The sequence below is a fragment of the Novosphingobium sp. FW305-C-111 genome (genome assembly GCF_058783565.1).
Genome location: NZ_JBYSYP010000002.1, coordinates 1 through 109908, shown reverse-complemented (window position 1 = coordinate 109908; position 109908 = coordinate 1). Strand labels below are relative to the sequence as shown.

Annotated in this window: 112 protein-coding genes and 1 pseudogene; 67 read left to right on the top strand and 46 right to left on the bottom strand. The window is 67.3% G+C overall.

Annotation, left to right across the window (positions count from 1 at the left end; genetic code table 11):
- Positions 1-96: 96 nt before the first annotated feature.
- The 5 genes from clpA to AC3WLD_RS03045 all read left to right on the top strand — a co-directional run bounded on the left by clpA (position 97) and on the right by AC3WLD_RS03045 (position 6494).
- Positions 97-2454, top strand: a complete 2358-nt coding sequence (gene clpA / locus AC3WLD_RS03065; protein ID WP_492555453.1) for an ATP-dependent Clp protease ATP-binding subunit ClpA — start codon at positions 97-99, stop codon at positions 2452-2454.
- A gap of 168 nt (positions 2455-2622) precedes the next feature.
- Complete coding sequence (locus AC3WLD_RS03060) at positions 2623-3627, top strand: ligase-associated DNA damage response exonuclease (protein ID WP_492555452.1); 1005 nt, start codon at positions 2623-2625, stop codon at positions 3625-3627.
- The gene (locus AC3WLD_RS03055) at positions 3627-5222 is read left to right on the top strand and encodes a cisplatin damage response ATP-dependent DNA ligase (RefSeq protein WP_492555451.1); all 1596 of its coding nucleotides are present in this window, start codon (positions 3627-3629) and stop codon (positions 5220-5222) included. Before AC3WLD_RS03060 ends, AC3WLD_RS03055 begins: the two co-directional genes overlap by 1 nt.
- A 196-nt stretch (positions 5223-5418) precedes the next feature.
- A complete protein-coding gene (locus AC3WLD_RS03050) occupies positions 5419-5823 on the top strand; it encodes a group II truncated hemoglobin (protein ID WP_492555450.1) in 405 nt (134 codons plus the stop codon).
- Positions 5824-5858: 35 nt separating this feature from the next.
- Positions 5859-6494, top strand: coding sequence for a YoaK family protein (locus tag AC3WLD_RS03045; protein ID WP_492555449.1), 636 nt, complete (start codon positions 5859-5861; stop codon positions 6492-6494).
- Here the strand turns inward: AC3WLD_RS03045 and AC3WLD_RS03040 are convergent.
- The 5 genes from AC3WLD_RS03040 to AC3WLD_RS03020 are packed head-to-tail and all read right to left on the bottom strand — an operon-like array spanning position 6491 to position 10455.
- On the bottom strand, positions 6491-6772 hold the full coding sequence (locus AC3WLD_RS03040; RefSeq protein WP_492555448.1) for a DUF167 domain-containing protein: 282 nt from the start codon (positions 6770-6772) through the stop codon (positions 6491-6493). The genes AC3WLD_RS03045 and AC3WLD_RS03040 overlap by 4 nt on opposite strands.
- Positions 6753-7331 (bottom strand): gamma carbonic anhydrase family protein, encoded by a 579-nt coding sequence (locus AC3WLD_RS03035; protein WP_492555447.1) that lies wholly within the window; start codon positions 7329-7331, stop codon positions 6753-6755. The genes AC3WLD_RS03040 and AC3WLD_RS03035 overlap by 20 nt, the downstream gene beginning before the upstream one ends.
- Positions 7328-7930, bottom strand: coding sequence for a GNAT family N-acetyltransferase (locus AC3WLD_RS03030; RefSeq protein ID WP_492555446.1), 603 nt, complete (start codon positions 7928-7930; stop codon positions 7328-7330). The genes AC3WLD_RS03035 and AC3WLD_RS03030 overlap by 4 nt, the downstream gene beginning before the upstream one ends.
- On the bottom strand, positions 7920-8915 hold the full coding sequence (gene hemB, locus AC3WLD_RS03025) for a porphobilinogen synthase (RefSeq protein ID WP_492555445.1): 996 nt from the start codon (positions 8913-8915) through the stop codon (positions 7920-7922). The genes AC3WLD_RS03030 and hemB overlap by 11 nt, the downstream gene beginning before the upstream one ends.
- 43 nt (positions 8916-8958) lie before the next feature.
- On the bottom strand, positions 8959-10455 hold the full coding sequence (locus AC3WLD_RS03020) for a peptidoglycan DD-metalloendopeptidase family protein (RefSeq protein WP_492555444.1): 1497 nt from the start codon (positions 10453-10455) through the stop codon (positions 8959-8961).
- A 212-nt stretch (positions 10456-10667) separates the two neighbouring features.
- Between AC3WLD_RS03020 and ribB the strand changes: the two genes are divergently transcribed.
- From ribB to AC3WLD_RS02990, 6 genes are all read left to right on the top strand, one after another.
- Positions 10668-11954, top strand: coding sequence for a 3,4-dihydroxy-2-butanone-4-phosphate synthase (ribB, locus tag AC3WLD_RS03015; protein ID WP_492555443.1), 1287 nt, complete (start codon positions 10668-10670; stop codon positions 11952-11954).
- A gap of 13 nt (positions 11955-11967) precedes the next feature.
- Positions 11968-12390 (top strand): 6,7-dimethyl-8-ribityllumazine synthase, encoded by a 423-nt coding sequence (ribH, locus tag AC3WLD_RS03010; protein ID WP_492555442.1) that lies wholly within the window; start codon positions 11968-11970, stop codon positions 12388-12390.
- Between the two features lie 87 nt (positions 12391-12477).
- Complete coding sequence (locus tag AC3WLD_RS03005; protein ID WP_492555441.1) at positions 12478-15006, top strand: helicase-related protein; 2529 nt, start codon at positions 12478-12480, stop codon at positions 15004-15006.
- Positions 15006-15323 (top strand): RNA-binding S4 domain-containing protein, encoded by a 318-nt coding sequence (locus AC3WLD_RS03000; protein WP_492555440.1) that lies wholly within the window; start codon positions 15006-15008, stop codon positions 15321-15323. The genes AC3WLD_RS03005 and AC3WLD_RS03000 overlap by 1 nt, the downstream gene beginning before the upstream one ends.
- Positions 15320-15658 carry a ferredoxin FdxA gene (fdxA, locus tag AC3WLD_RS02995; protein WP_492555439.1) on the top strand — a complete coding sequence of 113 codons (339 nt, stop codon included), beginning with the start codon at positions 15320-15322 and terminating at the stop codon, positions 15656-15658. The genes AC3WLD_RS03000 and fdxA overlap by 4 nt, the downstream gene beginning before the upstream one ends.
- 342 nt (positions 15659-16000) lie before the next feature.
- Positions 16001-16528, top strand: a complete 528-nt coding sequence (locus AC3WLD_RS02990) for a CarD family transcriptional regulator (RefSeq protein WP_492555438.1) — start codon at positions 16001-16003, stop codon at positions 16526-16528.
- A gap of 66 nt (positions 16529-16594) precedes the next feature.
- On the opposite strand, the gene AC3WLD_RS02985 is transcribed toward AC3WLD_RS02990, so the two are convergent.
- Positions 16595-17461, bottom strand: coding sequence for a helix-turn-helix domain-containing protein (locus AC3WLD_RS02985; protein WP_492555437.1), 867 nt, complete (start codon positions 17459-17461; stop codon positions 16595-16597).
- A 59-nt stretch (positions 17462-17520) separates the two neighbouring features.
- On the opposite strand from AC3WLD_RS02985, the gene AC3WLD_RS02980 reads away from it, so the two are divergent.
- Together AC3WLD_RS02980 and AC3WLD_RS02975 are read left to right on the top strand one after the other, a co-directional pair.
- On the top strand, positions 17521-18315 hold the full coding sequence (locus AC3WLD_RS02980; RefSeq protein WP_492555436.1) for a head GIN domain-containing protein: 795 nt from the start codon (positions 17521-17523) through the stop codon (positions 18313-18315).
- A gap of 49 nt (positions 18316-18364) precedes the next feature.
- A complete protein-coding gene (locus AC3WLD_RS02975) occupies positions 18365-18697 on the top strand; it encodes a hypothetical protein (RefSeq protein ID WP_492555435.1) in 333 nt (110 codons plus the stop codon).
- Here AC3WLD_RS02975 and AC3WLD_RS02970 read toward each other — a convergent pair.
- Positions 18694-19650 (bottom strand): L-threonylcarbamoyladenylate synthase, encoded by a 957-nt coding sequence (locus tag AC3WLD_RS02970; RefSeq protein WP_492555434.1) that lies wholly within the window; start codon positions 19648-19650, stop codon positions 18694-18696. The genes AC3WLD_RS02975 and AC3WLD_RS02970 overlap by 4 nt on opposite strands.
- Positions 19651-19696: 46 nt before the next feature.
- Between AC3WLD_RS02970 and AC3WLD_RS02965 the strand changes: the two genes are divergently transcribed.
- Positions 19697-21427: an acyl-CoA dehydrogenase family protein gene (locus AC3WLD_RS02965; protein ID WP_492555433.1), complete on the top strand. Its 1731-nt coding sequence runs from the start codon at positions 19697-19699 to the stop codon at positions 21425-21427.
- An 8-nt stretch (positions 21428-21435) separates the two neighbouring features.
- Positions 21436-22260, top strand: a complete 825-nt coding sequence (locus tag AC3WLD_RS02960) for an ATP-binding protein (protein ID WP_492555432.1) — start codon at positions 21436-21438, stop codon at positions 22258-22260.
- A gap of 15 nt (positions 22261-22275) precedes the next feature.
- Here the strand turns inward: AC3WLD_RS02960 and AC3WLD_RS02955 are convergent, their stop codons facing one another.
- Positions 22276-23754, bottom strand: coding sequence for a PQQ-dependent sugar dehydrogenase (locus tag AC3WLD_RS02955; RefSeq protein ID WP_492555431.1), 1479 nt, complete (start codon positions 23752-23754; stop codon positions 22276-22278).
- 95 nt (positions 23755-23849) lie between these two features.
- Between AC3WLD_RS02955 and AC3WLD_RS02950 the strand changes: the two genes are divergently transcribed.
- The 3 genes from AC3WLD_RS02950 (at position 23850) to AC3WLD_RS02940 (ending at position 28029) form a co-directional block, all read left to right on the top strand.
- Entirely contained in the window at positions 23850-26633 is a 2784-nt protein-coding gene (locus tag AC3WLD_RS02950; RefSeq protein ID WP_492555430.1) for a CHAT domain-containing tetratricopeptide repeat protein, read from the top strand.
- A 33-nt stretch (positions 26634-26666) separates the two neighbouring features.
- On the top strand, positions 26667-27149 hold the full coding sequence (locus tag AC3WLD_RS02945) for a GAF domain-containing protein (protein ID WP_492555429.1): 483 nt from the start codon (positions 26667-26669) through the stop codon (positions 27147-27149).
- A gap of 118 nt (positions 27150-27267) precedes the next feature.
- A complete protein-coding gene (locus tag AC3WLD_RS02940) occupies positions 27268-28029 on the top strand; it encodes a glycine zipper 2TM domain-containing protein (RefSeq protein ID WP_492555428.1) in 762 nt (253 codons plus the stop codon).
- 74 nt (positions 28030-28103) lie between these two features.
- Here AC3WLD_RS02940 and AC3WLD_RS02935 read toward each other — a convergent pair whose 3' ends face one another.
- From AC3WLD_RS02935 to AC3WLD_RS02905, 7 genes are all read right to left on the bottom strand, one after another.
- Positions 28104-29258, bottom strand: a complete 1155-nt coding sequence (locus AC3WLD_RS02935) for an acyl-CoA dehydrogenase family protein (protein ID WP_492555427.1) — start codon at positions 29256-29258, stop codon at positions 28104-28106.
- A gap of 144 nt (positions 29259-29402) precedes the next feature.
- On the bottom strand, positions 29403-30347 hold the full coding sequence (locus AC3WLD_RS02930) for a ParB/RepB/Spo0J family partition protein (RefSeq protein WP_492555426.1): 945 nt from the start codon (positions 30345-30347) through the stop codon (positions 29403-29405).
- Positions 30344-31120 (bottom strand): ParA family protein, encoded by a 777-nt coding sequence (locus AC3WLD_RS02925; RefSeq protein ID WP_492555425.1) that lies wholly within the window; start codon positions 31118-31120, stop codon positions 30344-30346. The genes AC3WLD_RS02930 and AC3WLD_RS02925 overlap by 4 nt, the downstream gene beginning before the upstream one ends.
- Positions 31117-31779 carry a 16S rRNA (guanine(527)-N(7))-methyltransferase RsmG gene (gene rsmG / locus AC3WLD_RS02920; RefSeq protein ID WP_492555424.1) on the bottom strand — a complete coding sequence of 221 codons (663 nt, stop codon included), beginning with the start codon at positions 31777-31779 and terminating at the stop codon, positions 31117-31119. The genes AC3WLD_RS02925 and rsmG overlap by 4 nt, the downstream gene beginning before the upstream one ends.
- Positions 31776-33665: a tRNA uridine-5-carboxymethylaminomethyl(34) synthesis enzyme MnmG gene (gene mnmG, locus AC3WLD_RS02915; RefSeq protein ID WP_492555423.1), complete on the bottom strand. Its 1890-nt coding sequence runs from the start codon at positions 33663-33665 to the stop codon at positions 31776-31778. The genes rsmG and mnmG overlap by 4 nt, the downstream gene beginning before the upstream one ends.
- 26 nt (positions 33666-33691) lie before the next feature.
- On the bottom strand, positions 33692-34969 hold the full coding sequence (gene mnmE, locus AC3WLD_RS02910) for a tRNA uridine-5-carboxymethylaminomethyl(34) synthesis GTPase MnmE (protein ID WP_492555422.1): 1278 nt from the start codon (positions 34967-34969) through the stop codon (positions 33692-33694).
- A 51-nt stretch (positions 34970-35020) separates the two neighbouring features.
- Positions 35021-35290 carry a DUF6489 family protein gene (locus tag AC3WLD_RS02905; RefSeq protein WP_492555421.1) on the bottom strand — a complete coding sequence of 90 codons (270 nt, stop codon included), beginning with the start codon at positions 35288-35290 and terminating at the stop codon, positions 35021-35023.
- 115 nt (positions 35291-35405) lie between these two features.
- On the opposite strand from AC3WLD_RS02905, the gene AC3WLD_RS02900 reads away from it, so the two are divergent.
- Positions 35406-36104 carry a dienelactone hydrolase family protein gene (locus AC3WLD_RS02900; protein ID WP_492555420.1) on the top strand — a complete coding sequence of 233 codons (699 nt, stop codon included), beginning with the start codon at positions 35406-35408 and terminating at the stop codon, positions 36102-36104.
- Positions 36105-36124: 20 nt separating this feature from the next.
- Complete coding sequence (locus tag AC3WLD_RS02895) at positions 36125-36517, top strand: nuclear transport factor 2 family protein (protein WP_492555419.1); 393 nt, start codon at positions 36125-36127, stop codon at positions 36515-36517.
- A 35-nt stretch (positions 36518-36552) separates the two neighbouring features.
- Here the strand turns inward: AC3WLD_RS02895 and rho are convergent, their stop codons facing one another.
- Positions 36553-37809: a transcription termination factor Rho gene (rho, locus tag AC3WLD_RS02890; RefSeq protein ID WP_492555418.1), complete on the bottom strand. Its 1257-nt coding sequence runs from the start codon at positions 37807-37809 to the stop codon at positions 36553-36555.
- 221 nt (positions 37810-38030) lie between these two features.
- On the opposite strand from rho, the gene AC3WLD_RS02885 reads away from it, so the two are divergent.
- On the top strand, positions 38031-38186 hold the full coding sequence (locus tag AC3WLD_RS02885; RefSeq protein WP_492555417.1) for a hypothetical protein: 156 nt from the start codon (positions 38031-38033) through the stop codon (positions 38184-38186).
- A gap of 3 nt (positions 38187-38189) precedes the next feature.
- On the opposite strand, the gene AC3WLD_RS02880 is transcribed toward AC3WLD_RS02885, so the two are convergent.
- The 4 genes from AC3WLD_RS02880 to hemE form a co-directional block, all read right to left on the bottom strand.
- Positions 38190-38510, bottom strand: coding sequence for a hypothetical protein (locus AC3WLD_RS02880; RefSeq protein WP_492555416.1), 321 nt, complete (start codon positions 38508-38510; stop codon positions 38190-38192).
- 14 nt (positions 38511-38524) lie between these two features.
- Positions 38525-38965 carry a CopD family protein gene (locus AC3WLD_RS02875; protein WP_492555415.1) on the bottom strand — a complete coding sequence of 147 codons (441 nt, stop codon included), beginning with the start codon at positions 38963-38965 and terminating at the stop codon, positions 38525-38527.
- Between the two features lie 96 nt (positions 38966-39061).
- Positions 39062-40003 carry a PAS domain-containing protein gene (locus AC3WLD_RS02870; protein WP_492555414.1) on the bottom strand — a complete coding sequence of 314 codons (942 nt, stop codon included), beginning with the start codon at positions 40001-40003 and terminating at the stop codon, positions 39062-39064.
- A 176-nt stretch (positions 40004-40179) separates the two neighbouring features.
- Positions 40180-41205, bottom strand: coding sequence for a uroporphyrinogen decarboxylase (hemE, locus tag AC3WLD_RS02865; RefSeq protein WP_492555413.1), 1026 nt, complete (start codon positions 41203-41205; stop codon positions 40180-40182).
- A gap of 338 nt (positions 41206-41543) precedes the next feature.
- On the opposite strand from hemE, the gene AC3WLD_RS02860 reads away from it, so the two are divergent.
- From AC3WLD_RS02860 to AC3WLD_RS02815, 10 genes are all read left to right on the top strand, one after another.
- The gene (locus AC3WLD_RS02860; RefSeq protein WP_492555412.1) at positions 41544-42389 is read left to right on the top strand and encodes a pyruvate, water dikinase regulatory protein; all 846 of its coding nucleotides are present in this window, start codon (positions 41544-41546) and stop codon (positions 42387-42389) included.
- A gap of 11 nt (positions 42390-42400) precedes the next feature.
- Entirely contained in the window at positions 42401-42985 is a 585-nt protein-coding gene (locus AC3WLD_RS02855) for a Maf family protein (RefSeq protein ID WP_492555411.1), read from the top strand.
- Positions 42982-43842 carry a shikimate dehydrogenase family protein gene (locus AC3WLD_RS02850; RefSeq protein ID WP_492555410.1) on the top strand — a complete coding sequence of 287 codons (861 nt, stop codon included), beginning with the start codon at positions 42982-42984 and terminating at the stop codon, positions 43840-43842. The genes AC3WLD_RS02855 and AC3WLD_RS02850 overlap by 4 nt, the downstream gene beginning before the upstream one ends.
- A complete protein-coding gene (gene coaE, locus AC3WLD_RS02845) occupies positions 43839-44438 on the top strand; it encodes a dephospho-CoA kinase (RefSeq protein WP_492555409.1) in 600 nt (199 codons plus the stop codon). Before AC3WLD_RS02850 ends, coaE begins: the two co-directional genes overlap by 4 nt.
- A 41-nt stretch (positions 44439-44479) precedes the next feature.
- A complete protein-coding gene (dnaQ, locus tag AC3WLD_RS02840) occupies positions 44480-45166 on the top strand; it encodes a DNA polymerase III subunit epsilon (RefSeq protein ID WP_492555408.1) in 687 nt (228 codons plus the stop codon).
- Positions 45167-45202: 36 nt separating this feature from the next.
- Positions 45203-45772, top strand: a complete 570-nt coding sequence (hpf, locus tag AC3WLD_RS02835; RefSeq protein ID WP_492555407.1) for a ribosome hibernation-promoting factor, HPF/YfiA family — start codon at positions 45203-45205, stop codon at positions 45770-45772.
- A 120-nt stretch (positions 45773-45892) separates the two neighbouring features.
- Positions 45893-46354, top strand: coding sequence for a PTS sugar transporter subunit IIA (locus tag AC3WLD_RS02830; RefSeq protein ID WP_492555406.1), 462 nt, complete (start codon positions 45893-45895; stop codon positions 46352-46354).
- On the top strand, positions 46329-46835 hold the full coding sequence (locus tag AC3WLD_RS02825) for a PaaI family thioesterase (RefSeq protein WP_492555405.1): 507 nt from the start codon (positions 46329-46331) through the stop codon (positions 46833-46835). Before AC3WLD_RS02830 ends, AC3WLD_RS02825 begins: the two co-directional genes overlap by 26 nt.
- 8 nt (positions 46836-46843) lie before the next feature.
- A complete protein-coding gene (locus AC3WLD_RS02820; protein ID WP_492555404.1) occupies positions 46844-47176 on the top strand; it encodes a DUF1491 family protein in 333 nt (110 codons plus the stop codon).
- A 217-nt stretch (positions 47177-47393) separates the two neighbouring features.
- On the top strand, positions 47394-48020 hold the full coding sequence (locus AC3WLD_RS02815; RefSeq protein ID WP_492555403.1) for a cell wall hydrolase: 627 nt from the start codon (positions 47394-47396) through the stop codon (positions 48018-48020).
- 77 nt (positions 48021-48097) lie between these two features.
- Here the strand turns inward: AC3WLD_RS02815 and purH are convergent, their stop codons facing one another.
- Genes purH through rpe form a run of 3 tightly spaced genes read right to left on the bottom strand, consistent with a single transcriptional unit; the run spans position 48098 to position 52213 of the window.
- On the bottom strand, positions 48098-49687 hold the full coding sequence (gene purH, locus AC3WLD_RS02810; RefSeq protein ID WP_492555402.1) for a bifunctional phosphoribosylaminoimidazolecarboxamide formyltransferase/IMP cyclohydrolase: 1590 nt from the start codon (positions 49685-49687) through the stop codon (positions 48098-48100).
- Between the two features lie 10 nt (positions 49688-49697).
- Positions 49698-51548, bottom strand: a complete 1851-nt coding sequence (locus AC3WLD_RS02805; protein ID WP_492555401.1) for a heparinase II/III family protein — start codon at positions 51546-51548, stop codon at positions 49698-49700.
- 2 nt (positions 51549-51550) lie between these two features.
- Positions 51551-52213, bottom strand: coding sequence for a ribulose-phosphate 3-epimerase (gene rpe, locus AC3WLD_RS02800; RefSeq protein ID WP_492555400.1), 663 nt, complete (start codon positions 52211-52213; stop codon positions 51551-51553).
- A 180-nt stretch (positions 52214-52393) separates the two neighbouring features.
- On the opposite strand from rpe, the gene AC3WLD_RS02795 reads away from it, so the two are divergent.
- The 8 genes from AC3WLD_RS02795 to AC3WLD_RS02760 all read left to right on the top strand — a co-directional run bounded on the left by AC3WLD_RS02795 (position 52394) and on the right by AC3WLD_RS02760 (position 59735).
- Positions 52394-53248, top strand: coding sequence for a hypothetical protein (locus AC3WLD_RS02795; RefSeq protein WP_492555399.1), 855 nt, complete (start codon positions 52394-52396; stop codon positions 53246-53248).
- A 4-nt stretch (positions 53249-53252) separates the two neighbouring features.
- Complete coding sequence (locus AC3WLD_RS02790; RefSeq protein ID WP_492555398.1) at positions 53253-53522, top strand: HPr-rel-A system PqqD family peptide chaperone; 270 nt, start codon at positions 53253-53255, stop codon at positions 53520-53522.
- On the top strand, positions 53519-53947 hold the full coding sequence (locus AC3WLD_RS02785) for a lasso peptide biosynthesis B2 protein (RefSeq protein ID WP_492555397.1): 429 nt from the start codon (positions 53519-53521) through the stop codon (positions 53945-53947). Before AC3WLD_RS02790 ends, AC3WLD_RS02785 begins: the two co-directional genes overlap by 4 nt.
- Before the next feature lie 154 nt (positions 53948-54101).
- Positions 54102-54233, top strand: a complete 132-nt coding sequence (locus AC3WLD_RS02780; RefSeq protein ID WP_492555396.1) for a hypothetical protein — start codon at positions 54102-54104, stop codon at positions 54231-54233.
- 37 nt (positions 54234-54270) lie between these two features.
- Complete coding sequence (locus AC3WLD_RS02775; RefSeq protein ID WP_492555395.1) at positions 54271-56181, top strand: asparagine synthase-related protein; 1911 nt, start codon at positions 54271-54273, stop codon at positions 56179-56181.
- Positions 56171-57886, top strand: coding sequence for an ABC transporter ATP-binding protein (locus AC3WLD_RS02770; RefSeq protein ID WP_492555394.1), 1716 nt, complete (start codon positions 56171-56173; stop codon positions 57884-57886). Before AC3WLD_RS02775 ends, AC3WLD_RS02770 begins: the two co-directional genes overlap by 11 nt.
- Positions 57883-59070 carry a nucleotidyltransferase family protein gene (locus tag AC3WLD_RS02765; protein ID WP_492555393.1) on the top strand — a complete coding sequence of 396 codons (1188 nt, stop codon included), beginning with the start codon at positions 57883-57885 and terminating at the stop codon, positions 59068-59070. Before AC3WLD_RS02770 ends, AC3WLD_RS02765 begins: the two co-directional genes overlap by 4 nt.
- Before the next feature lie 170 nt (positions 59071-59240).
- The gene (locus AC3WLD_RS02760; RefSeq protein ID WP_492555392.1) at positions 59241-59735 is read left to right on the top strand and encodes a DUF2141 domain-containing protein; all 495 of its coding nucleotides are present in this window, start codon (positions 59241-59243) and stop codon (positions 59733-59735) included.
- Between the two features lie 108 nt (positions 59736-59843).
- Here AC3WLD_RS02760 and AC3WLD_RS02755 read toward each other — a convergent pair whose 3' ends face one another.
- The 3 genes from AC3WLD_RS02755 to AC3WLD_RS02745 form a co-directional block, all read right to left on the bottom strand.
- Entirely contained in the window at positions 59844-60596 is a 753-nt protein-coding gene (locus tag AC3WLD_RS02755) for a phosphocholine cytidylyltransferase family protein (RefSeq protein ID WP_492555391.1), read from the bottom strand.
- Between the two features lie 78 nt (positions 60597-60674).
- Positions 60675-61775 (bottom strand): inositol-3-phosphate synthase, encoded by a 1101-nt coding sequence (locus AC3WLD_RS02750; RefSeq protein WP_492555390.1) that lies wholly within the window; start codon positions 61773-61775, stop codon positions 60675-60677.
- Between the two features lie 94 nt (positions 61776-61869).
- A complete protein-coding gene (locus AC3WLD_RS02745) occupies positions 61870-62976 on the bottom strand; it encodes a CDP-alcohol phosphatidyltransferase family protein (RefSeq protein WP_492555389.1) in 1107 nt (368 codons plus the stop codon).
- Between the two features lie 196 nt (positions 62977-63172).
- Here AC3WLD_RS02745 and AC3WLD_RS02740 point away from each other — a divergent pair, with 196 nt between their 5' ends.
- Positions 63173-64036, top strand: coding sequence for a CDP-alcohol phosphatidyltransferase family protein (locus tag AC3WLD_RS02740; RefSeq protein WP_492555388.1), 864 nt, complete (start codon positions 63173-63175; stop codon positions 64034-64036).
- Here the strand turns inward: AC3WLD_RS02740 and AC3WLD_RS02735 are convergent.
- Positions 64033-65520 (bottom strand): lipopolysaccharide biosynthesis protein, encoded by a 1488-nt coding sequence (locus AC3WLD_RS02735; protein WP_492555387.1) that lies wholly within the window; start codon positions 65518-65520, stop codon positions 64033-64035. The genes AC3WLD_RS02740 and AC3WLD_RS02735 overlap by 4 nt on opposite strands.
- A 66-nt stretch (positions 65521-65586) precedes the next feature.
- Entirely contained in the window at positions 65587-66933 is a 1347-nt protein-coding gene (locus tag AC3WLD_RS02730) for an MFS transporter (protein ID WP_492555386.1), read from the bottom strand.
- Positions 66934-67028: 95 nt separating this feature from the next.
- Between AC3WLD_RS02730 and AC3WLD_RS02725 the strand changes: the two genes are divergently transcribed.
- Positions 67029-67655, top strand: a complete 627-nt coding sequence (locus tag AC3WLD_RS02725) for a class I SAM-dependent methyltransferase (protein ID WP_492555385.1) — start codon at positions 67029-67031, stop codon at positions 67653-67655.
- A gap of 4 nt (positions 67656-67659) precedes the next feature.
- On the opposite strand, the gene AC3WLD_RS02720 is transcribed toward AC3WLD_RS02725, so the two are convergent.
- Positions 67660-68490 carry a hypothetical protein gene (locus AC3WLD_RS02720; RefSeq protein WP_492555384.1) on the bottom strand — a complete coding sequence of 277 codons (831 nt, stop codon included), beginning with the start codon at positions 68488-68490 and terminating at the stop codon, positions 67660-67662.
- Positions 68491-68571: 81 nt separating this feature from the next.
- Between AC3WLD_RS02720 and lipB the strand changes: the two genes are divergently transcribed.
- Entirely contained in the window at positions 68572-69258 is a 687-nt protein-coding gene (gene lipB / locus AC3WLD_RS02715; RefSeq protein WP_492555383.1) for a lipoyl(octanoyl) transferase LipB, read from the top strand.
- A complete protein-coding gene (locus tag AC3WLD_RS02710) occupies positions 69258-69566 on the top strand; it encodes a hypothetical protein (RefSeq protein ID WP_492555382.1) in 309 nt (102 codons plus the stop codon). Before lipB ends, AC3WLD_RS02710 begins: the two co-directional genes overlap by 1 nt.
- 52 nt (positions 69567-69618) lie before the next feature.
- On the opposite strand, the gene AC3WLD_RS02705 is transcribed toward AC3WLD_RS02710, so the two are convergent.
- Positions 69619-70497, bottom strand: a complete 879-nt coding sequence (locus AC3WLD_RS02705) for an HpcH/HpaI aldolase/citrate lyase family protein (RefSeq protein ID WP_492555381.1) — start codon at positions 70495-70497, stop codon at positions 69619-69621.
- A 13-nt stretch (positions 70498-70510) separates the two neighbouring features.
- Positions 70511-71611, bottom strand: a complete 1101-nt coding sequence (locus AC3WLD_RS02700; protein WP_492555380.1) for an alkene reductase — start codon at positions 71609-71611, stop codon at positions 70511-70513.
- A gap of 70 nt (positions 71612-71681) precedes the next feature.
- Here AC3WLD_RS02700 and AC3WLD_RS02695 point away from each other — a divergent pair, with 70 nt between their 5' ends.
- Positions 71682-72581: a DMT family transporter gene (locus AC3WLD_RS02695; RefSeq protein ID WP_492555379.1), complete on the top strand. Its 900-nt coding sequence runs from the start codon at positions 71682-71684 to the stop codon at positions 72579-72581.
- A gap of 1 nt (position 72582) precedes the next feature.
- On the opposite strand, the gene nadA is transcribed toward AC3WLD_RS02695, so the two are convergent.
- From nadA to AC3WLD_RS02675, 4 genes are all read right to left on the bottom strand, one after another.
- The gene (gene nadA, locus AC3WLD_RS02690; protein WP_492555378.1) at positions 72583-73587 is read right to left on the bottom strand and encodes a quinolinate synthase NadA; all 1005 of its coding nucleotides are present in this window, start codon (positions 73585-73587) and stop codon (positions 72583-72585) included.
- Positions 73588-73629: 42 nt separating this feature from the next.
- On the bottom strand, positions 73630-74415 hold the full coding sequence (locus AC3WLD_RS02685) for a hypothetical protein (RefSeq protein WP_492555377.1): 786 nt from the start codon (positions 74413-74415) through the stop codon (positions 73630-73632).
- 70 nt (positions 74416-74485) lie between these two features.
- Positions 74486-75163, bottom strand: a complete 678-nt coding sequence (locus tag AC3WLD_RS02680) for a DUF4230 domain-containing protein (protein WP_492555376.1) — start codon at positions 75161-75163, stop codon at positions 74486-74488.
- Positions 75145-76068 (bottom strand): MBL fold metallo-hydrolase, encoded by a 924-nt coding sequence (locus tag AC3WLD_RS02675; protein ID WP_492555375.1) that lies wholly within the window; start codon positions 76066-76068, stop codon positions 75145-75147. Before AC3WLD_RS02675 ends, AC3WLD_RS02680 begins: the two co-directional genes overlap by 19 nt.
- 113 nt (positions 76069-76181) lie before the next feature.
- Here AC3WLD_RS02675 and glpK point away from each other — a divergent pair, with 113 nt between their 5' ends.
- Complete coding sequence (gene glpK, locus AC3WLD_RS02670) at positions 76182-77663, top strand: glycerol kinase GlpK (RefSeq protein ID WP_492555374.1); 1482 nt, start codon at positions 76182-76184, stop codon at positions 77661-77663.
- 21 nt (positions 77664-77684) lie between these two features.
- On the opposite strand, the gene AC3WLD_RS02665 is transcribed toward glpK, so the two are convergent.
- Together AC3WLD_RS02665 and AC3WLD_RS02660 are read right to left on the bottom strand one after the other, a co-directional pair.
- Positions 77685-78155, bottom strand: a complete 471-nt coding sequence (locus AC3WLD_RS02665) for a DUF1465 family protein (protein ID WP_492555373.1) — start codon at positions 78153-78155, stop codon at positions 77685-77687.
- Between the two features lie 152 nt (positions 78156-78307).
- Positions 78308-78505, bottom strand: coding sequence for a YdcH family protein (locus tag AC3WLD_RS02660; RefSeq protein ID WP_492555372.1), 198 nt, complete (start codon positions 78503-78505; stop codon positions 78308-78310).
- Positions 78506-78660: 155 nt separating this feature from the next.
- Here AC3WLD_RS02660 and AC3WLD_RS02655 point away from each other — a divergent pair, with 155 nt between their 5' ends.
- The 7 genes from AC3WLD_RS02655 to AC3WLD_RS02625 all read left to right on the top strand — a co-directional run bounded on the left by AC3WLD_RS02655 (position 78661) and on the right by AC3WLD_RS02625 (position 87259).
- Positions 78661-78822, top strand: a complete 162-nt coding sequence (locus AC3WLD_RS02655) for a YdcH family protein (RefSeq protein WP_492555371.1) — start codon at positions 78661-78663, stop codon at positions 78820-78822.
- Positions 78823-78911: 89 nt separating this feature from the next.
- A complete protein-coding gene (gene ptsP, locus AC3WLD_RS02650) occupies positions 78912-81185 on the top strand; it encodes a phosphoenolpyruvate--protein phosphotransferase (RefSeq protein ID WP_492555370.1) in 2274 nt (757 codons plus the stop codon).
- Positions 81186-81319: 134 nt separating this feature from the next.
- Complete coding sequence (locus tag AC3WLD_RS02645) at positions 81320-82162, top strand: helix-turn-helix domain-containing protein (RefSeq protein WP_492555369.1); 843 nt, start codon at positions 81320-81322, stop codon at positions 82160-82162.
- Positions 82163-82272: 110 nt separating this feature from the next.
- Positions 82273-83262, top strand: a complete 990-nt coding sequence (locus tag AC3WLD_RS02640) for a tetratricopeptide repeat protein (protein ID WP_492555368.1) — start codon at positions 82273-82275, stop codon at positions 83260-83262.
- A gap of 40 nt (positions 83263-83302) precedes the next feature.
- Positions 83303-84214, top strand: a complete 912-nt coding sequence (gene tilS, locus AC3WLD_RS02635; protein ID WP_492555367.1) for a tRNA lysidine(34) synthetase TilS — start codon at positions 83303-83305, stop codon at positions 84212-84214.
- Positions 84215-84321: 107 nt separating this feature from the next.
- Positions 84322-86262 carry an ATP-dependent zinc metalloprotease FtsH gene (gene ftsH, locus AC3WLD_RS02630; protein WP_492555366.1) on the top strand — a complete coding sequence of 647 codons (1941 nt, stop codon included), beginning with the start codon at positions 84322-84324 and terminating at the stop codon, positions 86260-86262.
- Between the two features lie 4 nt (positions 86263-86266).
- Entirely contained in the window at positions 86267-87259 is a 993-nt protein-coding gene (locus AC3WLD_RS02625; RefSeq protein ID WP_492555365.1) for a quinone oxidoreductase family protein, read from the top strand.
- A gap of 1 nt (position 87260) precedes the next feature.
- Here AC3WLD_RS02625 and AC3WLD_RS02620 read toward each other — a convergent pair whose 3' ends face one another.
- The 3 genes from AC3WLD_RS02620 to AC3WLD_RS02610 form a co-directional block, all read right to left on the bottom strand.
- The gene (locus AC3WLD_RS02620; RefSeq protein WP_492555364.1) at positions 87261-88301 is read right to left on the bottom strand and encodes a DUF3667 domain-containing protein; all 1041 of its coding nucleotides are present in this window, start codon (positions 88299-88301) and stop codon (positions 87261-87263) included.
- Between the two features lie 103 nt (positions 88302-88404).
- Positions 88405-88749 (bottom strand): DNA-directed RNA polymerase subunit omega, encoded by a 345-nt coding sequence (gene rpoZ, locus AC3WLD_RS02615; RefSeq protein WP_492555363.1) that lies wholly within the window; start codon positions 88747-88749, stop codon positions 88405-88407.
- Between the two features lie 109 nt (positions 88750-88858).
- Positions 88859-90367 carry a replicative DNA helicase gene (locus tag AC3WLD_RS02610; RefSeq protein ID WP_492555362.1) on the bottom strand — a complete coding sequence of 503 codons (1509 nt, stop codon included), beginning with the start codon at positions 90365-90367 and terminating at the stop codon, positions 88859-88861.
- Between the two features lie 153 nt (positions 90368-90520).
- Here AC3WLD_RS02610 and AC3WLD_RS02605 point away from each other — a divergent pair, with 153 nt between their 5' ends.
- From AC3WLD_RS02605 to AC3WLD_RS02580, 6 genes are all read left to right on the top strand, one after another.
- Positions 90521-91003 carry a UPF0262 family protein gene (locus tag AC3WLD_RS02605; protein WP_492555361.1) on the top strand — a complete coding sequence of 161 codons (483 nt, stop codon included), beginning with the start codon at positions 90521-90523 and terminating at the stop codon, positions 91001-91003.
- Between the two features lie 25 nt (positions 91004-91028).
- A complete protein-coding gene (locus AC3WLD_RS02600) occupies positions 91029-91727 on the top strand; it encodes a glycoside hydrolase family 25 protein (protein ID WP_492555360.1) in 699 nt (232 codons plus the stop codon).
- The gene (locus AC3WLD_RS02595) at positions 91724-92173 is read left to right on the top strand and encodes a cytidine deaminase (RefSeq protein WP_492555359.1); all 450 of its coding nucleotides are present in this window, start codon (positions 91724-91726) and stop codon (positions 92171-92173) included. The genes AC3WLD_RS02600 and AC3WLD_RS02595 overlap by 4 nt, the downstream gene beginning before the upstream one ends.
- A gap of 16 nt (positions 92174-92189) precedes the next feature.
- On the top strand, positions 92190-92744 hold the full coding sequence (gene dcd / locus AC3WLD_RS02590; RefSeq protein WP_492555358.1) for a dCTP deaminase: 555 nt from the start codon (positions 92190-92192) through the stop codon (positions 92742-92744).
- A gap of 81 nt (positions 92745-92825) precedes the next feature.
- Positions 92826-93995: an acyl-CoA dehydrogenase family protein gene (locus tag AC3WLD_RS02585; RefSeq protein WP_492555357.1), complete on the top strand. Its 1170-nt coding sequence runs from the start codon at positions 92826-92828 to the stop codon at positions 93993-93995.
- 32 nt (positions 93996-94027) lie between these two features.
- Entirely contained in the window at positions 94028-95209 is a 1182-nt protein-coding gene (locus AC3WLD_RS02580) for a saccharopine dehydrogenase family protein (RefSeq protein WP_492555356.1), read from the top strand.
- Positions 95210-95286: 77 nt separating this feature from the next.
- On the opposite strand, the gene AC3WLD_RS02575 is transcribed toward AC3WLD_RS02580, so the two are convergent.
- Positions 95287-95736 (bottom strand): globin domain-containing protein, encoded by a 450-nt coding sequence (locus AC3WLD_RS02575; protein ID WP_492555355.1) that lies wholly within the window; start codon positions 95734-95736, stop codon positions 95287-95289.
- Between the two features lie 95 nt (positions 95737-95831).
- On the opposite strand from AC3WLD_RS02575, the gene AC3WLD_RS02570 reads away from it, so the two are divergent.
- Positions 95832-96296 (top strand): RrF2 family transcriptional regulator, encoded by a 465-nt coding sequence (locus AC3WLD_RS02570; protein WP_492555354.1) that lies wholly within the window; start codon positions 95832-95834, stop codon positions 96294-96296.
- Between the two features lie 55 nt (positions 96297-96351).
- The gene (locus AC3WLD_RS02565) at positions 96352-96888 is read left to right on the top strand and encodes a DoxX family protein (protein ID WP_492555353.1); all 537 of its coding nucleotides are present in this window, start codon (positions 96352-96354) and stop codon (positions 96886-96888) included.
- 1 nt (position 96889) lies between these two features.
- Here AC3WLD_RS02565 and AC3WLD_RS02560 read toward each other — a convergent pair whose 3' ends face one another.
- Both AC3WLD_RS02560 and AC3WLD_RS02555 read right to left on the bottom strand, forming a co-directional pair.
- Complete coding sequence (locus AC3WLD_RS02560; RefSeq protein ID WP_492555352.1) at positions 96890-97315, bottom strand: hypothetical protein; 426 nt, start codon at positions 97313-97315, stop codon at positions 96890-96892.
- A complete protein-coding gene (locus tag AC3WLD_RS02555) occupies positions 97312-98019 on the bottom strand; it encodes an EI24 domain-containing protein (protein ID WP_492555351.1) in 708 nt (235 codons plus the stop codon). Before AC3WLD_RS02555 ends, AC3WLD_RS02560 begins: the two co-directional genes overlap by 4 nt.
- 95 nt (positions 98020-98114) lie before the next feature.
- Here AC3WLD_RS02555 and AC3WLD_RS02550 point away from each other — a divergent pair, with 95 nt between their 5' ends.
- Entirely contained in the window at positions 98115-99101 is a 987-nt protein-coding gene (locus AC3WLD_RS02550; RefSeq protein WP_492555350.1) for an adenosine kinase, read from the top strand.
- On the opposite strand, the gene AC3WLD_RS02545 is transcribed toward AC3WLD_RS02550, so the two are convergent.
- Positions 99098-99823: a hypothetical protein gene (locus AC3WLD_RS02545; RefSeq protein WP_492555349.1), complete on the bottom strand. Its 726-nt coding sequence runs from the start codon at positions 99821-99823 to the stop codon at positions 99098-99100. The two genes, AC3WLD_RS02550 and AC3WLD_RS02545, sit on opposite strands and share 4 nt — an antisense overlap.
- Before the next feature lie 82 nt (positions 99824-99905).
- Positions 99906-101180 (bottom strand): phosphoribosylamine--glycine ligase, encoded by a 1275-nt coding sequence (gene purD, locus AC3WLD_RS02540; protein WP_492555348.1) that lies wholly within the window; start codon positions 101178-101180, stop codon positions 99906-99908.
- Between purD and xseA the strand changes: the two genes are divergently transcribed.
- From xseA to AC3WLD_RS02515, 5 genes are all read left to right on the top strand, one after another.
- Positions 101179-102642, top strand: coding sequence for an exodeoxyribonuclease VII large subunit (xseA, locus tag AC3WLD_RS02535; RefSeq protein ID WP_492555347.1), 1464 nt, complete (start codon positions 101179-101181; stop codon positions 102640-102642). The genes purD and xseA overlap by 2 nt on opposite strands.
- A gap of 26 nt (positions 102643-102668) precedes the next feature.
- The gene (locus AC3WLD_RS02530) at positions 102669-102872 is read left to right on the top strand and encodes a DUF2093 domain-containing protein (protein WP_492555346.1); all 204 of its coding nucleotides are present in this window, start codon (positions 102669-102671) and stop codon (positions 102870-102872) included.
- Between the two features lies 1 nt (position 102873).
- Positions 102874-103728 carry a M23 family metallopeptidase gene (locus AC3WLD_RS02525; RefSeq protein ID WP_492555345.1) on the top strand — a complete coding sequence of 285 codons (855 nt, stop codon included), beginning with the start codon at positions 102874-102876 and terminating at the stop codon, positions 103726-103728.
- 357 nt (positions 103729-104085) lie between these two features.
- Positions 104086-107097 (top strand): TonB-dependent receptor, encoded by a 3012-nt coding sequence (locus tag AC3WLD_RS02520; protein ID WP_492555344.1) that lies wholly within the window; start codon positions 104086-104088, stop codon positions 107095-107097.
- 109 nt (positions 107098-107206) lie between these two features.
- Positions 107207-108136, top strand: a complete 930-nt coding sequence (locus AC3WLD_RS02515; RefSeq protein ID WP_492555343.1) for a cation diffusion facilitator family transporter — start codon at positions 107207-107209, stop codon at positions 108134-108136.
- Positions 108137-108217: 81 nt separating this feature from the next.
- Here AC3WLD_RS02515 and rimO read toward each other — a convergent pair whose 3' ends face one another.
- The gene (rimO, locus tag AC3WLD_RS02510; RefSeq protein WP_492555342.1) at positions 108218-109603 is read right to left on the bottom strand and encodes a 30S ribosomal protein S12 methylthiotransferase RimO; all 1386 of its coding nucleotides are present in this window, start codon (positions 109601-109603) and stop codon (positions 108218-108220) included.
- Positions 109604-109708: 105 nt separating this feature from the next.
- Between rimO and AC3WLD_RS02505 the strand changes: the two are divergent.
- Positions 109709-109908: pseudogene (locus AC3WLD_RS02505) on the top strand (hypothetical protein); the annotation flags it as partial.

Genomic DNA, 109908 nt, shown 5'->3' with positions numbered 1-109908 from the left:
GGGCCGATCCTGCCGGTCCATTCCTTATCCGTTAAGCAGGTTTCCCTTATCCCGGATTCCGGGTTCAATCAGGCGTCAGCCGGAAAGTCCTGAAACATGCCAAGTTTCGCCCAGTCCCTTGAGAAGACCCTCCACGCCGCGCTCGGCAATGCGTCCGAACGCAGCCACGAGTACGCGACGCTGGAGCATCTCCTGCTCGCCCTGATCGACGATCCGGACGCGGCGCAGGTGATGCAGGCCTGCGGCGTGGACCTTGGTGACCTGGGCGACGTGGTGCGCCAGTACCTCGATCAGGAATACCAGTCGCTCAAGACGCAGGAGAAGGCCGACCCGGCGCCGACCGCCGGCTTCCAGCGGGTCATCCAGCGCGCAATCCTCCACGTCCAGTCGTCGGGCAAGGATACCGTGACCGGGGCCAACGTGCTCGTCGCGCTGTTTTCCGAACGCGATTCCTATGCGGTCTATTTCCTCCAGCAGCAGGACATGAGCCGCCTCGACGCGGTCAGCTTCATCAGCCACGGCATCGGCAAGGGCGGCCGCCAGGTCGACAGCCGCACGCCCAAGGGTGCGGAAGAGGAAGCCCCCAAGCAGGAAGAGAAGACTGAAGCCAAGGGCCAGAAGAAGGAGACGGCGCTCGACCAGTTCACCGTCAACCTCAACGAGAAGGCGCTGTCGGGCAAGGTCGATCCGCTGATCGGGCGCGGGCCGGAAGTCGACCGGACGATCCAGATCCTCTGCCGCCGCTCCAAGAACAATCCGCTCTACGTGGGCGATCCGGGCGTGGGCAAGACCGCCATCGCCGAGGGCCTCGCGCGCAAGATCGTCGAGGGTGACGTGCCCGAAGTGCTGGCCGAAGCGGTGATCTACTCGCTCGACATGGGCGCGCTGCTCGCCGGCACCCGGTATCGCGGCGACTTCGAGGAACGGCTCAAGCAGGTCGTCTCCGAGCTCGAGAAGATGCCGCACGCGGTGCTGTTCATCGACGAGATCCACACCGTGATCGGCGCCGGCGCGACCAGCGGCGGGGCGATGGATGCTTCGAACCTGCTCAAGCCGGCGCTCAGTGGCGGGACGATCCGCTGCATCGGCTCGACCACCTACAAGGAGTTCCGCAACCACTTCGAGAAGGACCGCGCGCTGCTCCGCCGCTTCCAGAAGATCGACGTTAACGAGCCGACCATCGAGGACACCATCAAGATCCTCCGCGGCCTGCGGACGGCCTTCGAGGAGCACCACAAGGTCAAGTACACGCCCGACGCGATCAAGACCGCGGTCGAGCTGTCGGCCCGCTACATCAATGACCGCAAGCTGCCCGACAAGGCGATTGACGTGATTGACGAAGTCGGCGCGATGCAGATGCTGGTGCCGCCGTCGAAGCGCAAGAAGACGATCACCGCCCGCGAGATCGAACAGGTCATCGCGACGATGGCGCGCATCCCGCCCAAGTCGGTGTCGAGCGACGACAAGAAGGTCCTCGAACATCTCGACCGCGATCTCAAGCGCGTCGTGTTCGGGCAGGACAACGCGATCACCCTGCTCTCGACCGCGATGAAGCTCAGCCGCGCGGGCCTGCGCGATCCGGACAAGCCGATCGGCTCGTTCCTGTTCAGCGGCCCGACCGGCGTCGGCAAGACCGAGGTCGCGCGCCAGCTCGCCTCGATCATGGGCATCCCGCTGCAGCGTTTCGACATGTCGGAATACATGGAGCGCCACTCGGTCAGCCGCCTGATCGGCGCGCCTCCGGGCTATGTCGGGTTCGACCAGGGCGGCCTGCTCACCGACGCGATCGACCAGCAGCCGCACTGCGTCCTGCTGCTCGACGAGATCGAGAAGGCGCACCCCGACCTGTTCAACATCCTGCTGCAGGTGATGGACAACGGCCGGCTCACCGACCACCACGGCAAGACGGTCGATTTCCGCAATGTCGTGCTGATCATGACCACCAATGCCGGCGCGAGCGACATGGCCCGCAATGGCATCGGATTCGGCGACGTCAGCAAGGCGGATGCCGGGGATGAGGCGGTCAAGCGGATGTTCACGCCCGAGTTCCGCAACCGGCTCGATGCGGTGGTGCCGTTCGCCTACCTGCCGACCGCGGTCATCAGCCGGGTCGTGGACAAGTTCATCCTCCAGCTCGAACTCCAGCTGGCCGAACAGAACGTCCACATCCAGTTCGACAGCGACGCCCGTGGCTGGCTGGGCGCGCGCGGCTACGACAAGCTCTATGGCGCGCGGCCGATGGCCCGCCTGATCCAGGAGAAGGTCAAGCAGCCGCTCGCCGAGGAACTGCTGTTCGGCAAGCTGGCGCACGGCGGCGAAGTCCACGTCTCGGTCAAGGAGGATGCACTCGCGTTCGAGCTGACCCCTGCGCCGCCGAAGCTCGTCAAGAAGAAGGGCAAGAAAGCCGGCAAGGCCGACGCTGCGCCGGAAGCCGCCGGGGACGAGACGGAGTAAAGGCCGGGCCCACCCCTGACCCCTCCCGCACGCGGGAGGGGCACCGGTTGCGCTGACCTGCGATCGTGTTCCCTTAGTCTCCCCTTCCCGCGAGCGGGACGGGGTCGGGGGGTGCGCACGCACGCATCGCACTGGAACGAATCCCCGCTCCGGTCCATTCCCACTGCCATGCCTGCCGACTTCGCCTGGCTCCGACCCGAGCCGCACGGTCTCTACATCGTGCCCGCCGATGCGTGGATCGATCCGGCGCGCCCGGTGGCGACGGCGCTGGTCACGCATGGTCATGCCGACCACGCGCGTGGCGGACATGGCAAGACCATCGCCACCCCGGCGACGCTCGACATCATGGCGCTGCGCTATTTCACAGAAGCAGGCGCGACGCCGGTCGCCTATGGCGAGACGATCGCGCTGCCCGGCGGGGTCAGGGCCACGTTCGTGCCCGCCGGGCACGTCCTCGGCTCGGCGCAGATCCTGCTCGAGCATGCGGGCGAGCGCGTGGTCATAACCGGCGACTACAAGCGCCGCCCCGACCCGACTTGCCCCCCGTTCGAGGTCACGCCTTGCGACGTGTTCATCACCGAGGCGACGTTCGGCCTGCCGGTGTTTCGCCACCCCCCGATCGGCGAGGAAATCGCCAAGCTGCTCGACGCCCGCGCCGCCAACCCCGAGCGCTGCGTGCTGGTCGGCGCCTATGCCTTGGGCAAGGCGCAGCGGCTGATCGCCGAAGTCCGCGCCGCAGGCTACCACGAACCGATCTATCTCCATGGCGCGATGGAGAAAATGTGCCGGCTGTATGAACGCCATGACGTCAACCTGGGTGACCTGCAGCTCGTCGCCGGGATGCCGAAAGGCGCGCTCGCTGGGCAGATCGTGCTCGCCCCGCCCTCTGCGCTCAACGACCGCTGGAGCCGCCGCCTGCCCGAACCGATTACCGCGATGGCGAGCGGCTGGATGCGCGTCCGCCAGCGCGCGCGGCAGCGGATGGTCGAACTGCCGCTGGTGATCTCCGACCACGCCGACTGGGACGAGCTGACCGCGACGATCGGCGAGGTCAATCCGGCCGAAACCTGGATCACCCACGGCCGGGAGGAAGCCCTGCTGCGCTGGTGCCAGCTCAACCAGCGCCGCGCGCGGGCGCTGGCGCTGGTGGGGTATGAGGATGAGGATGACTGATGGAGCGCTTTGCCGCCCTCGTCGACGCGCTCGTCTACACCCGCAGCCGCAACGGCAAGCTGGCGCTGATCGCACGGTACCTGCGCGAAACGCCCGATCCTGACCGCGGCTGGGCGCTCGCCGCGCTGACCGACGGGCTCGATTTCCCGGCGGTGAAGTCGAGCACGATCCGGGGGCTGCTGACCGATCGCATCGACCCGGTGCTTTACGCCCTGTCGCGCGACTATGTCGGCGACACGGCCGAAACCGCGAGCCTGCTCTGGCCCGAGCCGCTGGAGCCTCAGGGCTCTGCGCCGACCGTCTCGGAGGCCGTGGCCGAACTTCACGCCATGACAAGAGCGAGCGTTTCCAAGGAGTTGCCGCTCCTGCTCGACCGTCTTGACGTCAATGGCCGCTATGCCCTGCTCAAGCTCGCAACGGGCGCAATGCGGATCGGCATTTCCTCGCGCCTCGCCAAGGTCGCGTTCGCGCAGGCGTTCAGAGTCGATGTCGAGGAGGTCGAGGAGTACTGGCACGGCCAGGCCCCGCCTTACCTCCCGCTGTTCGACTGGGCCGCGAATGGCGCGCCCCCGCCGCGCACCGATCAACTGCCGCTGTTCCGTCCGTTCATGCTCGCCCACCCGCTCGAGGAGATGGTGGTCGACATGGCCGAATTCGCCGCCGAGTGGAAATGGGACGGCATCCGCGTCCAGGTCGTCCATGTTGCGGGCGAAACCCGGGTCTACTCGCGCAGCGGCGACGATATTTCCGCCACTTTTCCCGAAATCGCCGCTGCCCTTGAGATACCCGCGGTGCTTGATGGCGAGCTGCTCGTCCGCGGCGCGCACCAGGGGGGCGAAGAGGGCGGCGCGGCGAGCTTCAACGCGCTGCAGCAGCGGCTCGGGCGAAAGGCGGTGTCAAAGAAGATGCTCGCCGAATACCCGGCGTTCGTGCGCCTGTACGATGCGCTGATCCTCGAGGGCGAGGACCTGCGCGAATGGAGCTGGGAGCAGCGCCGGGCGCGACTCGAGGCGTTCGTCCCCCGGCTCGACCGCACGTTCTTCGACATCAGCACCGTGATCGAGGCCGCCACCCTCGACGACCTCGCCGCGATCCGCGAGCGCGCCCGCGATGACGCGATCGAAGGGGTCATGCTCAAGCGCCGCGATTCGCCTTATGTCGCCGGGCGGCGCACGGGCCTGTGGTACAAGTGGAAGCGCGATCCGCTGCTGGTCGATTGCGTTCTGATGTACGCGCAGCGCGGCAGCGGCAAACGCAGCTCGTTCTACTCCGATTTCACCTTCGGATGCTGGGACGGCGATCCCGACCAGGGAGCGGAGCTGCTGCCTGTCGGCAAGGCCTATTTCGGGTTCACCGACGCCGAGCTCAAATGGCTCGACCATTACGTCCGCCAGCACACCGTCAACCGGTTCGGCCCGGTGCGCGAGACCGATCGCAGCCTGGTGTTCGAGGTCGCGTTCGATTCGGTCCATGCGAGCAAGCGCCACAAGTCCGGCGTGGCCATGCGCTTCCCCCGGATCAGCCGTATCCGCCAGGACAAGCCCGCGCACGAGGCGGACCGGCTGGAAACGCTGAAGGGCATGATCGCTGATTGAGGGAGACTGCAAAGGAGCGGCGTCATTGCGAGCAAGGCGAAGCAATCCACTCAGCCGCTCTGACCGCTGGATTGCTTCGGGGCTCTCGCCCCTCGCAATGACGGATTGGTTTGGTGTCGTTGACCCTGATCAATGTCCCTCGCCCTGACCTCGCCTACGAGGCAGGCTCCTCGTATCCCGATCCCGGAGCCTGCTCTTGTCCACGGTCACCGCCGAAGCACCCGCGAAGTCCCCCTACGAACGCATCGGCGGGCACGATACGATCCGGGCGATCACCGACCGCTTCTATGACCTGATGGACGAGGACCCGGCTTACGCGAAGCTGCGCGCCATGCATGCGCCGGACCTGTCTTTCATGCGCCAGTCGCTCGCTTCGTTCCTCACCGGCTGGAGCGGCGGCCCGCGCGACTGGTGGGAGGCCAACCCCGGCAAGTGCATGATGAGCGCGCACAGGTCGTTCGCGATCGACAACGAAGTCGCGGGCCAGTGGGCCGAGGCGATGAATCGCGCCATCGCCGATGTCGCCCCTGCAGACAGCGAGATTGCAGGTGCCATGGCGGACGTCTTGTCGCGCATGGCGCTGGGCATGGCGCGGGAGTGATTCCCAGGCCGGTTCCATCGCGCTAGCATGGCCGGATGCACCGCCTCGATCGTTCCCGCCGCAATTTCGCCGTCGCGCTGGCCGCGCTGGCTGGGTTCGTCGATGCGAGCGGCTTCCTGCTTGCAGGCGGCTACTTCGTCTCGTTCATGTCGGGCAACACCACGCGGCTCGCGGTCGACCTGGCGACCGATACCGCCGCTGCGGTCCTTCCCGCTCTCCTGATCGCCGGGTTCCTATGCGGGGTGATCGCCGGGGCGCTGGTCGCGCTGAAAGCAGGCACGCGGCGCAAGCCGGCGGTGCTGTCGCTGGTCGCGCTGGCGCTGCTGCTGGCCGGGTTCCTCCATACACTCGCGTTCACGCCAGCCGCGCTCGGCGCGCTGGTGGTGGCCATGGGCGCGCTCAACAACACCTTCCAGCGCGGCGGCGAGGTCAGCGTGGGTCTCACCTACATGACCGGCGCGCTGGTCCGGATGGGGCAAGGTATCGCGCTGGCGTTGAGTGGACGGCAGGGCGAATGGCGCGGCCACCTCGCGCTGTGGAGCGGGCTGGCAAGCGGGGCGCTGGCCGGAGCCCTGGCCTGGTCGCGCTGGGAAGCGGGATGCCTGTGGCTCGCGGCGGGCTGGGCGGCTGCGATGGTGGTGGTGGCACGGCGATTGCCAGCCGAAACCTAGTCGCGGATCCGGAACTGCTTTTCGCGCGAAGTTGCGCCGCGCAACAATTCGACTTTCGAAGGCGCAATTCCCAGCGCAGCCGAAAGCAGCGCGGCAACCGCGGTGTTGGCCTTGCCGTCCTCGGGCTTGGCTCGCACCTTGGCGCAGAGCCTGCCGTCGGCGATTTCAAGTGCCTCGCTCCGCGCGCCGGGCGTTACCCGCACCGCCAGCCGGCCGTCGCGGTCGACCAGTGCTCGGAGCAGCTCCGGTACGGGCAGGTCAGCCTTCGGACGGGCCAAGATCGATGCCCAGCGCGGCAGCGTGCGCCTTGCCGTTGTGGACATAGTGCGCGACGCCGAGCTGCATCCCGGCGAGCGCCGCGTCATTGAGCTCGCGCATCGGCTTGGCCGGCGAGCCGGCCCAAAGCTGCCGCCGCCCGATCCGCTTGCCCGGCGAGAGTAGCGCGCCGGCGGCAAGCATCCCTTCCTCCTCGATCACGCAGCCGTTCATCGTCGTGGCGGAAAGGCCGACGAAACCGCGGTTCTCGATCACCGTGCCGTGAACCATCGCCATGTGCCCGACCAGCACGTCCTCGCCGATGATCGTCGGGTAGCCCTCGGGCCGCGCCGGGTCCGGCCCGTCGCAGTGGATCACGCTGCCGTCCTGGATGTTCGAGCGCGCCCCGATCCGCACGAAGGCGACCTCGGCGCGGATCACGCAGTTGTACCAGATGGACACGTCGGGCCCGATCTCGACGTCGCCGATGATCCGGCAGCCGGGGGCGATGAACGCGCTGGGATGAATGCGCGGGGCTTTTCCCGCGAAGGCGGCGATGGTCACGTCGGTGCGTTCGGTCATGCTTGTTCCCCTTGCGCTCGGACGAGCCAGTCGCCGCGCTCGATCGTCCAGGCGATCACGTTCTCGATTTCCGGCCCGAACCGGCTGTCGACGAAGTCGAGCGCCGGGTTCCGACGCATGCCCAGCCGCTCCATCAGCCGCCAGCTTGGCGCGTTCTGGATGACGGTGATCGCGTGGATACGCGGCGCGTCAAACTGGTCGAACCCCGCGGCGAGGCTCGCCTCGGCAGCCTCCCGCGCAAAACCCTGACCCTGCGCCTCGCTGCGCAGCCGCCAGCCGATCTCGAACTCGCCGATGAACGGGCAGCCGGCGACGTTGGCGCGCTTCAGCCCGCAGAAACCGAGAATCTCACCTGCCAGCGGATGAGTGCCGGATTTGCGCTCGACCAGCCAGAAACAGTGGCCATGTTCGCGGCTGCATTCGTCGAAGCGGTCGAACATCGCCTCGAACGTCGACGGATCCTGAACCCCGCCGAGCCAGCGCATGACCTCGGGCGTGTTGGTGACGCGGGCGAACTCCGCCATGTCCTCGCGCCGCCAGTCGCGCAGCACCAGCCGCTCCGTCTCCAGCCGGAAGCCGCCCATCGGCTCAGCCGCCAAGCAGCCGCGCGGCGTGGGCGGCGTGATAGGTCAGCACGCCCGAGCACCCGGCGCGGCGGAAGGCGGTGAGCGTCTCAATCACGAGTGCATCGCGCTCACCCGCACCGGCGGCCACAGCGGCCTCGATCATCGCGTATTCGCCGCTGACCTGGTACGCGAACACCGGCACTTCGAAGCGTTCCTTCACCCGCCGGACGATGTCGAGATAGGGCAGCCCCGGCTTGACCATCACGCTGTCAGCGCCCTCGGCGAGGTCCATCGCCACCTCGCGCAGCGCTTCCTCCGCGTTGCCAAAGTCCATCTGATACGTGCGCTTGTCGCCCTTGAGCAGCCCGCGCGAGCCGACCGCGTCGCGGAACGGGCCATAGAACGCCGAGGCGTACTTCGCGGCATAGCTCATGATCTGGACGTTGGCATGGCCTGCGCCCTCGAGCGCGGCGCGGATCGCGGCGATGCGGCCGTCCATCATGTCCGACGGGGCGATCACGTCGGCCCCTGCTGCGGCCTGGTTGAGGCTCTGCCCGACCAGCACCTCGACCGTCGCGTCGTTCATCACGTAGCCGGCGCCGTCGACCAGCCCGTCCTGGCCGTGGCTGGTGTAGGGATCGAGCGCGACGTCGGTGAGCACGCCGATATCGTCGCCGCAGGCGTCCTTGATCGCGCGGATGGCCCGGCACATCAGGTTGTCGGGATTGAGCGCCTCGCGCCCGTCCTCGCTGCGCAGCTCCGCTTGCGTATTGGGGAACAGCGCCAGGCAGGGGATGCCGAGCGCGACCGCCTCCTTCGCCCGCGCGGTGATCCCGTCAACCGACCAGCGCGAAACGCCGGGAAGCGAGGCGATCGGCTCTTCGACGCCAGACCCTTGCGTCACGAACAGCGGCCAGATGAGGTTGGCGGGGGTCAGCGCCGTCTCGCGGTGCATGGCCCGGCTCCACGCGGTGGCGCGGGTGCGGCGGAGGCGGGTGGCGGGATAGCTGGCGGTCATGCCGGGGCTTCTAGGCCGGGGAACCGCAATCCTCCAGAGTGAATCAGCGCTTCGCCAGCGGCATCAGCGCCGCGCCGGGCTTGACCGCCTGCATCTGGCCCAGCCGCGCCTTGAACGCCGCCATCTGTGCGGGATCGACGGCAGCGGCGCGGGCAATGAAGCCGACCGAACCGGGGTTGACCGGCACGCCGCCGCGATAGAGCTCGTAATGGAGGTGTGGGCCAGTGGAGAGGCCGGTCGAACCGACGTAGCCGATGACCTGACCCTTGCTGACCCGTTCGCCCGGATAGACCGCGATGCGGCTCATGTGGCCATAGCCGGTGCCGATCCCGCCGCCGTGGTCGAGCCGCACGTAATTGCCGTGCCCGCCGTGGCGTCCAGCAAAGGTCACCAGGCCGTCGGTCACGGCGTAGATCGGCGAGCCCCACGGCGCGGCGAAGTCGATTCCGGCATGAAGCCGGGTGAACCCGAGAATCGGGTGGCGGCGATAGCCGAAGCCCGAGGTGATCCGCCCCGCGACCGGCGCCATCAGTGAACCGCTCTGCTGCGCCTGGACCGCGCCGCCATTCATCGCCGCGGCTTCGTAGAACTGGCCGTCCTCACCCCAGCGCAGGAGCTGGGTCTGCGGTTTCCCGCCGCGCAGGACGGCGGCATAAAGCAGCTGCCCGGTCTCGGCCTCGCCGCCTGCGGAGCGCTTGTACGAGACGACGAAATCGAACTCGTCGGAGGGCTGGATATCGGTTTCGATCGAGATGTGCTGGTCGAGCGTGCGGAGGTAATCCTGGATCGCCTCGGCCGGAGCGCCGGCGGCGCGGGCCGAGCGGTAAAGGCTCGACCCGACAATGCCGCGAATCCGCAGCGGGGTGGTGTCGACCGCGATGGCGTTGCGCGCCATCGCCAGCCCCGCGCCCTCGCGGTGGATGGCGATGGCGAGGTCGAAGCGGGCGCGGAAGCTGATCGCGTCGAGCGGGCGCGGCTGGGTCGGACTCACCCGGTGGCCCAGCACGATGTCGAAGCGGGTGCCCGGCGCCAGCTTGTCGAGCGGGACCGCACCGGCGACCATCTCCGACACGCGCGCCGCGTCGTATGCGCCGATTCCGGCGCGCTGGAGCATGCGGCCGAAGCTGTCGCCCTGCCCGAGCGTGGCGGTGAGCGCGATCGACGGCCGCTCCGGCGCAGCGGCGAGCGGCACGACCGCGCTGGTCATGTCCATGTGCCGCCCCATGTCGCCGCCGAGCGCGAGCGGCTTGACGGTGTTGGTGGCGAACTCGGCGCGCGCGGTTTCGTCGTACTTCTGCAGCGGCGCGGCCTCGAGCGGCGCGAAACCCGGCCAAAGCAGCAAGGCAAGCGCCGCCAGTCCGACCATCGTCGCGAGTCCCCGGAACCACCGGGCGCTGCCGATGTCGAGTGCGAGGTCTGGCGCCCAGTCAATCGCGGCAATACGGTCCAGCATGGCGATCTGCGATACGCGTGCGGGCTTGGCCGGCTGAGCGGCAGCCGCCACCTCGCGCCCCAGCACTGCCTCGCGGAAAGTCGCCACGCCTTCGTTCCCCGTCCGGACCCGACTTGCCAGATCCGCGCAAACTCCTGCCCTGACAAGGTTAATCTTGCGTGAAAGATGACGTCATGGCGATGAATCGAGACTTGCTCTGGGCGTCAGTGACCATCTTCTCGCACTGGAATCACATAGCCATCAGCTAGAATGTGAGTATGCCATTGCTCAAACACATTGCGATGTGTATTTCTCTGTCTATGGCACAAAGCATCATCGATCGCGTTGTCGATCTCGTCACATCGGGCGGCATGAGCCGTTCTGGCCTCGCCCGCGCCGCGGGGCTTCACGCCAACACGCTGCGTGACTGCGGCGAAGCAGGCTGGAACCCGACGGCCGAAACACTCGGCAAGCTCGAGCGCTTCCTCGCCGCCAATGACGAACGGCCAGTCCTGGCGCCGATCGAGGAAATTATCGACGAGGCCCGCAATGGCCGGATGTTCATCCTCGTCGACGACGAGGACCGTGAGAACGAGGGCGACCTGATCATTCCGGCCCAGATGGCGACGCCTGACGCCGTGAACTTCATGGCAACTCACGGCCGCGGCCTGATCTGCCTGTGCCTCACCCGTGAACGCTGCGAAGAGCTCGAACTCGCGCCGATGGCCCGCCACAACGGCACCTCGCTGGGCACCGCTTTCACTGTGTCGATCGAGGCGCGAGAGGGCGTCACCACAGGCATTTCCGCCGCCGACCGGGCGCGCACCATTTCGGTTGCGATCGACGGATCCAAGGGCAAGCACGACATCGTCTCGCCGGGCCACGTCTTCCCGCTCCAGGCCCGTGACGGCGGCGTGCTCGTCCGGACCGGGCACACCGAGGCCGGCGTCGACATTTCGCGTCTTGCCGGGCTCAATCCGTCGTCGGTGATCTGCGAGATCATGCGCGACGATGGCGAGATGGCCCGGCTCGACGACCTGATCGGCTTCGCCCGGCAGCACAACATGAAGATCGGCACGATCCGCGATCTGATCGCCTATCGCCGCAAGCACGACCGCATGGTCGAAAAGAAGGCCGAACTGCCCTTCACCAGCCGGTGGGGCGGAGACTGGCGCGCGATTACCTTCTTCAACAAGGCGACCGGCGACGAAACGATGGCGCTGGTCAAGGGCCGGATCGATCCGGACCAGCCGACGCTCGTCCGCATGCACACCCTCTCGTTGTTCGCGGACATCTTCGGCGAGCAAGGCGACCGCTCGAACCTGCTCAGCCGCTCGATGGAAATGATCGCGGAGCACGGTTCGGGCGCGGTCGTGGTAATCAACCGGCCGATGCATCGAATGATGACGCGTACCATCGAAATCAAGGCACAGGTTCGCGGCGGAGATGACAGCATGATCGAGGAACTGCGCGACTACGGCGTCGGAGCGCAGATCCTTGCCGAGCTGGGCATTCACGAGATGATCCTTCTGACCAACACCCACCATTCGCTGGTCGCGCTCGAGGGTTACGGCCTGTCGGTCGTCGGCGAACGCCCGATCGCCTGAGGAGACACGCACCATGGCCAACATCCTGATCGTCGAGGCACGTTTCTACGACCATCTCAACGACATGCTCGTCGCCGGCGCGCGCGCAGCGGCGGAAGCGGCCGGGCACAGGGTCGAAGTCATCACCGTCCCCGGTGCGCTGGAAATTCCAGGGGCGATTGCCCTTGCGGACGCTTCCGGCGCTTATGAGGGCTACGTCGCGATCGGCGTGGTCATCCGCGGCGAGACCTATCACTTCGAAATCGTCGCGGGGGAAAGCGCCCGGGGCATCATGGCGCTGACCATGGACGGCGTCGCCATCGGCAACGGCATCCTCACCGTCGAGAACGAGGCCCAGGCGCTCGTCCGCGCCGATCCGGCGCAGAAGGACAAGGGCGGCGAAGCGGCCAAGGCGGCGCTCGCGCTCATGGCGCTGCGCGACAGGTTCGCTTCCTGATCAGACACTTGGCCGCCCGGCGCGGTCCCTGTGCAAATCGCCTTCGGTTCTCTTGCGAGGGGCCGGAGGCGATGCCACATCTTGCCCATGGCCGGTTCCCTGTCCTCGCGCCCCGGGGAGGAAGTACGGGTCAAGGCGGTGCTGGGCCCGACCAACACCGGCAAGACCCACCTCGCGATCGAGCGCCTCTGCGCCCATTCCTCCGGGGCGATCGGCTTTCCGCTGCGGCTGCTGGCGCGTGAGGTCTATGACCGCGTCGTCGCGATCAAGGGCCCGGACCGCGTGGCGCTGATCACCGGCGAGGAACGGATCGAGCCGAAGAACGCGCGCTGGCTGCTGTGCACTGCGGAGGCCATGCCGGTGGGCGCGGACCTCGCCTTCGTCGCGCTGGACGAGGCCCAGCTCTCCGCCGACCCGGAGCGCGGGCACATCTTCACCGATCGCCTGCTGCATGCGCGCGGGCGCGACGAGACGATGCTGCTCGGTTCAGCCAGTCTCGAGCCGATGGTCCGGGCACTCGTTCCCGGCGTCGAAGTGATCTCACGCCCGCGCTTTTCCACCCTTTCGCACATCGGAGCGAAAAAGCTCTCGCGGGTTCCGCCGCGCTCGGCGATCGTCGCGTTCAGCGCCGAGCAGGTCTATGGGGTAGCGGAGATGCTCCGCCGGTTCCGCGGCGGGGCGGCGGTGGTGATGGGGGCGCTGAGCCCCGAAACCCGCAATCGCCAGGTCGCGATGTACCAGTCCGGCGAGGTCGATTACCTCGTCGCCACCGATGCCATCGGCATGGGGCTCAACCTCGACATCGGCCACGTCGCCTTCGCCGGCCTTTCGAAGTTCGACGGCAAGCGCCAGCGCCGCCTGACCATCGCCGAAATGGCCCAGATCGCCGGTCGCGCCGGGCGGCACCAGCGCGACGGCACCTTCGGGACGCTCGCCGGCACCGGACATCATGACGCCGAGTTCACGCCGGAAGAGGTCTATGCGATCGAGGAGCACCGCTTCCCGCCGCTGACCCGCCTGTTCTGGCGCGAAGCGGAACCGCGTTTCGACAGCCTTGCCACGCTGATCGCGGACCTCGAAAGCCCGCCGCCCCGCGCGGAGCTGGCCGCCGCACCGGAAGCCATCGACCTGGCGGTCCTGCGCCGCCTTGCCGAGGATCCCGATGTCGCGGCCACGGTGCGCGGCCGCCGGGCGGTCGAGCGGTTCTGGGACGTCTGCCGCCTCCCCGACTTCCGCCAGCAGGGCGCCGAGACCCATGCCCGGTTCGTCGCTCGCCTCTGGCAGGACCTGTCCCGCGGCTACCTCGGCGCCGATTACGTCGCCTCGGCCATTGCCCAGCTCGACAATCCGTCGGGCGACATCGACACGCTGCAGGGGCGGATCGCGGCGATCCGCTCGTGGGCCTACATCGCCCAGCGGCCCGATTGGGTGCTCGCCCGCGACGAGATGGCCGCGCGCGCCCGCGCCGCCGAGACCCGCCTGTCCGATGCCTTGCACGGCCGGTTGACCGAGCGCTTCGTGAGCCGCCGGACCACAGTGCTGATGCGCAAGCTCGGGGCGGATGCCTCGCTCCTGCCGGTGCGGCTGGACGAGGACGGCACCGTTCTGGTCGACGACGAGGCGATCGGGCGGCTCGATGGTTTCCGCTTCGTCGTCGATCCGCAGGCGCGCCATGCCGACCGCAAGCTGTTGCTGGCAGCGGCGGAGCGACATCTTGGCGACCTGCTGTCCGCGCGCGCGACCGCCTTGATCGCCGCCGCGGCAGACGACGGGAAACTTGCTTTGGCTGCCGGCAAGATCGCCTGGAACGGCGTGCCGGTCGCGCGGCTCGAGCGTGGCCGGGATCTGCTCTCCCCGCGCGTGGCGCTCGATCCCGCGTTCGATGCGCTGCCGGTGGCGAAGCGCGACGAGGTCCAGGCCGCCCTGCGCGCCTGGCTGGACCGGCATACGGCCCGGCCGCTCGCCCGCCTGCGCAGCATCGCCGTCGCCAGCGCTGCATTCTCTTCAGGGGCCGAACTTCGGGCCCTGCTGCTGCATCTCGTCGAGGCCGGCGGAGCCTTGCCGCGCGACGGTTCGGGACTGGAACGGCTGACCGACGACCAGCGTGCGCAGTTGAAGAAGCTCGGCGTGCGCATCGGTGCGCTCGACCTCTTCGTGCCCGATGCGCTGCGCCCGGCGGCGATGGCGCAGTGGCATGAGCTGGCCAGCGCCTTCGGCGTCAAGGTTGCTGCCCCTCCTGCCGGGATGCCACCGGTGCTGGCAGGGCGCGAGCGGCCTCCCGGCTACCGGCTGCTTGGCCGCGAGGCACTGCGGGTCGACATGGCCGAGAAGCTGATCCACGCCGCCCACGCCGTGCGTGTCGCGGCCAAGGGGCGGTTCTTCCTCGATCCGTCGCTCGCCCGTTCGATGGGCCTGTCGACGGCCGCTTATGCCCGATTGCTGCGCGAGGCCGGTTTCCGCGTCTCGATGGGCCGGCCGATCAGCGAGGGTGAGCGCGGCCCGCCCGCGCCGCCGCTGTGGGACTGGAAGCCTGTGCGGCACAAGCATGGCACGCGGCTCCCACCTTCCCCAGCGCCGGGCGGGGCCTTCGCCGCGCTCGCCGGGCTGGTGGGCTGATGGCGCTGCGCATCGACAAGCTGCTGTTCTTCCTGCGCATCGCCAAGACCCGCGGGCTGGCCCGGGACTGGGTGGAGGAAGGCCACATCCGGATCAACGGCCGGCGGATCGAGCGTGCGCACCACGGTGTCGCCACCGGAGACGTGATCGTGTTTCCAATGGGGACGGCGGTGCGGGTGATCGAGGTCGTGGCTCTTCCCGGACGGCGGGGTCCGGCGGCGGAAGCACAAGGCTGCTATCGCGTGCTTGACGAGGGCGCGGCTTCGCCTTTAGCACGGCCTCAAACAGACACGCCTGAGGGAACAACAAGCCAATGACCTATGTCGTCACCGAAGCCTGCATCAAGTGCAAGTACATGGACTGCGTCGAGGTCTGCCCGGTCGACTGCTTCTACGAAGGCGAGAACATGCTGGTGATCAATCCCAGCGAATGCATCGACTGCGGCGTGTGCGAGCCGGAATGCCCGGCCGAGGCGATCCTGCCCGACACCGAAAGCGGGCTCGAGCAGTGGCTCGAACTCAACGCCAAGTTCTCGGCCGAATGGCCGAATCTCACCACCAAGAAGGACACGCCGCCCGACGCCGACGAGCACAAGGGCGAAGACGGCAAGTTCGACAAGTACTTCTCGGAAGCCCCCGGCGAAGGCGACTGACGCTACGCTCCTGCTGCATCGCAGCAAGCGCAAGGCCGCAAAAACGATTGCACCGACCCCCGGCCCGCGGAAAACTGCGCGCCGGGTTTCGCCGCATCTGCGCGCAGGGCTGGTAATTTTGTTGCCGAAATGCTATGTCACGATTCCAAGCGCGGCAGGTTTTCCTCCTGGCGCTGCTCTGCAACACGAATGAAGGCAGGAAGAACGGCAGCACGGATCGATCGGGTCGTCCGCCGCCAGCGCTGACGGCCACATGGCATGACCGGCCGGATCGTCTCGATTCCGGCCTTGCCTGACCGCTCCCTCGACGCCCCAACCCTGCCCGTGTCGAAAGGATTGTACATGGCAGTCAAGGCTCTCGCCTTCGATGTTGGGGACTACGTTGTTTACCCGAAGCATGGTGTCGGCCGGGTGGTCGAGCTTCAGGACGAAGAAATTGCGGGCATGAAGCTGCAGCTCTACGTGCTGCGCTTCGAAAAGGAACGGATGACCCTGCGGGTTCCGGTCAACAAGGTCGAATCGATCGGGATGCGCAAGCTGTCCAGCGACAAGACCCTGCGCGAAGCGCTCGACACCCTGAAGGGCAAGCCCAAGGTCAAGCGCACCATGTGGTCGCGCCGCGCCCAGGAATACGAAGCCAAGATCAACTCGGGCGACCTCGTCTCGATCGCCGAGGTGACCCGCGACCTGTTCCGCGCCGACGACCAGCCCGAGCAGAGCTATTCGGAGCGCCAGATCTTCGAAGCCGCCTCGTCGCGCCTCGCGCGCGAACTCGCGGCGATGGAAAAGACCGACGAGCCGGCCGCGCTCAAGAAGATCCTCGCGATCCTCAACGAACACGCACCGAAGTACTACGAGGCGACCGCCTGATCCGCGGCGCAACGTGGACCGAAAGGGCCCCCGGGAAACCGGGGGCCCTTTTCACATGCCGCCATGTCAGGCCGGCTTGACGAAGTAACCAGCCACCTTCCAGTCGCTCCCTTCGCGCACGAGCGTGAGCGTCTCAACGGCCTTCGTGTCCACTCCGAACGTCGTGGCGAATTGCAGGACAGCATAATCGCCCGCCGGTGCGCCGGGCAGTTCGGCCGTCAGTTGTGCGTGCAGCAGGCTGCGGGACAACACCTTGCCCAGGGGTTGGCGGACCGGACCGGCCATGGCGGCCCATTCCGGTCCCGTAACACGCGAGCGGAACATCGTGGCCGCGGTGGCCCAGGTCTGCTGCCAATCTCCCTTGTCCGCAAAGGCCAGCCAGGCCCGCGCGGACGTTTCGGCCGGTGCGGCAGCCACTTCGGCACGCACGTGGGTGGTTTTGGCTGCGCTATCTGTCGGGGCAGAGCCCGAACCCTGAAGCAGCAGAACGGCGGAAATGACGGATGCGATGACGGTCACGATGGCTCCTGTCCAGATGATGCGGGCACGCGGTGATCGCGGCCCGGCGGCAGGTGGCATTTGCCGCGCCGAGTCGTCGGAGGTCACCCCGAAATGCTTGTACCCAAGCGGATTGTCCGCTGCTCCTTCGGTCGCGGCAAGAAGCCGCGCCGCCTCCCGGCTGCTCGACACGCCCAGCTTGCGCCGGGCGTCACGGAGTCGTTCGTTGATCGTGTGGACCGACAAGCCCAGTTCCCGCGCCGAGGACTTGGCGTCGTAGCCCGCGAGCAGGAGCCGCAGCGCTTCTTTTTCCTTTGGCGTCAGACTTTGAAGCTGCGAATTCATGCGGCCTGATATTTCCGGCGGGCGGGCAAAGCGAGCGAAATTGCTCGGCTGCATTCCGACTAGCCTGCGTCGGAATTCCACGAACGACATGGCCCATCATGCCGTGTTGCCGTATTACAAGGGCAATACAGCTTTCACGGAGAACAGCCATGTTCAAGAACCTCGCCCGCGTCCTCGCCGCCACGGCAGCGATCGGCCTCGCAATGGGCGCCAGCGCCTGCAAGGAAGGTAACTTTACCATCAATGGGGAGAAGGGCGTCCCCCTCTCCGAACTCGACATGAGCGGCCCGGCGCCGACCGAGGTCGCCATGCTCGGTCCCGACGAGGTCCGCCTGCGCAAGGGCGACAAGCTCGCCATAGCGGTCGAAGGAGACGAGGCGGCCAAGGACGCCCTGCGCTTCACGCTCAAGGACGGTACGCTCGGCATCGCGAGGCAGAACTGGAAGATGGATGGCGGCCACGCCACGATCACCGTGACCATGCCGCCGCCTTCCAAGCTGGTCATGGCCGGTTCCGGCAAGATGTCGAGCGAGGCGCTCGCGGGCGAGAACACCGAAGTCACCGTGGCGGGTTCCGGCGACGTCGACACCGGGGTGATCGAGACCACCGCGCTCAAGATCGACGTGGCCGGATCGGGATCGATCCGGGGCAGCGGCCGGGCAAAGTCGCTGCGCCTGACCGTCGCCGGCAGCGGCAACGCAGACCTCGACGGACTGAGCGTGGACGATGCCAAGGTCGATGTCGCCGGCTCGGGCAAGACCCGCTTTGCCTCGGACGGCACGGTCAAGGCCGACATCATGGGCTCGGGTGAGGTCCGCGTGCGCGGCCGCGCCACCTGCAAGGTCAGCACGATGGGCTCAGGCCAGCTCGTCTGCGAAAGCGGTCCGGCGCAGGCGGACGATGCGAATGAAGCGCCCGAGGCCGAGGCCAGCGACGAAGGCTGACCTCGCCCGGTTCACACGCCGTCAAGGGCGGCGGGTGCATGGCAAGGCCATGTTCCGTCGCCCATGTCTCGTGCTCGTACCGCTCGGCGCGCTGCTGCTTTCGGGCTGCCTCGCCAAAACGGCGCTCGATGTGGTGACCGCGCCGGTCAAGGTGGCCGGCAAGGCGGTCGACATGGCAACGACGAGCCAGTCCGAAGCCGACGAAAAGCGCGGCCGCGAACTGCGCAAACGCGAGGAGCGCTATGGCAAGCTTGAGCGCGATTACCGCAAGCAGGTGCAAAAGTGTGCCGGCGGCGATGCGGACGCGTGCCGCAAGTCGGACGAAATCCGAAGCGAAATGGATCGCCTGCGCCCGTCCATCCCGGCCGAACCGGACCGCTAGGCCGCCGCGCGGCGCAGGCGGTCGTTGATCGCCGTGCCGATCCCCTCGTCGGGAATGGGCGCGACTGCGATGCGCGGCTGCGGCGCATCGGCAGCGCGGTGGAGCGCGGCATAGAGCCGCGATGCCGCCACGGCGAGATCGGCTTTGACCGACAGATTGAACGCTCCGGGCACCTCCCCGAAGCCGATATGGAACTCGTCCGCCCCGGCGGCGAGAGCATTCAGCCGCACGGGCTTGCCCGGCGCATAGTGGCTGGCGAGCTGCCCGGGCGCCTCGATGCGATCTGACGTCACCGCGTCATGGCGTCTGCCGAGAATGGCGGAAATCCGGGATTCCTCGATCGGACCGGGCCGCAGGATCGCCCAGGTCCCGTCGCTGCGCAGCCCGACGATCGTCGATTCGATGCCCTGCTCCGTCTCACCGCCGTCGAGGATCACGCCGACCCTATCACCCAGCGACGCCGCGACATGCGCGGCGCTGGTTGGGCTGACCCCGCCACTGCGGTTGGCCGAAGGCGCGGCGAGCGGCAGGCCGCTCTCCCGCAGCAGCGCCTGCATCACCGGATGCGCCGGACAGCGGATCGCCACAGTCGGAAGGCCCGCGCTGACCGCCCCAGCCAGCGCGGCATCGGAACGGCGCGGCAGGACCATGGTCAGCGCGCCCGGCCAGAAAGCGGCAGCGAGCGATTCGGCCCGCGCATCGACTTCGACGAAGCGCCGCGCCGTCTCGAGGTCGGGGACGTGGACGATCAGCGGGTTGAAGTCCGGCCGGCCCTTGGCGCGATAGATCCCCGCAACCGCCGCCTCGTCGTCGGCCCGTGCGGCGAGGCCATAGACAGTCTCGGTCGGCACGGCGACGGTCCGTCCGGCGCAGATCGCCTGGGCCGCGAGCGCGATTCCCGCTTCATCCGCGGCTACCACGTTCGGGTGCATCTCCGACTTTGTCAGCGCCATGACCTGTCGCTATAGGCCGCTCCAGCACCGTGCCAAGGGGAGAGCCATGGATTTCACGCCACCGACAGCCGACCAGGTTCTCGCGATGAAAGTTTGCGCCGGGATTGACGAACTCGCAGAGTCCGAACGCTTCGCCGCAGCGAGCCCCGATCTCGTCGAGGCCATCGCCGACGGCATCGGCGCGCTGGCGGCCGGCGAATGGGCTCCGCTCAACCGCGTGGGCGACACCGAAGGCGCACTGCTCGCCAATGGCACCGTAAGCCTGCCGGGGGGGTTCGCGGAGGCGTACCAAGCCTATGTCGAGCAGGGCTGGAACTCGATCGCCGGTCCAACGGAGTTCGGCGGGCAGGGGCTGCCGTTCACGCTCTCCACCTGCGTGATGGAGACCTTGGGCGCGGCCAACATGGCGTTCACCCTCCTGCCGATCCTCAGCGTCGGCGCGGTCGATGCGCTCGACCACCATGGCAGCGACGCGCAGAAGGCGATGTACCTGCCGAGGCTGGTCAGCGGCGAATGGTCGGGGACGATGAACCTGACCGAGCCGCAAGCCGGCTCCGACGTCGGCGCGCTGCGGTCGACCGCGGTGCCGATCACCGAGGGGCCGCACGCCGGCAAGTACCGGATCAACGGCACCAAGATCTTCATCACCTGGGGCGAGCATGACCTCGCCAAGAACATCGTCCACCTCGTCCTCGCCCGCACGCCCGGCGCGCCAGCGGGCTCACGCGGGATCTCGCTGTTCGTGGTGCCGAAGTATCTCGTCAATGCCGATGGCTCGCTCGGCCCGCGCAACGACCTTCGCTGCCTGTCGATCGAGCACAAGCTCGGCATCAACGCCTCGCCGACCTGCGTCATGGGTTATGGCGACGGCACGACCGGCGGTGGCGAGTGCATCGGCGAACTGGTCGGGCGCGAGAACGAGGGCCTCAAGGCCATGTTCACGATGATGAACTCGGCCCGGATCAACGTCGGCAACCAGGGCGTGCAGATCGCCGAGCGGGCGCTCCAGCAGGCCCGCGCCTATGCCCGGGACCGGGTCCAGTCGGCCCGCGCCGGCAGCGCCGACAAGGCACCGGTGGCGATCGTCGAACATCCCGATGTGCGGCGAATGCTGCTGCGGATGCGCGCACTGACCGAGGGCGCGCGGGCGCTGCTTTATTACACCGCCGGTCAGGTCGACCGCGGCACCCTTGGTAACAGCGCTGCGGCACTGCGGGCCGAAGTGCTGGTCCCACTGCTCAAGGCCTGGGGCACCGATGTCGGCTGCGAGGTTTCGAGCCTCGGCGTGCAGATCCACGGCGGGATGGGCTTCGTCGAGGAAACCGGCGCGGCGCAGCACTACCGCGATGCCCGCATCGCCCCGATCTATGAGGGCACCAACGGCATCCAGGCGGCCGACCTCGTGACCCGCAAGCTGGGCTTCGAGAACGGCGACGTGGTCCGCGCCCTGCTGCGCGACGTCGCCGCCGACTGCGCCGAGGCGCCCGAGCTTTCGGCCCTGGCGCAGGATTGCCTTGCGGTGACCGACTGGCTCGCGGGTGCTTCGATCGACGACCGGCTCGCCGGGAGCGTGCCGTTCCTGACCATGGCCGCAGTCGCGGTCGCGGGGTGGCAGCTGCTGCGCCAGGCGCGCGTGGCCGAAACCCCGGCCAAGGGCGTCGTCGCGAAGTTCTTCACCCAGTCGATCGTGCCCGAAGCGCGCGGGCTGGGCGCGGCAGCCATGGGCGGCGCAGCGCTGCTCTACGAGCTTGACGCCGAGGCGCTGGTCGCGGGCTGAAAACCGGAATGGACCAGGGAGACCCCCTCGCCCGCATCGCCGCGGCGCTCGAACGTCTGGCGCCGAAGGCCGTGCCGGACACCAACTGGCTGGCCCATCCCGCCTATGTCTGGGATGGCGCGGGCGGACGCCCGGTCGAAAGCTTCGAGGCCCCTGCGCTAGACCTGATGCGCGGGATCGATGCCCAGAAGGCGGCGGTGACCGAGAACGTGCGACGGCTCGCCGCCGGTTCCGCGGCGCACGACATGCTGCTGTGGGGCGCGCGCGGCATGGGCAAGTCTGCGCTGCTGCGGGCGGCGATCGCGTCGGCGCAGGCGGAGCGACCGGGTTCCATCGCGCTGGTCCAGGCCGCACCCGACGCGGGGCTCGCCGCCCTGTTTGCAACCTTGCGCAAGGCTCCCCGCCAGTTCCTCGTATTCCTCGACGATCTCGGTTTCGATGCATCCGACGCACAGGAAGCGCGGCACCTGCGATCCTGGCTGGAAGGCGGCGTGGAGGCGCGCCCGCGCAACGTCCGCCTGGCCGTCACGTCCAATCGCCGCGCGATCGTCGAACGGGTCCACGCCGAACAGGACGATCCGATCAATCCGCGTGACGCGGTGGACGACCGGCTCGCGCTGGCCGACCGCTTCGGGCTCAGCCTCGGCTTCCACAACTGCACGCAGGACGACTACCTGTCGATCATCGCCGGATATGCCGCGCACTATGGCCTCGGTTTCGACGAGCATGACGCACTCGAATGGTCGAAGCGCCGCGGCGCCCGCTCGGGCCGGGTGGCGTGGCAATATGTCAATGAACTTGCCGGCCGCGCCGGCAAACAGCTCCAGCCGTAAAGTCGCGCCGCGCGACTACTGCTCGTCCGGCTTCATCAGGTCCGAATCCTCGTTCGGCCGGGCGATGATGTTGCCGACCTTTGGCGGGGCCTTGGGCGCCGCGTCCGAGATCAGCGAGACGATGTCCGGCGCAGGTGTGGCTCCGGGCGCGACGACGCGCCAGATAACCCCGCCCGTATCGTCACTGACCAGCAGCGCGCCGTCCTTGGCAAACGCCACCCAGGTCGGGCGGCCATGGGCCTTCCCGTCGTCATCGAAGACGAACCCGCTGAGCACCGGCACCGGCGGCTGCGGCTTGACGTTGCCGCGCTCGTCGAATGCGACCCAGACCACGTCATAGCCGGACAGCGGGCGGCGGTTCCACGACCCGTGCCGGGCAACGAACGCGCCGCCGGCAAAGCGGGGCCCCATCAGGTTGCCGCCGCGCGCGAACGCGAGGCCGAGCGGCGCAACGTGCGCGCCGAGGGCGTACTCGGGCTTGCGGACGTAGTCGAAGAAGTAGTTCGGCATCGGATCCTTGACCCGCCAGTCGATGTTCTTCTTCCAGTAGACCCACGGCCAGCCATAGGATGCGCCGAAGGGGACGTTGGTGAGGTAGTCGGGCACAAGGTCTGGCCCGAGCATGTCGCGTTCGTTGACCGTCGTCCACAGCTCGCCGGTCGCCGGCTGCCAGTCGAGCCCGTTGGGGTTGCGCAGGCCGGTGGCGAACTCGCGCCCCTTCTTCTTGGCGAAGTCGTACTCCCAGATCGCGGCGCGGCCCTGTTCCTTGGCGATCCCGCCGTCGGCGATGTTCGAGGCCGAGCCGACCGTGATGTAGAGCAGCTTGCCGTCCGGGCTGAGCAGCAGGTTGCGCGCCCAGTGGTTGCCGCCGCCGGGGAGGTCCATCAGCTTCTCTGGCTTGCCGTCGAGCGTGGTCTGGCCGGGGGTGAACGGGAACGAGAGCACGGCGTCGGTATTGGCGACGATCAGCCGCCCGCCGGTCCCGTCGTCGCGGTAGGCCATGCCGAAAGGCGAATTGAGCGCCGGGTTGGTGAGCACGAACTTCTGCTCGGCGATCCCGTCGCCGTTGCCGTCGCGCAGGATGACCAGCTTGTTCGGCGAGGGATCGCCCGCACCGATCTTCTTCATGACATAGCCTTCGGCCATGGCGAACAATCCACTGCGCTCGCGCGGCGGGCTGTTGGTCAGCGCGGCGAGGACATCGCCGTTGGGCAGTGTGAATAGCGTGCGGGGATGATCGAGCCCGTCGGCAAAGCGCGTGACCGCCAGGCCCTGCGCTGCCACCGGCTTCTCGTCCTTCCCCCAGCCTACGAGGTCGGGAACCTTGAGCTGCGGGATCAGCTGTGAGTCCGCGTCGGCCAGCTCCGGGCGCGGCCCCGTCGTCTGGTCCAGCGTGTAGCGGGCGGGTGAGCCGTGGATGTTCCACCAGACGACCCCGATGATCAGGACGACCAGCAGGGCAATGACGATCAGCACTTTGCGAAGGAAGTTCATGTGCCATGCGTAGTGCGCTCGCGGGCGCGCCGCAATCTCTTGCTCGACAGGGGGATGGCGCGGCATGATGCGCCAATTGCAGGAGGGGCAGGCGAATGCGGACGAGATGGCTGCTTGGCGTCATGCTTGCGCTGGCAAGTCCGGGGCTTGCCCGGGCGCAGGGCGTGGACCTCGACACCCGCCTGAACCTGCCGGCGGCGGCGAAGATCGACGACAAGACGCGGCTGTTCTGGCTGAAGAACGCCGGCAAGGTCGCCCGCACCAAGGACGACTTCGAGGGTGCGGTCCTCGCGTGGCAGGCTGCGCTGCCCCTGGCGGAACAACTTCACGGCCCCGACTCGCGTGCCGTCGAGCAGGTGCTGTTCGAATATGGCCTGGCGCTCTACAACTTCGGGCAGGTGGCGCAGGCGCTGCCGGTCTACCAGCGCGACTACAAGCTTCGCCAGACCCTGTTCGGGGCGGACTCGAAAGAGGCGCTGATCGTCCTTTCGAACATCGCCGGAATCTATTTCCAGCTCGGCCGGATCGAGGAGGCGCTGCCGGTCCAGCAGCAGATCTACGAGGCGGGGCTGAAGGCGCGGGGCGAGGCCGACTACGACGTCCTGATCGACCGCGCCAACCTCGCGGTCACCCAGCGCACGCTGGGGATGTTTGCCGACGCCGAAGCCAACTTGCGCGAAGTGGTGCGCCTTCGCGTCGCCAACGGCCTGACAGACGACCAGTTGCCAACCGCAGCCGGCAACCTGCTGCAGGTGCTGCGACCGCTGGGCAAGGCAGGGCAATCACGGGAAATCCTGGCGCAGGCCGGCCTCGATTCGATGCTGGCGACCCCGGAAACCGGGCAGTACTTTTATCCCGGCCGCCATTTTCTTGTCGGACAGCTGGCGCGAAACCTCTTCGTGACCGGCAAGGTTGCAGAGGCGATCGAAACCTTGCGGCCCACGGTTGCGCGATCGCGGGAAAAGCTGGGACCCGATCACCCCTCCACGATCGGTTTCGAAAGCAGTCTTGCCGAATATCTGGGCGAACTCTCGTTCGCCTTCGCCCAATCCGATCCGGCGCGCTATGAGGCCCTCTCGCGCGAGGCTCGCCAACATGCGCAGGCCGCCGCGCGCGGGCTCGAGGCGCGAACCGCGGCGCTGGGCTTCACGCCTTACGATGAGGCCGCGGCCAGCGGCGATACCGGATTGCGCAACGAGACTTTCGCCCTTCTCGCCACGCTCGATGGCAACATGCTGCCGTTTCTCAGGACCGCAGACGAGCAGGGCGCGGTCCAGGACGAGGCCATCAAGGCCATCCAGCTGGCCATAGACGGCACGGCCAGCCGCGCGGTCGCCGAAACCGCGGCGCGCAATGCTGCGGCAGGCCAGGGCCTCGCCCCGCTGGTCGAGGCGCGGCAGTTGCTGGCTGACCAGTGGGCGGCGAACCAGGACGCGCTGGCGAAGGCCATCGCCCAGCGCGACGCGAGCGGCGAGGCCGAGCGCGTCCGGCTCGTGGAGGAAGGCAAGGCGCTGGAAGCGCAGCTGGCGGCCGCGGATGCCAGGCTCAGACAGGCCTTTCCGGCCTATTTCGACCTGATCCGGCCCGAGCCGCTTGGCCGCAAGGCGGCCGCCGATCTCGTCAAACCGGACGAGGCGGTGCTGCTGATCCTGCCAACTCCGCAGGCCACCCAGATCATGGTGATCACGCACGAGGGGATCGGCTGGTCGGTCTCCGGCCTGACTGAAGCGGGCGTGGCCGGCATGACCCGCCGCCTGCTGTGGGACGTGGGCGGCAATGTCGAGGTCAGCCGGGCCGAAGAAGCCCAGTGGGAGGACGAGGGCGAAGGGGCGTACCCGTTCGACCGCAAGACCGCTTACACGCTGTTCCGGGAACTGGTCGAACCGAACTTCGAACTCATCAAGGGCAAGCGCCACCTGTTCGTGGTGGCCGGTGGGGCGCTCTCGTCACTGCCGTTCTCGCTGCTCGTGACCGCACCGCCGCAGGGCGAGGACGGCGATCCCGAAGCGCTCCGCCAGACGAAGTGGCTGGCCGACGAGGTCGCGCTGATCCAGCTGCCCTCGCTGCAAAGCCTGTCGTTCCTGCGCAAGTACGGGCAGGACCCGGCGACAGGCGGCGGTGCCTTCCTCGGCTTTGGCGACCCGGTGCTGGAGGGCAAGGCCGAGCTGCGTGGCGGTCGCGGTGCGGACGGTACCCGCCGCCGCACAGGGGCCAGCGTCAGCCGGGGCAGCGACGGTCAGCTCTCGCTCGCCAACTTGCGCAAGATGGTCCGCCTGCCTGGCACCGCGGAGGAACTGGAAGCGATGCGCAAGGCGATGGCCGCACCCGCAACCCGCCTGTTTACTGGCGCGCGCGCCACCGAAGCGAACTTCCGCCATGCCGACATCGCCGGGGCCAAGGTCATCGCGCTCGCGACTCACGGGCTGATGGCCGGCGAGCTGGCCGGAAACGCCGAGCCCGGCCTTGTCTTCACCCCGCCCGCGACAGCCTCTGCCGAGGACGACGGTTATCTCTCCGCTTCCGAGATCGCCGCGCTGCGCTTTACGGCGGAGTGGGTGATCCTTTCCGCCTGCAACACAGCCGCCGGTGATGGCACGCGGGGCGCGCCGGGGCTTTCGGGGCTGGCGCGGTCGTTCTTCTATGCCGGGGCGGGGAGCCTGCTCGCCTCGCACTGGCCGGTGCGCGACGATGTTGCCTCGCGGCTGACCGTCCGCTCGATCGAGATCAAGCGCGACAACCCCGACCTCTCCCGCGCCGAGGCGCTGCAGCGGGCGATGCGCGAGATACGCCTGAACAGCACACACGATGGCCCGAACGACACCTGGGCGCACCCGAGCGCGTGGGCGCCGTTCACGCTGGTCGGCGACGGGACGAAGTAGGCTTCTGCGCGCGAAAGGGCTATGCGGGCGGCCATGTACGACTTCGCCCCCGCCGCCGACGCGCCCAAGCCCGAACTCTACCGCGACCTCCTCGCCAGCGCCGATGCGCTGACGGCCGGCGAACCCGACGCCGTGGCCAACATGGCCAATCTTGCCGCGCTGGTCTGGCAGTTCGTCCCGCAGCTCAACTGGGCGGGGTTCTACCGGATGGTGGACAGTGAGCTCGTACTCGGCCCGTTCGTGGGCAGGCCGGCCTGCATCCGCATCGCGGTCGGCCAAGGCGTTTGCGGGACCGCGGCAGCAAGCGGCACGACCCAGCTGGTCGAGGACGTCCACGCCTTCCCCGGCCACATCGCGTGCGACGCGGCAAGCGCCTCCGAGCTGGTCGTCCCGGTGATCCATGACGGCGCGGTGATTGCGGTGATCGATCTCGATTCGCCCGACAAGGCGCGCTTCGACGCCGAGGACGCACTGGGAATCGAGGCGCTGGCCGCTCTCATCGCCGACCGCATCTGACGCCCCGAATCGGGACACCCGGGCCGCGAGGCTTGGTTTTCCGCGGGACCTGTTGCTAAATTATGGGTTAACGTTTCCGGAGCGCCATTCCGCGCGTCCGGCACAGGGGACCCATGCGATGACCCGCACCATCACCAGTCGACTTGCAAGGACCGCGCTCGCCTCGGCCCTGCTCATCGGACTCTCGGCTCCGGCCCTCGCCGGCGACGGCCATCACGGTGCATATTCCGGCGGCTGGCGCGGCGGGTATGGCGGAAACTGGTACTATCCGGTCATGCCGTACCAGGGCGTCTATACGGTCACGGTGCCGACCACCGTGGTCCAGCAGGACGCGCCGCCGCCGCAACCCGCCTACCCGCCACAAGGCTATTATCCGGGACCAGACCCGGAATGGCAGCGGATGATGGAACGCTGCAGCGAACCGCCGCGCGCGGATAACGGCGTGGGCGGCGCGGTGATCGGCGGGATCGTCGGCGGGGTTGTGGGCAACCGCGTCGCGGATGGCGATCGCACGCTCGGGACCGTCGTCGGCGGCGCGCTCGGCGCGGTGGCCGGTGCAGCCATCGACAAGGCCGAGGACAAGGGGGCAGAGCAGCGCCTGCGCGAGGAATGCGACGCGTGGTACGCCTCGCACCAGCCGCCGCAGGGCTATCCGTACCCCGGCGGTTATCCTTACCCAGGTGGGTACCCGGCAGCAGGACACGGCTATCCCGGTTACGTGATGGTCCCGGTCATGCTGCCCGCGCAGCAGAAGCCTTGCGTCGAGACCACCACGGTCACCGAGGAATGGGTAGATGAACCCGTCCGCACCCGCGCCATCCCGCGCCGCGCTCCGCACCGCGACAAGCGGGTCAAGGAGAAGCGGGTCTACACGGGCTGACTTATCCGGGCCCATGTACCAAAAAAGGCCGCCGGAGACGCACTCCGGCGGCCTTTTTCGTATCCGGCCAGCCCCTAGAGCGAGCGGCCGATCAGTTCCTTCATGATCTCGCTGGTCCCGCCGAAAATCCGGGTGACGCGGGCGCCGCGGAACTGCTTGGCAATCGGGTAGTCGTTCATGAAGCCCGCCCCGCCATGGAGCTGGAGGCACTTGTCGACCACCTCGCCCTGCAGCTCGGTGTGCCACAGCTTGGCCCCGGACGCCTCGACCGTGGTCAGCTCGCCCTTGATGTGCCGCGCCAGCGCCCAGTCGATGTGCGCCCAGCCGACCTGGAGCTTGGCCTTCAGATCCGCCAGCACGAATCGGGTATTCTGGAAATCGAGCACCGGCTTGCCGAAGGCCTTGCGCTCGCGGGTGAACTCGACGGTCAAGTCGAACGCCCGCTGCGCCGCGGTCTGGGCGGAAATGGCGATGCCGAGCCGCTCCTGCGGCAGTTCGGTCATCAGGTAGATGAAGCCCTTGCCCTCCTCGCCTAGGCAATTGGTGATCGGCACACGGACATCCTCGAAGAACATTTCCGAGGTGTCGGCGGCGTCGAGACCGACCTTGTCGAGATTCCGACCGCGCTTGAAGCCTTCGCGATTTGCCTCGACCAGCACGATCGAGATGCCCTTCCAGGCCGGCTGGACCTCGGTGTCGGTCTTGCAGCAGACGAGGATCAGGTCGGCATTCTGGCCGTTGGTGATGTAAGTCTTGCTGCCGTTGATGACGTAGTGGTTGCCGTCCTTCTTCGCCGTGGTGCGCAGAGCCTGGAGGTCGGAGCCGGTGCCCGGCTCGGTCATCGCGATCGCGGTGATCACCTCTCCGCTGACCATCTTCGGCAGCCACGTCTGCTTCTGCTCTTCCGAGCCGTACTGCATGATGTAGTTGGCAACGATATCCGACTGCAGCGAAAAGCCGGTCGCCACATCGGTGCCATACCCGACTTCCTCGTCGACGATGGCGTTGTAGCCGAAGTCCAGCCCCAGACCGCCGTAAGCTTCCGGGACTGTCGGACACAGCAGGCCGAGTTCGCCGGCCTTGGGCCAGACCTCGCGCGGGACAATCCCGTCCTCGTCCCATTTCGCGGCGTTCGGCTCGAGTTCCTCGGCGACGAAGCGGCGAACCGTCTGGCGAAACGCCTCGTGATCCTCGTTGTAGGCAGTGCGGTGCAGGGCATCGAGCGACATGGCGGGACTCTCTCCGGTGCGATTGTTCGGCACAGGATTACTCGCGGGTATCGCGGCTGGTCAACGCTTTTTAATCGAGCGATTAAAACGCTGCAATCATCTCACGATCCCACGATGCAAAATTGTAAGACGTTGTTATTAAATCTAAATCCCGCCGCCTGTGAGACGCTGGCAGACAAGGTCGAGCTGATCGAGCGTCTTGTAGCGTATGGAGACAGTGCCCGAGCTGGGATCGGCATCGGCGCTGATCGTCACTTTCAGGCCAAGAAACTCCTCAAGGTGCGCCTGGACCGCAGCGATATCGGCATCGTCCGAAGGGCTTCGCGCCGTGCGCGGCTTGCGCGGCGCGGCGTCTCCCCGGCTCGCGCGCTTCGCCATGCGTTCGGCATCGCGAACCGACAGTCCCTTCGCCGCGATCTCGCGCGCCAGCGCAGAGGCATCGGGCACCGCCACCAGCGCACGGGCATGGCCCATAGACAGGGTCCCGCTCTCGACCAGTCCGAGCACCTCTTCGGGCAGCGCAAGCAGGCGCATGATGTTGGCGACATGGCTGCGCGACTTGTCGACCAGCGTGGCGATCTCGGCCTGGGTCATCCCGTCGAGTTCCGAGAGACGCTGGTAGGCGCGGGCTTCCTCGACCGGGTTCAGGTCCTCGCGCTGAAGATTTTCGATCAGCGCCAGCGCACGGACCTCCTGCTCATCGAGCTTGCGCACGATCGCCGGAATTTCGTGAAGGCGAGCCCGCTGCGCGGCCCGCCAGCGCCGTTCGCCGGCAACGAGACGGTAGTGGCCCGCCGCGAGCGGACGGACGATCACCGGCTGGATCACCCCCCTCGCCGCGATCGACTTCGCCAGCTCGTCGAGCGCTTCTTCGGCGAAGTGGCGGCGGGGCTGCTGCGGATCGGGCTCGATTTCGGCCACGGGAAGCATGGCGATCGCGCCTTCCCGCAATTCGGTCGGAGCAGACTGCCCGGATCCGAAGGCCGGTCGAACCAGCGGTTCTTCGCGCCTCGATTCGCCAAGCAGCGCCCCGAGTCCGCGCCCGAGCGCCGCCCGCTTGACCGGAACCTTGGCCTCGCCTTCGCTCATGCCGCCTTCCTCCGCTCGGGCAGGCGCGCGATCAATTCGCGGGCCAGACGCATGTACGCCTGTGATCCTGCGCAATTGTGGTCATAGACGAGCGCCGGCAGCCCGTGGCTCGGCGCTTCGGAAAGGCGCACGTTGCGCGGGATCACCGATTCGAACACGAGGTCGTGGAGGCATGATCGCACGTCATCGGCGACCTGGTCGGTCAGGCGGTTGCGACGGTCGAACATCGTCAGGACGATGCCGATGATCCCGAGATCGGGGTTGAACCGCTCCTGCACCCGCTCGACCGTCTGGAGCAGCTGGCTGAGCCCTTCGAGCGCGAAGAATTCGCACTGCAGCGGCACGAGCAGGGTGTCGGCGGCACTCAGCGCGTTGAGCGTCAAGAGCCCCAACGACGGCGGACAGTCGATCAGGCAGATGTCGTGGACCTGCTCGCCTTGAAGCGCCGTGCGCAGCCGTGCGGTGCGATCCTCCACGCTCACCAGCTCGACTTCCGCGCCCGAAAGATCGACGGTGGCGGGGATGATGTCGAGGCCGGGTATGCGCGTCGGCACCCAGCACTCGGCCACCGGTGCCTGCTCGATCAGGAGGTCATAAGATGACGCGCCGCGATCGGCGGCGTGGAGGCCAATCCCGGTCGAGGCGTTACCTTGCGGATCGAGGTCGATCAGCAGGACTTTCCAGCCGGTCGCCGCGAGCGCCGTGGCAATGTTGATCGCGGTTGTGGTCTTGCCCACTCCGCCCTTCTGGTTGGCTACCGCGATCGTGATCACCGGTGCTTTCCTCTGTTCGCGTTCGGGCCGCCACCAAGCAGGCGGCCCGTAATGATGCCGGCAGAGTCGTCCGTCAAAGATTGTTCCACGTGGAACAGGTGCTTCCACCCTCGCGCCAGCGTTTCCAGTTCATGCTGCGCTTTTGCCCCTTTCGGCAACAGCCAAAGCGTGTCTGGTGAAGAAAAACGTGCGGAAAGCGCGAGCAGCTTGTCCAACGGTGCGAATGCGCGTGCCGAAATGACACTCGCCGTCTGCGCCGGCAGCTCCTCCACTCGTGACAACCTTACCTCGACATTGGTCAAGCCCATCGCCGTCGCGGCCCGATCCAGCCATTCGGTCCTGAGCCTGCGCGAATCGACAAGCTGCACCGGGCGGTCGGGCTCGAGCGCCGCAACGACCACGCCTGGAAACCCGGCACCAGTCCCCAGATCGAGCCACAGGCCATCCGGAAGTGTTTCACGTGGAACACGAAGAAGCTGGGCAGAATCGAGGATATGCCGCTGCCAGACCGAAGGCAGCGTGGCTCGCGCAATCAGGTTCTGCCGCTCATTCTCTTCAGCAAGCAACCGGGCGAAGCAATCCAGCCGCGCCATCGCTGCTGCGTCCGCTCCCAACGTCTCGCGCAACCACAGACGTGCCTCTTCCTCGCTCTCGATCATGCCGCCCGCCGCTTTGCATGAACAAGCAGGCTGGCAAGCGCCGCCGGCGTGATCCCGGCGACACGCCCCGCAGCGGCGAGAGTTTCCGGACGGGCACGCTCCAGACGCTCGACCATCTCCCGCGACAGACCCGGCACGTCACCGAACGGGAAGCCGTCGCCCAAGGCCAGTCCTTCGCTCGCCGCAAGGTCCCGAAGCTCCGCGTCCTGCCGCAACAGGTAGGGCGCATAGGCTGCGTCCTCTTCGATCTCAACGATGAGTTCGGCGTCATCCGGGACGCTGTCACCCAGCCAGCCACGCAAGCTCGGCAGATCGACCTCAGGGAATCGCAACCACTCCGCAAGGGAGCGCCGCGACCCGTCGGCCCGGACAGGCATTCCAGCCGCGGCGATCTCCGCGGCGGTCGCGTCGCGGGCCAAGCCGGCATCGACCTCCGCGCGCCCCGCCTGCCTGCGTTCGAACCACTCTCGCCGGTCGGCGCCGATGCAGCCGGCCTCGATCCCCAGCGGGGTCAACCGTGTCGAGGCATTGTTGGCCCGCAGGCGCAGCCGGTATTCCGCCCGGGCGGTCAGCATCCGGTAGGGCTCGCTGACCCCGTGAAGCGTGAGGTCATCGACCATCACCGCCATGTAGCTGGTTGCACGGTCGAGTTGCGGCACCTCACGTCCCAGCGTCGCACCGGCTGCATGGAGCCCGGCGACGAGCCCCTGCGCGGCGGCTTCCTCGTATCCGGTCGTCCCGTTGATCTGGCCTGCACAATACAGTCCGGGGATAGCCCGCACTTCCAGGCTGCGGCGCAGCGCGCGCGGATCGATATGATCATATTCGACCGCGTAGCCTGGCACCGTCATCTCGACCTGCTCGAGACCTTCCATGGACCGCAGCATCGCCAGCTGGACATCGGTCGGCAGCGAGGTCGAAACCCCGTTGGGATAGACCACGGGATCGTCCAGTCCTTCCGGCTCGAGGAACACCTGATGCCCGTCCCGGTCCCCGAAACGATGGATCTTGTCCTCGATCGACGGGCAATAGCGCGGCCCCTGTGCTCCGATCGCGCCGGAAAACAACGGCGAGCGATCGAGGCCCGCGCGGATAATGTCGTGCGTGCGCTGGTTGGTGCGCGCGATGGCGCAGAAGACCTGTGGAAGCGGGCGCGCCGGGGTCAGCGGCGACATCGTCCACGGCTCCGCATCGCTCGGCTGCTCGGGCAGCCGCGCCCAGTCGATCGTCCGGCCATCGAGGCGCGGCGGCGTGCCGGTCTTGAGCCGCGCCATCGGCAAGGCGGCGTCACGAAGCTGCGCCGCCAGTCGGTGTGCGGCATTCTCGCCGATCCGCCCGCCTTCCATGCGCTCCTCACCCCGGAACAGGCGTCCGCCGAGGAACGTGCCGGTGCAAAGGATGACCGCGCCTGCCGCCATCTCCGTCCCGTCAGCGAGGATCACCCCGGCCGTCCTTCCCTGTTCCAGCCGGAGCGACGCCGCTTCCCCGCCAATCACGGTCAGCCCAGCCTGCGTCGCGACCATGGCCTGGATCGCCGCGCGGAAGCGTTTGCGGTCGGCCTGGACCCGGGGGCCCTGCACCGCGCTGCCCTTGGAGCGATTGAGCATGCGGTAATGGATCGCCCCGGCATCTGCCGCGCGAGCAATGAGGCCGTCGAAGGCATCGACTTCGCGGACGAGATGGCCCTTGCCCAGCCCGCCAATTGCCGGATTGCAGCTCATCGCTCCGATCGTCGCAGGGTCGAACGAGACGAGCGCGGTCGCCGCACCCATCCGCGCCGCGACGGCGGCGGCTTCGACTCCGGCGTGTCCCCCGCCGACAACAATGACATCGAACCGCTTCACATCGCGCCCGTTACAGGACCCGAGGATTCGGGTCAAAGCCATGGATGTTCCACGTGGAACAATCCGCATCACTTGCCGATGCAGAAACGTCCGAACAGAGCGTCCAGCATGTCCTCGACCCCGGCATTGCCCAACAGCCGGTCAAGCGCCACGCGTGCGCTGCGCAGCTCTTCGGCGGCAAGCAGCGGGTCCGCCTGACCGGCCGCCGCGCTCAGCGCTGCCGTGCACGCGGCGAGCAGGCCGTGCTGGCGGCGGTTCAGCGCAGCCTCACCCGGGCGCGGCAGTGCCGCACGAGCATGATTGATCAAGGCGGAGCGAAGGGTTGCCATGCCCTCCCCAGTCCTTGCCGAAACCCGATGCGCCGATTCCGCCTTCCGGACACCCAGATCCGACTGCGCTGCAATCTCCCACAGGCTCACCCCGCCAGGCCCCTCGCCCTCCGGCCCGAGCCACAGGACCAGATCGGCCTCAGCAGCAGCGGCCTCGGCGCGGGCGATCCCGATCCGCTCGATCTCGCCCGCGCCTTCGCTGCGCAGGCCGGCAGTATCGACGAACGTGAACGGTACGCCGTCGAGCGAGACGGATTGGGTCAAGACGTCACGGGTCGTCCCCGGTTCGGCGGCGGTGATAGCCGCCTCCTTCTGGATCAACGCATTGAACAGGGTCGATTTTCCCGCATTGGGCGGTCCCGCCAGGACGACCTTGAAACCCTCGCGCAGGGGTTCGGCGCGGGGGCGAGCCAGCCACTGGCCGATCCCGCCGGCGAGTGTCAGGCAACGGACCGCGAAATCGCCGGGCAAAGCCCCCACGTCGTCCTCGTCCGAAAAATCGAGCACCGCTTCGAGCCCAGCCGACAGGCCAAGGAGGCTGCTCCGCCACGTCTGGGCCGCTTGCGACAGCGCACCCTCGGCCATTGCCAGCGCCGTGCGGCGCTGAAGTTCGGTTTCCGCGGAAAGCAGGTCGGCAAGGCCCTCGGCCTCGGCCAGGTCGATCCGGCCATTGGCGAAGGCGCGGCGTGTGAACTCGCCGGCCTCTGCGCGGCGCAGGCCCGGCCGTGCGGCCAACGCCGCTTCGACAGCCGCCACCACCGCCCGTCCGCCGTGTAGATGAAATTCAGCGCAGTCCTCGCCGGTCGCCGTTGCCGGGCCGGGCAGCCACAGCACCAGCGCATCGTCGAGCGGATCGCCTGAAGGATCGCGCAACCGGCGAAGAGTCGCGCGGCGCGACTTCGGCAGGCGGCCAGCCAAAGCCGTGACGGCTTCGGCCGCCTCAGGGCCGCTGATCCGGATGACCGCTATGGCCGCAGGCGGCGCTCCCGAGGAGAGGGCGAAGATCGTATCGGGCATGTGGTGGCCCTAACGGCCCTCGGCACCGGATCAAGTACCGACGACGGGCGGTTACTTGTCGGCCTTCTTGCCCGCATTGGCGAAGCCGGCCATCGCCGCGCCCGCGCCCTGCTCGACGAACTGCTGGAACATCTTGAGTCCCATCTGCCCCATCGGCGCAAGCTGCTTGGCGTAGTCGCCCAGCTGGTCGACACTGGTCACGCCCTTCATCGCCTTGGCGATCGCATCGACATAGACCTGGTTGGCCTGCGACACATCGGGCAGTCCGAGAAAGCGGCGCGCCTCTTCGGGGGTGCAGTCGATCTCGACGTTCACTTTCATCGCTCGCTCCTCGTGTCTTGGCGCGCAACCTGTCACACGGCATTGGCAAAGTCCACGCGCGCCGACTACGCTGGTCGGGCGAGGGGCGACACACGACGGATAGAGGACTGGTACAATGGGCGAAAAGATCGAGTTTCCGGCGCTGCACGGCGAAGGGAGCATTCCCGGATACATGGCCAGACCGGCCGGAGAAGCGAAGGCTGCGGTCATCGTCATTCCCGAGATCTTCGGGGTCAATCCGGGTATCCGGCAGAAGTGCGACCACTGGGCATCGGAAGGATATCTCGCGGTCGCGCCAGATATCTTCTGGCGGTTTGCCCCCGGTGTCGAGCTCGATCCCGATGTCGAAGCGCAGCTGCAGGAAGCGTTCGGCTACTTCGGCCAGTACGACGCGGACCTTGGCGTACAGGACATCGAGGCGCTCATTCACTGGATCCGCCGCGAGCAGAACGTGGAGAAGGTCGGCCTGGTTGGCTTCTGCCTGGGCGGGCGGATGGCCTACATGGCGGCGGCGCGCACCGATATTTCGGCGTCGGTCGGCTACTACGGCGTGATGATCGACCAGATGCTTGGCGAAGCGCATGCCATTGCCAACCCGCTGATGCTGCATATCCCGACCGCCGATCACTTCGTCGGCCCGGACGCGCAGGCCGCGATCCATGCGGGGCTCGATTCGCATCCGAAAGTCACGCTTCACGACTACGAAGGGCTCGACCACGGTTTCGCCGCAGAAATGGGCAACCGCCGCGACGAGGCAGGTGCAAGGCTCGCGGACGAACGGACCCGCGCATTCTTTGCGCAGCATCTGGGCTGATCCGAAAGGGAGGGGATACGATGCATACCGGCCTTGCCGCATGGCACCGCTACATGGCCTCGGGCGATCCCGAGCTGCTGTCCGACCTCCTCGCCGATGATGCGGTGTTCCACTCTCCGGTGGTACACACGCCCCAGGCCGGCAAGGACAAGGTCATGGCCTACCTCCTCGCCGCCGGGCAGGTCTTCGGCGGCGACACCGGCTTTCACTATGTCCGCGAACTGGTCGATGGGCCGGAAGTCTGCCTTGAGTTCGTCTCGACCATCGACGGGATCACGGTCAACGGCATCGACATGATCCGCTTCGACCTCGAGGGGCGGATCGTCGATTTCAAAGTGATGGTGCGGCCGTTGAAAGCCATCAACAAGGTCTGGGAAATGATGGCCGCGCAGCTTCAGGCCGCCAAAGGCTGATGTGAAAACCCCCGCTTTCGCGGGGGTTTTGCAGCTTACTGGTTCATCGTCGCGAAGAAGTCCTCGTTGGACTTGGTGTCCTTGATCTTGTCGAGGAGGAACTCCATCGCGTCGACCGTGCCCATCTGCATGAGGATGCGGCGCAGGACCCACATCTTCTTGAGCTGGTCGTTCGGCACGAGCAGCTCTTCCTTGCGAGTGCCGCTCTTGCCGACGTCGAGCGCGGGGAAGATGCGCTTGTCAGCGACCTTGCGGTCGAGCACGATTTCCGAGTTGCCGGTGCCCTTGAACTCTTCGAAGATGACTTCGTCCATGCGGCTGCCGGTGTCGATCAGCGCGGTGGCGATGATCGAGAGGCTGCCACCTTCCTCGATGTTGCGGGCCGCGCCGAAGAAGCGCTTGGGCCGCTGCAGGGCGTTGGCGTCGACACCGCCGGTAAGGACCTTGCCCGAGCTCGGCACCACGGTGTTGTAGGCTCGGCCGAGGCGAGTGATCGAATCGAGCAGGATCACCACGTCGCGCTTGTGCTCAACCAGACGCTTGGCCTTTTCGATAACCATTTCAGCGACTTGCACGTGACGCGTGGCGGGTTCGTCGAAGGTCGAGGAGATCACCTCGCCCTTCACCGAACGCTGCATGTCGGTGACTTCCTCAGGCCGTTCGTCGACCAGCAGGACCAGCAGGAACACCTCGGGGTGGTTGTCGGTGATGGCCTTCGCCATGTTCTGCAGCAGCACGGTCTTGCCGGTACGCGGCGGCGCGACGATCAGCGCGCGCTGGCCCTTGCCCTGCGGCGAGATCAGGTCGATCACGCGCGCCGACTTGTCCTTGACCGTCGGATCGAGGGTATCGAGCTTAAGCCGCTCATCAGGATAGAGCGGAGTCAGGTTGTCGAAATTGACGCGGTGGCGGACCGCTTCGGGATCGTCGAAGTTGACCTTGATCAGGCGGTTGATCGCAAAATAGCGCTCGCCATCACGCGGTGCGCGGATCTCGCCTTCCACGGTGTCGCCGGTGCGCAGGCCCCATTTGCGAACCTGGTTCGGCGAAACATAAATGTCGTCGGGCCCGGCGAGATAGTTCGCCTCGGGGCTGCGGAGGAAGCCGAACCCGTCGGGCAGGACCTCGATCGTGCCGATACCGAGGATTTCCTCGCCGTCTTCGGCCACCTCCTTGAGGATCCCGAACATCAGGTCCTGGCGGCGCATCGTGCTCGCGCCTTCGACGCCCAGCTCTTCGGCCATTTCGACCAGCTCGGCGGGGGTTTTCTTCTTGAGTTCTTTCAGGTGCATCTGGGTATTCCGATTAGCTGAGTATGCGCCGGGCCGGACAGTCGATGGGCTTGGAGAAAGCAGACTGGGTAGCGGCGCGCTTGAACGGCGCCTGCCGTTTCCGGATGGACGTCGGCGAAATAGGCCCGCCCCGCCCCGCCGTCAACGCATAAGGAACCGCTGGCGCGGCGGAGCGTTGCCTTTGCGCGAGGCTGAGCCCCGCGCAATCAACGGAGAGGGTCATGACCGTGAAGATCGATCGCGATGCGCGCGAATTCCCGCGCAGCGCCTCTGGCGAAAAACCCGCCAACGCCTGGGGCAGCCAGTGGCGGTACCTGAAATCGCTGCGCCCGCTGGTGCGCAGTGCCGGGCGCCTGCGGAAGCTGGGCGCGGCCTGACGGTCAGCCGTCGAAGCCGAGGGCGGATTCCAGTTCGGAAATCGCGTTGGTGCGCGTGTCGATCTCGGCAGCACAGCGCTGCGCCTCGTCCGCCAGGTTGTAGTCAGGATCAGCCTTGAGCCGCGCTGCGGCCGCGACCAGATCATAGTCCGGGGCGCGGCCATCGACCTTGCCGAGAAAATAGAGCGCCGCAGTGCTGATTCCGTGGGCGTTCTTTTCGCTGGCGGTGTTCGCCAGTTCGACCAGCGCCACCACGCAGCGGACGTCGCTTTCGAGCTGCTGCGCCGGGCTCAGAGCAGCGGCGGCGGCGAGAATGGCTAGCATGGACGGTCACCCCCTCAGAACGGCTTCACGATCACCAGTATGACGATCACAGCCGCGGCAATACCGGGAATTTCATTGAGCATCCGCAGCTTGCGACCGGTCAACTTTCGCTCCCCCCGAGCCAGCGCCTTGTGATACCCGGCGAGCCAGACGTGGTAGCCGGTCAGCGCCAGCACGAAGGCCAGCTTGGCATGGAACCAGCCCTGCCGGAACGCGCTGATCTCCGCCGCGAGCGCCAGCCCGAAGATCCACACCACGACCAGCGCCGGCCACATGATAATCTTGAGCAGCTTGCGTTCGCGGTCGGTCCACACCGCGTTCTCGGCCGAATCCTCCGATGCCTCCTGGTGATAGACGAAGAACCGGGGGAGCATGAACAGCCCGGCCATCCAGAAGATCACGAAAATGACGTGTCCGGCCTTAAGCCAGAGATAGAGCATGGCGAGTACCTGCATGGTGCCGTTCTAGCGCAATGACGGCGCACTGGAACTTACGAATTGGTCATCGAGCAGCGCGATAGCTGATGCGCCGCTGAAAGTCAGGCCGCGTGATCAGACCTGCGCGAACGACATGGTCGCCGTCAATCCATCGGCTCGCCACGACAGCTCGAGAATGCCGTTTCGTGCACGCATGATCCGGTTGATCAAAGCAAGCCCCTGGCCCCCGTCCCGTTCGGTCGCAAGCACGCCGCCTACGGTGATTTCCGCCCAGACGATCGACAACTTTTCCTGCTCGTTCAGACAGCTCACCGCAATCGCACCGCCGTGTGTCAAAGCGCCATGCTTGGACGAATTGACCGCGAGTTCGCCGACCGCCAGCGCGATCGCATCCGCCACCCCGTGCCCGATCTCCAGTGGAGGCATCTCTTCAATCGCAACTTCACAAGCCGGATTCGCGAAGGGCGAGACCAGCGCTTCGACCAGCTCGTCGAGCCGGCAGGGCACATTCTCGTCAACAAACAGCGCCTGGGACCGCGCCAGCGAGACCAGCCGGCCGGTCATGTCGTCGGCAAAGCGGCTGTGGGACTCGTCCCCGCGCGCAAAGGTGCGGATCAGGCTGGCAATCATGGTGTAGGTGTTCTTGAGGCGATGCCGAAGCTCGCTCGTCGCGATGTCGAGCGTTTCCTGGCGGAGCTGGTTTTCGGTCACGTCCCGCGAAATAGCGAGGTATCCGTTGTGGGTCCCTTGCGGATCACGAACCGCGGAGACGGTCACGTCCCACCACCGCGCGGTTCCTTTCATGGTCGGGCAGCAGGCCCGCAGACGGACCGCTTCGCCAGATGCGGCGACAGAAAGCGAGTCCCGGATTCGGTCCTGGCTATCCTCGGGCCACAGCGAAGCCCAGTTCGCGCCGATGACCGCCGAAGGGTCGTCGATTTCCATCGCGCAGAAACCGTTGGCGTTCATCCACGCGATCTGGACGTCGAGACCGACGAGTTTCACGCAGTCGACGCTCTGGTCCAGGATGCTGGCGAGCGAACCCGCCGACAGCACCCGCCCGCCGATTTCAGATCCGCTCATTGATTGCCCCGCATCGGCAAGGCAACCGCAGCACCCTTGCCCGGTTCCAGCCCGATGACCGAAATGGGGTGGAATTACCGCAAGCGGCTCAGTTCAGACCACAAATATCCGGTCCGAAATGATTGGTAATCGGGCGCGGATTGCGCCGATCAAGCTCTCCAGCCCCGCACGACCGAGAGCAGGCGTTCGACGTGCTCGATGGGCGTGAACTGGCCGATTCCGTGGCCGAGGTTGAACACGTGCGGCCGGTCGGCGAAGGCGTCGAGGACGTGCCGGGCACGCTCCTCCAGCGCATCACCCCCGGCGAGCAGCAGCAGCGGATCAAGATTGCCCTGGACCGGCAAGCCGGCCGGCAGCGCCCTTGCGGCCCAGACCGGGTCTATGGTTTCGTCGACGCCCACTGCATCGACCCCGGTTCCGCTGGCATAAGCCGGCAGCTTCTCCCCCGAACCCTTGGGGAAGCCGATGACCGGAACGCCCGGAAACCGCCGGTGGATCGCGGCGGTGATCCTGGCATTGGGCTCGATCACCCAGCGCTCGAACTGGTCGGGGGCGAGCGTTCCGGCCCACGAGTCAAACAGCTGGACGGCCTCTGCCCCGGCGACGATCTGCCCGGCAAGGTATTCGACAGTAACAGACGTAATGGCGTCGATGATCGCCGCAAAGGCACCCGGATCCCGATAGGCGAGCGCGCGAGTCTCGTGCTGGTCCTTCGACCCTTCGCCGTTGACCATGTAGGTCGCGACCGTCCACGGACTTCCGGCGAACCCCAGCATGGTCCTGTCAGGGCCAAGCTGGGCCTTCACCCTGGCCACGGTATCGTAGATGGGGGAAAGGCGCTCAGGCACGGCCCTGAGGGCATCCAGGCGGGCATCCAGCAGCCGGGGGGAAAGGTGCGGTCCCTCGCCGGCGAGGAAGGTCAGCTCCTGCCCCATCGCATAGGGCACGATCAGGATGTCGGAAAACAGGATCGCGCCGTCGAAACCGAACCGGCGCAGCGGCTGGAGGGTGATCTCGGCCGCCGCGTCGCTGTCGTACACCAGTGCGAGGAATCCGCCCTTTTCGGCCCGGAGCGCGCGGTATTCGGGCAGGTAGCGCCCTGCCTGGCGCATCAGCCAGATGGGCCGCTGGGCCACGTTTTCGCCTTTGAGGGTACGGAGCAGGGAACCGGGCATCGTTGGGCGAGTCCAATAAAATAAGATTCTAATGAATCTGGATGATGGAGTCTGTTGGGCTGTGGATAGCGGGGACGGCCGCGCTCTGCCCGATTTGTGCCGGGTGCGCCACTGCAAACGGCACCGTGACTCGCCATGATGTGTGGTCAAGCGGTCGTTATCCCCGTTGTCCCCACCATGTGGAGAACGCTGTCCACTTGTCCACAAACACTGGGCAGGACTCTTGTGAGCGGGGGCGAATCCGGCGGCAAAGCTTGTCCCCGGTTTCCTCCCGTGGTTTACCATCGCGCTGTCCACAGTGTTGTGCCGGTGGCGGAAATTCGGGGCCGATTACCCACATGCAGCGCCTGCATCTTCACCTGCTGTCGGATTCGACCGGCGAAACGCTGGAGATGATCGCCAAGGCGGCGCTGGCCCAGTTCGACGATGCCGACGTCGTCCGCCACTTCTGGCCGATGGTCCGTTCCTTGCAACACCTCGATCGCATCATGAACGAGATCGCCGCCAATCCCGGCCTCGTTCTCTTCACCCTGGTCAACGCCCAGACCCGCGAGCGGCTAGAGCAGCGCTGCAGCGCACTCGGCCTGCCGGTTGTGCCCGCGCTCGATGCCGTGACCGACGCGCTCGAACAGCAACTGGGGGTCGAGGCCAAGGCCCGGCCCGGGCGCCAGCACCAGATGGACGAGGCCTATTTCGCCCGGGTCGAGGCGATCCAGTTCACCATCGCCCACGACGACGGGGTGCAGTGGGAAAACTGGGAGGAAGCCGACATCGTGCTCGCCGGGGTATCGCGCTCGTCGAAAACGCCGACGTCGATTTACCTCGCCAACCGCGGATTCAAGGTGGCGAATATCCCGATCGTGGTCGAGAGCCCGCCGCCGCCCGCACTGTTCACCTTGCGCCGTCCGCTGATCGTCGGGCTGACGACTGCGCCGGAACGGCTGATCCAGGTGCGGCGCAACCGCCTGCTGTCGTTGAACCAGGCGCCGGAAACCGCCTATGTCGACGCGGACCGGGTGACCAAGGAAGTCCAGTTCGCGCGGCGCATGTTCGCCGACAACGGCTGGCCGGTCATCGACGTCTCGCGGCGCTCGATCGAGGAAACCGCCGCTGCCGTGATCAACCTTTACAACGAACGCCAAGCCTCGGGCGAACCGCAAGCACCCGGGCCCAAGCCGGTATAGGACACCTTTCCATGATCGTACTCGCCTCGCAAAGCGCCTCGCGCAAGGCGATGCTGACCGCCGCTGGAGTGCCGTTCGAGGCACGCAGCTCCGATGTCGACGAAAGCGAGATCAAGCGCGAGCTGATCGGCGTGCCGGCGTGCGAGGTCGCGGCGATCCTGGCCGAGGCGAAAGCACTGCCGGTGTCGATGGCCTGCCCCGGACGGCTGGTCCTGGGCGGGGACTCGCTGGTCGAGGTGGGCGGCCGCCTCTTCGACAAGCCGACGAGCCGGGAGAACGCCGCAGAGCACCTCCGGTTCTTCTCCGGCCAGACCATGAACCTGCACTCCGCAGCCATGCTGATGCGCGACGGCAAGGCAGAATGGCGTCACTGCGAGGTTGCCCGGCTGAAAGTGCGCCCGCTAAGCGAATCCTTTATCGAGCAGTATCTCGAGGCCGAATGGCCGGCCGTTGCAGGGTGCGTCGGCGTGTTCCGGGTCGAGGCGCTGGGCGTCCAGCTTTTCGAGGAGATCGGGGGCAGCCACTTCACCGTGATGGGGATGCCGCTGCTGCCGCTCCTCACCGCCCTGCGCGGACAGGGGGAGCTGGTGGCGTGACCGCCAGACCCTACGCCGAAGTGATTGGCGATCCCATTGCGCAGTCGAAGTCGCCGGCCATCCACGGATTCTGGCTGGAGAGCCTCGGGATCGCCGCCGAGTACCGCCGGCACCATGTTCGCGCCGGGGAGCTCGCCGATTACCTTGCCGAACGCCGCAACGATGCCGACTGGCGCGGTTGCAATGTCACCATGCCCCACAAGCAGGCCGTGATCCCGCTGCTCGACCGGCTGGAGCCGGCGGCGCGGCAGGTCGGCGCGGTCAACACGATCCTGCGGGAGGACGACGGCACGCTGGTCGGCACCAACACCGACGTCGCCGGCTTCCTCGAACCGCTCCAGCCCTTGCTCGAGCGCCAGCACCTGTTCCGCATGGCGCGGGTGCTGGGCACCGGCGGCGCGGCGCGGGCCGTGATCGCGGGGCTGGCTGCGCACAACGTCGTTCTCGTCGTTGCCGGGCGCGACCCGGCCAAGGCGCGCAGCCTGCTCGACGAGCTCGACCCGGCGGGCGAGCACCATGTGGTCGATATCGCCCACTTCGCCGATCCCACCGATTTTGCCTTCGACGACCGCGCTGGTTGCTTCGACCTGGTGGTGAATGCCTCGTCCCTGGGAATGACCGGCCAGCCGCCGCTGCGCTTCGACGTGAGCCATGCGCCGCCGGGTTCGATCTTCTATGACATCGTCACCAGCCCGCTCGAGACCGAATTCCTCCGATCGGCGCGGGCCGCGGGCTTCCGGACCATCGACGGCCTCTCGATGCTGATCGGACAGGCCGACCATGCCTTCCGTCGCTTCTTCGGGCAGGTCCCCCCGCGCGAGCGCGACCCCGAACTGCGCAGAAAGATCATGGCATGACCCGTCCTTTCATTCTCGGCCTCACCGGTTCCATCGGCATGGGCAAGTCCGCCGTCGCGGCGATGCTGCGGGAAGAGGGTGTGCCGGTGTTCGACGCCGATGCCGCGGTCCACCAGCTCCAAGGTTCGGGCGGGCCGCTGCTTCCGGCGATCGAGGCGGCCTTTCCGGGCACGACCGGGCCGGAGGGGGTCAAGCGCGGCGAACTGGGCGCGCAGGTGTTCGGCGATCCCGAGGCCCTCAAGCGGCTCGAGGCTATCGTCCACCCCGCGGTGGCCGAGATGCGCGCCGCCTTCCTTGCCGAGAACGCGGACAAGGACCTGATCTGCTTCGACATTCCGCTTCTTTATGAGAAAGGCGGCGGTCAGGGGCTCGATGCGGTGGCGGTCGTTTCGGCACCGGCCGAGATGCAGCGCGAGCGGGTTCTCGCCCGTCCGGGCATGACGCCGGAGAAGTTCGCGCACATCCTTTCGATCCAGGTGCCCGACGCCGAAAAGCGTGCCCGCGCCGACCATGTCATCGATACCGGCGTCAGCCTTGCCGAAACCCGCGCCGAAGTCGCCGCGCTGCTCGCGAAATTACGGCAAATGCGGCGCTGACGGACTTGCCAGCGGCGTCTGCCGCGCCGATATGTTGCGTGATGCGCGAAATCGTTTTCGACACCGAAACCACAGGCCTCGATCCCCGGACCGGAGACCGCCTCGTCGAAATCGGCTGCATCGAGATGATCAACCGCGTGCCCACCGGCGCGGTCTTCCACGCCTATTTCTGCCCCGAGCGTAACATGCCGGCCGAAGCCGAGGCGGTGCACGGCCTGTCGGAGGCGTTCCTGTCGGACAAGCCGAAGTTCGCGGAAAAGGTGCACGACCTGCTCGAATTCATCGCCGGCGACCCGCTGGTCGCGCACAACGCCGGGTTCGACTTCAACTTCCTCAACCACGAGCTCGAGCGCTGCGGGCTGGAACCTGTCTGCCGCAGCCGGATGGTCGATACCGTCGCCATCGCCAAGCGCCGCCATCCCGGCGCGAAGCTGAGCCTCGATGCGCTTTGCACCCGTTACGGGATCGATCGCAGCCACCGCACCAAGCACGGCGCGCTGCTCGATGCCGAACTGCTCGCCCAGCTCTATGTCGAGCTGATGGGCGGGCGCCAGATCGGTCTCGAACTCGCCGCCGAGGCGATCCGGGTCGAGACCGAGGTCGAGGTCGTGTCATTGGTCACCAGAAGGACCTGGCGCGCGCCCCGGCCCCACACCGCGAGCGAGACCGAACTCGCCGCACATGCCAGCTTCGTAGCGACGCTCAAGGACGCGATCTGGACGCGTTGAGTGCCGTGCGAGGCGTTTGAAAAGGAGTACGTTTCCATGGACATTCGCGTTTCGGGACACCAGGTCGATACTGGCACCGCGCTGCAGAGCCACGCCGAAGAGCGGCTCGGCGGGATCGTCGACAAGTACTTCTCCCGCGCCCTGTCCAGCCATGTGACGTTTTCCAAGGCGCCGCAGGCGGCCTTCCGCTGCGATATCGTGACGCATGTGATGCAGGGGCTGATCCTCAAGGGCAGCGCGCTGGCGCAGGACGCCCACGTCGCGCTCGATGGCGCCGCAGAGAAGATCGACAAGCAGCTGCGCCGCTACAAGCGCCGCCTGAAGGATCGCCACGAGCAGTCCGACTTCGCCCGCAGTGCCGAGGAAGCGGCCTATGTCGTGTTCGAGGAACCCGCGCACGAAGTCGAGGAAGTCACGCAGGACGCGCCGCTGGTGATCGCGGAAACCCGGGTCGACGTGCCGGAGGCGACAGTCGGCGATGCGGTGATGATGCTCGACTTGCGCAACACCAACGCCCTCCTGTTCAAGAATGCGGGCACGGGGCGGCACAACATGGTCTACCGCCGCGGGGACGGGTCGATCGGCTGGGTCGAACCGCGCGCCTGATCCGGCGGAAACGCGGGCCGGATCGGGCCGACAGGTCCGATTCGGCTTGCGTAAAGGCGCATTCGGGCGCATGGGCGCGCCACTTTCCCGTGCCACGGCACGCTGCGGCAATTTTCCCACATGACGGCTCTGTTCACCATCGATCCCGAGGCGGTTCGCTTGATCCGCGCCGAATCCAAGCAGCAGATCCTCGAAACCCTCGCCGACGGGTTTGCCGGGGTATATGGGCTCGATCGCGTCCTCGTCCTCGACCGGATCGAGGAACGCGAGAAGCTGGGCTCGACCGGATTCGGTCGCGGCGTGGCCATTCCCCACGCCCGTATCCCCGATCTCGACAAGCCGGTGGCAGCGTTCCTCCGGCTTGAGCACCCGGTCGATTTCGACGCGGCGGACGGAATGTCGGTCGATTGCGTGTTCGGCCTGCTCTCGCCCGAACAGGCCGGCGCCGCCCACCTTCAGGCGCTCGCCGCGATCTCCCGCCTGATGCGCGACGAGAAGATGCACGCCGCGCTCCTCGCCGCGCCGGACCGCGAGGCCGTGCGCGGATTGCTGGTCAATGTCCTCGACCGCGACGCCGCCTGACGGCGCTGCGAGTGGCGGCGACAGCGCGCGCTGGCACTGGCGCGCGCTCGAAGGGCTGTATGCCTCGGCCCCGGTGAACCGGCTGTTCCGCTCGCACCTGCATATCGAGGAAGAGGGTCGCTCGCGGATCGAGTTCGATATCGACGAGTCCTGCTTCCATGCCGCCGGCGCGGCGCATGGGACGATCTATTTCAAGATGCTCGATGACGCAGCGTTCTATGCCGCCAACACGCTGGTAACCGACCGCTTCCTGCTGACCACCCAGTTCAACCTCCAGTTCCTCCGCCCGATCCGCGAAGGCCGGGTAATCGCGGAAGGCCGCTGGATCAGCGGCAAGCGCCGTGTCTTTGTCGCCGAATCGCGACTTCTCGACGACGAAGGCGAGGAAATCGGTCGCGGTACCGGCACGTTCATGCGTTCGCATATCGCGCTCGGCGGGCTCCCCGGTTACGCCGCGGGTCTTGCCGCAGCGATCGGCTGAGCGTCCGCATGGACAATGCCCGCCTGCCCGCGCACCTCGAAGTCGGCGGCCTGGTGCGGCGAATCAACGCCGAGGGCGGCTTCGCCATGGTGCTTCACAAAGGTGAACCCGATGCGGGCACAATTCTTATCGTCCTCGTGGAAAACGGCGTGAATCCGCGGGTTTACGAGCGCATGCCGCAAGCAGACGGCAGACGAAAGTGGACCCTGATCAAGTCTCAAGCTTCTGATTCAAAAGAACAAATTGACGAATACTTGACCCGGCGCAGTAACCAGGACCGCGATCTGTGGATTGTCGAACTGGATATCCCGGATGGTGAACGGTTCATCCCGGAAAGCTGAACGGCAGCCGAACCGCGGGTTGACTCTGCTGCGCTGCACAATCAAAGGCACCGCTCCGATTTTGCGCAGGCGGCGTTTCCGGCATTCACGCAGGGACGCAAGCACGCAGACGGGGGGCAGCCACCATGGCTTCCGCTGGACGTCGCACGCGATTCATCGCGATGCGAGTCTTTGCGCGTCATGGCCCGGTTCGCTCACCGCCCAATGACGATGTTTGATGTCTTTGAAACTCAAGTACGCCAGCGTTCTCAGTGTCGCTGCGACTTTTATCACAGCGCTGATCAGCGCCGATGGTTCCCACGCCGCCGCCCAGGCCCTCGAAGCACCTGCCGCGCTGGTTGAACCCGCAGTCCGGTTTGCAGAGCAGCCGGTCGTCCAGCCCCTTCCCCAGACGCAGGAAGCCGTGGCGGACCAGAGCGAATCGCCCGAAGCCGGGTCACTCGCCACCCTCGTTTCCGAAACGCCGATGCCCGAAACGCTGTCGCGCGAGCTCGAATGCCTCGCCGGTGCGATCTATTTCGAGGCCAAGAGCGAGAGCCTTGCCGGCCAGCTCGCGGTCGGCCGGGTGATCGTCGCCCGCTCGAAGTCGGGCCGCTTCCCCGCCAGCTATTGCGGCGTGGTGTTCCAGCCCTCGCAGTTCTCGTTCGTCCGCGGCGGCGGCATGCCGCACATCAACCGCGCCAGCCAGGATTGGCAGGACGCGGTGCGGATCGCCTCGATCGCCGACTCGGGTTCGTGGAAGAGCCCGGTCGAAGGTGCCCTGTTCTTCCACGCCGCGCGCGTTTCGCCCGGCTGGCGCCTGACCCGCATCGCGCGGATCGACGGGCACATCTTCTACCGCTGATTTGATTGCTGCCCCTTGGCGGGCGGGAGGAAAAAGACGGCGCGGCTCTCTGGAGGAGCCGCGCCGTTTTTGCATTCTCAGTGCCGGAAGTGACGCATCCCAGTGAAGACCATGGCGAGCCCTGCCTCATCCGCCGCGGCGATCACCGCGTCGTCGCGGATCGAGCCGCCCGGCTGGATTACCGCGGTCGCCCCGGCTTCTGCGGCGGCGAGAAGGCCGTCGGGGAACGGGAAGAACGCGTCGGAAGCGATCGCCGAGCCGACGGTGCGCGCCTGCGCCCAGCCGTAAGTCTCGGCAGCTTCCGCGGCCTTCATCGCGGCGATCCGCGAGGAGTCGCGCCGGTTCATCTGGCCCGCGCCGATCCCGGCGGTGACCCCGTCCTTGGCATAGACGATGGCGTTCGACTTGACGTGGCGGGCCACGGTCCAGGCGAACAGGCAGTCCTTGAGTTCCTGCTCGGTCGGTGCGCGCTTGGTCACGACCTTGAGGTCGTCGAGGCCGATCGCCCCGTTGTCACGGGTCTGGACCAGCAGTCCGCCGGTGATGGGCTTGACGCTGAGCCCCGGGCGGCGCGGATCGGGTAGGTCACCGGTCAGCAGCAGGCGCAGGTTCTTCTTCTTCGCGAAAGTGGCGCGGGCTTCCTCGTCGGCATCGGGAGCCACCACGACCTCGGTGAAGATCTCGCAGATCGCGGCGGCGGTGGCGCCGTCGAGCTTGCGGTTCACCGCGACGATCCCGCCGAAGGCCGAGACCGAATCGCAGTGCAAGGCATCGTTCCACGCCTGCAGCAGGGTCGAGCCTTGCGCCACGCCGCAGGGGTTGGCGTGCTTGACGATGACAACCGCCGGGTCCTGTCCGCGGAATTCGGCGCAGAGTTCCAATGCCGCGTCGGCATCGTTGTAGTTGTTGTAGGACAGCTCCTTGCCCTGGACCTGCTCGCCTTGCGCGATCCCGCGGATGTGCGGGCCGACCGGCAGGTAGAGCGCGGCCTTCTGGTGCGGGTTCTCGCCATAGCGAAGCTCCTCGGCGCGGCGGCCGTTGACCGCGAGAAGCTCGGGGAAGATCTCGCCCTGGTCGGCGAAGGCGAACCACTGGCTGATCATCGAATCGTAGGCTGCGGTCTGGGCAAAGGCCCGCGCCGCCAGCTTGCGGCGGAAGGCAAGCGTCGTCGCGCCATCCGTCGCCTCGATCTCCGCCATCAGCCCGGCATAGTCGGCGGGATCGGTGACGATCGCGACGAAGGCGTGATTCTTGGCCGAAGAGCGGACCATCGACGGGCCGCCGATGTCGATGTTCTCGATGATCTCGTCGCGCTCCGCGCCTTTGGCGACAGTGGCTTCGAACGGATAGAGGTTGACCACGACGAGGTCGATCGCGCCGATCCCGTGGGCCTCCATCGCGGCTGCATGTTCCGGGTTGTCACGCACCGCCAGCAGGCCGCCGTGGACGATCGGATGCAGGGTCTTGACCCGGCCGTCCATCATCTCGGGAAACCCGGTCAGCTCGGAAATGTCCTTCACCGCAAGGCCGGCGTCGCGCAGTGCCTTGGCGGTGCCGCCGGTCGATACCAGTTCGACGCCGCGCGCGCTCAGTGCCTTGCCGAGGTCGGCCAGCCCGGTCTTGTCGGACACCGACAGAAGCGCCCGCTTGATCTTCACGTTGGTCACAGGATGAATCCTATCTCATCTTCTTGAGCAGCCAGGAGAACGTCTCCCCGCTGCGGGAAATCTTGGCACTCACCACCAGTTGCCGGGTGGCGACCGGGCGGCCCTGGCCATCGGCCCACAGGCTCTCCTCGATCGCCACGGGATCCCGGCCCGAGCGGAACTGCCACAGGCTGCCATCGGGAAGCGACAGGGTCGCGCCGAGGCAGTCGGCGCTCTGCCCCAGATCGACGTTCGGGCCAAGATGGAAGCGCATCGCAACGCTGATCGTCCCGCGCTTGCCCTTGCGGCCAACCGCCTCGAGCACGTCCTCGCCGCGCAGTTCGCTACCATCGTCGCGCAGGATCAGGATGCGGCGGTGGCGCAGCCCATAGCGCGAGGCGTAGCCGTCGTGGCTGGCCTCCAGGCGGGTGGCGCCATCGCCGCTGCGGCGGTCGACCGCGACCTCGTTGACGCCCGCGCCGAGCCGGCCATTGATCAGCACCGCGGTCGAGTTGAAATCGTCGATGGTCAGGGTGGAATGTGCGGCGGTGGCGCGCAGGCCCTGGGCGAGGCGAAGCGGGATCAGCCCGCCCGCCGTGGCCGCTCCGCCGCAATTGACGATGAGCCGGTGCGATCCGGCCGAAAACTCGATGGCCAGCGTCGAGGCACAGCCTTCGCGGGCATGGCGGGCGAGCGGCGGCGGGGCGGCGTCGAACACCAGCACGCTCTTGCCCGCGGTCGCGCGCTGGTAGCCCCACTGGCGCGCATCGCGGAGCGGCCGGGTACGCACGCCCGAGGCGGCGACCAGCGCATTGATCCGCTCTGCCGAAACCGCGCCCGAACCCTGCCACGAACCCAGCGCGCCGTCGCCGTGGAGCAGCGCCAGCAGCGGCGGGACGAGCAGTGCGAGCATAGCCTCGACCTGCGCCGGCGGGTCCTTGCGCAGCGCACGGTAGCAGGCGCGCAAGGTGATCAGCAGCTCGATCGCCTCGACCTGGCAAAGCGGGCTGCGCGACAGGACCCCGCCGTCATCGCCGATGACCTCGCCCATGGCCCGGACGAGGCCCGCTTCGCCGAACAGGCGCCGCGGCTTGCCTTCGGAGAGCAGCAATCCGGCAGCGGTGATCGCGCACCACCCGGCCATTTCGGCCAGCCGGTCGCTTGCCTTGCCGACATGGCGGTCGAGCCAGCGGGCGTTCTCGGCGATCGCGGCGAGGACCTTTGCGCGGAACACCTTGTCCTGCCCGGACAGGATCAGCGGGGCATGGACCAGCCAGCCGAGCAGGCGGTGCGCCACGTTGCCGACATCCCACGCAGGGCCGGCGGCCGGCTTGGGATTGGCGGCCAGCCACAGGCCGAGAATTCGCTCGGCCACAGAGGCGACCTGCTGGCGCGGGGCAGCGGCCTCTAGATCGGCCAGCCAGGAGAAGCCGTGGACCATGCGCTCGAGCGGCGGAGGCAGCCGCGGACCGGTAAACTCGGTATCGGCGATCGGCGACTTCAGGCCGTGGACGAGGAAGTGCCCGGCACGCAGGGCGGTCCCGGCGGCCAGATCGCCGACCAGCGGATTCTGCACGGTCGCCAGCAGGCGGGGCCGTGCGGTCTTGCGAAACGGATGCAGCGCCGACGGCGGCAAGCCCATGCGATAGGCGAAACGGACCAATGCTTCACCGGCAGAGACGGCGGGCGGGGAGAAATCGGCGAGCGCCAGCGCCCGTCCGGGCTCGAGCGGGATTTCGGGCGCCGCCGGTTCCGATGCGCTGCGGTCGGTGGTCAGGCTGGCCTCCCTTGCGCTTGCCGGTCCCAGCGGAATGGCAGGGCGAGCGCCGCTCTCGTCAGCGCCGGTGCCGGCGCGGTCGAGGAGGCTGCCCTGTTCATCCACCGTCAGCCCGCTCCCTTCAACGCCGCGATGTTTTCGGCGTAGCGATCGGGGCCGCCGCGGAAGGTAGCGGTCCCGGCAACCAGTACGTCGGCGCCGGCGGACACTGCGAGCGGGGCAGTGGCCGTGTCGATCCCGCCATCAACTTCGAGGCGGATGTCGCGGCCCGACTTGTCGATCATCTTGCGGATTGCCTCGATCTTGCGAAGCTGGCTGGTGATGAAGCTCTGCCCGCCGAACCCCGGATTGACGCTCATCACCAGGACCAGGTCGATCTCGTCGATCAGGTAGTCGAGCATCTTGGCCGGGGTCGCCGGATTGAGCGAGATGCCCGCCTTCTTGCCCAGCGCCTTGATCGCCTGGACCGTGCGGTGGGTGTGGGGACCGGCCTCCGGATGGACGGTGATGATATCCGCGCCGGCGGCGGCGAACGCTTCGAGGTAGCTGTCCACGGGCGAGATCATCAGGTGGACGTCGAACGGCTTCTGGGTGTGCGTGCGCAGCGCTTTCACTACCGCCGGGCCTATCGTGATGTTGGGGACGAAGTGCCCGTCCATGACATCGACGTGAATCCAGTCGGCTCCCGCGGCGTCGATGGCGCGGACTTCCTCGCCAAGCCGGGCGAAATCGGCGGACAGGATGGAGGGCGAAATGAGCGGCGCGGCCATGGGAACTGTTGCATCCTGAGCGGCGGGGAAAACGTCCTTGGCGCTTACCACCCCGGCCCTAGCGGACAACCGCGAATCACGGGTTTTTCCACACGCAATGTCCCGATTCGAGGAAGCGTTGTCCGACCCCGGCAATGATCTTGCGTTGCACCATCCGATATCGAGGGATAACCAAAATGGATGAACCGCGTATCGCCCATTGATCTCCTGCACGCGGAAACCCGGTTCACGTACGGCAAGGTCCCCAAGCGGATCGGTTCCGTCCAGGTCGAACGCGGCGGGAGCTGCCTCGATGGCGACGAGTTCTGCCTGTGGACCTTCGACGGGCTTGCCTATCACTACCGCAAGGGCGACGGCATTACGGTCGAACGCGAAGCCGGAGCCGATCCCGCGACCGAGCAGCTGTTCCTCAACGGCAGCGTCTACGCCGCTGTTGCCGCAATCAACGGATTCCTGCCGGTCCACGCCTCGGCCGTGGCCTGGAAGGGGCGCGTCTTCGCGTTTACCGGGCCGTCCGGGGCCGGCAAGTCGACCTTGTGCGCCGCGCTCGGGCGGACGGGCCTGCCGATGTTCTGCGACGATACCCTGATCATCGATCTCTCCGACGAAAACGCCCCCCTCTGCCTGCCCGGCCACAAGCGGCTGAAGCTGTGCCCGGACGCGTTCGAGCTGACCGGCGCGGCGCGGGAAGAGCGCGTTGCCCACGACATCGACAAGTTCTTCGGAGCGCCCGCGGCGGGAACTGTCGACGAGATGCTCCCGCTCGCCGAGCTGACCTTCCTCGAGGTGGGCGAGGAAACAATCGTGGAGCCCGTGCGCGGCGCGGACCGCCTGATGCGCCTGCAGGACGACCACTACACCCAGGCGCTATACCTCGCGGCGGCGCGGCCGGGACGGGCGCAGCGCTTTCAGCAGCTCGTGCAGTTCGCCCGCTCGGTAAAGTTGACGCGGTTCGTTCGCCCGCGCACTTCGAGCCAATTCAACACTACGCTGGCGCGAATCGCCGAGCATGTCCGTGCCTATGAAGGATCCTGAGCCGATGTCCCGACCGATCTCCAAGCTCCGCGACAACTTCATGGAAGCACCCATCGACGACGAGATTGTGGTGATGGACCTTGCGAAGGGCACGTTCTTCTCGCTCACCGGCACCTCGCTCGCGATCTGGGCCGCCCTTGATGAGGAGCCCGCCCGCGACGCGCTTCTTGAACGGCTGGCCGGGGAATTCGGGGTGGCGAGCGATGCGATCGCGAGCGACGTCGATGCGTTTCTCGGTCAATTGCGTGAAGCGGGCCTGATCTCGGGCGCATGACCAGCGGACACCGCCGGCCACAGGGTTGGGCTGCCCGTTTCGAGACGCTCGAAGCGATGGCCTGGCTCGCGCTGGCGCGGCTGCTCATCGCGTTTGTCCGGTTCTCCCGCTGGCGCAGATGGCTGGGCGTGCCGGGCCTGACTCCGCCGCAGCCGGAACGGACGCCCGGCGAAGCCCATCGACTCGCCCGGGTGGTCGAACGCGGGGTTTACCGGCTGCCCGGCACTTCACGTTGCCTGCCACAGGCGCTCGCACTCGCGTGGATGCTGCGACGGCGAAGGTGGCGGCCCGTTGTGGTCGTTGCGGTCATACCCGGGCACGCGCGCGGCACTCTCGACGACCTTCATGCCTGGGTCGAACTGTCGGGCGAAATCCTGATCGGGGAGAGTACGCTGCCGCACAGGCCGATCGCCCGATTCGGCTAGGCCCAGAATGCAGCGTCGCGGCCGTAACCCCCGGTTCCCGCCTGCAAAAATTATCATATCGCAATGCAACAAAATTGCTGTTACAGTAGTTCTACTAGTGCAACCAAACGCCAGCTCGCACCCCGCGCGGGCCTGCTTTCTGGAGGAGCAGCTTATGTCGAAGATTCAGCCCTCAACCAAGACCTGGGAAAAGCCCGAACTGGTTCGCGTCGGCGAGCTGAACGATGTCGCCGCGAACAAGGGTACTTTGGCCGACAATCCGGGTGGTGCCACCAACAAGAGCTGATTGCGGCATTGCCGCGTGACATGACCCGCTTTAGCGAATGATTGTTGCGCGGTTTTCGCAAGCATTGCTCGACCCGGCGGAGGCGGCGGCGTTTGCTGCCGTCCTCTGGGCCGGTGGCGGACGCAAGGTCCTCCACGCTCCTGCAGGACGCTGGACAGTAGCGGAAGCGCGCCGTCCTGCGGACCTGCAACATCCCATCCCAGCATTTTCGCGATCCGGCCGGTCAGCGCTTTTCAACGGGCAGCTGCACAACCGGGCGGAGCTTGCGTCCGCTTTGGGCCTCGACAGCCAAGCCGACTCTTCAGTCGTCTATGCCGAAGCCGTAGACGCCTGGGGCGACGATGCGGACCAGCGCGTTGTCGGCCACTACTGCGCCATTACCTTCCGCCCGGACGAGCCGGTCGCGCGCGTGGCGCGCAGTCCCTTCACCGCTCCGCCACTCCATGTCCGCGACGCGGGCGAAGTCCTGACGATTTCCTCGACCACCCGCAGCCTGTTCTGGCGCGATGAGGCCGCCCGCAAGATCGATTTCGACCGGCTGGGCCGCACCCTGATCAGCGATTTCTCGGATCCTTTCCGGGACACCTACGAAGGCACGGTCAGGGTCCCCCTGGGCCGGGCCCTGCTCGTCGGAAGAGGGCAGGTTCGCGAACTCTGGCGTTATGACATTCACGCGAATCCGCCGGTGCGGCTCAAGCGCGATGAAGATTATGTCGCGGCGGCCCGTGAATTGCTCGACGAGGGCACCAGGCACGCCATGGCCGGTGCGCGCAAGCCGTGCATCGCGCTGTCGGGCGGTCTCGATTCGCCGCTCGTCGCGGTCAGCATGTTGCGGGGCCTGCCGCCGGGCCAGACGCTCGACGCGTTCACCTTCGGCCCCGAATCGACCTGGCAGGGTCCCGACTATCCCGGTGCCTACTCGCGCGAATTCCCCAAGATTGCCGCGCTGGTCGCGCGCTATCCGCAAATCCGCCCGGTCGAGGTGACCTGCGATGGCGAGGACTTTCGCTACCGACAGCGCGACCTGCTCCGCGCCCTCGACCAGGGCCCGGCCTCGCTCGGTCTCAGCATGCACTACAAGGCGGTTTACGAAGCTGCGTCCGATGCCGGGTGCGATGTGCTGGTCAATGGCGGCTTCGGCGACGAGGCGTTCAGCGCCAAGCCGCCGTGGGCCGCGGTCGAGTTTTTCCGCACCGGGCGCTGGCGGCAGTTGTGGCGCCTCATGCGCGAAAACCCCGGTGACGATCGCCCGATGTGGCATCGGTTCATCGCGCTGGTGGTCCTGCCCCAGCTACCGTACCGGGCTTGGCGCTTCCTGCAGAACCTGCGACCCGGGCAAGCCCCCGATCTCAACAGCCGCTGGGGGGTTTCGCCCGAGTGGCTGGAGGGCGGCGCGCAAATCGCCCGCGCCCGGGCGGCCGGGGTGGACCTCGAGCGGCTCGCCTTCCCGACCCGGCGGTCATACTGGGACGCCCTCCTCGCCGACGACGGCAGTGACGCGGAAGAGATGCAGCAGGCCTTCCTCCAGCTGGACGGCGTGGAAACGCGCGATGCAGCGGCGTATCGTCCGCTGGTCGAGTTCTGCTATGGCGTGCCGACGATACAGTTCGCTCGCGACGGGTGGATGCGGTGGCTGGCGCGGCGGATGGGTGAGGGGGAAATTCCGGACGAAATCCGCCTCAACCGAAACCGCGGCTGGCCCAATGTCGACTGGCACCTGCGGCTGGGCCGGATCCGGCACGAATTGATCGACGAGATCGCATTGATGAGCGAAGTCCCGGAAATCGCCGCGATCGTCGATCTTCCCGGCCTCCGCCGTGCGCTCGAGGAATTTCCCGAAGAGCCCCCGGTCGGCATGTTCGACGATATGACGCTCGCCTACGGGGTCGCCTGCGGCATCAGTGCGGGACGCTTCATCGCCTACGCGCAGGGGCGCAATGACCTCTGAGCACGGGACCTCGCGCGCTGCGCTCGCGGCGCTGCTGCCGGAGGTTCCGCGCCGGCGGCTGGCCTGGCTGGCGCTGCTGATGGTTCTTTCCGCGCTGAGCGAGGGAATCGGGCTCTTGCTCCTCGTGCCGATCCTCGGCGCCCTCAACGGGGGGCCTCAGCCGGGCGCGGCGTCGCGCTATCTGGCCGACCTGGGCGTACCGGCCGACGTGCCCGTGCTTCTTGCAGCCTTCGTCCTGCTCGTCGCGATCCGGGCCTTCGTCCAGTATCGCCGGGTCGTGGACGGCCGGATGCTGGCCAACGGCCTTGTCGATGCGTCGCGCGCCGCGCTGTTTTCGGCGCTGGTCCGGGCCGACTGGCGGCGGCTGGTGCGTATGCGCCAGTCCGACAACGTGGGGCTCATCGTCAATACCGTCGACCGGATCGGCATGGCCTTTGACCAGTTGCTGGCCGCGACCGCTGCCGCAGTCGCCCTCGGAGGCGTTCTCGCGACCGCGATGGTGCTTTCACCCCGTCTCGCGCTGTTCGGACTCGTCGCGGCGGCGCTCGTCCTTGCCGGCTACAGCCGCAACCGGATCCGCGCCGTGCGGCTGGGTGAGGCGCTGACCGAGGCGCACCGGACCGTTCACGCCCGGCTTGGTGAGAGCCTTTCGGCCTTGCGCCTGATCAAGGGCCACTCCGCCGAGGCGCGGGCGGAAGCAGAGATGGGCGCGAGCTTCGTCGGGATGCGCCGCACGGAGATGGATTACCTGCGCTCGATGACCCGGGGCCAGGCGGCGCTGCAGGTTTCGGGCGCGGCCGTGCTGGCGCTGGCGAGCTGGCTGGCGATAGCCCGCTGGCAGGTCCCGGCGGCCGTGCTGATCCCGCTCGTGGCTCTGTTTGCCCGCACGGTTCCCCTGCTCGGCGCCCTGCAGGAGGCGTGGCAGAACTGGCTGCACGGTGCGCCGGCGGTGATCGAGGCTAAGCGGCTGCGGTCCGACCTGTTGGCCCATGCCGAGTCCCGGCCCACCGACACGGTTGCGCCGCCCCGACTCCTGCGGACTGTCCGCGCCGAAGGCGTCAGCTTGCAGCATCCGGGCCGCCCTGTCTCGGCGCTGGCCGGGGTGACCCTCGAACTGCCCGCGAACTCGACGACGGCGCTCATCGGCCCATCGGGAGCCGGCAAGTCGACGCTGGCCGACGTCCTGGGAGGGCTGGTGACGCCGGATGCGGGACGGGTGCTGGTGGACGATGTCGCGCTCGATGGCCCGGCGCGCCTCGCATGGCGCGGTGCGGTGGCCTATGTCGAACAGGAACCGGTGCTGTTCCACGCCACAATTCGCCAGAATTTGCTCTGGGCCGTCCCGGAGGCAGACGAGGCCGCCCTTTTCGCTGCGCTGGACCAGGCCTCGGCCGGGTTCGTGCGCGGCCTCCCGCAAGGGCTCGATACCATCGTGGGCGACCGCGGGGGGCAGCTCTCCGGCGGCGAGCGCCAGCGCATCGCGCTTGCCCGCGCACTGTTGCGCAAGCCTGCGTTGCTGATCCTCGACGAGCCCACTTCGGCACTCGACTCGGACAACGAAGCAGCGGTGCTGGCGGCGCTCAAGGCGTTGCGCGGCAGCGTGACGATGCTGGTGATCGCCCACCGCGGCGCGCTCGCGGGCCTGGCGGACCGCACGGTGCGGCTCGAGACCGGCCGCATCGTTGCGGAGGAGGTCGCGGCGTGAGCGACCTCCTGGACATCAAGCGTGCCGCGCTGGGCCTGCTGGGCGGCAAGACGCCGCTGACTTGGCCCGACCTGGCGGGGTGGGACATGCTCGACGCCATGGCCGGCCAGCACCGCCTGCGCCCGCTCCTGCTCCATCGCGCCCGCGCTTGCGGAAACTGGCCGGTCCCGGAGGCGATTTTGGCAAACTGGGAGGCCGCCAACCGCGACGCCGCCTTTTCCTCGCTGCGCCACAAGGCAGCGCTGGCCGACCTTGCCGCGATTCTCGATGCGGCGGCGATTCCGTTTCTCGCGCTGAAAGGGGCGCGGCTCGCCTGGCGGGATTATCCCGCTCCGGGGTTGCGTCCCTTGCGCGACATCGACCTGCTCGTCGCCGAAGCGGACGTGCAGCGGGCATTTTCCGCGCTGGAGGCCGCCGGACTCGTTCCCGCAGACGGCGAGGACGACGAAGCCCATGCCGAAGCACTTGAGCACGACAAGCACCTCCCGCCGCTCTGGCATCGCAAGCGCGACGTGCTGGTCGAACTGCACCACCGCCTGACCGATCCTCCAGCCCGGCACGGTTATCATATGCCCCAGCTCGACCCGGCGACGGTCATGGCACGGGCCGAGCCGGACGCCGCAGGAGTTCGCTTCCCCGCCGCCGACGACATGCTGGCGCACCTGATCATCCATGCGCTCTACAACCACCGTCTCGACTGCGGGCCACTGGTCCTTGCCGACATCCACTTCCTGCTGGCGAGCGGGGAGGTCGCCGCCACCCGCTTCTGGGAAGGCGCAGCGGCGCAAGGCTGGACACGCGGCGCCGTGCTGCTGCTGGCCTTGACCGAGCGCTATTTCGGCCCGCACGGATTGGCGCTGCCGGAAGGGACTTCGCCGCCGCCCGTCCATGTCCTCGCAGCGGCCGAGGACGCGTTGCTCCAGGATTTCGAGACGCGCGATCACGCGGAAGCCGTTGCCGACCTGTTTGCCGCGCGCTCGATCAAGGCACTGGCCGCGTCGATCGCCGGCCGCCTGCGACCCAGCAAGCGGAGCGCGGCGAACGATGCGGCGCAGGGCGTGGGCGGTGGGTGGATCGCATGGCTGGGCCGGCGACTCGCCCGGTTATGGCGGCGGATCGGCAACGCGCGCGCCAACCGCGAAGCGCGGCAGGCTGCCGCAATGCTGCGCTGGATCCAGTCCTGAGCGGCTTGACGCTTGGCATCGTGGTGAAATTCAGCATAGGTTCACGGCTCGAATCGCATTAGGGGATGCCTCGCCGGCCATGTCCGGCGGTTAACGTCTGGAGGCCGGGTGATCGTTTCGCCGCCTCCGTTTTCCACCTCATCGACAGATCACGGGGCGAAGGAACGACCATGAAACAGCCGAGACGTCTCTACGCCGCGGCCCTCGCGCTTGCCGCCGGTACGGCGCTCTTCGGCCTTGCCCGGCCGGAGCCCGCGGCGGCCCAGCCGGGTTGCCAGGGGCCGGCGAGCAACACCTACATCAACGTGGTGGTTGAAGGCCTGCGCAATGGCAACGGCCTGGTCGCAGTCACGCTCTATGCCGACAACTCGCGCAAGTTCCTTGCCAAGGGCGGATCGCTCTACGTCGGCCGGGTCGATGCGAGCGCGCCGAACACGCGGATGTGCATCCACGTGCCCAACCCCGGCGTCTACGCGATTGCGGTCTATCACGACGAGAACGGCAACCGGAAGATCGACCGCGGCGGAGTGCTGGGCATTCCGACCGAGGGATTCGGCTTTTCCAACAACCCGCCGACGATCGCCAGCCTGCCGTCGTTCCGCTCGGTGCGGATCAACATCCCGCGCAGCGGGCTGACCACGCACGTCAAGCTGAAGTACCCGTAAGGACCGGTTCCTCCCCGTTTTTTTGCGCAGCACAAACGGGGAGGGGCGGCCACATTGGCGGTGGCGAAACCTGCCCACTTTCCCCTGCGGGGAAAATGGACAGCGCCTTCAGGTCTGGCTGAGTGCCGCCGCGTAGGCCTGCGCCATGCGCGTGGGCGCATCCTGTTCCGCCAGGGCGTGCGCGCGCGGATCATCGACGTCCATCCACCACAGCCCGCCGACTTCCATCGTCTGCGCCAGGCCTCGATCGGCGAGACGCTGCATGCCGTCTGACAGGCTGCCGGGCCTGCCCTCGTCGATGGCCGCCCGGATCGCCTCGGCAAGTTCGCGGGTGGCGAGAAACGCGCCGCAATCGACCGCGTCGTATTCCGCGATGGTCTTGCCGATCGCGACGATGCGGCCCGTGTCGTCGCGGCGGACCCAGGTCGCGTCATCCGGATCGACGAGCGGGTTCGTGGTATCTTCGTCGACGGCCAGCGTGACCGCGCGGTCGGGGCCACCCTGCGCCATCAGCCGGCGGAGGATTTCCGCATCGAACATGTGGTCCGCCATCATCAGCAGATAGTCGCCGCGGCATGCCGCCGCACCGGCGATGACCGAGTGACCGTTGGGCGTCGACCAGTCGGTCAGGCGGACGGGGACGATTTCGATCCCGCTTCGGTTGGAGAGACCGGCAAGAAATGCTTCGAGCTCGTCGGCCCGGTGCCCGGTGACCACGACCACCCGCGAAACCCCGGCCATGACGGCCTGGCGGATCCCAAGCTCGATCAGGCGCACTCCTGCAACGGGAGTCAGCGGCTTCGAATCCGACAGCTCGCGCAGGCGGCTGCCATATCCGGCGGCAATGATCAGCGCGTCCATGCGTGCTGGCGTTCCCAAAGGAAAGGCCGGTCGGACGCTTGTCCGCCGGCCTTTTCCGTTTCTCTTGTCCTGCCGGCCTTATTCGGCGGCAAGCGCCTGGTCGGCGATGTATTCCTCGACCATCTGCGCGGCCAGATCGTCGTTGAACTGCTGCGGCGGGTGCTTGCAGAAGTAGGCCGACGGGCCGATCAGCGCGCCGCCCTCACCGCGGTCCAGCGCAACCTTGCAGCAGCGGATGGCATCCATCACGCAGGCCGCCGAGTTCGGGCTGTCCTCGACCGAGAGGCGCAGTTCGAGGTTCATCGGGACGTTGCCCCACTGCGCGCCTTCGAGGCGGAGGAAGCACAGCTTGTTGTCCTTCTGCCAAGGAACATAGTCCGACGGGCCGACATGGATGTTCTCGTCCTCGAGACGCTGGGCGAGCATGGCCTGCACCGCCTCGGTCTTCGATTCCTTCTTGCTGCCCAGACGCTGGCGGTCGAGCATGTTCATGAAGTCGGTGTTGCCGCCGGTGTTGAGCTGGTAGGTCCGCTCCACGGTCACGCCGCGGGCCGCGAACAGGCTGGACAGGACGCGGTGGACGATCGTGGCACCGACCTGGGCCTTGATGTCGTCGCCGACGATGGGGATGTTCTTTTCGCGGAACTTCTTTTCCCATTCCGGGGTGCTGGCGATGAACACCGGCATGCAGTTCACGACCGCCACGCCCGATTCGAGCGCGCAGTTCATGTAGAACTCGGTGGCTTCCTGCGAACCGACGGGCAGGAAGTTGATGAGGACTTCGGCACCCGAATCCTTGATCGCCTTGACGATCGTTTCCTTGCTGGCTTCCGCTTCGTCCGAGAGGATGAAGCCCTTTTCACCGAGCTGGGTCATGTGCGGGGCAACGCCGTCCGAGACGTGGCCCATGATGACCTTGGCACCGGTCGCCGGGACGTTGGGCATGAACACGGCGGTGTTGTTCGGCGCGGCGAAGATCGCTTCCGAGATGTCCTTGCCGACCTTGCGCTTGTCGACGTCGATACCGAGCACGAATTCGACGTCACCCGCGCCGTAGCCGCCGATCTTGTCGTGGATCAGACCCTGCGAGGAGTTGTTCGTGCGGTAATAGGCGACGCCCTGGACCAGCGAGCTGGCGCAGTTACCAACGCCGATCACGGCGACCTTGATAGGCTTCATGTAATCAGATCCCTTCAAACAGGCACGCGTGGCGGCTGTAACGATTGTGCCTCATTTCCAAATCGCGCGCCAAAAGCAAGAAGTTTCCCCCCAGTCAAGCTTGACGTGGCGCGAGGGCGAATATGACAGCGGCCAGCCAGCCGGCCGCAATCAGCGCAAAAAGCGCAAGAGCCTGCGACGCCATACCCGAGGCAATGAGCAACGCAAACCCCAACGCAAAGAAGTCCCGGCTGGTCAGGGCGGTCAGGCCGCGAACCAGGGGGGCGAAAGCCGCGCCGGATCTGGCGCGGTAGTGCTCCTTGACCACATCGAAGCTGAACGGGGCGTGGCTTTTCGCGGAAGCCCGTCCGATCAGCGCCAGTCCGACCAGCAGCATGGCGAGCCCGGAGAGGCCGACCTGTGCCGACAGGTGACTGCCCTGCCAGTGGAGGTTCAGGGCCACACCGAGCAGGAATGCGAGGTTCGTGGCGGCATCGATCATGCTGTCGAGCGCCGCGCCGACGCGCGAGCTGCGGAAGGTTGCGCGGGCGATCTCGCCATCGACTCCGTCGAAGATCGAGGCCGCCTGGAACAGCAGCGCACCAGCGACAAGACCCCAGTCTCCTTCCCAGCCGACCAATGCCGCGAACATCGTGGCGGAAATCAGCGCGGTGCCGATCGTCGCATGGCACGGCCGGATCCCCGGGATTGTCAGGAGCAATCCCGAGATGGCGCGGGAGACCGGCCGGTTGATGTGGTGGGAAACGATGCCATCTGTAGCCTTGGCGGTTTCGCGCAGCACTTCGCGGCCAGCCGCCGCAAGCCGCCGGCCCGAATCGCCCGCGACCAGCGCGGCCAGCGTCTGGCGGTCTCTTTGCAGGTCGCCACTGGCGATGGCGACCGCTTCACCCGGGCCTTCGAGGAGCGCCCGGCTGCTGACAATCCTGTCGCCGGCGACCAACAGCGCGCCTCGTCGAGGACGCAGGCCGTCATGGCTGGCAAAGCGCGGAGGTGGTCCATCGGCAATGCGGGCGCACTCGGCCTTCACGGTAGGCGATGCGGCCAGTTCGGGCGCCGCAATAGTCAGTTCGGTGATCCCGGCGAGTCGCGCCTCCCGTACAGCCCGCGCGGCTGCGGGTACGCCGGCGATGAGCCGGCCCGCGTCCCCGTTCGACGCGAATACGATGATGGCCTGTCCAGGAATCCCCTGAAACCTCCCCAAGCAGCTGCAGGAAATCGACCGTCCCTGCGCGCTAAAGCTGTTTACCCGCCCAAAAGCTTTATATAGCCGGGCGCGGCAGTCGCCAAGCCGGGACGCGAGGGAGCAGCAAATGGTTGTGGATGCAGGCGGATCTCCGTCTCTGCAGGGCGCGCACGCTGCCCGGAAGGAGCCCGAGCGACCGCGCCGTCCGCGCGAGATGCAGGACCCGCTCAATCACTACCTCTACCACCCGCTGGCCTGGCAGCTGGCACGGCGGCTGGCGAGAACGCCGATCACGCCGAACATGGTCTCGGTCATCGGCGGCCTGTTCGTGGTCGCGGCGGCGCTGTCGTACTGGGGTCTCGCGTGGCCGGGCGGTGCGGTGCTCGGAATGGCGCTGCACATGACCTGGCATGTCGTCGACGGCGCCGACGGCGACCTCGCACGCATAACCGGCAAGTCGAGCCCGCTGGGCGAGATGATCGACGGGGTCTGCGACTACGCCAGCCACATCGTGCTTTACGTGCTGCTCGCGTTCGTCCTGACGCGCACGGCCGGCGCAGGGACCGCCTGGGCATGGACCGTGGCGGCGGGGCTCTCGCATATCGTCCAGTCAAACCATGTAGAGGTCCAGCGCCGGTTCTACCAGTACTGGACCTACGGCGTGCCGTTCCTCCACCACTCGCGCCAGAACGAAGCCGGGCTGTTCGAGAAGAAGAGCGGGATCGCGCGGGTTTTCCAGGTCATCGCCGACCTCTACCTGCGCCTCGCCACAGGACTGACGCCGCATCTCGAGCGTGTCGACGAGGCGGTGACCGCGGCGAAGGACGATCCGGCCCGGCTGCAAGCGATCCGGGCAGTGGTCGCTACGCACGTGCGTCCGCTGCTGCCGCTGCTCAAGTTCCTCGGTCCCAACCCCCGTGCGATCGTGCTCGGGCTTTCGATGATTGCGGGGACGCCGCTGTACTACTTCATCTACCAGGCGATCGTGCTCAATCTGTTGCTGGTGCTGTCGGTCCAGCTGCACAATCGCGCGGCGCGCCGCGTCGCGGCGGAGCTTGAGGCCAAGGGCCTGCTCTAGCTGACGCGGAACCGGGCCAGCGACAGCTCGCCCGGCTGGACCTTGGTCCACAGCGAGATCAACGCGCCATAGGTTCCGATGGCGAGGACCGGCGGGGCGATCTTGTCGACCAGCGGCGGGGCCTGGAACAGCACCACCAGCGCTTCAAAGGCGGCGACGCCCACCGCCGCGCCGACCAGCGCCGCGGCCAGCGGGGGGACGGCATGAAGCGGTGCGTTGCGGACGCCCAGCCCCTTCAGCCAGTGCCGCCGCAGCAGCGCTGCGCTCATCGCAGCCGCCAGCATGGCCAAGGCCGCGCCCAGCGTTCCCAGTTCCGGCGCCAGCAGCGGGATCAGCACTGCGGCCGTCGCGATCAGGCCGAGATTGAGGATCAGGGCGAGGTGCGGACGGCGGTAGTAGATGATCAGCTCGGCCACCCCGAACGCGCCGTTGACGGTCTCGGTTGCGACCATCGCCAGCAGCGTCCAGTAGCCGACGACGTACTGCTGCCCGAACAGACCGAGCAGCGCCTCACCGGCCGCGACCATCAGCAGCACCACGGCCAGCTGCGCGGAAAGGATGACCCGTGTCGCCGCCGCCATGGCGCCGCCCGCGGTCTCGTCCCCGTCAGCGCGCATCGTACGGGCGGTCAGCGGGGTAAGGATGCCGTCGAACGCCTGGCGGACCTGGAGCACCGGGGTGCGGAGCTGGCGGACCACGCCATAGATGCCCGCCGCCCCGTCGCCGAGCAGCAGCCCGACCATGAACAGGTCGATCCGCCCGGCCATGGCGGTGAGGAAGTCGCTCCAGCTTGCCGGGATCAGCGACCGGACCCGCTGCGCGAGCTTGCGGCGCGACGGTCGCCACGCCATCAGCCGCCACGGCCCCAGGCCCCGCCGTGCGCTCCACAGCGCATATGTCACGAGCGCAAGGCTCCCACCCCAGTAGCCGACCAGCATGCCGGTCTGCGTCATCCCCGCGTACCACGCGGCCAGCGTCACCGCCGTGCCGACATAAGGCTCGATGAGTCCGCGGCCCGTCACCTCGAAGCGCATCTTGTGAGTCCAGCGCGTCGCGGCGAGCGAGATGTCCGCGCCGATCTGGCATAGCACCGCCGGCGCAAGCACCATCAGCGCGAACCGCTGGGCGTCGGACACGGCGTCGGCGGGCAGTGCCCACGCGAGTCCGATCACGAACAGTGCGGTCAGCGTGCCCATGCATAGCGCAAGAAGCAGGGCGTCGAGCACTACGTGGGTCGCACCGCGGCTTTCGGCCTCATCCTCCAGCCACGGAAAGATCATCCGCTTGAGGCCGAGGCTTGCCACCGGGACCGCCACTTCGACCGTCGCGACCGCGAACGAGAAGACGCCGTAAAGCTCCTTCCCGAACAGCCGCCCGCCCACGTAGAGCAGCGAAGCGCGCGCCGCGAACCGGATCACGAAGCTGAGGACGTTGGAGCCGACGCCGCGCGCAATGACCTTCTGGCTGGTGGCGGCGCTCGACATCGCGCGGGTGGCTAGGGCCGGCAACTCCGGTTGGCAAGCCCGGGCAAGGACTTGCCGTCCTCGCGATCAGGCAAAATCGTTTGCAGGGCGCGGCATCCGGATGACGATCAGGATCGCAGCAAGGCACTGCGCAGTGATCGCCGCCCAGGCCAGCCACTCGATATGATTGTAGAGCCACACGCCTACGGCCGGAGCTATGATCACCGTCGCCCCGTTGACCGAGCTGATGATGCCTGCCGCCTCACCCTGCTCGCGGCGCGGGACTGCAAGACTCGCGCCCGATGTGAAACCAGGCCGGAACAGGCCGGCGCCGAGAGAGAAAACGGAGAAGCCGATGGTGATCGCATGAAGGTCTGTGCCGACGGCGATGAGGGCGATCCCGGCCACGGCGAGCACCATGCCGGACAGGCTCAGCGTCCGCGGACTGGGGTTGAGCATGGGAATCAGACCCCATTGCGCGAGCAGCGTGGTGACCGCGCCCGCCATCAGGACCAGCCCGATAGGACCCGCGCCCGCATCGGGTGTACCGCGCATGCCCAGCCGGTCGAGCAGCAGGAATCCGATCACGCCCATGATCATCGACTGGGCATGGCCCCCCAGCAGCCCCGTCGCGACCCAGCCGCGGATCCGGGGATCAGTCCAGCGCAGGCGGTCGGGGCGGTCCGCCCCGTCGTCGTCGGCTTTTTCGGGATCATCGGCGCGCGGAATGCTCGCCGCGCCCCCGCTCGCCGGATAGGCTGCGGCCTCTCCCCGTGCGGCGAAGCGCGGGTCGTCGTCCGGCAGGCGCAGGCGCAGCGCGATCAGCACGGCGAGGCCGAACACGGCGCTCACCGCAAAAGGGCCGACCAGCCCGAACGGCGGAAAGATGAAGAACGGAGCGATGGCCGGTCCGATGACCGTGCCGAGACCCCAGCTCGAGGCCAGCATCGCCAAGGCGCGGGTCCGCTTGTCGGGTCCGGTGCGGCTGGCGACATAGGCCTGGACGGCCGGAGAAGAAGCGGAGGCGATCAATCCGTTCAGCGAGCGGAACAGGGCGAACAGCAGGATGGTTGTGAGCCCGGAATAAAAGCCGAGAAGGCCGTAGTGCAGCACGACCCCGCACAAGGCAAAGCACAGGGTGAAACCGAGCATGCCGAGCGCCATCATGGTCTTGCGCCCGCGCCGGTCCGAGCGCCGGGCCCAGAACGGCGACATCATCGCCCAGAGCACCGCCGACCAGGTGAAGGCGAGGCTCACCCACACGTCCGCGATGCCGAGGTGCGTGCCGATCGAGGGCATCACCGACTGCATCGCGGTGTTGCCTGTCGCGGCGACCAGCATGACCATGTAAAGCAGTGCCATCCGTCCCGGCGGCAGCGCCAGCGCGTCATCGGCTACGGTCGGGCCGTTCCCGGATCGGGTCAGGTCGTGCATCACTGTCGGGTTAGTCCCGGCCTTGCCCGCTTGCAATGCTCCGGCAAATTTGCGACGGCGGCGATAATGTTCCTTGGCAAGGGTCCCTTCCCCGCATGACGAGTTCGCAGGCTGCGCGACGGCCCCTCCTCCAGCGTGCGAAGCGCAGGGCCGCGGAAATGCTCGGGCCCTGGGGCGTGTTCTTCAAGGGCTTCCTCAAGCACCCGGTGATGGTCGGCTCGATCATTCCTTCGTCCGGTCGGACCATCGCCAAGATGCTCGGCCCGGTGAAGTGGGACGAGTGCAAGCTGTTCGTCGAATTCGGACCGGGCGTCGGCACCTTCTGCCGCCCGGTGCTCGACCGGTTGCGCCGCGACGGCATGCTGATCGTGATCGACACCAACGCCGACTTCATCGACTACCTGCGCCGGACGATCCGCGACAGCCGCTTTGTCGCGGTTCACGGCTCGGCCGCCGACGTCGAGGAGATCGTCAAGGCGCACGGTCACGACCATGCCGACTATGTGCTGTCGGGCCTGCCGTTCTCGACCCTTCCCGATGGCGTCGGCCCTGAAATCGCGGCGGCGACCCACCGCGTGCTGCGTCCGGGCGGGGCGTTTCTCGTCTACCAGTTCTCGGCCAAGGCGCGGGACTTCATGGCGAAGCACTTCCGCCATATCGACCAGGGGTTCGAGCTGTGGAACGTGCTCCCCTGCCAGCTCTTCTGGGGCTGGAAGGAATAGGGGTCTAGCTGAAGACTTCGGTCGTGGCGGGTTCCGCCGGGCCCGCAAGCTGGCGGTAGATCGCCAGTTGCACCGCCGAGAGGTACAGCATTCCCAGCGCTGAAAGCGTGCTCGACAGCGTGGCGATGAGCACCCGCGCTACCTCATCATTGGCGACGAAGGCCAGGATGGTGCCGACCAGCCCCTCGATCAGGCCGGAAACAATGCCATAGACCAGCGCGAGAAGCAGCAGGAACAGCGCGATCCGCCCGGCCTGTCCGCGGGTAAGTGCCCAGCACCGCTTGAGCAGGGCCACCGGGTTGCGAAGCGCTTCCATCGTCAGCAACGAGGTCAGGACGATGAACCGCATCGCCAGCCAGACCGCGATGCCCAGCGCGATGAACACGAACACCGCCGCTATCGCCTGAGAGCCGGTCGCGCCGCCGATGCCGAGCAGCAGGCCCAGCCCCAGGCCGAGCGCGAGCCCGTAAAAGAGCTGCGCCGCGATCAGCACCGGGAGGAGGGCAAAGGCCCGGCGAATCGCCTGCCCGACGGTTGGCCTGGTCCTGTCGCCCATGACGATCTGCAGCGCGAGCACGCCCACCAGCCCGAGCAGCATCGTCGGCAGCGCCCAAGGGAGGCTGGCGATGTAGTAATCGCGCAGGAGCGGCCACATCTGCTCGCTGGTCATGGTCTCGTCGAACGTCGGCTGCGGGACCGCGAGTTCGAGGACGAGCGTCGGCAGGAGGAGAAAAACGCCCGCGACGGTCATCAGCAGGCCGCGGTTGGCGGAGACGCGGCGTGCGGCGTCGTTCCACGCGGCAAGGGCGTCGAGCTTGGGGGTGATTGGCTGCATGGCCGCGTTCTAGCAGCGTCCGCCGGCCTTTCCAGTCCCGGCCTCTTGCGAATTTGCGGCGCGCAGCGCATCTCGCGCGCCATGGACGCGACCACCGGACTGAAGCTCCCCGACCAGATCGAATGGCGCATCTCGCCCGAACAGGTGCCCTACCGCGATGCGCTGACCGAAATGGACCTGCGCAATGCCGCGATCGGGGCCGGCGAGGCGGGCGATCTGGTCTGGCTGCTCGAACACCCGCCGGTCTACACCGCCGGGACCAGCGCCGCCGCGGACGAACTTCTCGACCCCCGGTTCGAGGTGGTCGAGGCAGGGCGCGGCGGCCGCTACACTTATCACGGACCGGGCCAGCGGGTCGGCTATCTCCTGCTCGACTTGCGCAAGCGGGCGCGCGACGTGCGCGGCTTCGTCCACGCGGTGGAGGGCTGGGTGATCGACACGCTCGGCGACTTCGGGGTCGAGGCCTGGCGTGCGCCGGGTCGAATCGGCATCTGGACCAACGGCGCGGATGGGCGCGAAGCCAAGATCGGCGCGATCGGGGTGCGCATTCGTCGCTGGGTGACGATGCACGGCTTTTCGGTCAATCTCTCCCCCGATCTCTCGCATTTCGGCGGGATCGTGCCGTGCGGGATCGAGGAGTTCGGTGTCACCAGCCTGGCTGCACTCGGATACGAGGTTGCGCCCGAGGCATGGGATCGGGCAATGCTGGCCCGCGCCGGCGAATTTCTCGCCAAGCTCGACGTTCCCTGTCCGCCCGAGGCCAACTGATGCGCTTGCTGATCCTGTCCGTCGCGGTGCTCGCCCTTGCCGCATGCGACAATGCGAAGAAGGCCGACCCGAACGCCCGCGCCGCGGGGAACGAGGTCCTGGAAGGCACGATCAGCGATTCGATGCTGAGCCTCGACCGCTCGACTGCGGAAGCCCCGCTCGCCCCGGCCAAAGCCGGCAAGGACGACGCCAAGGCGGGCAAGAAGAAGGGTTCAGACGCGAGCGCTGCGGCGGAGGATGCCGGCGACGAGCCCGCAGCCAAGCCGACGCCGAGCGCGAAGGCTTCTCCCGCTGACGCCGATCAATAAATCTCGGCGGCGTCTCCGCGAAGGCGGGGGTGCGACAGCAGGACCGAGCCCATCAATCCATCCCCAGCATTCGCTTCGCCAGCTTGAGGTGCGGCTGGTCGATCATCTTGCCGGCGATCTGCAACGCCCCTGCGCTGGGGTTGCTGGCAAAGGCCGAGACCACGGCGCGGGCAAAGGCGATTTCTTCCTCGCTGGCCGAGAACGCGCGGTTTATCACCGGCACCTGGCTGGGGTGAATAGCCAGCATCCCGGTGAAGCCGTCAGCCTTCGACGCGGCGGCATAGGCGGCGAAGCCCTCCTCGTCGCGGAAGTCGTCGTAAAGCGTGTCCACGGCCATGATTCCGCGGGCATGGGCGGTGAGCAGGACCTGCGCGCGGACGAAGCGGAAGGTGTCGGTCCACTGTTTGGCGGCGTCGCGTTTCCGGGTTGCGCCAAGGACTGCAGACAGGTCTTCCGCACCCCAGGTGAGGCCGCACAGGCGCGGGACCGTGGTGTCGAGGTACGACGTGATCGTCAGCGCGGAATGCGCCGTCTCGCTCACCAGCGGGAGGATCTGGGTCCGCCCGGTCGGCAAGCCATTGCGCGATTCCTGCTCATACAGCTCGGCAGCGAGCTGGCGGACCTGTTCGGGACCGGCCGCCTTGGGCAGCACGATCCCGTCGGGTGCGGCCGGCATCACCGCCAGCAGGTCCTCGCGCCACAGGTCGGTGTCGAGCGGGTTGATCCGCACCCACCGTCCCATGGTTCGCTCGGTCACCTTGCGGCGGTGCGCCTCGAGCCAGTCGCGCCCCATCCGCCGCGCGGTCTCCTTGTTGTATGGCGTCACCGAATCCTCGAGGTCGACGATGATCGCGTCGGCCCCGGTCTCGGTGGTTTTGAGCAGCTTCTTCTCGCTGTCGCCGGGAACGAAGAGCCAGGAACGGATGGTCATTGCAGGGTTGTCCTCAGGCGGCCGCGGCTTCGGCCATGGTGGGATAGTCGGTGTAGCCGTGCTCGCCCGGGAAGTACCAGGTCTTCGGCACGCCGACGTTGGGTGCCCATTCCGCGCCGATGCGGATGCGCTCGACGAGATCGGGGTTGGAGATGAATGGCCGACCGAAGCTGACCGCATCGCACCGTCCGGATTCGATGTCGGTTGCGGCCTCGGCGGCGGTGTAGTCGCTGTTGAGCACGAGCGGGCCGGTGAATAGCGATCGGAACAGCCGGTCTTGCTTGGGCACGTCCGTCTGGCCAAAGGTCCCGTCCGGCCCCGGCTGGCGCAGTTCGACGAACCCGACCTTCAGCGCCTCGAGCGCCTTGGCCGCTTCCCCGAAGACAGCCGCCGGATTGCTGTCGTCGGCCCCTTGCGAATCGCCATTGGGGGAGAGCCGGATCGAAACGCGGTCGGCGCCCCACACCGCGACCAGCCGTTCCATCACTTCGCGCATGAGCCGCACGCGGTTCTCCGGTGAGCCGCCGTAGTCGTCGTCACGGAAGTTGGAGTTGTCGCGGATGAACTGGTCGATCAGGTAGCCATTGGCGGAATGGAGCTGGACTCCGTCGAACCCGGCGGCCTTGGCCTTCTCTGCGGCGTTGCCGTACTCGTCGATCAGCCGGGGAATTTCGTCGAGCCGGAGCGGCCGTGCTTCGACGAACGGCTTGGGCCCGGTCGGAGTATGGGCATGGCCCGGCGCGGTCGTTGCGGAGGACGAAACCGGCGGCGCGCCGTCGAGATAGTCGGGGTGGACGATCCGGCCCATGTGCCACAGCTGGCAGACGATCCGGCCGCCGGCCTGGTGCACCGCTTCAGTCACCGGCTTCCACGCATCGGCCTGCGCATCATTCCAGATGCCCGGCGCGGCGAACCAGCCAAGGCCCTGACGGCTGATGCCCGTGGCTTCGGAGATGATCAGCCCGGCCGCGGCGCGCTGGCGGTAGTAGGTCTGCATGATCTCGGTCGGTACGCCGTCGCTCTGCGCCCGCCCGCGGGTGAGCGGAGCCATCAGGATGCGGTTCGGCGCTTCGATCGCGCCAAGGCGGACAGGCTGGAACAGCGAATCGTGCATGCGTTCTTACTCCCCCGGAAAGATGAAAAAAGCGATGCCTTGCCCCGGCGAACCCGTCTAGGGCGAGGCGATGGATGAACCGTCAGTTCGATACCAGCCGGTAGCGACCGGGCAAGCCGTTTCGCGCAAGGGTGCTGTTGCAGCGCTGGTACTGGGCAATATTGCCTTGGCGCTCGGTCCGTGGTCCGTGCGCCTGGCGGACAGTGGCCCGGTTGCCGCGGGCTTCTGGCGTCTGTTCCTGGCGCTGCCATTCCTCGCCCTGTTCGCCAGGCGAAGCGGCCAGCCACTGGCTGGCTATGGCCGCAAGGCGTGGATCGTGGTCGCGGTTGCCGGCGTGCTGTTCGCGTTCGACCTCGCCAGCTGGCACATCGGCATCGGCAAGACCCGCCTCGCCAATGCGACGCTGTTCGGGAACGCGGGCAGCCTGATCCTGATGGTCTGGGGACTTGCCGCCGCCCGTCGCCGTCCTCGCCTGCTCGAGCTTTCGGCAGTTGCGCTGGCGCTGGCCGGTTCGGCGATCCTGCTGGGGCGTTCGCTGGAGATCGACACGCAGACGTTGATCGGCGACCTGTTCTGCATCCTCGCCGGATTCTTCTACGCGTTCTACATCCTGCTCCTGCAGGACGCGCGCGATCGCTTCGGCGGATGGAGTCTTTTGTTCCACTCGAGCCTGGCCGGCGCGCCGGTCCTGCTTGGCATCGCGCTGTGGCTCGGCGAGCCGGTCTGGCCGCTCAACTGGTGGCCGCTCATTGCGCTCATGCTGCTCAGCCAGATCATCGGCCAGGGGCTTCTGGTCTATGCCCTCAGGCACTTTACCCCGCTGGTGATCGGCCTCGCCTTGCTGACCCAGCCGGCGGTTTCGGTCCTCGCCGGCTGGTTCGCGTTCGGCGAAACGCTGGGCTGGCTCGACGCGGTCGGGATGATCGCCGTGGGCGGCGCGCTGGTGATGGCGCGCAAGGGGGCGGGCTAGATCAGATCGCAGGCTTGAACGGCATCGCCCCCAGATCGCCCATGCCTACCGTGCCGCTGGCCATTTCCAGCATCCGGTCGAGGCTCTTCTTCGCGGCGAGGCGAAGGGGCTCCTCGATCTCGATCCGCGGGCTCAGGTCGCGCAGGGCGAGGTAGAGCTTCTCCATCGTGTTGAGCGCCATGTAGGGGCAGATGTTGCAGTTGCAGTTGCCGTCCGCGCCGGGCGCGCCGATGAACTGCTTGTCGGGGATGGCGAGCTGCATCTGGTGGATGATATGCGGCTCGGTCGCGACGATCAGGGTGTCGCCGGTGAAGGTCTTGGCGAACTGGAGGATCCCGCTGGTCGAGCCAACGTAGTCGCAATGGTCGATGATGTGCGGTGGGCATTCGGGGTGGCCGGCAACCGGCGCGCCGGGGTGCTGGGCCATGAGCTTCAATAGCTCGGTCTCCGAAAACGCCTCGTGGACGATGCACACGCCCGGCCACAGCAGCATGTCGCGGCCGAACTTGCGATTGAGATAGCCGCCGAGGTGCCGGTCCGGGCCGAAGATGATCTTCTGGCTTTCGGGGATCTGGGCAAGGATCGTCTCGGCGCTGGAGCTGGTGACGATCACGTCGGAGAGCGCCTTCACCTCGGTCGAGCAGTTGATGTAGGTCAGCGCGATGTGATCGGGGTGTGCCTCGCGGAAAGCCTTGAACTTGTCCGGCGGGCACGAATCCTCGAGGCTGCACCCGGCGTCGAGATCGGGCAGGACGACGATCTTCTCAGGGCTCAGAATCTTGGCGGTGTCGGCCATGAACTTGACGCCGCAGAACGCGATCACCTCGGCGTCGGTGGCCGCGGCCTTGCGGCTCAGCTCCAGCGAATCGCCGACGAAATCGGCGATGTCCTGGAGCTCGGGCCGCTGGTAGTAGTGCGCCAGGATCACCGCGTTGCGCTCTTTGCGAAGGCGGTCGATTTCGGCGCGGAGGTCGAGGCCGGCGAGGTTCGTGGGCTGGGCTGTCATGCTGGGGACATGGCCGCTCCGGCCCACGCAATCAAGGGAAGGTTACGCGGCCGCCGGCGGGAAGGCGCCGAATTCCAGCGGCGCCACTGTCGCCCCATGCGACCCCGCGGCGACCCAGTCATAGATGGCGGCGGCGACCGGCGAGTGGGCCAGCAGCCAGACCGAGACGAAGCCGACCGCCAGGACCGCCGTGCCCGTCCACCACGCCGGATGAACCCGGCCGGCGTTCCGCTTGTCGCGGACCATGCCGATGACCGGGAAGATCAGTCCGGCGACGACGGCGATCTCGAACGCGTAGGGAATGAGCAGCGGCATCGGCAGCAGGCGTCCGAACGCCGGACCCATGATCGCGGCAAGCGCGCAAACGTGCAGCCGGACGTGCCAGTCCGTTTCGCGGCGGCGCGATACGGCGTAGCAGGTGAGCGCGATGAAGATTAGGATCGTGCCGGGGTTCTCGATCAGGAAATGCTGCGGGCGGAAGAAGAACGGCACAGTGCCGTTGCGGACCGTGGCGGTGATCACCCACGTACCCATGGCGAGCATGAAGCTCATCCAGCCCATCGCCAGCCAGCCGAGCTTGCGGTGCAGCGCGATCGGCCCCCGCGCGCCGAGCCAGCCCTGGGCCACGAAGATCACCAGCCAGCCGAAGAAGGCGATGGCGTGGAGATGGACCCTGAGCGGCGATGCGAAGGTGGAGCGACCGGCGAGGTACTGGCTCGTGAACCCGGCGACCGCCGTCAGGAACATGGCGATGGCGAGCCGAGCGCCAAAGCGAAGATCGGAATCGGCCTCAGCCGAGGTCTGCTGGTGGATCGCGAGTGTTGCCACGATCGTATCTCCCGTAACGAGTTTGCCGGCGCGCCCCTACCACGTCCGACTCGGCGAGAGATGCTGCTCGTCACATCGGATTCGGCTCTCCGTCGAACCGTACCACGACTTTGACCTCCCCGTACCCAGCGACCTGCAGGGGGATCGCGAGATTCTGGCGCACGGCATCACGCGCCGCACCCTTGGCGAGATCCATCAGAACCGGATTCGCGGCCTGCTCGACCGCGATGCGTTCCGCCAGTCTGGTGTTGTCGCGGGTCAGCTTGTCCTGCGCGGCGCGGGTGATCCACACGCCTTCGCGGAGGTACTGGGCGCGGGCCTCGTCGAGGTTGGGCTTGCTGACGGCGACGGGCGGGAGCGCGACCGAAAGCGTCTTGCTCGCCTCGTCCCACTTGAGCCGGTCCTTGCCGACCTGCGAAAGATCGAGCGTGTAATCGACCCGCGCCGGGATCACTGCGACCTGCTTTGCCTGGACAAGGCCAAACAACCGCGAATCGTCGCTCGACACCACCGGCGCGAGCTGGGCGCTGAACACGGTCAGCTTGTTCTGTTTCTCGAACGCGACGAGGCTGGTGGCGAGCGGATCGCCGTGATCCTCGGGTCCGAAGGCGCGCCAAGCCAGCCAGGCGGCGGCCGCGAGCGCGACGATGAACAGCAGCCACGGCAGCATCGACGCGCGTGCCGGCGGAGACTCGCGGCGCAGTTCGGGCTGGAGCGTGGTGGGTTCTTTCAGTTCAGGGCTGTCCATAGCGCTTCCGAACGGGCGACCCGGCCCTGCCGTTCCAGCTCCTCGAGATGGGCGAGCACCGAACGGCCCGCAGCGCCGGTCAGGCGGGGGTCGAGACCCTTGTACATCTGCGGAACCATCGTCTCGATCGTTGCGGACCCCGACTCCAGCACGCGGAGGATCTGCCGCTCGCGCTGGCGGCGGTGGCCGAGCATGCCGCGGATGAACTGGCGGGTGTTGTGCACCGCCGGACCATGCGCCGGGTAGTAGACGGTGTCCTGCCGGTCATAGAGCTTCTGCAGGCTCGCCATGTAGTGGCCCATGTGCCCGTCGGGCGGGGATACGACGCTGGTCGACCACCCCATCACGTGGTCGCCGGTAAACAGCGCGCCGCTCTCCACCAGGGCATAGCAGAGGTGATTGCTGGTATGACCCGGGGTCGCCACCGCTTCGATGGTCCAACCGTCGCCGGACACCTGCTCGCCATCGGAGAGGACCCGGTCCGGGACGTAGTCGGGATCGAAGGCGGCATCGGCGCGCGGGCCGTCGTCGTCGAGCGCCAGCGGAGCGCAGCCGATGATCGGCGCGCCGGTCGCGGCCTTGAGCGCGCGGCTCGCCGGGCTGTGGTCGCGGTGGGTGTGGGTGCACAGGATCGCGGCGAGTGTGGCGCCACCAATCGTGGTGAGGATCGCCTCGACATGGCCGGTCGAGTCATAGGGACCGCTTGTACCCACCGGACCGGGATCGATCACCGCCACGTCGCTCCCGGTGCCGATCACGTAGGTCTCGGTGCCGGTAAAGGTATAGGGCGAAGGATTGGGTGCGAGCACGCGGCGGACGAGGGGTTCGACCTGCTCGGCAAGGCCGGTGGGCCAGGTCGAGGGATCGTGCGGGTCCTGGTTCATCAGGGCGGGGGGCTGGGCCATTGCCCTTCCGTATGGAGACCCCGCTGCGCCAAGGCAACCGTGCCACCGCTTGCCAGAGCCCAAGCCCACCTTATCATGCCGCGCCAACAGGACCTTCGGGAGAGGCTTCCCAGATGAACCCGCTCGCATCGCTGCTGCTCGTGCTCGACGCCGGGACCACCTCGACACGGGCGATGCTGTTCGACCGCGAAGGCGCGATCCGTGCTGTGGCGCAGCGCGAACTGACCCAGCACTACCCGGCCCCCGGCCAGGTCGAGCACGATGCGGCAGAAATCTGGGAGTACACCCTCGCCTGCGCCCGCGACGTGGTGGCGCAGGGCGGCGGGGCGGACCGGATTGCCGCCATCGGCATCACCAACCAGCGCGAGACCGTCGTCGCGTGGGATCGCAGCACCGGCGCGCCGCTCGCCCGGGCGCTCGTCTGGCAAGATCGCCGCACCGCCGAAACCTGTGCGCGCCTGCGTTCGGAAGGGGCCGAGCCGCTGGTCCAGGCGCGCACAGGCTTGCTGCTCGATCCGTATTTTTCCGCCACCAAGATGCGCTGGATGGTCGAAAACGAACCGGCGGTCGTGTCGGCCGCCGCGGGTGGCCGGCTGGCCTTAGGCACCGTCGAAACCTGGCTGGTCTGGAACCTCACCGGTGGCGGGCATTTCGTGTCCGATGCCAGCAACGCCAGCCGCACCAGCCTGCTCGCGCTGGACGGCGAGACATGGGACCCGGAGCTGGCCGAACTTTTCGGGGTGCCGCTCGCGGCGCTGCCGGCTGTCTGCGACAGCGCCGGCCGGTTCGGCGAGAGCCTGCCCGGCCTGCTCGGCGGGGCGATCCCGATCTGCGGCATGGCCGGTGACCAGCAGGCGGCGACCATCGGGCAAGGCTGCCTTGCCCCGGGCGACGTCAAGGCGACGTACGGAACAGGCGCATTCGTTCTCGCCAACATGGGAGAGGTCCTGCCGCGCTCGGGCCACCGCCTGCTGGGCACGGTGCTGTGCCAGGTGGACGGCCGGCGCACCTATGCCCTGGAGGGCTCGGTGTTCGTCGCCGGCAGCCTGATCAAGTGGCTGCGCGACGGACTGGGCCTCATCGCCGATGCAGGGGAGACGGCTGCGCTGGCGGAATCGGTCGAGGACAGCGGCGGGGTCGTCCTGGTCCCGGCGCTGTCGGGCCTTGGCGCACCGCACTGGCGACCGGAGGCCAGGGGGCTGCTTGCCGGCCTCAGCTTCGCTACCGGCAAGGCGCATGTCGCGCGTGCCGCACTCGAGGCGATGGCGCACCAGACGCACGACCTGATGGCCGCTTTCACAGCCGACCGGGCCGGCTGGGCGTCGCTGCGAATCGATGGCGGAATGAGCGCCAACGACTGGATGGCGCAGGACCTCGCCGACATGCTCGACCTGCCGGTCGAACGCCCCTCCTCGGTCGAAACGACCGCGATGGGCGCGGCGATGCTCGCCGGGGTCGGCTGCGAAATGTTCGCCTCGCTGGAAGACGCCTGCAAGGCGATGCGCGGCGAGGTGCGCCGGTTCGAGCCGGCGATGGACGCTGCGGTGCGGGATGAACGGCTCAGCCGCTGGGCGGAGGCTTTGGCAAAAGTGTGATCCGGCCGTTCGGCCGCGCGCTCAGTGCGCCTGGGCGGCCAGCCGCTCGCGCAAGCGTTCGAGCGCGCCGGGTGCTCCTGCCGCGGGCGTGCCGCGCCAGGCGTTCTCCAGCCGCTGGATGCGCTCGTACAGCCGCTCGGTCTCGCCGATCAGTTGCTGGAGCGGGCGCGGCAGGCGCGCAACGACTTCGGCCTCGCTCGGCGGAAAGCTGCTGATCAGCTTGCCGTGACGGCGCAGCTGCAGTTCGGAAAGCTCGCCGGCGAAGTGGGCCCGGTGGTTCAGCAGCCATGCCATGCAGTGCATGACCCGAGTCGTCGTGCGCAGCGCCTCGCACGAGAGGGCCACCCGATCGAGATCCTCGCCATCGCCGATCGTCTTCTCGGCGGCGGCACGCGCACGGTCGAACTGGCTGCGCACCTCGTCGGCAAGAACCAGCGCCTCGCAGTACAGCGAGTCCACGATCCGCGGGTTGAGGCTCGGCAAAAAAGGCATCCCGACAGTCCCCTATGCCCGCCGGAATCGCCCGCCAACCGGCGTGGTTCCGCTGTTCACGGACCAATGCGGGACTGTGCCGGAACGGGACAGATCGCCCGCCTCGGCGCAGGTATCGTTTGGCGGCACAACTATCTGAAACATCGTCACAATCATGCAATGATATCGGGAATCAGGTAATCCTCGATCAGCGCAATCTGGTCCTTGAGCAGAAGCTTGCGCTTCTTCAGCCGGGCGATCTGCAACTGGTCGCGCGAACCGGCATTGGTCAGCGCGTCGATCGCCGCGTCGAGGTCGCGATGTTCGACCCGCAAGCCCTCCAGTCGCTTGCGCATTTCGTCTTCGGTCACGCCCGTCCCGTCCCTTTCGCCCGCAGTCCGTCGCAGCACGGTCCACCGTCCGGCGCGAGATCGCTTGCAAGATACGGAGAATGTGGTTGCATGACAACGCACGGCTCGCCGTGAGTCGTGTCACTTGCGGGGCGTACCCCGCCAGGAGGACATCGATGGAATCTTCGCACCTCACTGCCCTGCAGTCGAAGAAGGCCGGCCTCGAAGAACAGATCCAGGCGGAAATGGCCCGCCCTGTTCCCGACGATGCGATCCTGATGGAGCTGAAGCGCAGGAAGTTGCGGCTCAAGGAAGAGATTACCCAGCTCGTCCACTGACCCCCACCGCATACGAATATCCGGGTGAGGCGCAGCCTGGCGGTTCACCCGGTGTTTGCAGCGAGGCGGCCTTGCGCTAGCGTCGGTCCATGCTGAACGCCGTAGCCGCCGCCCGGTCGATCCTCACCTCGCTGCACGAGGTCATGGCCTCGCGCTCGGGCGTGCAGGCCAAGCTCAACCAGGTCGTGGAAGTCATCGGCAAGGGCCTCGATAGCGAGGTCTGCTCGATCTACCTGCTGCGCGAGGGGATGCTCGAACTGTTTGCGACCCGCGGCCTTAACCAGGCCGCGGTCCACGTCACCAGGCTGGCGGTGGGCGAGGGCCTGGTCGGCACGATCGCCGGCAACGTCGAAACGCTGAACCTCGCCGAGGCATCGGGCCATCCCGACTTCGCATTCCGCCCGGAAACGGGCGAGGAAAAGTTCCACTCGTTTGCCGGCGTGCCCATCGTCCGGCGCGAACGGGCGGTCGGTGTCGTCGCCGTCCAGCATGTCGATCCACGCCGCTACGAGGAAGTGGAGATCGAGGCGCTGCAGACCGTGGCGATGGTCCTTTCGGAACTGATCGCCAATGCCGACCTCATCGATGACGAGGATTCGGCCGGGCTCGGCGCGCTTCTCACGGGCCCGGATCGCCTCAAGGGCCTGACCCTGGTCAAGGGCCTCGCGGCCGGGACGGCGGTGTTCCACCAGCCGCGCGTGACCATCGAGCACGTCATGGCCGAAGACATCGAGGCCGAGCGCAGCCGGGTCTATCTCGCCTTCGACAAGATGCGCGACCAGATCGACCGGATGGCCGGCCAGGCCGAGTTCGGCGCCGGCGGCGAGCACGAGGAGGTGCTCGAGACCTACCGCATGTTCGCCTATGACGAAGGCTGGAGCCGGCGGATCAACGATGCGATCTCGTCCGGTCTCACGGCCGAGGCCGCGATCGAGCGGGTCCAGCAGCGCACCCGGATGCGGATGCGGCAGATCGACGACCCGCTTCTCGCCGACCGGATGCACGATCTGGAGGACCTGTCGAATCGCCTCTTGCGGATCGTCTCGGGCCAGCTCGGAACCGCGGCCAGCCTGGGCCTCAAGGGCGATGCGATCCTCATTGCCCGCAACCTGGGTCCGGCCGAGCTGCTCGAATACGACCGGCGCCGGCTGAAGGGCGTGATTCTCGAGGAAGGCTCGCTCACCGCCCACGTGGTGATCGTGGCGCGGGCAATGGGCGTACCGGTGATCGGCCGGCTCAAGAGCCTGCGCGGCAAGATCCGCGAGGGCGACCAGCTGCTGGTCGATGCCGACCAGGGCGTGGTCGACGTGCGGCCCTCGCCAGCGCTGATCGAGGCGTTCGAGAACCGTTTCGCCAAGAATCGCGAGCGCCAGGCGATCTATGCCCAGATGCGCGAAGTCCAGCCGGTCACCCGCGACGGGGTGCGGGTGCGGGTGATGATGAACGCGGGCCTGCGCGATGATATGCCGATGCTGAGCCTGACCGGGGCGGACGGCATCGGCCTGTTCCGTACCGAGTTCCAGTTCCTCGTGTCCGCGACGCTGCCCTCGCGCGAGCGCCAGACCCGCCTGTATCGCGACGTGCTCGATTCCGCCGGGGAACGCCCGGTGGTTTTCCGCACGGTAGACATCGGCGGCGACAAAGTTCTCCCCTACCTCCGCCACAACGACGGCGAGAGCGAGGAAAACCCCGCAATGGGATGGCGCGCGCTGCGGGTCGCGCTGGAGCGCGAGGGCCTGATGAAAGTCCAGGCTCGCGCATTGCTGGAAGCGGCAGGCGGGCGCACGCTCAACGTGATGTTCCCCATGGTGACCGAGCCATGGGAGTTCGATGCTGCCAAGGCGGTGTTCGACGGCCAGCTCGCGTTCTTGCGCAAGCAGAAGAAGGTCCTGCCCGAGGCGATTCGCTATGGGGCGATGCTCGAAGTGCCGGCGCTCGCGGAATGCCTCGACCTGATCGCACCCAAGGTCCAGTTCGTCTCGGTCGGGACCAACGACCTGACCCAGTTCCTGTTCGCCGCCGATCGCGCCAACCCGAAGCTCGCCGAACGCTATGACTGGCTTTCGCCCGCGATCCTGCGGTTCCTTCGCCGCGTGGCCCAAACGCTGGCACCCTACGGGGTCGATCTTACGGTCTGCGGCGAAATGGGCGGGAGGCGGCTGGAGGCGCTGGCCTTGCTCGGCTGCGGGATCACCCGGCTTTCCATCACCCCGGCAGCCGTCGGTCCGATCAAGGAACTGGTGTGCAAGGTCCAGCTGTCGGAGATTCGCAGCCACATGGACAAGTTGCTCGCCGACCCGCCGCAGGACATGCGCTCGGCGTTGGCCGAGTGGGCGTTCTTCAAGGGAATCGATTGCGACTGAGCCGCTGGAATCGTTCGGTTCGTCGCCCCCTTCGCCATAGCGGAACGCAATGGCGTTGACAGGGAAGGAATTTTCCCTCTCGTTGCGCGTTCCTTCGGGGGCGTCGCACAAGAAAATAGACGGGAGTACCTGCCGTGGCCGAAGCCGGCGGTGATGACACGACATTGACCCTCACCAGGGTCGGAGACCGCTTGAAGGCGGCGCGCGAGGCCCAGGGCCTCGACCTCAAGCAGCTTTCGCAGCGGACCAAGGTCACCTTGCGCCACCTCGAGGCGATCGAGCAGGGCGACTACGGCGCCCTGCCCGGAAAGCCCTATGCGATCGGCTTTTCCAAGAGTTACGCCCGCGCGGTCGGGCTCAACGACCTGGAAATCGCCGACGCGGTCCGCGCCGAGCTGCGGGAGGCGGAGCCGGCGCAGCCCGCGCGCGTGATCCACCAATACGAGATCGGCGATCCGGACAAGACCCCGTCCTCGCGCCTGGCCTGGCTGGCCGCGCTGGTCGCCGTGGCGATCTTCGGGCTCGGCTTCGTTTTGTGGAAGAGCTTCTACTTCCCCGCCGCGGGCTTGCCGCCGGTGACCGCCGATGCGCCGCCGCCCGCGCAGCAGCAGGCGGTTGCGCCGCCGCAGCAGACCGCTGCGCAGCCGGGCGGAGCGGTGACTTTCACCGCGCTCGATGATGGGGTGTGGGTCAAGTTCTATGACCGCGCCGGCAAGCAGCTGCTCCAGAAACAGCTCACCAAGGGCGAGAGCTACACCGTCCCGCCAGAGGCCGACGGGCCGCAGATCTGGACTGGCCGGCCCGAAGCGCTGGCGATCACTGTCGGCGGGCAGGCGGTGCCCAAGCTGGCCGAGGCGCAGGTGACGATGAAGGACGTGCCGGTTTCCGCCGCCGCGCTTCTGGCCCGGGTGGCCGCGCCCACACCGGCGAACGCGGCGCCTCAACCGCAGGGCGCGGCGTCCACGGCGACGATGTAGCGCGTCTCGACAGGGTCGACTGCGAACCGTAAGGATTCGCGCCGAATGGTAGGGTGTTCATCGGCGGTATGGCGTCAATCTGCCAACCGGCGGTGGATGGACAGGAACGGATGGACACGATGAACAGCCACTCGCGCGGACGGATCGCCGCGCTTGCCCTCATGCTTGGTGTCGCGACGCCGGCGGTGCTCCCGGCCCCGGCGCTGGCCCAATCGCAGCCGGCCGAGACGACCGAGCAGAAGGTCCGCCGCCACGACGGTGAGATCAAGGCGCTCCAGCGCAAGGTCTTTCCTGACGGTGCCGGCAAGTATTTCGCGCCCGAGATCGCGCCCAACCAGACTGCGACCACGCCCCCCGTCGGCACTCCTGCGAGTGGGCCGGTCAGTGACCTGCTGGTGCGGATGGACGCGCTCGAGGCGCAGAACGCTCGCCTGACGGCGCAGCTCGAAGAGGCGCAGAACCGGCTGTCGAAGCTGGAGGCACAGATTGCGGCGATGTCGCCCCCGCCTGCGACCACTCCGATGTCCTCGCTTGACCCGGCCGCCGCACCCGCCCCGACAAACGGAGCTACGATTGCCACGAATACTGCCGCGATGACCGGCGGTGCGTCGGTGAAGCCGGCTCCTGCACCGGCTGTGACCACTCCAGCGCCCAAGCCCGCGCCCGACCGCGTCGCCGCCGTCCAGGCGATCGAAAAGCCGCAGACCAATGACCGCGGCGAGGACGAGTACACCTACGGCTTCCGCCTGTGGGAGGCGAAGTTCTATCCCGAGGCCCAGCAGCAGCTCCTCCGTTTCGTCGGCCAGTATCCGCGCCACAAGCGCATCAGCTATGCCCGCAACCTGCTTGGCCGCGCCTATCTCGATGACGGCAAGCCGGGTACGGCCGCGCAGTACTTCGTCCAGAACTACAATGCCGACATGGCGGGCGATCGTGCGCCGGACAGCCTGCTGTACCTAGCGGTGTCGATGACCCGCCTGAAGGAAACCAAGCGCGCCTGTGTCGCCCTGCAGGAGCTGGGCGAGAAGTTCCCCGGCGTCGTCGCGGGCCGGCTCGCTGCCGACTACCGCAGCGCCAGGGCCGGGGTGAAGTGCAATTGATAGGGCGGACGACCACCTGACCGGTCGCTTCGCCGCCGCATTGGCGGCGTGCGAGCCGCCGCCAGGCCGGATCGCGCTGGCGGTGTCGGGCGGGCCGGACAGCCTCGCCCTCCTGCTGCTCGCGCATGGCGCCATCCCCGGCGCATTCGAAGTCGCCACGGTCGACCATGGCCTGCGCGAAGGCAGCGCGGCCGAAGCAGCCGAGGTCGCCCGGGTCTGTGCCAAGCGCGGCATCCCCCATCAGACGCTGACCGTCGCAGTCGCCAATGACGGCAACCTTCAGGCTAATGCCCGCACCGCGCGCTATGCAGCGCTGGCAGCATGGCTCCATGCGCGCGGGCTGGTTGCGCTCGCCACCGCGCACCATGCCGACGACCAGGCCGAAACGATGCTGATGCGCCTCAACCGGGGCGCCGGCGTGCGCGGGCTGGCGGCGATGCGCACCGTGTCGCCGGTTCCAGGCACAGACGACCTGCCGCTCTTGCGTCCCTTGCTCGGGTGGCGGCGCGACGAACTCGCGGCCGTCGTCGAGGCGGAAGGCCTTTCCGCTGCGGACGACCCCTCCAACGCCGCACAGAGGTTCGAGCGGGTGCGGGTCCGGCAAGGACTTCGCGACGCGGGCTGGCTGGATCCCGGCGCGCTCGCCCAAAGCGCTGCGCACCTGGCCGAAGCCGACGCGGCACTCGATTGGGCGGCGGCCCGCGAGTGGGAGGAGCGGGTGGAGACGGCGATCGCGATGCTCTCCTATCGTCCTTGCGCCCCGCGCGCCGTCCGGCTGCGGGTGCTGGAGGCGGTCATCGACAAACTCGGGACCGGGGCGCCACGGGGGGCAGAGCTGGCCCGCTGGCACGATTCGCTGGAAGCGGGCGGCACCGCCACGCTCGCCGGCGTTCGCGGCGAGAGCCGGGGGACAGAATGGCGCTTCACCGTAGCCCCGCCTCATCGCGCCTGAAAAGCTGCGGCGCGACCCCGCAAAAATGCGCATCGCCGTTATATTGAGATTCACGCGGGGCGGCCTACATTGAAGGCCAATCCCCCTTTCCCACCGAAAGCGAAGCGATGAACGACGACCAGCCGCAGGGCAATCCCTGGATCAAGAGCCTCCTCGTCTGGGGCGGCATCTTCCTTGCGCTGCTGCTGCTGGTGTCGATGGTCGGCTCGCGCACCGACACCGCCGGGACCGCGATCCGCTATTCAGACTTCCGCGCCAAGGTCGCCGAAGGTTCGGTCAAGGAAGTGCAGATCGGGGAGGACCGGATCACCGGGACCTTCACCAACGACCAGCAGTTCTCCACCGTCCCGGTGCCCAACGACGCCACGCTGTCGCAATTGCTGCAGGACAACCGCGTTCCCTACTCGGCCAAGGCCCCGGACGAGCCGAACCTGCTGATCTACATCCTCGCGCAGTCGCTGCCGTTCCTGCTGATCCTCGGCGTGGCGTTTTTCGCGCTGCGCCAGGTCCAGAAGGGTGGGGGCTCGGGCGCAATGGGTTTCGGCAAGTCGAAGGCCAAGCTGCTGACCGAACGCCAGGGCCGCGTGACGTTCGACGATGTCGCCGGCATCGACGAAGCGCGCGAGGAACTTGAGGAAATCGTCGAGTTTTTGCGCGATCCCTCACGCTTCTCCAAGCTTGGCGGGCAGATCCCGAAGGGCGCGCTGCTGGTCGGCTCGCCCGGCACCGGCAAGACCCTGCTCGCCCGCGCCATCGCGGGTGAGGCCGGCGTCCCGTTCTTCACCATCTCGGGGTCGGACTTCGTCGAGATGTTCGTCGGCGTCGGCGCGAGCCGCGTGCGCGACATGTTCGAGCAGGCCAAGAAGAACGCGCCGTGCATCGTCTTCATCGACGAAATCGACGCGGTCGGTCGCCACCGTGGCCACGGCCTCGGCAATTCGAACGACGAGCGCGAACAGACCCTCAACCAGCTGCTCGTCGAGATGGACGGGTTCGAGGCGAACGAGGGTATCATCATCATCGCCGCGACCAACCGGCCCGACGTGCTCGACCCCGCGCTGCTGCGCCCGGGCCGCTTCGACCGCCAGGTCGTGGTGCCGATCCCCGACATCGAGGGCCGCGAGAAGATCCTCTCGGTCCACATGAAGAAGGTGCCGCTCGCACCCGACGTCAATCCGCGCACCATCGCGCGTGGCACTCCGGGCTTCTCCGGTGCGGATCTCGCCAACCTCGTCAACGAGGCCGCACTGCTCGCCGCGCGCCGCAACAAGCGCCTCGTTGCCATGCAGGAGTTCGAGGACGCCAAGGACAAGGTCATGATGGGCGCCGAACGCCGCTCCATGGTCATGACCGACGACGAGAAGAAGATGACCGCCTATCACGAGGCCGGGCACGCGATCGTGTCCGTCAACGAGCCGGCGTCGGACCCGATCCACAAGGCGACGATCATTCCGCGCGGCCGTGCGCTGGGCATGGTGATGCGCCTGCCCGAGCGTGACAGCTATTCCTACCACCGCGACAAGATGCACGCGAACCTGTCGGTCTCGATGGGCGGGCGCGTGGCGGAAGAGATCATCTTCGGCCACGACAAGGTCTCGTCCGGCGCATCGAGCGACATCCAGTACGCCACGGGCCTGGCCCGGGCGATGGTCACCAAGTGGGGCATGTCGGACAAGCTCGGCCCGCTGATGTACGAGGACCAGCAGGAAGGCTACCTCGGCATGAGCGGTTCGCAGCGGCTGTTCGTCTCGGACGAGACCAACAAGCTGATCGACACCGAGATTCGCGGCCTGGTCGATGGCGCACACGAACGCGCGACCGAAATCCTCAAGACCAACGAGGACAAGCTTCATCTGCTCGCCCAGGCTTTGCTCGAATATGAGACGCTGTCGGGCGACGAGATCAAGGCGCTGCTCGAGGACGGCAAGATCGACCGGCCCGATGCCCCCAGCGGCGTGGTCCGCCCGCTCCCTGCTCAGGGTTCGGCAGTGCCGCGCGCGGGCCGCAAGTTCGGCGGCGCGGCCGGCGCGCAGCCGCAGGGCGCCTGATCAGGTGCCCGACGGCGAGGGGCGGCTTGGCGAAGCCGTCGTGCTGCGCACGCAGGGTGGGCCGGATTGCCTCGTCGCCGAGCAGGTGCCGACCGGTAAACCGGGCCCCGGCGAACTGTTGATCCGCCAGCGGGCGGCCGGCGTCAATTTTCACGACGTCTACGTCCGCAACGGGCTGTACCAGACGCTTGCCCTGCCGGGGGTGCCCGGGCTGGAAGGCGTGGGCGAAGTCGTCGCCACCGGACCCGGTGTGAGCGAGTTCGCGGTTGGCCAGCGCGTGGCGTGGATGGACCGCAAATACGGCGGTTATGCGCAGTGGAAGGTCTTGAAGGCGGACCTTGCCGTCGCAGTGCCAGACGAAATCGACGATACCACCGCTGCCGCCATCTTCCTCAAGGGACTGACCGCGCATGCTTTCGTCGAAGGCGCACACAAGGTCGTCGAAGGCGAGCGCGTGCTGGTCCATGCCGCGGCCGGCGGCGTGGGGCGGCTGCTCGCGCAGATGGCCAAGGCGCGCGGGGCGCTGGTGATCGGCACCGCCGGTTCCCCCGAAAAGGCCGAGATCGCCCGCGAATCCGGTTGCGACCACGTCATCCCCTACCGCGAGCAGGACTTTGCCGAAGCGGTGATGGATCTGACCGGCGGCAAGGGGGTCAACGTCGCCTACGATGCGGTCGGGCGCGACACCTTCGACGGATCGCTGGCCTCACTCGCATTGCGCGGCCACCTCGTCAATTACGGGCAGGCATCCGGGCCGATCCCGCCCTTCGAGATCGCGCGGCTCTCGGGCAAGTCGCTTTCGATTACCCGCCCGTTCCTTTGGGCCTACCTCGAAACTCCGGGCGAACTGCGCGACGCTTCGGCGAGCCTGTTCTCGGCGATCGCGGGCGGAAGTCTCAAGGTCGATATCGGCGGGACGTTCACGCTCGCGGAGGCGTCGCGGGCGCACGAAGCACTGGAAGCGCGGCAGAACGGACCGTTTGTCCTGACCTGCTAAATCACGCCCCGGTCTCGTAGGCCAGGAACAGCGTGAACAGCAGCAACGCGAAAAACGCGAACCATGCCAGCGCCCAGGTGCGCAGCAGCGAACCGACCCGCGACGAACCATAGGTGCCGCGCAGCTGGCGGTACATGTGAAGCGGAGGGATGACCGCTATCGAGGCCGAAAGCCACGGCGCGCCAATCGCGCCCGCGCCGATCAGAACGACGGCATAAAGCGTCATGAAGCAGAGCGAATAGGTCACGAACACAGTGTGATCGTAGATCCCGAAGCGGCGGCTGAAGGGATAGAGCAGCCACAGGAACGGCACCGAAATCGGGATCAGCGCCCAGCTGTATTTGTAGGCGTAAGTCTGCAGCTTGTAGAGCGCGAGATCGGGATTGGCCTTTACCCGCGCCACCGCTTCGTTGATCCACGGCACGTCGCTCACCGCCCTGTCGGCCCGCTCGCCGACCTGCGCGGCGTCGAGGCCGTTGGCCTTGAGCGTTTCGAGCGCGGTCAGATTGGCGCGCGCTTCCGCCAGAGCCTTGTCGATCTTCGCGGCGTCTTCCCGACTCGCGGTCTGGCGCTGCTTCTCCAGTTCGGCGAGTTCCGCGCGGCCCGAGGCGATGGCTTGCCCGATGCCCTGGTTGACGTTGGTGTCGACCGGCGGGACCGCCTGCTTGATCACGGCGAACAGCAGGAACACGCTGAACAGGAACAGCGCGATCGGCGATACGTAACTGGCCCGGCGGCCGTCTATGTATTCGCGGGTTAGCTGACCCGGTTTCCACGCCAGCATCGGCAGTGTCCGCCAGATCTTGCCCTCGAAGTGGAACACGCCGTGGAGCAGGTCGTGGAAGAACGCGCCGATGGTCTTGTGGACATGCGCTGCCTGGCCGCAGGCGTGGCAATGGGTGCCGATGAGCGCGGTCCCGCAGTTGAGGCAGGCGCTTTCGTGCGTGTGCCCGTCAGCCGTTTCGCCTGCCGACGGTTCCACGGCGCGCGCGAGCAGGCCCCCTTGCGCGATGTCCGCCGCCGCTTCCCCTATTCCGCTCATGCGCATGCCTCCGGCGGCGAGCATAGCGGGTGGCCTCGCCAGCCGCAAAAACGAAAAGGGCCCCGGTCGCCCGAGGCCCTTTCACATCGGTTTCGGACCTGGCTCAGCCGTCGTAGTCGGCGCCGAGCGAAGTGTTGCGGACCGGCGCGGCAGCGGTGATCCGCAGCGCCTCGGCCGACTGCGAGAGCGAGCCGATCTCGTCCGCTTCGTCGTCCTCGTCGGGGAGAACGCGCTGCAGCGACTGGATCAGGTTTTCCTTCAGCACGGCCGGGCGGATGGTTTCCTCGGCAATCTCGCGCAGGGCGACGACCGGGTTCTTGTCGCGGTCGCGGTCGATGGTCAGCTCCGAGCCGCCCGAGATGGCGCGAGCCCGCTCGGCCGCGAGCAGGACGAGATCGAAACGGTTGGGAACCTTGTCGACGCAATCTTCGACGGTAACGCGCGCCATAGGGCACTCCAGTGCAGAAGTCAGGAAAGCCCGGCGGTTACACGCCTCGGGCTTGAAAAGTCAAAAAAATTCGGAGAAGCTTTTGATTCAAAACGAAAGATTTTCCGAATCAGTCGTCGCCATAAGCCGCTTGAAGCGACCCGTCGGCGAGATCGCTGAACCGGGTGATGCGCGGCTCGAAGCGCATGCGGACCTTGCCGGTCGAACCGTGGCGCTGTTTGGCGACGATCAGCTCGGCAAGGCCATAGACCCGCTCCATGTCGGCGGCCCAGGCGGCGTGGGCGTCGTGGATTTTCGGATCGTCGCCCTCGACCGGACGCTTGGGCTCCTTGGCGGCGACGTAGTAGTCCTCACGATAGACGAACCAGACCATGTCCGCGTCCTGCTCGATCGAGCCGGATTCGCGCAGGTCCGACAGCATCGGCCGCTTGTCGTCGCGCTGCTCGACCGCACGGGACAGCTGCGACAGCGCGATGACCGGGACCGAAAGCTCCTTGGCGAGCGTCTTCAGTCCGCGGCTGATCTCGGAGATCTCGTTGACGCGGTTGTCGTTGGCGCGGCCCGAGCCTTGCAGCAGCTGGAGGTAGTCGACCACGATCAGCCCGATGTCGTGGCGCCGCTTGAGCCGGCGGGCGCGGGCGCGCAGCGCGCCGATCGAGAGCGCCGGAGTATCGTCGATGAACAGCGGCAGTTCGGCCAGCCGCTGGCTGGCGAACGACAGCGCCTGGAAATCCTCGCGGCTGATCCGGCCCATGCGCAGCGCTTCGGAGCTGATGCCGGATTGCTCGGCCAGCACGCGGGTGGCGAGCTGGTCGGCGCTCATTTCGAGGCTGAAGAACGCGGTGGCGGCGCCCACCGAATCCTTCGCCTCGATCCCGTCGGCCAGGTCGCGGCGGAGGCGATCGGCCGCGTTGAAGGCAATGTTGGTGGCGAGCGAGGTCTTGCCCATGCCCGGCCGCCCGGCGAGGATGATCAGGTCGGAATCGTGAAGTCCGCCGATCTTCTCGTTGACCGACGTCAGGCCGGTGGTCTTGCCCGAGATATGGCCCCCCGAAAGCAGGGCCTTTTCGATCATCTCGAGCGAGGTGCGCGTGGCGATGGAGAAGCTCTGCGCCTCGCTGCCGGTCTGCGCGCCTTCCGCGACGGCATAGAGCTTGGCTTCGGCGATCTCGACCTGTTCCAGCGGCGCGACCGATTCGCTGGTGTCCATCGCCCCGGAAACCAGCTCGCGCCCCACCGCGATCAGTTCGCGCAGCAGGGCGAGGTCATATATCTGCTCGGCCAGCTCGCGCGGGTTCAGGAGGCCCTGCCCGTCGGCAGTCAGGCGGGCGAGATAGGCGGTTCCGCCCAGCTCCTTCAGCCCCTCGTCGCTTTCGAAATAAGGCTTGAGCGTGACCGGGGTGACCACCGCCTTGCGGTCCATCAGCGTCAGGATCCGCTCGTAGACCCGGCCATGGACCGGGGCGAAGAAATGCTCCGGCTTCAGCTTCGCGCCGATTTCCTCGATGATCCGGTTGTCGATCAGGATCGCGCCCAGGAAAGCGGCCTCCGCCTCGACGTTGGAGGGGGGGCTGCGGAGTTCTTCGGCAGGGTGGGCCAGGATCGCTTCAGCGGACATGAGCGCGTTTTACGACGGCCCGCCGCCCCCCGGCAAGCGCGGCAGCGACGGCAGGGCCTGCCGAGTTTCCCACAGCCTGTGGGTATCACAAGCACCGCTCCGCAACCGATTGGCGCTTGCCCGCGCGGCTGGCCTCTGCAAAACCCGGCGCCCATGGCGGACACGCGCATCTCGCACATCGAACTCGACGACGCGACGATCATCTGGCGAAACGCCGATATCGAGCAGGAGCGACGGGTCGCGATCTACGACCTGATCGAGGAGAACACCTTCAAGCCGGTCCGGGCGTTCGAGGCGGGGCACGAGGGGCCGTATCGTCTGCGCCTTTCGGTCGATGACGGGCGACTGGCGCTGGCCGTTTCGGACGATGCAGGCCATCCGCTGGAGACGATCATCCTCGGACTCGGCCGCTTCCGCCGACCGATCCGCGACTATTTCGCGATCTGCGATTCGTACTACCAGGCGATCCGCCGGGCCACCGCGGCCGAGATCGAGACGATCGACATGGCCCGCCGCGGCGTCCACAACGATGCCGCCGACATGCTGCTCGACCGTCTCGACGGCAAGATCGAGACCGACTTCGCCACCGCCCGCCGCCTCTTTACCCTGATCTGCGTGCTGCATATCAGGGGCTGAGAATCGGGGCGCAGGACTTTCACCCATGGCAAAAGGCAGGACATCGCCGCGCCGCGCGCGCTGGCTGGCGGCAGCCTTGCTGCTGGCGCTGCTCGCGCTCGGCTGGGGCTGGTGGACGGCGCGGACCTGGACCCCGGCGCGCGAGACGTTCCCCGTGCAGGGAGTCTGGCTCTCTGCCGCGGACGGGACGATCCAGTGGCCGCTGCTGAAAGCGCAAGGTGCGGACTTCGCCTACCTGACCGCCAGCGAGGGCGCAGGCGTGCGCGACGCGACTTTCGTCGGCGGACTCGAGGCGGCGCGCAAGGCGGGGCTGCAGGTCGGCGCGGTCCACGTCTATGACATCTGTGCCCCCGCCGACGGGCAATCGGCCAATTTCGTGGTGACGGTGGCACGCGATCCCAAGCTGCTGCCACCCGCGGTCCGGCTCGACCTCGATGACGACCACTGCCCCGAACCGCCCAAGGAAGCGGCGATGCAGAGCGAGCTGACCACCTTCCTCAACCAGCTCGAACGCCACGCCGGCAAGCCGGCGCTGCTGCTGCTGTCCCCGGCGTTCGAGAAACGCTATCACATGGCCGCCGTGATCGATCGAAACCTCTGGGTGGAAGGCAGCTTCCTTGCGCCGGGCTATTCCGGCCGGCCCTGGGTGATGTGGACCGCGAACACCCACCTGCGCCTGCCCGCGTCCGAGCGCCCGCTCCACTGGGTGGTGGTGCGGCCATGAGCACGCTGCCCTCAGATCGCCGCGAGGAATTGCTGGATGCCGCCCGCGATGCGGCGAGCAGGGCTTATGCCCCCTATTCGCGTTTCCACGTCGGCGCGGCGCTGCTGTTCGCGGACGGCTCGGTGGTGACCGGCGCAAATGTCGAGAATGCCAGCTACGGCCTTTCGCTCTGCGCCGAGACCGTCGCGGTGGCCAAGGTCCTGTCGGAGGATTGGCGCGGCGGGCTGGAAGCGGTCGCGGTGTTCGGCGGGATGGTCGATGCAGGCGGGCATTTGACTCCGCGCGATGTCGTCACCCCTTGCGGGCGTTGCCGCCAGGTGGTCAGCGAACTCGCCCAGCTGGGCGGGACCGATCCGGTGGTGCTGTGCATCGGCGGCGAGGAAGTCGTGGAAATCCGCCTCTCCGAGCTCTTGCCCCGCGCCTTCGGCCCGGCCAATCTCGGCTGACAACGAGAGGAACGACGTGGCCATTCTGTCCGACAAGTGGATACGCGACCAGGCGCTTGCGACCGGCATGATCGAGCCGTTCGTGGAAAGCCAGCGGCGTGAAGGCTGCATCTCCTACGGTCTGTCGTCCTATGGCTATGACGCGCGGGTGGCCGACGAATTCAAGATCTTCACCAACGTCGATTCGGCGGTGGTCGATCCGAAGGATTTCGCCGCAAATTCGTTCGTCGATCGCAAGACCGACGTCTGCGTGATCCCGCCCAACTCGTTCGCGCTTGCCCGCACGGTCGAATACTTCCGCGTGCCCCGCGACGTGCTGGTGATCTGCCTCGGCAAAAGCACCTACGCGCGCTGCGGGATCATCGTGAACGTCACCCCGCTCGAGCCGGGCTGGGAAGGGCACGTTACCCTGGAGTTTTCGAACACCACGCCGCTGCCGGCCAAGATCTATGCGAACGAGGGCGCGTGCCAGTTCCTGTTCCTCCAGGGCAACGAGCCTTGCGAGACGAGCTATGCCGACCGCGCCGGCAAATACATGGGGCAGCGCGGGGTTACCCTGCCTCGGCTCTAGGCGGCGTTTGACGGCGCGCGGATAGCGCAATACCCTCTGGTATGAGAGCGGGCGAACCCCGCCGCCGGAGAGAACCTGCCGATGCCCTATCTGTTCGACGAATGGCGCCAGCGGTCGCCGCATTACGACGACAGCCACGAGGCGGTCTGTGCCAGCGTCCGCACCTTCGTGACCCGCGAGATCGTGCCGCATGTCGACGAATGGGAGCGATCGGGAATGCTCCCCCGCGACCTCCACCGCAAGGCGGCAGCGGCCGGAATTCTCGGCCTCGGCTATCCGGAGGAGTATGGCGGGGCCGGCGAAGGCTTCACCCTGTTCCACAGCCTCGTCCAGAGCGAGGAGATCATCCGCCCCGGCGCGGGCGGGATCGCCGCCTCGCTGATGACGCACGGCATCGGCCTGCCGCCCATCCTCGCGGCGGGCAGCGCCGAGATGAAGCGCCGGATCGCGCCCGAAGTTCTGGCCGGCGAGAAGATCATTGCGCTGGGCATCACCGAGCCGTCTGGCGGATCCGACGTCGCCAACCTCCGCACCCGGGCCGAGCGGAAGGGCGCGGGCTGGATCGTGAACGGCGAGAAGACCTTCATCACATCGGGCGTGCGCGCCGACTACATCACGCTGGCGGTCCGCACGGGCGGACCGGGGATCGGCGGCGTGTCGCTGCTGCTGGTCGAAATGGACAGTCCCGGTGTTACTCGCTCGCCGCTCGAAAAGATGGGCTGGCATGCGTCCGACACCGCGACGATCCATTTCGACAATGTCGAGGTTCCGGCCGAGAACCTGATCGGCCCGGAAAACGCCGGGTTCGCCGCGATCATGCGCAACTTCAACGGCGAGCGGCTCGGCATGGCACAGCAGGCCGCCGGCTATGCCCGGATCTGCTTCGAGGACGCGCTCGACTGGGCGCGGCAGCGCCATACCTTCGGAAAGCCGCTCGTCGCCAACCAGGTCATCCGCCACAAGCTCGCCGACATGCTCCGCCGCATCCAGGCGACGCAGGCGATGATCGACCATGCCGCATTGACAGTGATGAATGGCTGCGCCGCGCCGGGCGATTTCGCGCTGCTCAAGGTCCAGGCGACCCAGACCATGGAATTCTGCGCCCGCGAGGCCTGCCAGATCCTGGGGGGCATGAGCTTCATGCGCGGGAGCCGGATCGAGCGAATTTACCGCGAGGTTCGCGTCATGGCGATCGGCGGCGGATCGGAGGAGATCATGTTCGACCTCGCCAGCCGCCAGTTCGGGTTCTAGGTTCGAGGCAACCAGATACGGGGAGAGAAACGATGACAAACAAGGCCAACCGGGCGCACGACATCGTGATCTATGGCGCGACCGGCTATACCGGGCGACTGGTCGCGGAGTACCTGGCGCACCATTACGCTGGCCGGGCCGACGCGCCGAAATGGGCGATGGCCGGTCGCAGTGCGGCCAAGCTTGCCGAAATCCGCGACCTGATCGGCGCGCCGGCGGATACGCCGCTCATCGTCGCCGATTCGGACGATGCCGCGAGCATGACGGCGCTTGCCGAAAGCACGCGGGTGGTCCTGACCACGGTCGGGCCCTACCAGCTTTATGGCGAGCCGTTGCTTGCCGCCTGCGTGGCCGCGGGTACCGACTATGCCGACCTTTGCGGCGAGCCGGTGTGGATGCGGCAGATGATCGACAAGTACCACGCCGCTGCCCAGGCTTCGGGCGCGCGGATCGCGTTCTCGAGCGGGTTCGATTCGATCCCGTTCGACCTTGGCGTGTACATGCTCCAGCGCGCAGCCATTGCCCGGTTCGGCAAGCCTGCGCCGCGCGTGAAGGGCCGGATGCGGGCGTTCCAGGGCGGTGTCTCCGGCGGCACCGCGGCAAGCCTTGGCGCGACGCTCAAGGCCATCGCGGCAGAGCCTTCGCTGATGCACTACATGGTCAATCCGTTCGGCCTGACGCCCGGCTTCACCGGTCCCGAGCAACCCCGCGGCGACCAGCCTCAGTACGAGCCGGCGCTCGATTCGTGGGAAGCGCCGTTCATCATGGCGGCGATCAACACGAAGAACGTCCACCGCACCAACTTCCTGCGCGGGCACCTTTACGGCACGGACTTCGTCTATGACGAGATGATCCTGACCGGACCGGGCGCGCAGGGCGAAGGCATCGCGAAACACATCGCGTCCACCCCGATGATCGGCACGCCCAACGATCCCAAGCCGGGCGAGGGCCCGACCAAGGAGGAACGCGAGAACGGCTATTACGACGCGCTGTTCCTGGGCGAGATGCCGGACGGGCGGACGATTCGTTATGGCGTGAAAGGGCGCTACGACCCGGGCTATGGCTCGACCTGCCGGATGCTGGCTGAAACCGGGATCACGCTGCTGTCGTGTGATGCCGCAGGCGCGGTGGCGACGCCGGGAGCGCTGCTCGGCGAGGCGCTGGTCAACCGGCTGCAGGCCGAGGCGGAGATCAGCTTCGCGGTGGAAGATTGAACTGAAGGCCGCCGTCCGAAGCAATCGGGGCGGGTCCTTCCCCCCGCCCGGTCCTTCCATGTGCGACCCGAAGGAAGTCAGGCGGCCTGCGCGGTCTCGTAGGCCTGGGCCTCGGCGGCGATAAGAATGTCGGCGAGCATCCAGTAGGCTTCGCCCCATGCGGCGAGGACTTCGTCGGTCGCTACGTCCGCCCCCAGCACGTCGCGGATCGCCGGCAGCAGCGCGGCGGCGACAAACGGATAATGTTCGGCCTTGACCCCGGTTTCGACGTGGCGCTGGACCATGCGCTCGACCGCGGCAGTCAGCGCCTCGAGCTTGTCGATGTTCCTGGCGTAGGCGAGGATCGCGTTGGCGAGGCGGCGGGGCTGCTCGCCGCTATCCTGGGCGGCGCGGTCGAACAGCGCCTCGACTTCCTTGTTCTCGAACAGGCGCTTGTACATCGCGGTGGTGATGGCGACGCCGTGCTTCTCGATCGCCGGGGCAGTGGCCTTGACGATGGTCATGGCCTGTTCGGATGCAACGCGCATTGGTGTCCTCCCTGTCTACGCTTAATGCAGTATCGATAATACCAGTATAATTGATGCTTGATTTGTGCAAGCAGAAACTCGATTTTGTCCGGACCATGCAGCTGACCCAACACACCGATTATGGCTTGCGCATTTTGGTCGTGCTGGCGCGCGGCGAACTCGCCGGCGATCCGGCACCGCTGTCACTTTCGGCGTTCGCGCGGGCCCAGGGGCTTTCGTACAACCACATCGCCAAGGTCGGGCAGTCGCTGGTCCAGGAAGGGTTCGCGGTTTCCGTGCGCGGCCGGAATGGTGGCATTCGGCTGGCGTGCCCGCCGTCCGAGCTACGGGTCGGCACGGTCGTTCGCAAGCTGGAGCGCGGCATGCGGCTTGCCGATTGCTCGGGCTGCGTCCTGCGCAGCGATTGCCGCCTGTCCTGCGTGCTCGCGGAGGCGCTCGATGCGTTCCTCGGCGTGCTCGACCGCTACACGCTTGCCGACGTCTCCGAACCCGGCTTTGCGGCCTTCTTCGATTGGGTCCAGCCGAAACCTTCCGGAACCACCCTCGCCCCCGTCGATTGAACCCGCATCAGCCTCGCAGGGGAGCGGTGCGGGCGTTCATGCGGGGAGAGAATCCATGTCCACCATCGCAGCCGCCATCGGCCGCATCCTGATCGCGTTGCTGTTCGTCCTTTCGGGCTTCGGCAAGCTGATCGACGTACCCGGCACCGAGGCCATGATCACCGCGGCGGGCCTGCCTTCGGGCCTTGCGATGCCGACTGGCATCTTCGAGATCCTCGGCGGACTTGCCCTGGCATTGGGCTTCATGACCCGGTTGGTTGCAATCCTGCTGGCCGGTTTCACCCTCGCCGCCACGCTGTTCTTCCACAACCAGCTCGGCGATCCGATGCAGCAGATCATGGCGCTGAAGAACCTGGCCATCGTCGGCGGCCTGCTGGGCGTGTTCGCGCATTCGCAGATGCGCTGGGGTTATGAACGGCTGACTCTCGAGCGCCGCGCCGAGATCGCCGAGCGTGAAGCCGCCGCGAAGGTCCACGAGGCTGAACTGCGCGCCGCCCGGGCCGAAGGCCGCGCAGAAACGCCCACGCCGGTGGTCGCGGAGCCCGTCGATGCGCTGACCCGCCCGCGCCGTCGCTGGTTCGACGGCTGGTAAGTCAGGGCTTTCTTAGCGCAGCGATGCAGGCGGCACGGTCCACCTCGCGCCCGTCGCCCCTCCGCGCCTCGACGTAGGTTGCGCTTTGCTGCCCTCCGCCGGGCGGGGGATAGAAGAAAACATCGAGGATGCAGGCGGTGCCGCTCCACTGAAGCTTGCGCGCATCCTCTTCGCGAATGTCGAGCCGTGGCTGGCCGAACTGGCGGATCACCGCTTCGGGACTGGCTCCGATGACGCCTTCCAGACCGGGAGCGGACTGGATCCTGGCGACAGGCTTGGCCGCGGGCGCGGTGAGCGGACCCGCGGCCGGGCGCGGCGCGCTCTTCACGACAGCCGCTTTGCCGGTCCCGCTTGTGGTTGCCCCGGTGCCTTCGCATGCGGCGAGGAGAGCCAGGGCGGGCAATATGAGCAGGGAGCGCATGGTCATGGCCGCGCTCCATAGCTGCGGGTCCGCCGGTGGACGAGGTGCGTTGCCATCATCGCGCCGACGAGCGGTGCGATAAACCCGGCGATCGGAACGGCGAGCAGCACGACCACGACCAGCCCGAGGCCGAACCGCGTCAACCCCGGCAGCTTCCCCAGCGGTGCGCCGTTGGCGTCGCGGTGACGCAGGCGGACCATGTCGTCGAGTTCGCGGCCGAGCAGCACCGCGTTGACGATGGCGAAAAGCACGGCGGGTCCGACCCCGGTGACCAGCAGGAGCAGCGCAATCGGCAGAGCGATCACGTTGTAGCCCAGTGCCCGCAGCAAGCCATTCAGGCCGAGCGCCAGTTCCGCCCGCCACCCCAGCGGCCGCGCTGACTGCGCGGCTGCCGGATAGTGCCGCGCCTCGACCGCGATCACCGCTTCGTCGGCAAAGAACTGGATGACCGCCATCGCCACCAGCCGGAACAGCAGCCAGCCGAGCGTGAGCGCCAGCACCGCCGCCAGCACCTGGCGAAGCGCGCCGCCATGCGGCAGGAGCCGGTCGCCCAGCCCGCCTGCGGCGAGCAGGTGGTCGAGCCCCCACCAGCCGAGCGAACCCAGCGCAATCAAGGCAACCAGGGTGATCGCCGCGCTCTTGAGCAGCACGGCGCGGATCGGGCGATCGCCGAGCTGGGCGAGGGCGAGCGAGAAGGCGGTCAGCATCATTCGCGTGATCGCCGGGGTTCCTCTTCCAGTCAACTTGCGCGTCGCGCCCGGTCCCGCTAGGCGCGCGCCGGCACTTCCCGCCGCCGGAGACCTCCATGACCGCCCCGACTTACGACGTGATCGCCATCGGCAACGCCATCGTCGACATCATGGCCCCGTGCGAGGATCCGACGATCGACCGCCTGGGCTTGGCCAAGGGCGGGATGACCCTGGTCGATACCGCGCGGGCGCGGGAGCTCTACGACGCAATGGGCCCGGCCAAGGAAATCTCCGGCGGCTCGGCGGCGAACACGCTGGCCGGGCTTGCCGCTCTCGGCGCGAAGTGCGCGTTCATCGGCCAGGTCGCGGACGACCAGTTCGGCAAGGTCTTCGCCCACGACATCCGCGCCGGCGGCATCGTCTTCGACACGCCCAGCCGCCCGGCCGACCCGCCGACCGCTCAGTGCCTGATCTTCGTGACGCCCGACGGGCAGCGGACGATGAACACGTTCCTCGGCGCGTCTCAGTACCTGCCCGCCGAAGCGCTCGACGAAGCGCAGATCGCGGCGGCCAGCGTGCTCTACCTCGAAGGCTACCTGTGGGACCCGGAGGAGCCGCGCAAGGCGATGCGCCGCGCCATCGCCGCCGCCCGAACGGCGGGCCGCAAGGTCGCCTTCACCCTGTCCGACGCGTTCGTTATCTCGCGCCATGGCGACGACTTCCGCCAGCTGATCGCCGAAGGGCAGATCGACATCCTGTTTGCCAACGAACACGAACTCGCCGCGCTCACGGGGATCGAGGACTTCCATGAAGGCATCACCCACCTTGGCGGCAGGGTCGGCACGGTCGTCGTCACCCGCAGCGAGAAGGGCGCGCATGCCCTGTCGGGCGGCGAACACGCCCACGTCCCGGCCGAACCGATCGACAAGGTCGTCGACACGACCGGCGCGGGCGACCTCTTCGCCGCCGGCTTCCTGTTCGGCCACGTCCGCGGCCATTCGCTGGAACAGAGCCTCAAGCTCGGCGCTATCTGCGCGGCGGAGGTCATCAGCCACTATGGGGCAAGGCCGGAGGCGGATTTGAAGGCGCTGGCGGGGCTCTAGGCCAGCGTTAGGTTCCAGCCCCGAACGCGCCGATGACAATCAGTAGAATTTGGACGACGATGAGCAGCGAGGCCTGTGCCAGACTGCGGAATGCTACCAATACGGCGAGCGGAGCAGGCAGCGCACACAGCAGTTGGTAGAATGATATTCTTGGATGGACGTCGGGCTCGGCAAAAGTGAGGATGCCGGTGAGATAGCCGGAAAGAACAAGGCCGAGCGATATCCATAGCACCGCCGCAACCCTTGCGGCCGTTTCCATCAAAACCAAAACCGGACCACGGCTGCCGCTGATCGACTTCCTCCTGCTTCTCGGCCGGATTGCGCGTGTCGAAGCGCGCTTCGCCGATCTCGTCGGCGTAGCGCTCCGCAAAGCGGTATGCCGCAGCAGCAGCCACGCCGGTAAGCACCAGCAAACCCAACACCACAACATAGCTGTTGAATTGCTTGCCCAGCTCGAAGGCTCCGACGAGGCCCGTTACGAGAACAACGCCAAGGGCCGCGCGGGCGGGCCGCAAATCTTTGACGATCGTCTGAGTCTCGTCGCGCCCGAACAGCAGAATGAATTGAAGAATCGCGAACGCCGCAAATATGGCGGAGAACGCGTCGTGAGAGATGCGTTCGGGAAAAAAGTACCGGCCCAAGATGCAGACGAGCAGCATCAGTGCGACAAGCTGACAGACGCGTTCGAACAGCTTGTAATGCCGGACTACAAATGCTCGCATAAGCGGGAGCTACCTTGGCTTCTGCCAAGTGACAAGCAGGTATCCTTCCGAGAGAAAGGCAACATGCGCCTTGTGCAGCGCGCTACACTTCCCGCTCGATCTCGCGCCAGCCGATATCTCGCCGGCAGAACAGTTCCGGGGCATCCAGCCTGTCCACCGCCGCATAGGCGGCATCCCGCGCCTCGCGCACCGACTTGCCGCGTGCGGTCACGCTGAGCACGCGGCCGCCGTTTGCCGCCAATGTGCCATTGGCAAGGGCGGTGCCTGCATGGAACACCTTCGCGCCCGCAGCTTCGGCCTCGGCCACGCCGTCGATCCGCCCGCCCTTCTTCGGCGTACCGGGATAGCCTTCCGCCGCCATGACCACCGTCATCGCCACGTCGGGCGAGAAGCGCGGGGGCTGGATCGCGCCCAGCTTGCTGTCGGCGACGGCGGCGAGAAGCTCGACGAGGTCGCTCTCCAGTCGCAGCATCAGCACCTGGCATTCGGGGTCCCCGAAGCGGGCGTTGTATTCGATCAGCCTGGGGCCCTCGGCAGTCAGCATCAGCCCGGCATAGAGCACGCCGACATAGGGCATGCCCTCCGCCGCCATGGTCCGCACGGTCGGGGCGACGATCTTTTCGATGACTTCGGCCTCGAGCAGCGGGGTGAGCACCCGGGCCGGGCTGTATGCGCCCATGCCGCCGGTGTTGGGGCCGGTGTCGCCGTCGCCAACACGCTTGTGATCCTGGGCCGAGCCAAATGGCACGATCGTGCTGCCGTCGGTCAGCGCAAAGAAGCTCGCCTCCTCGCCTTCCATGAATTCCTCGACGACGACCTCCGCGCCTGCCGCGCCGAACGCCCCGTCGAACATGTCGGCCACCGCGGCGCGGGCTTCGTCCATCGTCATCGCCACGACCACGCCCTTGCCCGCGGCAAGACCGTCGGCCTTGATCACCACCGGCGCGCCGAACTGGTCGAGCGCGGCCAGCGCTTCAGCCTCCGAGCGGGTGCGCAGGTATCCGGCGGTGGGGATCGCCGCGCGGGCGCAGAGGTCCTTGGTGAACCCCTTCGAGCCTTCGAGCTGGGCGGCCTGCCGGCTCGGTCCGAACACGGAGAACCCTGCGCCGCGAAGCGAGTCCGACAGCCCGTCGACCAGCGGCGCTTCGGGGCCGACGACGACAAGCCCGATCTCGTGCGCTTCGCAGAATGCGATCACCCCAGCATGGTCGGTAAGCTCCAGCGAAACCAGCTCGGCGTGCTCGGCGATGCCGGGATTGCCCGGCGCGGCCCACAGCTTGCCGCACGAAGGCGATTGCGCGAGCTTCCACGCCAGCGCATGTTCGCGCCCGCCCGACCCCAGCAGCAGGATGTTCATGCCCGGCCCTACCTCTTCCGATGAAAATGATGCTGGCGGGCTCCTAGCGAGGGATAGGGCCGGCGACAACGCCGCGCCGCTGTCGATTTCCGAGATATCCGCGCTGCTCAAGCGCACGGTCGAGGACCGCTTCGGCTTCGTGCGCGTGCGCGGTGAGCTTTCGGGGGTGAAGCGCGCCGCCTCGGGCCACCTCTACCTTTGCCTGAAGGACGAGAACGCGCGGCTCGACGGCGTGATGTGGCGCGGCAGCGCCCAGCGGCTGGGCTTTCTTGCCGAAGACGGGGTGGAGGTCGTCGCGACCGGCAAGCTGACGACCTATCCCGGCCGCTCGAACTACCAGATCCTGATCGAGCGGATGGAGATCGCCGGGGAGGGCGCGCTGCTCGCGCTGCTGGCGAAAACCAAGGCGCGGCTGGAGGCCGAGGGGCTGTTCGACCGGGCGCGCAAGCGGGCGATCCCGTTCCTGCCGTCCGTCATCGGCGTCGTCACCTCGCCGACCGGGGCGGTCATTCGCGACATCCTCCACCGTCTGTCGGACCGATTCCCCAGCCGGGTGCTGGTGTGGCCGGTGCTGGTCCAGGGCCAAGGCGCGGCGAGCCAGGTGGCGAACGCGGTGCGTGGGTTCTCGGCGATCGTGCCGGGCGGAACGGTGCCCCGCCCCGACGTGGTGATCGTCGCGCGCGGCGGCGGCTCGATCGAGGACCTGTGGGGGTTCAACGAGGAAGAGGTGGTCCGCGCGATTGCCGACTCCACCATCCCCGTGATCAGCGCCGTCGGCCACGAAACCGATACCACGCTGGCCGATTTCGCCGCCGACGTGCGCGCGCCGACCCCCACCGCCGCCGCGGAAATGGCCGTGCCGGTGCGCGGCGAACTGATGACGCAGCTGGCGGAACTCCACGCCCGCCAGCGGCGCGGCTCGCTGCGCCTGCTCGGCCAGGCGCGCGAGCGGCTGGAGGCGCGGGCCGGCCGGTTGCCCCGCCCGCAAGCACTGCTCGACGGACAGGCCCAGCGCCTCGACGACCTCGGCGAGCGCCTGCGCCGGGCCCTGATCCATCGTACCGAGATTGCCGGGTCGCAGCTCTCTCGCCACGCCGGCGCGCTGCGCCCGGCCTTGCTGGCGGCGCGCGTCGCGCGCGAGCGCGAACGGCTGGCCGCCCAGCGCCTCAGGCCCGAGCTGGTCCTGCAGCGGATCGAGCGGGCGCGCGGCGAAGTCGCGGCGCTCGACCGGGTGCGCCGCTCGCTCGACCCGCGGGCGCCGCTGGAGAGAGGCTACGTGCTGGTGACCACGATCGAGGGGCAAGTGGTCAAAAGCCGCGCCGCCGCGGCGGACAAGCCCGCGCTGCGGCTGGAGTTCGCCGATGGCACCCTCGATGTCGCGACCGCAGCGGCCGCACCGCCTCGGCCCACCGCAAAACGCCCCCCTTCGCCGCCCCCTGCCGGACAGCAGGAATTGTTTTGAGCCGCGCGAGGCCCTAGATCATGTCCATGCTGATGTCCGCGAAGGGCCGCGCCGCCCGCCTCCAGTACCTGCCCAACGGCTTCCGCCAGCTCTCCGCCGGCGACCACGTGATCTGCGCGGTCACCGCCGCGGAGATCCCGCTCGATCACCTGCGCTACTGGTCGGTCGAGCGGCAGGAGCCTTACGCCAGCCCCGATGTGGCCACGCAGCGGATGCTGCCGAAGGCCTGAGATGAGCCAACTCTCCCGCCGCCGCTTCATCGCCGGCGCACTGGTCGCTCCTGCCGGGTTTGCGCTGCTCGGCAATGGCGGCGGAGACGGCAGCTTCAGCTGGGCCGGAGAGGCCACCCAAGGTGGCTGGCTGCGCGGTCAGGCACCGTCCGGCACGATCGCGCTGGCGCTCGACGGCGCGGCCGTCCCGCTTGCTGCCGACGCCAGCTTCTTTGTCGCGTTCGACCGCGATGCCACGCCCGGGCACCAGCTGGTGGCCACACTGGCGGACGGCGAAGCCACGGCCGTGCTCCCGATCATCGTGTCGCCGCGTGCCTGGCAGATCGAGCGGGTCAACACGCCCATGCGTCCCGGCAAGCTGCCGAGCGAGGAATACCAGCGGATCCGCGCAGGAGAGCTGGCGCAGATCAAGGCGGCGCGCGAGATGGACACCGGGGCGCAAGGCTGGCGGCAGCGGTTCATCGCCCCGGCGACCGGACGGTTCTCCGGCCGGTTCGGATCACAGCGGATCTACCAGGGCCAGCCCGGAGCGTACCACTCGGGCCTCGACATCGCCGGCGGGGCGGGCGCGGCGATCGTCGCGCCAGCAGACGGAGCGGTGATTCTCGCGGCGCAGAGTCCCTTCACGCTGGAGGGGAACCTGATCATGCTCGACCACGGGATGGGGCTTAACAGCGCTTTCCTGCACTGCAGCGCGATTCTGGTGAAGGAGGGCGACCGCGTGGTCCAGGGCCAGCAGATCGGACGGATCGGTGCAACGGGGCGCGCAACAGGCCCGCACCTCCACTGGTCGATTAAGTGGCGCGACGCGCGGCTCGATCCGCTGCTGATGCTCGCACCTGTGCGGGCCAACTAGTTGCACTGAATACCGGATAACGCACTGTTGTTTCATGCGATACCGTAACCGTTGTTATTTTATTCCATGTCAGTAACGGTCACTGTAATTTCACTGCACCACCCGTAAGCGCCCGGTTTTCAAGGGGGAAGCGGCGGTTACGGAATGAGTGTGGCAGTTTGGCTACATATCCGGCCTAATTGCTGCGCTGCGGATATTCGCGCTTTCACCCGGCCGCAAAACTGCGCCACACAGGCTCATCTTTCCCCGGGCACAGGGGTGTCGTGCGTCTGTCAGGGACGCCACGAAACAGAGCCCGGGGAAGTGCTCTCGGTCGGGTCGCACCCGCGGCCCGGCTCGGATAAAGGGACTGGACACGTGAACAACACCAAGATTTCCGCTCTCAAGGCGGGCGCCGCCCCGCTTGCGCTGGGCCTCGCGATCTTCGCGAACCCCGCCTTCGCCCAGGATGCCGCCGTCGATTGCTCGACCGATCCCAACGCGCCGGAATGCGCGGACCAGGGTGGCAGCGCCCCGATCATCGTCACCGGCTCGATCTTCCGCCGCGCCGACACCGAGACCGCCTCGCCGGTCACGACCGTCACGACGGAAAACCTCGACCAGCGCGGCATCGCGACCGTGCAGGACGGCCTCCAGCAGCTCGCGTCGAACAACGGTCCGGCGCTGACCAACTCGTTCTCGGCCAACGGCGCGTTCGCCGCCGGTGCCTCGGCGGTCTCGCTGCGTGGCCTGTCGACCAACTCGACCCTCGTGCTGTTCGACGGCCTGCGCGCTGCTTACTACCCGCTGGCTGACGACGGTTCGCGTAACTTCGTCGACCTCAACACCATCCCTGACGACATCGTCGAGCGCGTCGAAGTTCTGCGCGACGGCGCTTCGTCGGCCTACGGCGCCGACGCGATCGCGGGCGTGGTCAACATCATCACCAAGCGTTCGTTCAACGGCATCGGTGGCCGTGCGGAAGCCGGTATCTCCGAGCGTGGCGATGCCGCCACCTATCGCCTGTCGATGACGGCCGGTGTGGGCGATCTCGACGAGAAGGGCTGGAACGCTTACATCAGCGGCTTCTACTACAAGAGCGAAGGCCTGCTGAACCGCGACCGCGGCTACCCCTACAACACCGACGACCTGCGTAACGTCTGCAACGACGGCACCTGCGGGCCGAACAACATCATCAACGGTCGCCAGGACGATGGCCTGATCCACGGTTTCGGCCAGGCAACCCCGTTCGCGGTCCGTGCCGCCGGCACGACCCGCTACCAGTACCTCAACGGCTGTAACGGTCTGCCGCAGTCGAACGTCACTGCGGCCGACCTCGCGCGCGCTGACAACGCTGCCCTGCCGACGAACTTCGTCTGCCAGGAAGACCTGACCAATCTCTACGGCAACATCACGCCGGACGTGGAGCGCTTCGGCGTGTCGGGCAAGGTCACGGCTCAGCTGAACGACACCACGGAAGCTTACGTCGAAGTGAACTTCCTGCAGTCGAAGGTCGGCTACGACGGGCTCCCGGCGACAATCCGCGCCAACGGCCCGGTCGGCATCTTCTTCCCGCGCTACTCGACCTCGACCAGCGCCGGTGCGGTCTCGCCGGGTTCGGGCCCGCTGGCCCTCCCGGTGTACGTCTGCGCCAACGGCGTCGGCACCGCGACCGGTCAGAACACGGGCTGCGACGCCACCAATGGCGTGCTGAACCCGTACAACCCGTTCGCATCGCAGGGTCTGCGCGCTCAGATCCTCGGTCGTCTGCCGGACATCCGCGAGCATAACGAGACCAAGAACCGCAGCTACCGCGCGGCCTTCGGGATCAACGGCTCGATCACGGACAAGTGGGACTTCTCGGTGCAGGGCACCGCGATGCACACCGACCTTGACCGCACCCAGGCTGGCTATGTCTATATCCAGAACTTCCTGAACGCGATCGCCCGCGGCCAGTACAACTTCACCAATCCGGCCGCCAACAGCCAGCAGATCCGCGACTACATCGCGCCGACCAACACGACCCCTGCCAGCTCGGACCTCTACCAGCTGACCGCGAACGTGACCGGCGCTCTGATGGAACTGCCGGGCGGTCCGCTCCGTCTCGGTGTCGGTGGCTCGATCTACTATGAAGCCGTTGACGCTCCCAGCGCCAACAGCGACATCAACGGCCCGACCCAGCGGTACTTCCGCCTGAACGCCTTCGGCACCAGCGGTCACCGTACGGTCAAGGCGGTCTTCGCGGAACTCGAAGCGCCGATCCTGCCGCAGGTGGAACTCAGCGCCTCGGGCCGTTACGACAACTACTCGACCGGTCAGGACTACTTCTCGCCGAAGGTCGGCGTGAAGGTGAAGCCGATCCAGCAGGTCGTCCTCCGCGGCACCTTCTCGAAGGGCTTCCGCATCCCGTCGTTCGGTGAAGCAAACGCGCTGCCGACCACGGGCTTCGTGAGCGCCGCCAGGGGCATCTACACGGACTCGTTCCTGTCGCAGTATGGTTGCAGCCTCGCCACGTACACCTCGTGCCCGAGCTACATCACCGCGGCGACCTATGGTCTGACCACGCTGGCCTCGCCCAACCTTCAGCCGGAAAAGAGCGAAAGCTTCACCGCCGGCATCCTGGTCGAGCCGATGCGGAATGTTTCGTTCACCGTCGACTACTACCACATCAAGAAGACGGGTGCGATCACCAACGCGAGCACCGGTCCGGCCATCGCGGCGTACTACAACAACCAGCCGATCCCGGCCGGCTTCACCGTCATCGCCGACGCTCCGGACATCAACAACCCGAACGCCCGCCCGAAGATCGCCTTCGTGCAGTCGACCCTCATCAACTCCGACACGATCATCGCGGAAGGTCTGGACTTTGGCGCCAGCGCCCGGTTCAACCTGACCGACGATCTGGAGTGGACCTCGGAACTCGATGCCAGCTACATCATCAAGCTGCAGACGAACTTCCCGGGTGGCGGGTTCGAACGCTACGACGGCACGCTCGGCAACTTCAACCTGACCGCCGGGTCGGGCACGCCGAAGTGGCGCGGTACGTGGCTCAACAGCCTGACCTTCAAGGAGAAGTTCACCGTGAACTTCACCGCGAACATGGTGCAGGGCTACGACCTCTCGGCGATGGACCAGGGCACTGGCTACAAGGACTGCGGCCTGAACGACGGTTCGGTCCCGTGCCGCGTGCCGGACTACTGGACCTTCGACCTGGGCCTCCGGTACAAGGTCAACGACAAGTTCACGATCTACACGAACGTCCTGAACCTGTTCGACCACATGCCGCCGCTCGATCCGGTCACCTACGGTGCCCACCTCTACAACCCGGTCCAGGGCGGCAACGGCATCTTCGGCCGTTACTTCCGGACCGGCGTGAAGGTCGGCTTCTAAGCCAGCCCTCGCACCGACAAGAATTGGGGCGGTTCCTTCGGGAGCCGCCCTTTTTCTTTGGCGCGCGCGGGGGCGGGCACACCCGTGCCGTTCACGCGTTAACGGGCGCATGGCCGGCGGATCGAACCGAACAATCTTCATCGCGCTCGGCGCGAACGTCGGCATCGCTGTGGCGAAGTTCGTCGCGGCGGTCGTCACCGGGTCGTCGGCGATGTTGACCGAGGGCGTTCACAGCCTCGTGGACAGCGCCAACCAGTTGCTCCTGCTGTACGGCCGCAAGCGGGCGATGCGCCCGCCCGACGCCGCGCACCCCTTCGGATACGGCCGCGAGCTCTATTTCTGGAGCTTCGTCGTCGCGATCCTGGTCTTCGCGCTGGGCGCCGGGGTATCCGTCTATGAAGGCGTGCTGCACATCCTCGAGCCGGAACGGGCCACCAGCCCGCTGATCGCATTCGCGGTGCTGGCGATCGCCGCCGGCCTAGAAGGCTGGTCGACGCTCGCCGCATTGGGTGATTTCAATCGCGGCCGCCGCGGCTCGATCTGGGCCGAGATCCGCGCCACCAAGGACGCGCCCACGCTGGTCGTGCTGCTGGAAAACTCGGGCGCCCTCGTCGGCCTGGCCCTGGCGGCGTTGGGGCTTGGCCTCAGCCTCGTGACCGGCAACCCGTTCTGGGACGGTCTCGCCTCGGTGCTGATCGGCCTGGTCCTGGGCGTGCTCGCGGTCTTGCTGCTGTACGAGGCCAAGGGGCTGCTGATCGGCGAGGCCGCCTCGCCGGAGCTGGTGGCTGCGATCGCCAGCTGCGCGGCGGGGCACGCCGGCATTGTCCGGGTCCACGAAGTGCTCACGCTCCATTCCGCCCCGGAGCTCGTCACGGTCATCATCAGTGCCGATTTCGAAGACACGATGAGCGCGCGTGACGTCGAAAACCTCGTTGCAGCTATCGAGGCCCATGTCGCGCAGGCATACCCGGTCGTCGCCCGCGTGTTCGTGCGGCCAATGGACTCGTCGATGCGCAAGCTGTCATTTTCTGCGGCGTGATGGCCCGATTGCTGCGCTCTCCGTCGCGCCGCTCTCGCGGCCGATGCGAGTGCTGCCCGCAATCCTGGCCGACCGACGGCTCTAAGTGATGACCCCGAACAGGTCGTGGGCATCAGCGTCCTCGACCAGGACTTCGACGAAGTCGCCCGCCGTCAGTCCGGGACCGACATTGCGCAGGTAGACCGCGCCGTCGATCTCGGGGGCATCGGCCTGCGACCGGCCGGTCGCGCCGATATCGCCGTCCTCGTCCGGCTCGCCGACCTCGTCCACAATTACCCGGATCGTCCTGCCGACTTTGGCCGCGAGCTTGGCCGCGCTGATCGCCTCGGTCTTTTCCATGATCCGGGCGTAGCGCTCTTCCTTGACCGCTTCCGGCACCGGATCGGGCAGGTCGTTCGCCGCGGCGCCCTCCACGGGCTCGAACCGGAACGCGCCGACCCGGTCGAGCTGCGCTTCATCGAGCCAGTCGAGCAGGTACTGGAAGTCCGCCTCGGTCTCGCCGGGGAAGCCGACCACAAAGCTCGAGCGGACCGCGATGTCGGGGCAGATCGCGCGCCACGCCTTGAGCCGTTCGAGCACCTTGGCCTCGTTCGCCGGGCGCTTCATCGCGCGCAGCACGTTCGGGCTGGCATGCTGGAACGGAATGTCGAGGTAAGGCGTCAACAGCCCCTCGGCCATCAGCGGGATCACCGCGTCGACGTGCGGGTAGGGATAGACGTAGTGCAGGCGCACCCACGGTGTTTCGCCCGCAGGGGTGCGCAGCTGGCCGAGTTCGCGGGCAAGGTCGGTCATGTGGGTGCGGACCGGATGGCCCTTCCACTGCCGTTCCTCGTGCCGCACGTCGACGCCGTAGGCCGAAGTGTCCTGGCTGATTACCAGCAGTTCCTTCGTCCCCGCCGCGACCAGCTTCTCCGCCTCGCGCAGGACCGCATCGATTCGCCGGCTGGCGAGCTTGCCGCGCAGCTGCGGGATGATGCAGAACGCGCAGGCGTGATTGCAGCCCTCGGAAATCTTGAGGTAGCTGTAGTGCCGGGGGGTCAGCTTGACCCCAGCCCCTTCTGCGCCGGGATCGGCCTGCGGGATCAGGTCGATGTAGGGTCCGAGCCCCGGGGGCGCCGCTTCGTGGACAGCCTCGACGACAGCCTCGTACTGGTGCGCGCCGGTGACCGCGAGGACATCGGGGAACCTGGCGCGGATCAGCTCGGCTTCATTGCCCATGCAGCCGGTCACGATGACCCGGCCATTCTCCGCGATGGCCTCGCCGATCGCGGCGAGCGATTCCTCCTTCGCCGAATCGAGGAAGCCGCAGGTGTTGACCAGCACGACGTCCGCCCCGGCGTAGTCGCCGCTCATCGCGTAACCATCGGCGCGCAGCCGGGTGAGGATGCGCTCGCTGTCGACCAGCGCCTTGGGACAGCCGAGGCTGACCATGCCGACCTTGGGCGCTTCTGGGATTTTCGTAGCCATTTCGCCGCGCCCATAGGCGGTTTCGGCTGAACAGTCACCCACTGCCGGTTTGCGCTTGCCGAAGGGCCCCGCTAGGCAAGACCGGGGCCAGAGGAGACATTGCACATGGGTCCGGTAAACTGGCTGGCCGTCGTCCTTGCCGCGGTGGCCGCAGGCGTGGTTTCGGTGGTGTGGTACGGCCCGCTGTTCGGGCGGGCGAAGCTCGCCGAAGTCGGGCCCGGCGGCCTTGGCTGTCAATCGGCGTGCAAACGGGACCCCCTATCGGCGCGCAAAAGGGACCCCCTTTCACGATGGCGCAAGGTTGA

Excerpts from the sequence above, each read along its gene's own strand:
- AC3WLD_RS02760 (WP_492555392.1), top strand. The coding sequence starts at position 59,241 with ATGAAACAGCCGAGACGTCTCTACGCCGCGGCCCTCGCGCTTGCCGCC.
- hemB (WP_492555445.1), bottom strand. The coding sequence starts at position 8,915 with ATGACCGCCAGCTATCCCGCCACCCGCCTCCGCCGCACCCGCGCCACC.
- AC3WLD_RS02545 (WP_492555349.1), bottom strand. The coding sequence starts at position 99,823 with ATGCGAGCATTTGTAGTCCGGCATTACAAGCTGTTCGAACGCGTCTGT.
- AC3WLD_RS02700 (WP_492555380.1), bottom strand. The coding sequence starts at position 71,611 with ATGCACGATTCGCTGTTCCAGCCTGTCCGCCTTGGCGCGATCGAAGCG.
- AC3WLD_RS02825 (WP_492555405.1), top strand. The coding sequence starts at position 46,329 with ATGTCCTCGACCGCGACGCCGCCTGACGGCGCTGCGAGTGGCGGCGAC.
- AC3WLD_RS02970 (WP_492555434.1), bottom strand. The coding sequence starts at position 19,650 with ATGGCGCTGACAAAGTCGGAGATGCACCCGAACGTGGTAGCCGCGGAT.
- AC3WLD_RS02530 (WP_492555346.1), top strand. The coding sequence starts at position 102,669 with ATGCTGATGTCCGCGAAGGGCCGCGCCGCCCGCCTCCAGTACCTGCCC.
- AC3WLD_RS02595 (WP_492555359.1), top strand. The coding sequence starts at position 91,724 with ATGAGCACGCTGCCCTCAGATCGCCGCGAGGAATTGCTGGATGCCGCC.
- AC3WLD_RS02935 (WP_492555427.1), bottom strand. The coding sequence starts at position 29,258 with ATGTCGCTCGATGCCCTGCACCGCACTGCCTACAACGAGGATCACGAG.
- AC3WLD_RS02640 (WP_492555368.1), top strand. The coding sequence starts at position 82,273 with ATGGACACGATGAACAGCCACTCGCGCGGACGGATCGCCGCGCTTGCC.
- purD (WP_492555348.1), bottom strand. The coding sequence starts at position 101,180 with ATGAACATCCTGCTGCTGGGGTCGGGCGGGCGCGAACATGCGCTGGCG.
- AC3WLD_RS02820 (WP_492555404.1), top strand. The coding sequence starts at position 46,844 with ATGGACAATGCCCGCCTGCCCGCGCACCTCGAAGTCGGCGGCCTGGTG.
- mnmG (WP_492555423.1), bottom strand. The coding sequence starts at position 33,665 with ATGGCTTTGACCCGAATCCTCGGGTCCTGTAACGGGCGCGATGTGAAG.
- AC3WLD_RS02720 (WP_492555384.1), bottom strand. The coding sequence starts at position 68,490 with ATGCAGCCAATCACCCCCAAGCTCGACGCCCTTGCCGCGTGGAACGAC.
- AC3WLD_RS02710 (WP_492555382.1), top strand. The coding sequence starts at position 69,258 with ATGCGCTTGCTGATCCTGTCCGTCGCGGTGCTCGCCCTTGCCGCATGC.
- AC3WLD_RS02965 (WP_492555433.1), top strand. The coding sequence starts at position 19,697 with ATGGATTTCACGCCACCGACAGCCGACCAGGTTCTCGCGATGAAAGTT.
- clpA (WP_492555453.1), top strand. The coding sequence starts at position 97 with ATGCCAAGTTTCGCCCAGTCCCTTGAGAAGACCCTCCACGCCGCGCTC.
- fdxA (WP_492555439.1), top strand. The coding sequence starts at position 15,320 with ATGACCTATGTCGTCACCGAAGCCTGCATCAAGTGCAAGTACATGGAC.
- AC3WLD_RS02580 (WP_492555356.1), top strand. The coding sequence starts at position 94,028 with ATGACAAACAAGGCCAACCGGGCGCACGACATCGTGATCTATGGCGCG.
- AC3WLD_RS02610 (WP_492555362.1), bottom strand. The coding sequence starts at position 90,367 with ATGTCCGCTGAAGCGATCCTGGCCCACCCTGCCGAAGAACTCCGCAGC.
- AC3WLD_RS02975 (WP_492555435.1), top strand. The coding sequence starts at position 18,365 with ATGTTCCGTCGCCCATGTCTCGTGCTCGTACCGCTCGGCGCGCTGCTG.
- ftsH (WP_492555366.1), top strand. The coding sequence starts at position 84,322 with ATGAACGACGACCAGCCGCAGGGCAATCCCTGGATCAAGAGCCTCCTC.
- hpf (WP_492555407.1), top strand. The coding sequence starts at position 45,203 with ATGGACATTCGCGTTTCGGGACACCAGGTCGATACTGGCACCGCGCTG.
- AC3WLD_RS02795 (WP_492555399.1), top strand. The coding sequence starts at position 52,394 with ATGAACCGCGTATCGCCCATTGATCTCCTGCACGCGGAAACCCGGTTC.
- AC3WLD_RS03005 (WP_492555441.1), top strand. The coding sequence starts at position 12,478 with ATGGCCGGTTCCCTGTCCTCGCGCCCCGGGGAGGAAGTACGGGTCAAG.
- rimO (WP_492555342.1), bottom strand. The coding sequence starts at position 109,603 with ATGGCTACGAAAATCCCAGAAGCGCCCAAGGTCGGCATGGTCAGCCTC.
- AC3WLD_RS02655 (WP_492555371.1), top strand. The coding sequence starts at position 78,661 with ATGGAATCTTCGCACCTCACTGCCCTGCAGTCGAAGAAGGCCGGCCTC.
- AC3WLD_RS02905 (WP_492555421.1), bottom strand. The coding sequence starts at position 35,290 with ATGAAAGTGAACGTCGAGATCGACTGCACCCCCGAAGAGGCGCGCCGC.
- AC3WLD_RS03060 (WP_492555452.1), top strand. The coding sequence starts at position 2,623 with ATGCCTGCCGACTTCGCCTGGCTCCGACCCGAGCCGCACGGTCTCTAC.
- AC3WLD_RS02665 (WP_492555373.1), bottom strand. The coding sequence starts at position 78,155 with ATGCCTTTTTTGCCGAGCCTCAACCCGCGGATCGTGGACTCGCTGTAC.
- xseA (WP_492555347.1), top strand. The coding sequence starts at position 101,179 with ATGCCCGGCCCTACCTCTTCCGATGAAAATGATGCTGGCGGGCTCCTA.
- glpK (WP_492555374.1), top strand. The coding sequence starts at position 76,182 with ATGAACCCGCTCGCATCGCTGCTGCTCGTGCTCGACGCCGGGACCACC.
- AC3WLD_RS02705 (WP_492555381.1), bottom strand. The coding sequence starts at position 70,497 with ATGACCATCCGTTCCTGGCTCTTCGTTCCCGGCGACAGCGAGAAGAAG.
- AC3WLD_RS02755 (WP_492555391.1), bottom strand. The coding sequence starts at position 60,596 with ATGGACGCGCTGATCATTGCCGCCGGATATGGCAGCCGCCTGCGCGAG.
- AC3WLD_RS02985 (WP_492555437.1), bottom strand. The coding sequence starts at position 17,461 with ATGTCGTTCGTGGAATTCCGACGCAGGCTAGTCGGAATGCAGCCGAGC.
- AC3WLD_RS02620 (WP_492555364.1), bottom strand. The coding sequence starts at position 88,301 with ATGAGCGGAATAGGGGAAGCGGCGGCGGACATCGCGCAAGGGGGCCTG.
- AC3WLD_RS02570 (WP_492555354.1), top strand. The coding sequence starts at position 95,832 with ATGCAGCTGACCCAACACACCGATTATGGCTTGCGCATTTTGGTCGTG.
- AC3WLD_RS02940 (WP_492555428.1), top strand. The coding sequence starts at position 27,268 with ATGACCCGCACCATCACCAGTCGACTTGCAAGGACCGCGCTCGCCTCG.
- AC3WLD_RS02740 (WP_492555388.1), top strand. The coding sequence starts at position 63,173 with ATGCAGGACCCGCTCAATCACTACCTCTACCACCCGCTGGCCTGGCAG.
- rpe (WP_492555400.1), bottom strand. The coding sequence starts at position 52,213 with ATGGCCGCGCCGCTCATTTCGCCCTCCATCCTGTCCGCCGATTTCGCC.
- AC3WLD_RS03045 (WP_492555449.1), top strand. The coding sequence starts at position 5,859 with ATGCACCGCCTCGATCGTTCCCGCCGCAATTTCGCCGTCGCGCTGGCC.
- AC3WLD_RS02855 (WP_492555411.1), top strand. The coding sequence starts at position 42,401 with ATGATCGTACTCGCCTCGCAAAGCGCCTCGCGCAAGGCGATGCTGACC.
- AC3WLD_RS02930 (WP_492555426.1), bottom strand. The coding sequence starts at position 30,347 with ATGAGCGAAGGCGAGGCCAAGGTTCCGGTCAAGCGGGCGGCGCTCGGG.
- AC3WLD_RS02885 (WP_492555417.1), top strand. The coding sequence starts at position 38,031 with ATGACCGTGAAGATCGATCGCGATGCGCGCGAATTCCCGCGCAGCGCC.
- nadA (WP_492555378.1), bottom strand. The coding sequence starts at position 73,587 with ATGACAGCCCAGCCCACGAACCTCGCCGGCCTCGACCTCCGCGCCGAA.
- AC3WLD_RS02955 (WP_492555431.1), bottom strand. The coding sequence starts at position 23,754 with ATGAACTTCCTTCGCAAAGTGCTGATCGTCATTGCCCTGCTGGTCGTC.
- AC3WLD_RS02770 (WP_492555394.1), top strand. The coding sequence starts at position 56,171 with ATGACCTCTGAGCACGGGACCTCGCGCGCTGCGCTCGCGGCGCTGCTG.
- rpoZ (WP_492555363.1), bottom strand. The coding sequence starts at position 88,749 with ATGGCGCGCGTTACCGTCGAAGATTGCGTCGACAAGGTTCCCAACCGT.
- AC3WLD_RS03055 (WP_492555451.1), top strand. The coding sequence starts at position 3,627 with ATGGAGCGCTTTGCCGCCCTCGTCGACGCGCTCGTCTACACCCGCAGC.
- AC3WLD_RS02730 (WP_492555386.1), bottom strand. The coding sequence starts at position 66,933 with ATGCACGACCTGACCCGATCCGGGAACGGCCCGACCGTAGCCGATGAC.
- ribH (WP_492555442.1), top strand. The coding sequence starts at position 11,968 with ATGGCCAACATCCTGATCGTCGAGGCACGTTTCTACGACCATCTCAAC.
- AC3WLD_RS02675 (WP_492555375.1), bottom strand. The coding sequence starts at position 76,068 with ATGGCCCAGCCCCCCGCCCTGATGAACCAGGACCCGCACGATCCCTCG.
- AC3WLD_RS02815 (WP_492555403.1), top strand. The coding sequence starts at position 47,394 with ATGTCTTTGAAACTCAAGTACGCCAGCGTTCTCAGTGTCGCTGCGACT.
- AC3WLD_RS02960 (WP_492555432.1), top strand. The coding sequence starts at position 21,436 with ATGGACCAGGGAGACCCCCTCGCCCGCATCGCCGCGGCGCTCGAACGT.
- AC3WLD_RS02550 (WP_492555350.1), top strand. The coding sequence starts at position 98,115 with ATGACCGCCCCGACTTACGACGTGATCGCCATCGGCAACGCCATCGTC.
- AC3WLD_RS02695 (WP_492555379.1), top strand. The coding sequence starts at position 71,682 with ATGGATGAACCGTCAGTTCGATACCAGCCGGTAGCGACCGGGCAAGCC.
- AC3WLD_RS02775 (WP_492555395.1), top strand. The coding sequence starts at position 54,271 with ATGATTGTTGCGCGGTTTTCGCAAGCATTGCTCGACCCGGCGGAGGCG.
- mnmE (WP_492555422.1), bottom strand. The coding sequence starts at position 34,969 with ATGCCCGATACGATCTTCGCCCTCTCCTCGGGAGCGCCGCCTGCGGCC.
- AC3WLD_RS02860 (WP_492555412.1), top strand. The coding sequence starts at position 41,544 with ATGCAGCGCCTGCATCTTCACCTGCTGTCGGATTCGACCGGCGAAACG.
- AC3WLD_RS02750 (WP_492555390.1), bottom strand. The coding sequence starts at position 61,775 with ATGAAGCCTATCAAGGTCGCCGTGATCGGCGTTGGTAACTGCGCCAGC.
- AC3WLD_RS02600 (WP_492555360.1), top strand. The coding sequence starts at position 91,029 with ATGGCAAAAGGCAGGACATCGCCGCGCCGCGCGCGCTGGCTGGCGGCA.
- AC3WLD_RS02830 (WP_492555406.1), top strand. The coding sequence starts at position 45,893 with ATGACGGCTCTGTTCACCATCGATCCCGAGGCGGTTCGCTTGATCCGC.
- coaE (WP_492555409.1), top strand. The coding sequence starts at position 43,839 with ATGACCCGTCCTTTCATTCTCGGCCTCACCGGTTCCATCGGCATGGGC.
- AC3WLD_RS02875 (WP_492555415.1), bottom strand. The coding sequence starts at position 38,965 with ATGCAGGTACTCGCCATGCTCTATCTCTGGCTTAAGGCCGGACACGTC.
- AC3WLD_RS02680 (WP_492555376.1), bottom strand. The coding sequence starts at position 75,163 with ATGGACAGCCCTGAACTGAAAGAACCCACCACGCTCCAGCCCGAACTG.
- AC3WLD_RS02560 (WP_492555352.1), bottom strand. The coding sequence starts at position 97,315 with ATGACCATGCGCTCCCTGCTCATATTGCCCGCCCTGGCTCTCCTCGCC.
- AC3WLD_RS02525 (WP_492555345.1), top strand. The coding sequence starts at position 102,874 with ATGAGCCAACTCTCCCGCCGCCGCTTCATCGCCGGCGCACTGGTCGCT.
- AC3WLD_RS02575 (WP_492555355.1), bottom strand. The coding sequence starts at position 95,736 with ATGCGCGTTGCATCCGAACAGGCCATGACCATCGTCAAGGCCACTGCC.
- AC3WLD_RS02895 (WP_492555419.1), top strand. The coding sequence starts at position 36,125 with ATGCATACCGGCCTTGCCGCATGGCACCGCTACATGGCCTCGGGCGAT.
- AC3WLD_RS02585 (WP_492555357.1), top strand. The coding sequence starts at position 92,826 with ATGCCCTATCTGTTCGACGAATGGCGCCAGCGGTCGCCGCATTACGAC.
- hemE (WP_492555413.1), bottom strand. The coding sequence starts at position 41,205 with ATGCCCGGTTCCCTGCTCCGTACCCTCAAAGGCGAAAACGTGGCCCAG.
- AC3WLD_RS02950 (WP_492555430.1), top strand. The coding sequence starts at position 23,850 with ATGCGGACGAGATGGCTGCTTGGCGTCATGCTTGCGCTGGCAAGTCCG.
- AC3WLD_RS02945 (WP_492555429.1), top strand. The coding sequence starts at position 26,667 with ATGTACGACTTCGCCCCCGCCGCCGACGCGCCCAAGCCCGAACTCTAC.
- dnaQ (WP_492555408.1), top strand. The coding sequence starts at position 44,480 with ATGCGCGAAATCGTTTTCGACACCGAAACCACAGGCCTCGATCCCCGG.
- AC3WLD_RS02785 (WP_492555397.1), top strand. The coding sequence starts at position 53,519 with ATGACCAGCGGACACCGCCGGCCACAGGGTTGGGCTGCCCGTTTCGAG.
- AC3WLD_RS02605 (WP_492555361.1), top strand. The coding sequence starts at position 90,521 with ATGGCGGACACGCGCATCTCGCACATCGAACTCGACGACGCGACGATC.
- AC3WLD_RS02990 (WP_492555438.1), top strand. The coding sequence starts at position 16,001 with ATGGCAGTCAAGGCTCTCGCCTTCGATGTTGGGGACTACGTTGTTTAC.
- AC3WLD_RS02900 (WP_492555420.1), top strand. The coding sequence starts at position 35,406 with ATGGGCGAAAAGATCGAGTTTCCGGCGCTGCACGGCGAAGGGAGCATT.
- AC3WLD_RS02725 (WP_492555385.1), top strand. The coding sequence starts at position 67,029 with ATGACGAGTTCGCAGGCTGCGCGACGGCCCCTCCTCCAGCGTGCGAAG.
- AC3WLD_RS03035 (WP_492555447.1), bottom strand. The coding sequence starts at position 7,331 with ATGACCGAACGCACCGACGTGACCATCGCCGCCTTCGCGGGAAAAGCC.
- AC3WLD_RS02780 (WP_492555396.1), top strand. The coding sequence starts at position 54,102 with ATGTCGAAGATTCAGCCCTCAACCAAGACCTGGGAAAAGCCCGAACTG.
- AC3WLD_RS02735 (WP_492555387.1), bottom strand. The coding sequence starts at position 65,520 with ATGTCGAGCGCCGCCACCAGCCAGAAGGTCATTGCGCGCGGCGTCGGC.
- AC3WLD_RS03000 (WP_492555440.1), top strand. The coding sequence starts at position 15,006 with ATGGCGCTGCGCATCGACAAGCTGCTGTTCTTCCTGCGCATCGCCAAG.
- ptsP (WP_492555370.1), top strand. The coding sequence starts at position 78,912 with ATGCTGAACGCCGTAGCCGCCGCCCGGTCGATCCTCACCTCGCTGCAC.
- rsmG (WP_492555424.1), bottom strand. The coding sequence starts at position 31,779 with ATGATCGAGAGCGAGGAAGAGGCACGTCTGTGGTTGCGCGAGACGTTG.
- rho (WP_492555418.1), bottom strand. The coding sequence starts at position 37,809 with ATGCACCTGAAAGAACTCAAGAAGAAAACCCCCGCCGAGCTGGTCGAA.
- AC3WLD_RS02790 (WP_492555398.1), top strand. The coding sequence starts at position 53,253 with ATGTCCCGACCGATCTCCAAGCTCCGCGACAACTTCATGGAAGCACCC.
- AC3WLD_RS02980 (WP_492555436.1), top strand. The coding sequence starts at position 17,521 with ATGTTCAAGAACCTCGCCCGCGTCCTCGCCGCCACGGCAGCGATCGGC.
- AC3WLD_RS02565 (WP_492555353.1), top strand. The coding sequence starts at position 96,352 with ATGTCCACCATCGCAGCCGCCATCGGCCGCATCCTGATCGCGTTGCTG.
- AC3WLD_RS02555 (WP_492555351.1), bottom strand. The coding sequence starts at position 98,019 with ATGATGCTGACCGCCTTCTCGCTCGCCCTCGCCCAGCTCGGCGATCGC.
- AC3WLD_RS02880 (WP_492555416.1), bottom strand. The coding sequence starts at position 38,510 with ATGCTAGCCATTCTCGCCGCCGCCGCTGCTCTGAGCCCGGCGCAGCAG.
- lipB (WP_492555383.1), top strand. The coding sequence starts at position 68,572 with ATGGACGCGACCACCGGACTGAAGCTCCCCGACCAGATCGAATGGCGC.
- ribB (WP_492555443.1), top strand. The coding sequence starts at position 10,668 with ATGGCACAAAGCATCATCGATCGCGTTGTCGATCTCGTCACATCGGGC.
- AC3WLD_RS02515 (WP_492555343.1), top strand. The coding sequence starts at position 107,207 with ATGGCCGGCGGATCGAACCGAACAATCTTCATCGCGCTCGGCGCGAAC.